Source organism: Cupriavidus sp. FW216-B1 (genome assembly GCF_058789195.1).
In genome coordinates this window covers 1-111,780 of the sequence record NZ_JBYTEL010000022.1, presented here as the reverse complement: position 1 = coordinate 111,780, position 111,780 = coordinate 1, and the positions used below count along the sequence as shown (strand labels likewise).

Annotated in this window: 100 protein-coding genes, 1 tRNA gene and 1 rRNA gene; 41 read left to right on the top strand and 61 right to left on the bottom strand. The window is 69.5% G+C overall.

Annotated elements, in window-relative coordinates:
- Positions 1-41 precede the first annotated feature (41 nt).
- The 4 genes from fabG to mpl all read right to left on the bottom strand — a co-directional run bounded on the left by fabG (position 42) and on the right by mpl (position 3,506).
- Complete coding sequence (gene fabG, locus AC3WXD_RS29660; RefSeq protein ID WP_020204298.1) at positions 42-782, bottom strand: 3-oxoacyl-ACP reductase FabG; 741 nt, start codon at positions 780-782, stop codon at positions 42-44.
- 98 nt (positions 783-880) lie between these two features.
- On the bottom strand, positions 881-1,474 hold the full coding sequence (locus AC3WXD_RS29655; RefSeq protein ID WP_492325240.1) for a chorismate--pyruvate lyase family protein: 594 nt from the start codon (positions 1,472-1,474) through the stop codon (positions 881-883).
- A 7-nt stretch (positions 1,475-1,481) separates the two neighbouring features.
- Positions 1,482-2,102 (bottom strand): YqiA/YcfP family alpha/beta fold hydrolase, encoded by a 621-nt coding sequence (locus AC3WXD_RS29650; protein ID WP_454732216.1) that lies wholly within the window; start codon positions 2,100-2,102, stop codon positions 1,482-1,484.
- A gap of 12 nt (positions 2,103-2,114) precedes the next feature.
- Positions 2,115-3,506: a UDP-N-acetylmuramate:L-alanyl-gamma-D-glutamyl-meso-diaminopimelate ligase gene (gene mpl, locus AC3WXD_RS29645; RefSeq protein WP_020204295.1), complete on the bottom strand. Its 1,392-nt coding sequence runs from the start codon at positions 3,504-3,506 to the stop codon at positions 2,115-2,117.
- A 177-nt stretch (positions 3,507-3,683) separates the two neighbouring features.
- On the opposite strand from mpl, the gene AC3WXD_RS29640 reads away from it, so the two are divergent.
- From AC3WXD_RS29640 to AC3WXD_RS29595, 10 genes are all read left to right on the top strand, one after another.
- Positions 3,684-4,394, top strand: a complete 711-nt coding sequence (locus AC3WXD_RS29640) for a hypothetical protein (protein WP_059413499.1) — start codon at positions 3,684-3,686, stop codon at positions 4,392-4,394.
- An 87-nt stretch (positions 4,395-4,481) separates the two neighbouring features.
- Positions 4,482-5,027, top strand: coding sequence for a TlpA family protein disulfide reductase (locus AC3WXD_RS29635; RefSeq protein ID WP_020204293.1), 546 nt, complete (start codon positions 4,482-4,484; stop codon positions 5,025-5,027).
- Between the two features lie 217 nt (positions 5,028-5,244).
- The gene (aroQ, locus tag AC3WXD_RS29630) at positions 5,245-5,739 is read left to right on the top strand and encodes a type II 3-dehydroquinate dehydratase (protein ID WP_020204292.1); all 495 of its coding nucleotides are present in this window, start codon (positions 5,245-5,247) and stop codon (positions 5,737-5,739) included.
- Between the two features lie 163 nt (positions 5,740-5,902).
- The gene (accB, locus tag AC3WXD_RS29625; protein ID WP_020204291.1) at positions 5,903-6,361 is read left to right on the top strand and encodes an acetyl-CoA carboxylase biotin carboxyl carrier protein; all 459 of its coding nucleotides are present in this window, start codon (positions 5,903-5,905) and stop codon (positions 6,359-6,361) included.
- A 182-nt stretch (positions 6,362-6,543) separates the two neighbouring features.
- Positions 6,544-7,911 carry an acetyl-CoA carboxylase biotin carboxylase subunit gene (gene accC / locus AC3WXD_RS29620; protein WP_020204290.1) on the top strand — a complete coding sequence of 456 codons (1,368 nt, stop codon included), beginning with the start codon at positions 6,544-6,546 and terminating at the stop codon, positions 7,909-7,911.
- 203 nt (positions 7,912-8,114) lie between these two features.
- Positions 8,115-9,029, top strand: a complete 915-nt coding sequence (prmA, locus tag AC3WXD_RS29615; RefSeq protein WP_492325239.1) for a 50S ribosomal protein L11 methyltransferase — start codon at positions 8,115-8,117, stop codon at positions 9,027-9,029.
- Positions 9,030-9,039: 10 nt separating this feature from the next.
- The gene (locus AC3WXD_RS29610) at positions 9,040-10,851 is read left to right on the top strand and encodes a DUF3426 domain-containing protein (RefSeq protein ID WP_492325238.1); all 1,812 of its coding nucleotides are present in this window, start codon (positions 9,040-9,042) and stop codon (positions 10,849-10,851) included.
- A gap of 95 nt (positions 10,852-10,946) precedes the next feature.
- Positions 10,947-11,447 carry a thiol peroxidase gene (gene tpx, locus AC3WXD_RS29605; RefSeq protein WP_020204287.1) on the top strand — a complete coding sequence of 167 codons (501 nt, stop codon included), beginning with the start codon at positions 10,947-10,949 and terminating at the stop codon, positions 11,445-11,447.
- A gap of 120 nt (positions 11,448-11,567) precedes the next feature.
- Positions 11,568-12,515 carry a carbohydrate kinase family protein gene (locus AC3WXD_RS29600; RefSeq protein ID WP_020204286.1) on the top strand — a complete coding sequence of 316 codons (948 nt, stop codon included), beginning with the start codon at positions 11,568-11,570 and terminating at the stop codon, positions 12,513-12,515.
- A 19-nt stretch (positions 12,516-12,534) separates the two neighbouring features.
- Positions 12,535-13,002 carry an outer membrane lipoprotein gene (locus AC3WXD_RS29595; RefSeq protein ID WP_020204285.1) on the top strand — a complete coding sequence of 156 codons (468 nt, stop codon included), beginning with the start codon at positions 12,535-12,537 and terminating at the stop codon, positions 13,000-13,002.
- A gap of 363 nt (positions 13,003-13,365) precedes the next feature.
- Here the strand turns inward: AC3WXD_RS29595 and AC3WXD_RS29590 are convergent, their stop codons facing one another.
- The gene (locus AC3WXD_RS29590) at positions 13,366-13,902 is read right to left on the bottom strand and encodes a histone H1-like DNA-binding protein (RefSeq protein ID WP_081651466.1); all 537 of its coding nucleotides are present in this window, start codon (positions 13,900-13,902) and stop codon (positions 13,366-13,368) included.
- Between the two features lie 679 nt (positions 13,903-14,581).
- Positions 14,582-14,866 (bottom strand): hypothetical protein, encoded by a 285-nt coding sequence (locus AC3WXD_RS29585; protein WP_492325237.1) that lies wholly within the window; start codon positions 14,864-14,866, stop codon positions 14,582-14,584.
- An 823-nt stretch (positions 14,867-15,689) separates the two neighbouring features.
- Between AC3WXD_RS29585 and AC3WXD_RS29580 the strand changes: the two genes are divergently transcribed.
- From AC3WXD_RS29580 to AC3WXD_RS29565, 4 genes are all read left to right on the top strand, one after another.
- Positions 15,690-16,172 carry a DUF2147 domain-containing protein gene (locus AC3WXD_RS29580; protein ID WP_020204282.1) on the top strand — a complete coding sequence of 161 codons (483 nt, stop codon included), beginning with the start codon at positions 15,690-15,692 and terminating at the stop codon, positions 16,170-16,172.
- A 462-nt stretch (positions 16,173-16,634) separates the two neighbouring features.
- Entirely contained in the window at positions 16,635-17,618 is a 984-nt protein-coding gene (locus AC3WXD_RS29575) for a Bug family tripartite tricarboxylate transporter substrate binding protein (protein ID WP_020204281.1), read from the top strand.
- Between the two features lie 348 nt (positions 17,619-17,966).
- Complete coding sequence (locus AC3WXD_RS29570) at positions 17,967-20,165, top strand: TonB-dependent receptor (RefSeq protein WP_492325236.1); 2,199 nt, start codon at positions 17,967-17,969, stop codon at positions 20,163-20,165.
- A 99-nt stretch (positions 20,166-20,264) separates the two neighbouring features.
- A complete protein-coding gene (locus tag AC3WXD_RS29565) occupies positions 20,265-20,951 on the top strand; it encodes a Fe2+-dependent dioxygenase (protein ID WP_020204279.1) in 687 nt (228 codons plus the stop codon).
- Positions 20,952-20,979: 28 nt separating this feature from the next.
- Here the strand turns inward: AC3WXD_RS29565 and AC3WXD_RS29560 are convergent, their stop codons facing one another.
- Entirely contained in the window at positions 20,980-21,864 is an 885-nt protein-coding gene (locus tag AC3WXD_RS29560) for a LysR family transcriptional regulator (RefSeq protein ID WP_020204278.1), read from the bottom strand.
- Between the two features lie 146 nt (positions 21,865-22,010).
- Between AC3WXD_RS29560 and AC3WXD_RS29555 the strand changes: the two genes are divergently transcribed.
- The 3 genes from AC3WXD_RS29555 to AC3WXD_RS29545 all read left to right on the top strand — a co-directional run bounded on the left by AC3WXD_RS29555 (position 22,011) and on the right by AC3WXD_RS29545 (position 24,849).
- Positions 22,011-22,403: a tautomerase family protein gene (locus AC3WXD_RS29555; RefSeq protein WP_492325235.1), complete on the top strand. Its 393-nt coding sequence runs from the start codon at positions 22,011-22,013 to the stop codon at positions 22,401-22,403.
- A gap of 161 nt (positions 22,404-22,564) precedes the next feature.
- Positions 22,565-23,398, top strand: a complete 834-nt coding sequence (locus tag AC3WXD_RS29550) for an aldo/keto reductase (RefSeq protein ID WP_492325234.1) — start codon at positions 22,565-22,567, stop codon at positions 23,396-23,398.
- A gap of 50 nt (positions 23,399-23,448) precedes the next feature.
- On the top strand, positions 23,449-24,849 hold the full coding sequence (locus AC3WXD_RS29545; protein WP_492325233.1) for an FAD-containing oxidoreductase: 1,401 nt from the start codon (positions 23,449-23,451) through the stop codon (positions 24,847-24,849).
- A 65-nt stretch (positions 24,850-24,914) separates the two neighbouring features.
- Here AC3WXD_RS29545 and AC3WXD_RS29540 read toward each other — a convergent pair whose 3' ends face one another.
- The gene (locus AC3WXD_RS29540; RefSeq protein ID WP_492325232.1) at positions 24,915-25,163 is read right to left on the bottom strand and encodes a DUF6388 family protein; all 249 of its coding nucleotides are present in this window, start codon (positions 25,161-25,163) and stop codon (positions 24,915-24,917) included.
- An 81-nt stretch (positions 25,164-25,244) separates the two neighbouring features.
- The gene (locus AC3WXD_RS29535) at positions 25,245-25,646 is read right to left on the bottom strand and encodes a hypothetical protein (RefSeq protein WP_020204273.1); all 402 of its coding nucleotides are present in this window, start codon (positions 25,644-25,646) and stop codon (positions 25,245-25,247) included.
- Positions 25,647-25,996: 350 nt separating this feature from the next.
- Here AC3WXD_RS29535 and AC3WXD_RS29530 point away from each other — a divergent pair, with 350 nt between their 5' ends.
- Positions 25,997-26,575: a BPSL1445 family SYLF domain-containing lipoprotein gene (locus tag AC3WXD_RS29530; protein WP_029043872.1), complete on the top strand. Its 579-nt coding sequence runs from the start codon at positions 25,997-25,999 to the stop codon at positions 26,573-26,575.
- Between the two features lie 166 nt (positions 26,576-26,741).
- On the top strand, positions 26,742-27,668 hold the full coding sequence (locus AC3WXD_RS29525; protein WP_492325231.1) for a recombination-associated protein RdgC: 927 nt from the start codon (positions 26,742-26,744) through the stop codon (positions 27,666-27,668).
- A 12-nt stretch (positions 27,669-27,680) separates the two neighbouring features.
- Here AC3WXD_RS29525 and AC3WXD_RS29520 read toward each other — a convergent pair whose 3' ends face one another.
- Positions 27,681-28,598: a LysR family transcriptional regulator gene (locus tag AC3WXD_RS29520; protein WP_492325230.1), complete on the bottom strand. Its 918-nt coding sequence runs from the start codon at positions 28,596-28,598 to the stop codon at positions 27,681-27,683.
- Between the two features lie 150 nt (positions 28,599-28,748).
- Here AC3WXD_RS29520 and AC3WXD_RS29515 point away from each other — a divergent pair, with 150 nt between their 5' ends.
- The gene (locus AC3WXD_RS29515; RefSeq protein WP_020204269.1) at positions 28,749-29,681 is read left to right on the top strand and encodes a DMT family transporter; all 933 of its coding nucleotides are present in this window, start codon (positions 28,749-28,751) and stop codon (positions 29,679-29,681) included.
- A 47-nt stretch (positions 29,682-29,728) separates the two neighbouring features.
- Positions 29,729-30,055 (top strand): thioredoxin family protein, encoded by a 327-nt coding sequence (locus tag AC3WXD_RS29510; RefSeq protein WP_492325229.1) that lies wholly within the window; start codon positions 29,729-29,731, stop codon positions 30,053-30,055.
- Between the two features lie 94 nt (positions 30,056-30,149).
- On the opposite strand, the gene AC3WXD_RS29505 is transcribed toward AC3WXD_RS29510, so the two are convergent.
- The 7 genes from AC3WXD_RS29505 to AC3WXD_RS29475 all read right to left on the bottom strand — a co-directional run bounded on the left by AC3WXD_RS29505 (position 30,150) and on the right by AC3WXD_RS29475 (position 40,452).
- Complete coding sequence (locus AC3WXD_RS29505; protein WP_029043871.1) at positions 30,150-31,361, bottom strand: ribonucleotide-diphosphate reductase subunit beta; 1,212 nt, start codon at positions 31,359-31,361, stop codon at positions 30,150-30,152.
- A gap of 75 nt (positions 31,362-31,436) precedes the next feature.
- The gene (locus AC3WXD_RS29500; RefSeq protein ID WP_454732223.1) at positions 31,437-34,379 is read right to left on the bottom strand and encodes a ribonucleoside-diphosphate reductase subunit alpha; all 2,943 of its coding nucleotides are present in this window, start codon (positions 34,377-34,379) and stop codon (positions 31,437-31,439) included.
- 511 nt (positions 34,380-34,890) lie between these two features.
- The gene (gene ampD, locus AC3WXD_RS29495; protein ID WP_454732224.1) at positions 34,891-35,514 is read right to left on the bottom strand and encodes a 1,6-anhydro-N-acetylmuramyl-L-alanine amidase AmpD; all 624 of its coding nucleotides are present in this window, start codon (positions 35,512-35,514) and stop codon (positions 34,891-34,893) included.
- On the bottom strand, positions 35,507-37,150 hold the full coding sequence (locus tag AC3WXD_RS29490) for a sigma-54-dependent transcriptional regulator (protein ID WP_492325228.1): 1,644 nt from the start codon (positions 37,148-37,150) through the stop codon (positions 35,507-35,509). Before AC3WXD_RS29490 ends, ampD begins: the two co-directional genes overlap by 8 nt.
- Before the next feature lie 35 nt (positions 37,151-37,185).
- The gene (locus tag AC3WXD_RS29485; protein ID WP_059413490.1) at positions 37,186-39,249 is read right to left on the bottom strand and encodes a sensor histidine kinase; all 2,064 of its coding nucleotides are present in this window, start codon (positions 39,247-39,249) and stop codon (positions 37,186-37,188) included.
- A complete protein-coding gene (locus AC3WXD_RS29480; RefSeq protein ID WP_020205805.1) occupies positions 39,246-39,515 on the bottom strand; it encodes a PP0621 family protein in 270 nt (89 codons plus the stop codon). Before AC3WXD_RS29480 ends, AC3WXD_RS29485 begins: the two co-directional genes overlap by 4 nt.
- 7 nt (positions 39,516-39,522) lie before the next feature.
- On the bottom strand, positions 39,523-40,452 hold the full coding sequence (locus AC3WXD_RS29475) for a cytochrome C assembly family protein (protein ID WP_020205804.1): 930 nt from the start codon (positions 40,450-40,452) through the stop codon (positions 39,523-39,525).
- A 161-nt stretch (positions 40,453-40,613) separates the two neighbouring features.
- Between AC3WXD_RS29475 and ffh the strand changes: the two genes are divergently transcribed.
- Both ffh and AC3WXD_RS29465 read left to right on the top strand, forming a co-directional pair.
- Entirely contained in the window at positions 40,614-42,008 is a 1,395-nt protein-coding gene (gene ffh / locus AC3WXD_RS29470; protein WP_020205803.1) for a signal recognition particle protein, read from the top strand.
- Between the two features lie 83 nt (positions 42,009-42,091).
- Positions 42,092-42,634, top strand: coding sequence for a hypoxanthine-guanine phosphoribosyltransferase (locus AC3WXD_RS29465; RefSeq protein ID WP_020205802.1), 543 nt, complete (start codon positions 42,092-42,094; stop codon positions 42,632-42,634).
- Here the strand turns inward: AC3WXD_RS29465 and AC3WXD_RS29460 are convergent.
- The 6 genes from AC3WXD_RS29460 to AC3WXD_RS29435 form a co-directional block, all read right to left on the bottom strand.
- Positions 42,618-43,238 carry a LysE family translocator gene (locus AC3WXD_RS29460; RefSeq protein WP_082079761.1) on the bottom strand — a complete coding sequence of 207 codons (621 nt, stop codon included), beginning with the start codon at positions 43,236-43,238 and terminating at the stop codon, positions 42,618-42,620. The two genes, AC3WXD_RS29465 and AC3WXD_RS29460, sit on opposite strands and share 17 nt — an antisense overlap.
- A 146-nt stretch (positions 43,239-43,384) precedes the next feature.
- On the bottom strand, positions 43,385-44,059 hold the full coding sequence (locus AC3WXD_RS29455; RefSeq protein ID WP_492325227.1) for a LysE family translocator: 675 nt from the start codon (positions 44,057-44,059) through the stop codon (positions 43,385-43,387).
- A gap of 85 nt (positions 44,060-44,144) precedes the next feature.
- Positions 44,145-44,927 (bottom strand): helix-turn-helix domain-containing protein, encoded by a 783-nt coding sequence (locus AC3WXD_RS29450; RefSeq protein WP_492325226.1) that lies wholly within the window; start codon positions 44,925-44,927, stop codon positions 44,145-44,147.
- A gap of 47 nt (positions 44,928-44,974) precedes the next feature.
- On the bottom strand, positions 44,975-45,958 hold the full coding sequence (locus AC3WXD_RS29445) for a 2OG-Fe(II) oxygenase (RefSeq protein WP_492325225.1): 984 nt from the start codon (positions 45,956-45,958) through the stop codon (positions 44,975-44,977).
- Positions 45,955-46,722 (bottom strand): lytic transglycosylase domain-containing protein, encoded by a 768-nt coding sequence (locus AC3WXD_RS29440; protein ID WP_020205797.1) that lies wholly within the window; start codon positions 46,720-46,722, stop codon positions 45,955-45,957. The genes AC3WXD_RS29445 and AC3WXD_RS29440 overlap by 4 nt, the downstream gene beginning before the upstream one ends.
- A 4-nt stretch (positions 46,723-46,726) precedes the next feature.
- The gene (locus tag AC3WXD_RS29435) at positions 46,727-48,448 is read right to left on the bottom strand and encodes a proline--tRNA ligase (RefSeq protein ID WP_059413483.1); all 1,722 of its coding nucleotides are present in this window, start codon (positions 48,446-48,448) and stop codon (positions 46,727-46,729) included.
- Between the two features lie 184 nt (positions 48,449-48,632).
- On the opposite strand from AC3WXD_RS29435, the gene AC3WXD_RS29430 reads away from it, so the two are divergent.
- Together AC3WXD_RS29430 and AC3WXD_RS29425 are read left to right on the top strand one after the other, a co-directional pair.
- Positions 48,633-49,319, top strand: a complete 687-nt coding sequence (locus AC3WXD_RS29430; protein WP_020205795.1) for an RNA pyrophosphohydrolase — start codon at positions 48,633-48,635, stop codon at positions 49,317-49,319.
- Entirely contained in the window at positions 49,312-49,950 is a 639-nt protein-coding gene (locus AC3WXD_RS29425; protein ID WP_492325224.1) for a CNP1-like family protein, read from the top strand. The genes AC3WXD_RS29430 and AC3WXD_RS29425 overlap by 8 nt, the downstream gene beginning before the upstream one ends.
- Before the next feature lie 195 nt (positions 49,951-50,145).
- Here AC3WXD_RS29425 and proB read toward each other — a convergent pair whose 3' ends face one another.
- The 4 genes from proB to rplU all read right to left on the bottom strand — a co-directional run bounded on the left by proB (position 50,146) and on the right by rplU (position 53,217).
- Positions 50,146-51,264, bottom strand: coding sequence for a glutamate 5-kinase (gene proB / locus AC3WXD_RS29420; protein ID WP_020205793.1), 1,119 nt, complete (start codon positions 51,262-51,264; stop codon positions 50,146-50,148).
- Positions 51,265-51,325: 61 nt separating this feature from the next.
- Positions 51,326-52,426, bottom strand: coding sequence for an Obg family GTPase CgtA (gene cgtA, locus AC3WXD_RS29415; RefSeq protein ID WP_020205792.1), 1,101 nt, complete (start codon positions 52,424-52,426; stop codon positions 51,326-51,328).
- A 148-nt stretch (positions 52,427-52,574) separates the two neighbouring features.
- On the bottom strand, positions 52,575-52,835 hold the full coding sequence (rpmA, locus tag AC3WXD_RS29410) for a 50S ribosomal protein L27 (protein ID WP_020205791.1): 261 nt from the start codon (positions 52,833-52,835) through the stop codon (positions 52,575-52,577).
- 70 nt (positions 52,836-52,905) lie between these two features.
- Positions 52,906-53,217, bottom strand: a complete 312-nt coding sequence (gene rplU / locus AC3WXD_RS29405; protein ID WP_020423953.1) for a 50S ribosomal protein L21 — start codon at positions 53,215-53,217, stop codon at positions 52,906-52,908.
- Between the two features lie 572 nt (positions 53,218-53,789).
- Here rplU and ispB point away from each other — a divergent pair.
- From ispB to AC3WXD_RS29365, 8 genes are all read left to right on the top strand, one after another.
- The gene (gene ispB / locus AC3WXD_RS29400; RefSeq protein WP_020205788.1) at positions 53,790-54,719 is read left to right on the top strand and encodes an octaprenyl diphosphate synthase; all 930 of its coding nucleotides are present in this window, start codon (positions 53,790-53,792) and stop codon (positions 54,717-54,719) included.
- A gap of 149 nt (positions 54,720-54,868) precedes the next feature.
- Positions 54,869-54,945: transfer RNA gene (locus AC3WXD_RS29395), tRNA-Pro, on the top strand.
- A 322-nt stretch (positions 54,946-55,267) separates the two neighbouring features.
- Complete coding sequence (gene pilB, locus AC3WXD_RS29390; protein WP_492325223.1) at positions 55,268-57,022, top strand: type IV-A pilus assembly ATPase PilB; 1,755 nt, start codon at positions 55,268-55,270, stop codon at positions 57,020-57,022.
- A gap of 30 nt (positions 57,023-57,052) precedes the next feature.
- Positions 57,053-58,318, top strand: a complete 1,266-nt coding sequence (locus tag AC3WXD_RS29385) for a type II secretion system F family protein (protein WP_029044200.1) — start codon at positions 57,053-57,055, stop codon at positions 58,316-58,318.
- A gap of 3 nt (positions 58,319-58,321) precedes the next feature.
- Positions 58,322-59,251 carry a prepilin peptidase gene (locus AC3WXD_RS29380; protein WP_020205785.1) on the top strand — a complete coding sequence of 310 codons (930 nt, stop codon included), beginning with the start codon at positions 58,322-58,324 and terminating at the stop codon, positions 59,249-59,251.
- A gap of 46 nt (positions 59,252-59,297) precedes the next feature.
- Complete coding sequence (gene coaE, locus AC3WXD_RS29375) at positions 59,298-59,909, top strand: dephospho-CoA kinase (RefSeq protein ID WP_020205784.1); 612 nt, start codon at positions 59,298-59,300, stop codon at positions 59,907-59,909.
- A 246-nt stretch (positions 59,910-60,155) separates the two neighbouring features.
- Positions 60,156-60,914 carry a cell division protein ZapD gene (zapD, locus tag AC3WXD_RS29370; protein WP_492325222.1) on the top strand — a complete coding sequence of 253 codons (759 nt, stop codon included), beginning with the start codon at positions 60,156-60,158 and terminating at the stop codon, positions 60,912-60,914.
- 4 nt (positions 60,915-60,918) lie between these two features.
- Positions 60,919-61,104: a DNA gyrase inhibitor YacG gene (locus tag AC3WXD_RS29365; protein WP_029044199.1), complete on the top strand. Its 186-nt coding sequence runs from the start codon at positions 60,919-60,921 to the stop codon at positions 61,102-61,104.
- Positions 61,105-61,223: 119 nt separating this feature from the next.
- Here the strand turns inward: AC3WXD_RS29365 and AC3WXD_RS29360 are convergent, their stop codons facing one another.
- From AC3WXD_RS29360 to AC3WXD_RS29340, 5 genes are all read right to left on the bottom strand, one after another.
- Complete coding sequence (locus tag AC3WXD_RS29360) at positions 61,224-61,655, bottom strand: NUDIX domain-containing protein (protein WP_492325221.1); 432 nt, start codon at positions 61,653-61,655, stop codon at positions 61,224-61,226.
- Positions 61,652-62,551 (bottom strand): ATP-binding protein, encoded by a 900-nt coding sequence (locus tag AC3WXD_RS29355; protein WP_020205780.1) that lies wholly within the window; start codon positions 62,549-62,551, stop codon positions 61,652-61,654. Before AC3WXD_RS29355 ends, AC3WXD_RS29360 begins: the two co-directional genes overlap by 4 nt.
- A gap of 97 nt (positions 62,552-62,648) precedes the next feature.
- Entirely contained in the window at positions 62,649-63,878 is a 1,230-nt protein-coding gene (gene argJ, locus AC3WXD_RS29350) for a bifunctional glutamate N-acetyltransferase/amino-acid acetyltransferase ArgJ (protein WP_492325220.1), read from the bottom strand.
- A 173-nt stretch (positions 63,879-64,051) separates the two neighbouring features.
- The gene (gene secA, locus AC3WXD_RS29345) at positions 64,052-66,832 is read right to left on the bottom strand and encodes a preprotein translocase subunit SecA (protein ID WP_492325219.1); all 2,781 of its coding nucleotides are present in this window, start codon (positions 66,830-66,832) and stop codon (positions 64,052-64,054) included.
- Between the two features lie 393 nt (positions 66,833-67,225).
- Positions 67,226-68,170 carry a M23 family metallopeptidase gene (locus tag AC3WXD_RS29340; RefSeq protein ID WP_020206689.1) on the bottom strand — a complete coding sequence of 315 codons (945 nt, stop codon included), beginning with the start codon at positions 68,168-68,170 and terminating at the stop codon, positions 67,226-67,228.
- Positions 68,171-68,239: 69 nt separating this feature from the next.
- On the opposite strand from AC3WXD_RS29340, the gene AC3WXD_RS29335 reads away from it, so the two are divergent.
- Positions 68,240-68,767 carry a hypothetical protein gene (locus tag AC3WXD_RS29335; protein ID WP_020206688.1) on the top strand — a complete coding sequence of 176 codons (528 nt, stop codon included), beginning with the start codon at positions 68,240-68,242 and terminating at the stop codon, positions 68,765-68,767.
- Between the two features lie 76 nt (positions 68,768-68,843).
- Here AC3WXD_RS29335 and lpxC read toward each other — a convergent pair whose 3' ends face one another.
- From lpxC to coq7, 18 genes are all read right to left on the bottom strand, one after another.
- Positions 68,844-69,761 carry a UDP-3-O-acyl-N-acetylglucosamine deacetylase gene (gene lpxC / locus AC3WXD_RS29330; RefSeq protein WP_020206687.1) on the bottom strand — a complete coding sequence of 306 codons (918 nt, stop codon included), beginning with the start codon at positions 69,759-69,761 and terminating at the stop codon, positions 68,844-68,846.
- Positions 69,762-69,935: 174 nt separating this feature from the next.
- The gene (locus tag AC3WXD_RS29325; protein ID WP_059413475.1) at positions 69,936-70,442 is read right to left on the bottom strand and encodes a peroxiredoxin; all 507 of its coding nucleotides are present in this window, start codon (positions 70,440-70,442) and stop codon (positions 69,936-69,938) included.
- Between the two features lie 481 nt (positions 70,443-70,923).
- The gene (gene ftsZ / locus AC3WXD_RS29320; protein ID WP_020204728.1) at positions 70,924-72,123 is read right to left on the bottom strand and encodes a cell division protein FtsZ; all 1,200 of its coding nucleotides are present in this window, start codon (positions 72,121-72,123) and stop codon (positions 70,924-70,926) included.
- 163 nt (positions 72,124-72,286) lie between these two features.
- Positions 72,287-73,519 (bottom strand): cell division protein FtsA, encoded by a 1,233-nt coding sequence (gene ftsA / locus AC3WXD_RS29315; RefSeq protein WP_020204727.1) that lies wholly within the window; start codon positions 73,517-73,519, stop codon positions 72,287-72,289.
- Positions 73,516-74,385, bottom strand: coding sequence for a cell division protein FtsQ/DivIB (locus AC3WXD_RS29310; protein WP_020204726.1), 870 nt, complete (start codon positions 74,383-74,385; stop codon positions 73,516-73,518). The genes ftsA and AC3WXD_RS29310 overlap by 4 nt, the downstream gene beginning before the upstream one ends.
- Before the next feature lie 51 nt (positions 74,386-74,436).
- Positions 74,437-75,420, bottom strand: coding sequence for a D-alanine--D-alanine ligase (locus tag AC3WXD_RS29305; protein WP_492325218.1), 984 nt, complete (start codon positions 75,418-75,420; stop codon positions 74,437-74,439).
- Positions 75,417-76,856 carry a UDP-N-acetylmuramate--L-alanine ligase gene (gene murC / locus AC3WXD_RS29300; protein ID WP_492325217.1) on the bottom strand — a complete coding sequence of 480 codons (1,440 nt, stop codon included), beginning with the start codon at positions 76,854-76,856 and terminating at the stop codon, positions 75,417-75,419. Before murC ends, AC3WXD_RS29305 begins: the two co-directional genes overlap by 4 nt.
- A gap of 13 nt (positions 76,857-76,869) precedes the next feature.
- Positions 76,870-77,940, bottom strand: a complete 1,071-nt coding sequence (murG, locus tag AC3WXD_RS29295; RefSeq protein WP_492325216.1) for an undecaprenyldiphospho-muramoylpentapeptide beta-N-acetylglucosaminyltransferase — start codon at positions 77,938-77,940, stop codon at positions 76,870-76,872.
- Positions 77,937-79,178, bottom strand: a complete 1,242-nt coding sequence (ftsW, locus tag AC3WXD_RS29290) for a putative lipid II flippase FtsW (RefSeq protein WP_020204722.1) — start codon at positions 79,176-79,178, stop codon at positions 77,937-77,939. Before ftsW ends, murG begins: the two co-directional genes overlap by 4 nt.
- Positions 79,175-80,698 carry a UDP-N-acetylmuramoyl-L-alanine--D-glutamate ligase gene (gene murD, locus AC3WXD_RS29285; RefSeq protein WP_454732239.1) on the bottom strand — a complete coding sequence of 508 codons (1,524 nt, stop codon included), beginning with the start codon at positions 80,696-80,698 and terminating at the stop codon, positions 79,175-79,177. The genes ftsW and murD overlap by 4 nt, the downstream gene beginning before the upstream one ends.
- 51 nt (positions 80,699-80,749) lie before the next feature.
- On the bottom strand, positions 80,750-81,919 hold the full coding sequence (gene mraY, locus AC3WXD_RS29280; protein ID WP_029043962.1) for a phospho-N-acetylmuramoyl-pentapeptide-transferase: 1,170 nt from the start codon (positions 81,917-81,919) through the stop codon (positions 80,750-80,752).
- A gap of 125 nt (positions 81,920-82,044) precedes the next feature.
- On the bottom strand, positions 82,045-83,484 hold the full coding sequence (locus AC3WXD_RS29275) for a UDP-N-acetylmuramoyl-tripeptide--D-alanyl-D-alanine ligase (protein ID WP_492325215.1): 1,440 nt from the start codon (positions 83,482-83,484) through the stop codon (positions 82,045-82,047).
- Positions 83,481-85,019: a UDP-N-acetylmuramoyl-L-alanyl-D-glutamate--2,6-diaminopimelate ligase gene (locus AC3WXD_RS29270; RefSeq protein ID WP_492325245.1), complete on the bottom strand. Its 1,539-nt coding sequence runs from the start codon at positions 85,017-85,019 to the stop codon at positions 83,481-83,483. The genes AC3WXD_RS29275 and AC3WXD_RS29270 overlap by 4 nt, the downstream gene beginning before the upstream one ends.
- The gene (locus AC3WXD_RS29265) at positions 85,016-86,818 is read right to left on the bottom strand and encodes a peptidoglycan D,D-transpeptidase FtsI family protein (RefSeq protein ID WP_020204717.1); all 1,803 of its coding nucleotides are present in this window, start codon (positions 86,816-86,818) and stop codon (positions 85,016-85,018) included. Before AC3WXD_RS29265 ends, AC3WXD_RS29270 begins: the two co-directional genes overlap by 4 nt.
- Complete coding sequence (gene ftsL / locus AC3WXD_RS29260) at positions 86,815-87,159, bottom strand: cell division protein FtsL (protein ID WP_020204716.1); 345 nt, start codon at positions 87,157-87,159, stop codon at positions 86,815-86,817. Before ftsL ends, AC3WXD_RS29265 begins: the two co-directional genes overlap by 4 nt.
- A complete protein-coding gene (rsmH, locus tag AC3WXD_RS29255; RefSeq protein WP_020204715.1) occupies positions 87,156-88,151 on the bottom strand; it encodes a 16S rRNA (cytosine(1402)-N(4))-methyltransferase RsmH in 996 nt (331 codons plus the stop codon). Before rsmH ends, ftsL begins: the two co-directional genes overlap by 4 nt.
- 7 nt (positions 88,152-88,158) lie before the next feature.
- Entirely contained in the window at positions 88,159-88,587 is a 429-nt protein-coding gene (mraZ, locus tag AC3WXD_RS29250; protein ID WP_029043959.1) for a division/cell wall cluster transcriptional repressor MraZ, read from the bottom strand.
- 454 nt (positions 88,588-89,041) lie between these two features.
- On the bottom strand, positions 89,042-89,665 hold the full coding sequence (coq7, locus tag AC3WXD_RS29245) for a 2-polyprenyl-3-methyl-6-methoxy-1,4-benzoquinone monooxygenase (protein ID WP_029043958.1): 624 nt from the start codon (positions 89,663-89,665) through the stop codon (positions 89,042-89,044).
- Positions 89,666-90,014: 349 nt separating this feature from the next.
- Here coq7 and AC3WXD_RS29240 point away from each other — a divergent pair, with 349 nt between their 5' ends.
- From AC3WXD_RS29240 to AC3WXD_RS29225, 4 genes are all read left to right on the top strand, one after another.
- Positions 90,015-91,103 (top strand): porin, encoded by a 1,089-nt coding sequence (locus tag AC3WXD_RS29240; protein WP_029043957.1) that lies wholly within the window; start codon positions 90,015-90,017, stop codon positions 91,101-91,103.
- A 166-nt stretch (positions 91,104-91,269) separates the two neighbouring features.
- Positions 91,270-92,286, top strand: coding sequence for a Bug family tripartite tricarboxylate transporter substrate binding protein (locus AC3WXD_RS29235; protein WP_492325214.1), 1,017 nt, complete (start codon positions 91,270-91,272; stop codon positions 92,284-92,286).
- Positions 92,287-92,359: 73 nt separating this feature from the next.
- Positions 92,360-92,878, top strand: coding sequence for a MarR family winged helix-turn-helix transcriptional regulator (locus AC3WXD_RS29230; protein WP_020204710.1), 519 nt, complete (start codon positions 92,360-92,362; stop codon positions 92,876-92,878).
- Positions 92,875-93,336, top strand: coding sequence for a hypothetical protein (locus AC3WXD_RS29225; protein WP_492325213.1), 462 nt, complete (start codon positions 92,875-92,877; stop codon positions 93,334-93,336). The genes AC3WXD_RS29230 and AC3WXD_RS29225 overlap by 4 nt, the downstream gene beginning before the upstream one ends.
- Before the next feature lie 271 nt (positions 93,337-93,607).
- On the opposite strand, the gene AC3WXD_RS29220 is transcribed toward AC3WXD_RS29225, so the two are convergent.
- Complete coding sequence (locus AC3WXD_RS29220; RefSeq protein WP_029043955.1) at positions 93,608-95,290, bottom strand: long-chain fatty acid--CoA ligase; 1,683 nt, start codon at positions 95,288-95,290, stop codon at positions 93,608-93,610.
- A 159-nt stretch (positions 95,291-95,449) separates the two neighbouring features.
- The gene (locus AC3WXD_RS29215) at positions 95,450-96,112 is read right to left on the bottom strand and encodes a TetR/AcrR family transcriptional regulator (RefSeq protein WP_454732243.1); all 663 of its coding nucleotides are present in this window, start codon (positions 96,110-96,112) and stop codon (positions 95,450-95,452) included.
- A 417-nt stretch (positions 96,113-96,529) separates the two neighbouring features.
- On the opposite strand from AC3WXD_RS29215, the gene AC3WXD_RS29210 reads away from it, so the two are divergent.
- Positions 96,530-97,807, top strand: coding sequence for a branched-chain amino acid ABC transporter substrate-binding protein (locus AC3WXD_RS29210; protein ID WP_492325244.1), 1,278 nt, complete (start codon positions 96,530-96,532; stop codon positions 97,805-97,807).
- Positions 97,808-97,842: 35 nt separating this feature from the next.
- Here the strand turns inward: AC3WXD_RS29210 and AC3WXD_RS29205 are convergent, their stop codons facing one another.
- Positions 97,843-99,096: an aminopeptidase gene (locus AC3WXD_RS29205; RefSeq protein ID WP_492325212.1), complete on the bottom strand. Its 1,254-nt coding sequence runs from the start codon at positions 99,094-99,096 to the stop codon at positions 97,843-97,845.
- Positions 99,093-101,210 carry a molybdopterin-containing oxidoreductase family protein gene (locus tag AC3WXD_RS29200; protein WP_492325211.1) on the bottom strand — a complete coding sequence of 706 codons (2,118 nt, stop codon included), beginning with the start codon at positions 101,208-101,210 and terminating at the stop codon, positions 99,093-99,095. Before AC3WXD_RS29200 ends, AC3WXD_RS29205 begins: the two co-directional genes overlap by 4 nt.
- Before the next feature lie 358 nt (positions 101,211-101,568).
- On the opposite strand from AC3WXD_RS29200, the gene AC3WXD_RS29195 reads away from it, so the two are divergent.
- Entirely contained in the window at positions 101,569-102,750 is a 1,182-nt protein-coding gene (locus AC3WXD_RS29195; RefSeq protein WP_020204703.1) for an ABC transporter substrate-binding protein, read from the top strand.
- Positions 102,751-102,795: 45 nt separating this feature from the next.
- Here AC3WXD_RS29195 and AC3WXD_RS29190 read toward each other — a convergent pair whose 3' ends face one another.
- From AC3WXD_RS29190 to AC3WXD_RS29170, 5 genes are all read right to left on the bottom strand, one after another.
- The gene (locus tag AC3WXD_RS29190) at positions 102,796-103,860 is read right to left on the bottom strand and encodes an ABC transporter ATP-binding protein (RefSeq protein ID WP_059413462.1); all 1,065 of its coding nucleotides are present in this window, start codon (positions 103,858-103,860) and stop codon (positions 102,796-102,798) included.
- Entirely contained in the window at positions 103,857-104,855 is a 999-nt protein-coding gene (locus tag AC3WXD_RS29185; protein WP_020204701.1) for an ABC transporter ATP-binding protein, read from the bottom strand. The genes AC3WXD_RS29190 and AC3WXD_RS29185 overlap by 4 nt, the downstream gene beginning before the upstream one ends.
- A 21-nt stretch (positions 104,856-104,876) precedes the next feature.
- Complete coding sequence (locus tag AC3WXD_RS29180) at positions 104,877-105,797, bottom strand: ABC transporter permease (RefSeq protein WP_492325210.1); 921 nt, start codon at positions 105,795-105,797, stop codon at positions 104,877-104,879.
- A 3-nt stretch (positions 105,798-105,800) separates the two neighbouring features.
- The gene (locus AC3WXD_RS29175) at positions 105,801-106,778 is read right to left on the bottom strand and encodes an ABC transporter permease (protein ID WP_020204699.1); all 978 of its coding nucleotides are present in this window, start codon (positions 106,776-106,778) and stop codon (positions 105,801-105,803) included.
- A gap of 207 nt (positions 106,779-106,985) precedes the next feature.
- Positions 106,986-108,572 (bottom strand): ABC transporter substrate-binding protein, encoded by a 1,587-nt coding sequence (locus AC3WXD_RS29170; RefSeq protein WP_454732247.1) that lies wholly within the window; start codon positions 108,570-108,572, stop codon positions 106,986-106,988.
- Between the two features lie 382 nt (positions 108,573-108,954).
- On the opposite strand from AC3WXD_RS29170, the gene AC3WXD_RS29165 reads away from it, so the two are divergent.
- On the top strand, positions 108,955-110,148 hold the full coding sequence (locus AC3WXD_RS29165; protein WP_029043952.1) for a M20 aminoacylase family protein: 1,194 nt from the start codon (positions 108,955-108,957) through the stop codon (positions 110,146-110,148).
- Between the two features lie 105 nt (positions 110,149-110,253).
- On the opposite strand, the gene AC3WXD_RS29160 is transcribed toward AC3WXD_RS29165, so the two are convergent.
- Complete coding sequence (locus AC3WXD_RS29160) at positions 110,254-111,207, bottom strand: DUF3047 domain-containing protein (protein WP_492325209.1); 954 nt, start codon at positions 111,205-111,207, stop codon at positions 110,254-110,256.
- A 353-nt stretch (positions 111,208-111,560) separates the two neighbouring features.
- Positions 111,561-111,674, bottom strand: a 5S ribosomal RNA gene (gene rrf / locus AC3WXD_RS29155).
- Between the last annotated feature and the right edge of the window lie 106 nt (positions 111,675-111,780).

Sequence of the window (111,780 nt, the reverse complement as noted above, 5' to 3'; positions counted from 1 at the left end):
ACCGCACCGCGCCGGCCGCCAGCCGGGCGCGGCCCGCCGTGCTACAGCGACATGCCGCCGCTGGCCTCGATCGCCACGCCGTTGACGTAGCTGGCGTCGTCGCTGGCGAGGAAGGCGTAGATGCTGGCGATCTCGGCCGGCTCGGCCAGGCGGCGCAGCCAGCACGCGGACTTCATGCCGTCGAGCACCTTCTCCGGCACCGTGCGCAGGATGTCGGTGGCGACGAAGCCCGGGCACACCGCGTTGACGCGCACGCCCTTGGGGCCCAGCTCGCGCGCCCAGGTCTTGGTGAAGCCGATCACGCCGAACTTGGTGGCGGCGTAGTTGGTCTGGCCGAAGTTGCCATACAGGCCGACCACGCTGGATGCATTGAGAATCACGCCGCGGCCCTGCTCGACCATGATCTCGGCCACCGCCTGCGCGCAGTTGAACACGCCCTTGAGATTGACGTCGATCACGGCGTCGAACTGGGCCTCGCTCATCTTGACCAGGCGCGCGTCCTTGGTGATGCCGGCGTTGTTGATCAGGATGTCGATGCGGCCGTGCGCGGCCAGCGTGGCGGCCACGGCGGCGTCGACTTCGTCGCGGTGCGTCACGTCGACCTTGAAGGCCAGCGCGGTGGCGCCGGTCTGCGCGATCTGCGCCGCGGCGGCGTGCACGCGCTCTTCCTGCACGTCGCACAGCACCACGATCGCGCCTTCGGCGGCGAAGCGCTGCGCGGTGGCAAAGCCGATGCCGGCAGCCGCGCCGGTAATGATGGCAACCCGTCCCTGCAATTTCATGATGTCGGTCCCTAGTTCCTGGTGGCGTTGGTGGTGGTGGGGGCGCGGTTGGTGTTGGTAGGTTTACCTGTGTTCGTGTCGATGTCGTGACCGTGGCTTCACTGGCCGCCGGCGAGCTCCGGCGCGCGGCGCGCGCGCAGGTCGGGCAGGAAGACCTCGGTCACGAGCATGGCGCCGCCGCCGCGGCGGAACAGCGAGCGGCGTGCCGGCAGCGTCACGTTCGGGGCCAGTTCGCGCATGGCCGGCACGGCCAGCGCCAGGCGCCGGCGCAGCGGGTGGTGCGCCGGCAGGCGGGCAAACGCGAACGGCTCGCGCCGCACGCGCGGATCGACGAACAGCGCGCCGCCGAGCGGGCGCTCGCCCAGGCCGCGCAGGAAGGGCCAGTCGCGCCGGGCGTGCGCGGCCACCACCACGGTGTGGGCGAAGATGGCCGGCGTGCCGTCGCACACCAGCAGCACCTCGCGCGCCAGCGCGCGGCGGCGCGCCGGCAGCCCCAGCGCCTGCCATTCGTCGGCCAGCGCCACTTCCATGCGCTGCGCCAGGCGGCGCACGCGAAAGCGCGTCGAGGCGGCCACCAGCCGGGCGGTCAGCGAGCCCTCGCCGCACACCCAGCGCCGCAGGTTGGCGCCGATGGCGCGGTCCTCGGGCAAATGGGCGTGCCAGGCGCCGCGGCGCAGGTGCGCCGCCTTCATGCCGCGCTCATGCCGGCATCTCCGGCCCGTCCTGCGGCACCGGGCCGCCGGGGCCATAGCCGCAGAAAGCCAGCACTTCGTCGACGTAGTCGGCGAATTCGCTGATGCCGTGGTCGCTGCCCTCGATCACGCGCGTGCGCGCGCCGGGAAACGCCGCCAGCATCTCGCGGTGGTCGAGCACCTCGTCGCCGGTCGCGGCCAGCAGGAAATAGCGCTCGGGCCGCGTGATCGTCTCGACGCGCAGGGCCAGCAGTTCGTCCAGATGATGGCGCTCCACGCGCACCGAGCCGCCGCCGTGCCACAGCGGCTGGTCGCCCAGGTAGCGCTCGAGGTCGGTCCACGGATGCACGGCCGGGTTGAGCAGCACCGCGCGGCAGCCGTGGCGCTCGGCCAGCCAGCGCGCGTAGAAGCCGCCCAGCGACGAGCCGATGATGGCCAGCGGCTGCGCGCCGCCGGCCTGCGAGGCGGCGATGGCGGCCTCCGCCTGGGCGATGGCCGCCGCCGGCGACACGTTCAGCACCGGGCAGGCGTAGTAGCGCGCGGCGCCCCAGGCGCGCATGCGCTCCTGCACCATGCGCGCCTTGAACGACTGCGGCGAGGAACGGAAACCATGCAGGTACAGCAGCATGCCGCGCCCCGCTCAGGCCGCCGCGCCGGCGGCGAAGGCATCCAGCAGCTTCTGGTGCACGCCGCCGAAGCCGCCGTTGCTCATCACCAGCACGTGGTCGCCCGGGCGCGCCGCGGCGCGCACCGCCCGCACCAGCGCGGCGAGGTCGCTGAAGGCGGCGGCGCGCTCGCCCAGCGGCGCCAGCGCCTCGCCCAGGTCCCAGCCGAGCGCGTCCTTGCCGCTGGCCGCGCCGTAGCCGAACACGAGGTCGGCCGCTTCCAGGCTGGCCGGCAGCTGCGCCTTCATCACGCCCAGCTTCATGGTGTTGGAGCGCGGCTCCAGCACGGCCAGGATGCGCGCCGCGCCGACACGCCGGCGCAGCCCCGCGAGCGTGGTCTGGATGGCGGTGGGGTGATGGGCGAAATCGTCGTAGACGGTGATGCCGCCGGCCTCGCCGCGCACCTCCATGCGGCGCTTCACGTTGGCGAAGCGCGCCAGCGAGTCGATGGCCTGCGCCGGCGGCACGCCCACGTGGCGCGCCGCGGCGATCGCGGCCAGCGCGTTCATGCGGTTGTGGGTGCCCTGCAGGGTCCAGTCGACGCGGCCTTGCACGGCGTCGCCGAACCACACGTCGAAGCGGTCCCGCTCCGTGTCCGCGCCGGCCAGCTCCGCCGGTTCGCCGGCGCGCCACTCGCCCAGGCCGAACTGCTCGGTCTCGCTCCAGCAGCCGCGCTCCAGCACGCGCGCCAGGCTTTCCTCCATGCCGTTGACGATCAGCCGGCCCTGCTCGGGCACGGTGCGCACCAGGTGGTGGAACTGGGTTTCGATCGCGGCAAGATCGGGGAAGATGTCGGCGTGATCGTATTCGAGGTTGTTCAGGATGGCCGTGCGCGGGCGGTAGTGGACGAACTTGCTGCGCTTGTCGAAGAAAGCGGTGTCGTACTCGTCGGCTTCGATGACGAAGAAGTCCGATGCCGTCACCCGCGCCGACACGCCGAAGTTCTGCGGCACGCCGCCCACCAGGAAGCCCGGCTGGTAGCCGGCATCTTCCAGGATCCAGGCCAGCATGGAGGTGGTGGTGGTCTTGCCGTGCGTGCCGGCCACCGCCAGCGTCCACTTGCCGCGCAGCACGTGCTCGCCCAGCCACTGCGGGCCCGAGGTGTAGGGCAGGTTGCGGTTGAGGATGGCCTCCATCAGCGGATTGCCGCGCGACACCACGTTGCCGACCACGAACAGGTCCGGCTCCAGCGCCAGTTGCGCCGGGTCGAAGCCCTCGATCAGCTCGATGCCCTGCGCCTCGAGCTGGGTGCTCATGGGGGGATAGACGTTGGCGTCGCAGCCGGTCACGCGGTGGCCGGCCTGCTTGGCCAGCACGGCCAGGCCGCCCATGAACGTGCCGCAGATGCCGAGGATGTGAATATGCATGGGAGTTCGGGTCGCGGGGCGGGCCTGGCGGGCCGGGCCCCTGTTGCTACGGGATGGAAAGGGATTGTACCCGAGGGGTATGGCGGCAATTGCCGGTATCTCGCCGGCACGCGCGAACCCGCCCCGCCGCGTAGACTCTAAGAGTCCAGCCTCCTCCCCCTCCGGTATCATCCCTCCATGTCCCGTCGCACCCCCCTCGACCCCATCCGCCTGCGCGAGGAAATCGCCCAGGCCGCCGCCCGCATGATCGCGGAAGACGGTGCCGACTACGCCACCGCCAAGCGCAAGGCCGCGCGCCAGTTGCTGGGCGACGTGCGCGTGGCCGGCGAGTGGCTGCCCGACAACGAGACCGTGGAAGCCGAAGTGCGCGCCTACCAGGCGCTGTTCCACGCCGACAGCCAGCCCCGCATCCTGGCCCTGCTGCGCCGGCTGGCGCTGCTGGCCATGCGCGACCTGGCCGGCTTCCGGCCCTACCTGGCGGGCGCGGTGCTCAACGGCACCGCCACCGAGCATTCGGACATCTATCTGCAATGCTTCTGCGACAGCCCCAAGGACCTGACGCTGCACCTGCTCAACGCGGGCGTCGATTTCGACACCAGCGAGTCGCGGCATTTCGCCGGCCGCGGCGACGTGGAGACGCTCAGCTTCCTGTGGAAAGGCCAGTGGCCGGCCCAGCGCGAGGCGCGCCTGCTGGCCGGCGAGGTGCGGGCCGAACTGGGCCAGCCGGTGGGCATCCACATCGCGCTGTATGATGCGGACGACGAACGCGGCGCGGTGCGCGCCGACGCCGGCGGCCGCGTGGCGCGGGCCGACCTCGCCGCCGTGCAGGCGCTGGTGGCGGCCACGCCGGACGCGCCGGATGCGCCCGGCACGCCGGCCGCCGCCTGACCCGCGCTGGCGCCGTCATAGTCATATATAGAAGAGCTTCCCGCCACCGCCGCGCCTTGCGCCTGGTTTCCGACTCCTGCCACCGCCATGACCACTGCCACCACCCGCCCCGCCCGCCGCAGCCGCCTCTGGATCTGGCTCGTCGCCATCGCCGCCGCCGTGGCGGGCGCCCTTGCCGGCCACTACGTGTTCTCGCCCCGGCCGGCGTCCGACGCCGCCGTGGAGACCTTCCTGAGCACCGAGCTGCCCGACCCGCAGGGCGGCAAGCTGCGGCTGGCCGATTTTCGCGGCAAGACGGTGGTGGTGAACTTCTGGGCGCCGTGGTGCGGCCCGTGCGTGGAGGAAATGCCCGACCTGACCGCGCTGTACCAGGAGTATTCGGGCCGCAAGGTGGAATTTGTCGGCATCGGCATCGATTCCGCCAGCAACATCCAGCAGTTCATCAAGAAAGTGCCGGTCGCGTATCCGCTGGCGGTGGCCGGCTTCGCCGGCACCGAGCTGTCGCGCAACTTCGGCAACGCGGCCGGCGGCCTGCCTTATACGGTGGTGATCGCGCCGGACGGCACCGTCACCTACCGCAAGATGGGTAGGGTTTCCCCCAATGACCTGCGTGCTGCACTGCCGCGCGGATGACGGCGAGACGCTTGAATTGCGGCGAATTTCAACTAACCTTGTTCGATTGTCCCGTAATTTTTGCGAATTAGCCTCGAAACCGCAAAACAGGCCGGCACCGGCCCGGAAATGCCGCCGAAAGACCGGAAATCGAGGCTGTCCTATGTCTGCGCTGCTAGACAAATCACTCTAAGCTACGGTAATCTCCGCGCAATTTCGTTGAAATGGTCGAGTCGCCGTGATCGATACGCCGCCAGAAAGCCGCTCCGCCCGCTACCGCAAGGTGCTGGTCCTGCACGGGCCCAACCTGAACCTGCTGGGCACGCGCGAGCCGCAAACCTACGGGCATACGAAGCTCGTCGACATCGACCTGGCCTTGGCGCAGCGTGCGCGCGAAACCGGCCTCGCCCTGGCGACGTTCCAGTCCAACCACGAGGGCGCGCTGGTGGACCGCATCCATGCGGCGCGCGACGAGGGGGTCGACTTCATCATCATCAACCCGGCCGCCTACACGCACACCAGCGTAGCCTTGCGCGACGCGCTGGCCGGGGTGGCGATTCCGTTCGTCGAAGTCCATTTGTCGAACGTGCATCGCCGCGAGAACTTCCGTCATCACTCCTTCTTCTCCGATATCGCGGTCGGAGTGATCTGCGGACTTGGCTGGCAAGGCTACCTGCTGGCGCTGGACTATGTCCTCGGGCAGGCGCCTGAACCGGCGCCCCCCGCGGCCTGACCCGCCCGCTGATTTCGATTTCATAGACGATGACCGCGCCCCCGGCGCCTGCCCTGCCCGCTGCTCGCGGTGGACGGAGGCAATACGCCGGACGCATGCAATTTACCCGGACGCAGCCGCCCCAGCGCAGCGCGCCGGACAACCCGATTCAGGAGGATAGAAGATGGACCTGCGCAAGCTGAAGACGCTGATCGACCTGGTGGCCGAGTCCGGCATCTCCGAGCTGGAAGTCACCGAAGGCGAAGGCAAGGTACGTATCGTCAAGGCGCCGCCCCAGGTCGTGGCCGCGCCGATGGCCATGCAGCCGATGCAGGCGCTGCCGCCCGCGGCCGCCGCTCCGGCCGCCGCGGTCGCCAGCGCCGAGCCCGCTGCGCCGCAGCTGCCGTCCGGCCATGTCGTGACCTCGCCGATGGTCGGCACCTTCTACCGCGCGCCGTCGCCGGGCGCGGCCGCCTTCGTCAACGTGGGCGACACCGTCAAGGAAGGCCAGACGGTCTGCATCATCGAAGCGATGAAGCTGCTCAACGAAATCGAGTCCGACAAGGCCGGCGTGATCAAGGAAATCCTGGTCGAGAACGGCCAGGCGGTCGAATACGGCCAGCCGCTCTTCATCATCGGCTGATACTGATCGGCATGCCGCGCCGCCCGCAGCCCGCGCCGGAAGATCCGGACGGCCGCGCCGGCGCCGGCGGACCGGACGCTCCCCGTCCGGCTGCCAGTTCCTCCGCCCGCACTCCGGCCGCGCCGCCGGGGGCGCCACGAGCCACCGCGGTGGGACTGCCCTTCTCCTCGCAGAGAGTGACTATGTTTGAAAAAATTCTGATCGCGAACCGCGGTGAAATCGCCCTTCGCATCCAGCGCGCCTGCCGCGAACTCGGCATCAAGACCGTCGTGGTGTATTCGGAGGCCGACAAGGAAGCCAAATACGTCAAGCTGGCCGACGAAGCCGTCTGTATCGGCCCGGCGCCGTCGCCGCTGTCGTACCTGAACATGCCGGCCATCATCTCGGCCGCCGAAGTGACCGACGCGCAGGCCATCCACCCGGGCTACGGCTTCCTGTCGGAAAACGCCGACTTCGCCGAGCGCGTGGAAAAATCGGGCTTCGTCTTCATCGGCCCGAGCCCCGAGAGCATCCGCCTGATGGGCGACAAGGTCTCGGCCAAGCAGGCCATGATCAAGGCCGGCGTGCCGTGCGTGCCGGGCTCGGAAGGCGCGCTGCCGGAAGATCCCAAGGAAATCCTGGCGACGGCCCGCAACGTCGGCTATCCGGTCATCATCAAGGCCGCCGGCGGCGGCGGCGGGCGCGGCATGCGCGTGGTGCACACCGAGGCGGCGCTGGTCAACGCGGTCAACATGACGCGCGAGGAAGCCGGCCGCGCCTTCGGCAACCCGGAGGTCTACATGGAGAAATTCCTGGAGAACCCCCGCCACGTCGAGATCCAGATCCTGGCCGACCAGCACCGCCAGGCGGTCTGGCTGGGCGAGCGCGACTGCTCCATGCAGCGCCGCCACCAGAAGGTCATCGAGGAAGCGCCCGCGCCGCACATCCCGCGCCGCCTGATCGAGCGCATCGGCGACCGTTGCGCCGAGGCCTGCAAGAAGATGGGCTACCGCGGCGCCGGCACCTTCGAGTTCCTGTACGAGAACGGCGAGTTCTACTTCATCGAGATGAACACGCGCGTGCAGGTCGAGCACCCCGTCACCGAGATGATCACCGGCATCGACATCGTGCAGGAGCAGATCCGCATCGCCTTCGGCGAGAAGCTGCGCTGGCGCCAGAAGGACATCCAGCTGCGCGGCCACGCCATCGAGTGCCGCATCAACGCCGAGGATCCGTTCAAGTTCATTCCGTCGCCGGGCCGCATCACCGCCTGGCACATGCCGGGCGGCCCCGGCGTGCGGGTGGACTCGCACGCGTATGATGGCTACTTCGTGCCGCCCAACTATGATTCGATGATCGGCAAGATCATCACCTACGGCGCCACCCGCGAGCAGGCCATCGCCCGCATGCGGATCGCGCTGTCGGAAATGGTGGTGGACGGCATCCAGACCAACGTACCGCTGCACCGCGAGCTGATGCTCGATGCCAACTTCGTCGAAGGCGGCACCAGCATCCACTATCTCGAGCATCGCCTGGCCCAGAAGACCGTGGCCAAGGGCGGCAAGATCTGAAGCCCGGCGCGGCCTAGTCCACTGCGTCAGGGAAAACGCCCCGGGTCGGCTGTGCATCGAGGTCGCAGGCCAGGCGCAAAGCGCCGCAATAGCTCGCTATTGCGAGCATTTGCAACGACGCATGCGGCCTTGAGGCGCAGTCGAACGGGGGGCTTTGGGAATGACGCAGTGGACTGACAACAACGGATCGACAAGGATCGCCAGTGGCATTTCAGGAATGTGTGATTGAAATCGCACAGGACCAGGCCGAAGCCTGGTCCGACGCGCTGTTCGACCTCGGCGCGCTGTCGGTCTCGGTGGAAGACGCCGATGCCGACACGCCCGACGAGCAGCCGCTGTTCGGCGAGCCCGGGCTGGAACCCACCCGCCTGGCGTGGAACCGCTCGCGCGTGGTGGCGCTGTTCGACGACGCCACCGACCCCGCGCTGGCGGTGGCCGCCGCGGCCAACGCGCTCGGCGCCGCCGAGGTGCCGGCCTACGCGCTGCGCCCGGTCGAGGACCAGGACTGGGTGCGCCTGACGCAATCCCAGTTCGCGCCGATCCGCATCGGCGAGCGCATCTGGGTGGTGCCGTCGTGGCACGAGGCGCCCGAGCCCGACGCCGTGGTGCTGGAGCTCGACCCGGGCCTGGCCTTCGGCACCGGCAGCCACCCGACCACGCGGCTGTGCATGCAGTGGCTCGAGCAGAACCTCGGGCCGGGCGAGTCGGTGCTCGACTACGGCTGCGGCTCGGGCATCCTCGCCATCGTGGCGAAGAAGCTCGGCGCCGGCGCCACGCTCGGCATCGACATCGACCCCAACGCGGTGGAAGCCTCGCGCCACAACGCGGAGCGCAACCGCGTCGAAGCCACCTTCGCGCTGCCGGAAAGCGTGTCCGAGGCCAGCTACGACCTGGTCGTGGCCAACATCCTGTCCAACCCGCTCAAGGTGATGGCCGCCATGCTGAGCGCGCGCGTGCGCCCGGGCGGCCGGCTGGTGCTGTCCGGCGTGCTCGAGCGGCAGGCCGACGACGTCGCCGCCACCTATGCGCCCTGGCTCGCCATGTCGGTATGGCGCAGCGAGGAAGGCTGGGTGTGCCTGCACGGCACCCGCGGCGAAGGCGCCGGCGTCCCGCACTGAGCCCCCGCCGATGGCCGCAGCCAAGCTCGTCACACGTTGCCCGGCCTGCCGCACCGCCTTCCGGCTGGTAGCCGACCAGTTGCGCCTGCGCCAGGGGCTGGTGCGCTGCGGCCAGTGCGACACCGTGTTCGACGCGCGCGAGCACCTGATCGAGCTGCCCGCGCCCGAGGCGGCCCCCGAGACCACCCCCGCGCCCGCACCGGACGCGCCGGCGGCGCCACCCGCGCACGGCGAGCCACGCCATCGCGCCACGCGCGCCCCGCACGAGAAGACCTTCGAGGACGCCCATGACGGCGGCCACGAAGGCGCCCATGAAGACACCCACGAAGCCGCGCATGCGCGCGCGACACGCGCCCCGCGCAAGCGCGCGCATGCCGGGCCGCATGCCGATCCACATCCCGCGCCGGATGCGCCCGCCGAGGCCGGGCACGACGCGCCGGCCGGCGTTCCGCCCTTTACCTCGCCCTTTATCCCGCCCTTCGACCCCGGCTACGACGTGCCGGCGCTCGACGCGCCCACCGTCATGCTGTACCAGACGCAGGCCGAGGCCGACCAGGCCGTGCAGGCGGCCGAGGCCGCCCGGCAGCAGGAACAGCATGCAGGCAGCGCCGCCGCGGAAGACGACGAACCGTCCGCGGTCTTCGTGCCCGGCGTGATCGAGCCGGAGCCGGACGAAGCCGCCACGCGCGAAGATGGCGATGCGCCGGCGCAGGCCGGGACCACGGCAGCCGGGTCCGCGGCCGAACCGCCCCGGGAGACGGAAGCGGTGGAAGCGGTGGAAACGGTGAATGCGGCGGAAGCGACGGAAGCGACGGAAGCGACGGAAGCGGCCGAGACCACGGGCACCGCCGAAGCCGCTCCGGCGCCCGCCGCCACGCCGTGGCCCACGCTGGACCCGAGGACGCTGTCCGACGACCTGCCGCCGTTCGCGCCCGCCGCCGCGCCCGAGGCCGCCGGCATTGCCCGCGCGGCGCAGGCGGACACGGCAGCGGCTGCGCAAGCCAGCGCATCGCTGCCGCCGCTGCCGCCGGAAACCGGCAGCGACGACGCCGCGCACGCGGCCGGCATCGCCGCCGACATCACGTCCGACACCGCGCTCGGCGTCACGTCCAGCGTCACCGCGAGCGCCACGTCCGGCATGGCGCCCGCCGAAACCGCCGCCATCCCGAGCGCGGGCGGCTACCTGCGCGCCGAAGCGCAGGACGATTTCCCCGAGATTCCCGCCGCCATCGCGCGCGAGCAGGCGGCGCGCCAGTGGACCAGCCAGAACGCGCCCGACGCGCCGGTGTTCGCGCCGGACTTCCTGCGCCACGCGCGCGAGCGCGATCCCGGCCCCGCGCGGCGCAGGCGGCGCCTGCAGAAAGCGGCCATCGGCGTGCTGGCGGTGGCGGCGCTGGCGCAGCTCGCCTTCCTCGCGCGCAGCCAGCTCGCCGGCCAGTTCCCGGTGCTGCGCCCGGCCTTCGAGGCGCTGTGCGCGCCGCTGCGCTGCGAGGTGGCGCCGTGGCGCGACATCGACGCGCTGCGCATCGAAAGCTCGCAGTTGCAGAAGCAGGACGAGGAATCCGACGCCTACCTGCTGGCCGTCACCATGCGCAACCAGAGCCGCGCCACGGTGGCGCTGCCCGCCATCGAGCTGGTCATGACCGACCTGCAGGACCAGCTCCTGCTGCGCAAGGTGCTGCAGCCGGCCGACTATCTCGAGCCCGCGCAGAAGGCGTTCGCCACGCTGGGCCTGCGCGCCGGCACGGAGCTGCCGGTTCGGGTACGATTCCGCACGCAGCAGGCGGCGGCCAACTACCGCGTGCTGATCTTCTACCCCTGAATTCCAGACGGGTCCGACGCCCGCCCCGGGCGTTCCCGTCGCGCCCCCGGGACCCGCACCGCGCGTGCGGGCCCACCATTCACACAGGAGCACATATGAGCAGCGTCACCCTCGGCGGCAACCCCATCGAAGTCGGCGGCAAGTTTCCGCAAGCCGGCGACAAGGCCCCCGCCTTCTCGCTGGTCGGCAAGGACCTGAAGGACGTCGCGCTGGCCGACTTCGCCGGCAAGCGCAAGGTGCTCAACATCGTCCCGAGCCTGGACACCCCGGTCTGCCAGACCTCGGCGCGCAAGTTCAACGAGGCCGCCAGCGGCCTGGCCAACACCGTGGTGCTGACCATCTCGGCCGACCTGCCGTTCGCGATGAGCCGCTTCTGCACCACCGAAGGCCTGGCCAACGTGGTGCCGCTGTCGCTGATGCGCGGCGCCGGCTTCAAGGACAGCTACGGCGTGGACATCAAGACCGGCCCGCTGGCCGGCGCGACCGCGCGCGCGGTGGTGGTGCTCGACGAGAACGACACCGTCAAGTACAGCGAGCTGGTGCCCGAGATCAAGAACGAGCCGAACTACGATGCCGCCCTGGCCGCGCTGAAGTAAGCGCCGCGCCCCGCGGTCCGGCCACCCGGTATCATGGGTGGCCTTTTTTTCGGCGGCCGCCGGCCAGCGCGCGCCGCCGGCCATCACCCGATCACCCGATTACCTGCATTTGGAGAGAGCATGTCCAGCCTGATCTGTGGCTCCGTCGCCTACGACACCATCATGACGTTCGAGGGGCGCTTCCGCGAACACATCCTGCCCGACCAGATCCACATGCTGAACGTGTCCTTCCTGGTGCCGGGCATGCGCCGCGAGTACGGCGGCTGCGCCGGCAACATCGCCTACACGCTCAAGCTGCTGGGCGGCGACCCGGTAGTCATGGCCACCGTGGGCGTGGACGCCGAGCCCTACCTGCAATACCTGCGCGAACTCGGCATCGGCACCGAGCACATCCGCACCCTGCCCGACACCTTCACCGCGCAGGCGATGATCACCACCGACCTGGACAACAACCAGATCACCGCCTTCCACCCGGGCGCGATGAACCAGTCGCAGCTCTCGCACGTGCAGGATGCGCTCAAGGGCGCCAACCCGCCGGCGCTGGGCATCGTCGCGCCGGACAGCCGCGAGGGCATGCTGCACCATGCGCGCCAGTTCGCCGACGCCGGCGTGCCGTTCATCTTCGACCTGGGCCAGGCCATGCCGCTGTTCAACGGCGAGGACCTGCGCCAGTTCGTTGAACTCGCCAGCTACGTCACGGTCAATGACTACGAAGCCCAGGTGCTGCTCTCGCGTACCGGCTGGACCAGCGAGCAGGTCGCCGCCCAGGTGCGCGCCTTCATCGTGACCCACGGCGAGAAAGGCGCGAGCGTCCACGCCGACCAGCGGCAGTACAATATTCCGGCCGTGCAGGCGGAGCGCGTGGTCGATCCGACCGGCTGCGGCGATGCCTTCCGCGGCGGACTGCTGTACGGCATCGAGCAGGGCCTCGACTGGGAAACCACCGGGCGCCTCGCCAGCCTGATGGGCTCCATCAAGATCGCGCACCAGGGTCCGCAGAACCACAAGCCGTCGCGCGACGAAATCGGCCAACGCTTCCAGTCGGCGTTCGGCTATCGCTACGAGTAACTTTTCCGGGATCGATCTCATGCATACCCTGATTCGCACCAGCGCCCTCGCGCTCGCCGCAGCCGCCACCCTCGTGGCCGGCTGCGCCTCGCAATCGAACTCCGCCAGCATCTACACGCCGGGCCAGGCGCAGCGCGAGCAGATCCTGCGCTTTGGCGTGGTCGAGAGCGTGCGCGAAGTGCTGATCCAGGGTGAGCAGACCGGCGCCGGCACCATCGCCGGCGGCGCGATCGGCGGCATCGCCGCGGGCAGCACCATCGGCAGCGGCGGCGGCTCGGTCGCGGCCGGCGTGCTCGGCGCCGTGCTCGGCGGCATCGCCGGCAGCGCGGCGGAAAACCGGATCAACCAGCGCCGTGGCCTGGAGATCACCGTCAAGCTCGACAACGGCGAGATGCGCGCGATCGTGCAGGACGCCGACGAAGCCTTCCGCCCGGGCGAGCGCGTGCGCCTGCTGTCCTCGGGCGGAACCACCCGCGTCACCCACTAGGAAGTTACCCTAGGACGATCCTGACGCCGTTGCGGGGCCCTGCCGCGGCGGCATACGGAGAGATCCACCAGCGGTCCACCTACGGGTCCACCAGCGGGTCCATCTGCGGGTCCATCTGCGGGTTCACCCGCAGGCCCGCCAGGCCGCTCGCCGAGGCGCCGGCTCCCACACGGAGCGGCGCCTTTTTCATTGGCCCTGCGCCGCGCTGCGCCGGTCCGCGCGGGCATGAAAAAACCCGCCGGGCTTGCGCCGTCGGCGGGTTGGCAAGACTGGCGTCTTGCAGACCGGATACCGCGTATCCGGTCAGTGCGGCACGCGCTGCGTGCCTTGGGGATTCCCGCAGGAATCCGTCAGCGGCACGGCTTACGGACGGGTGCCCGTCGGGAACGGCCATGCAGCGGCCGGGTTCAGCACGGTCTTCGAGGTCGTTGCGGGCGCGGCAGCAGGCGCAGCGGCAGGCTTGGCAGCAGGCGCAGCCTTCTTGGCGGCAGCCTTCTTGGCCGGGGCCTTCTTGGCAGCAGCCTTCTTGGCCGGTGCGGCCTTCTTGGCAGCAGCAACCTTCTTGGCCGGCGCAGCCTTCTTGGCGGCAACCTTCTTGGCCGGTGCGGCCTTCTTCGCCACGACCTTCTTGGCAGCAGCCTTCTTGGCCGGTGCGGCCTTCTTCGCTACGACCTTCTTGGCGGCGACCTTCTTGGCCGGCGCTGCCTTCTTCGCTACGACCTTCTTGGCAGCAGCCTTCTTCGCCGGCGCAGCCTTCTTGGCCGGTGCAGCCTTCTTCGCCACGACCTTCTTGGCGGCGACCTTCTTCACTGCGGCCTTCTTGGCCGGGGCTGCTGCCTTCTTGGCAGCAGGCTTGGCGGCTTTCTTGGCCGCCGGTTTCTTCTTTGCAGTCGTTGCCATGGATAACTCCTTCACTAGAGAGTGAATATCGAATGACCTAAGTTGGCGACCCGACCGACCCGAGGCGCGATACAGCGCTGCGACCCCAATCGAGCGAGCGATTCATCGGCGCACGGCAACACTGCGTCCGCACGCTAATGAATTCGGTGGCAGGGGCACCGCGGCGCGCGGTGCGAATGTGGCCAAGCGGAGCCCGCAACCGGGCTTCTGACGCTTGCCGCGCCCTGGAATATTCGGTCTGCCCGCGCCATCCGCCGGATCGGCGCGCAGCATCAATAGAAGAGATATCGGCCGGCATTGCCGCGATGCGGGCTAGGCCACGCGCACCACGGTCTGCATTCGTCTGGGGGTAGTTCGCCCATCCCGCTACTGGGCCAAAGGAGACTGCACGCGTTTTAGAAAACCAGTACGGCTTGGTCTGCGTCAAAGTTCTGGTGCTCCTGAGCTACCTGTCTCATTGCATCGAAGCGGGGGGCGCTTATCGTGGCGGAGCGCATCGCTCATCGTGAAGCATCGCGTCCGACATCATCGTTCGAGCTTGCTTCGATCCTGCCAACTACGACTACGACCACGGCCATGCAATGAAGTGAGACTCTTGTCAAGGCGAATCATAATTCGTTTGTTCGGCGATGTTAAGAAAAAAGTGCAAAAAAACACGCGCGCGCGCATGACAACTTCTTCATCGCCATCGCAGCGCTTCGCCGGCCCGCGCTTCACCTGCGCGCGACGCGCTCTCGACGCGTTCCATCGCATGCGAAATCGCCTCGCGCGAGCCCGCTGACGCGACAAGAAAAGCGGCATCGCGAGAGCGCGGAACCCACGCCGCGATGCTTCGGATTTTTCCTCGCACGCGGCGCCGCGCGCGCTGCCGGCGCGCATGCGCGGCCTCTTCACCGCCGCTGACGTCATCCCGGAAAGCCGCGCCGGCAAAGGCTTTGCGGGAAGCGGCAATGCGCTTGCGCAAGCGCGGCGCGCGAGCGCATCGGTGGCGCGCGCGTGCCACGCAACGTCGTGACGGCGCGCGACGAAGCATGCCGCGGCGCCATGCGCGGCGCCTCGCCATCGCGTCTCGGCGCAGCGTCGGCGCACGCGCCGCGCGGGCACGCTGCGCGCTCGCTCACACAGCGCGCGCAGTGATGCGTCGACGCAACGGTCTGCCCGTCTTCCTCGCGACGCGAGCACGACGAACCGGCTTCGCACATCGTCATGCGCAACGCGATTGGTGTCGGTCCGCGTCGGCGTGCATCGCTTCGTGTTCGTCTTGCCGCCGTCTTCCGCTCGCCTCGCATCCGCTGCGCCGTCGATGCGCGCCCGCCGATGAACGCATGCGCTCTCGCGACGCGAGCGCCGTCGCATCGATGCGGCCGGCGGGCGCCGCTCCGCATCCATCGGCATGCGTGCCGGCAACGGTCCGGCGACGGTCCGACTGCGCGCGGTCCGGCGCGATGTTCTCCGGCGTCGTCCGCGACGCGCGACGCGCGGCGGGCGATGCGGGCGCATGGCGCGACGAGCGCCCGCGAACGCGCCCGCGATGCCGGCGCGCGGCACGCTGCCCGCACTTGAAACGAACGCCTAGAGGATTGCTTCGGAGACCTGGAAAGAGCCGGTTTTGCTGCACGACAAAATACCCCGGGCGCCAGCAACCGCGCCGGTTTCCGGGCAGCGGCAAAGGTCCGCCTGGTGCGTGCGCAAACGGTGCCCCCGCATTGCGGCTGGCGCCCTTCGCCAGTAGATTGGCGTGACCGTGCCGCGCGGTCGCGCGCACCAACCTGAGAGAGGAGAACCCGATGCACTTTTCTGCCCCCCGACGCACAGCGCGCGCCGCCGTCACGGCGGCCCGGCTCGCCGTGCTCGCCGGCGCGCTGCTGGCCAGCGCCGCGGCACTGGCCCAGGCCTCGCCCGCCGGCTCGTGGAAGACCATCGACGACAACACCGGCAAGCCGCGCGGCCTGGTGGAGATCACCGAGAGCAACGGCGTCTACAGCGGCAGGCTGGTCAAGAGCTTCGTCGACGCGGAAGGCAAGTCCAAGGTGTGCGACAAGTGCACCGACGCGCGCCGCGACCAGCCCATCATCGGCCTGACCATCATCACCGGCGTGCGCAAGACCGGCGACAACGAATGGGGCGGCGGCGAGATCCTCGACCCCGAGAACGGCAAGGTCTACAAGACCCGCATGTCGCTCGCGGACGACGGCAACAAGCTCAACGTGCGCGGCTTCATCGGCATCAGCCTGCTGGGCCGCACCCAGACCTGGGAGCGCGAGCACTAGCCCGCCGCCCGCGCGCGCCAGCACCCGTACCGGCACCCGCGCCGGCGCGCGCCATCGCCGCCGGCGGCCGGCATCCACGCCGCCTTTCCCGCGCCGCACTTGCGGCACTTCCCGCACCCGTCGTATCTTCGCCCGCCTCGCGCCTCGCGCTTCGCTCTGCGCATCGCACCGCGCGAAGCGCGTCGACGCCGCCGCCGCGAACGGCAGGCTGCGCACCGCCGCGACACACCACACCACGCACCGCGCGCGCATCGCCGACAATCGCGGAGACGCCGCCGCGGGTCCGCCGGCGGGTTCAGCAAATTGACAGCTTTGCTGTTTATCATCGCTCGCAGGCCGGAGCTTGCCCGCGAGAAAAAAAGCCGGGCCACGACATCCGGCATCCGGCGCGGCCGAGCGCCGGCACCCATGCCAGAGCCGGTACCAGGATCGGTACCAAGACCAAGACCATTGGAGACAACCATGCGCATTTCCACCGCCAGCCGCGCGCTGGCCCTCGCCGCGCCCGCACTGTTCGCCACGAGCCTCGCCGCGCCCGCGCGCGCCGCCGATGCCTGGCCCACGCACGTCATCAAGTTCGTGGTGCCGTTCACCGCGGGCGGCGCCAACGATCTCGTGGCGCGCGCCGCCGCCGACGCGGTCGGCAAGCGGCTCGGCCAGACCGTGGTGATCGAGAACCGTCCCGGCGCCGGCGGCGTGGTCGGCGCGGACTACGTGGCCAAGGCCAAGCCGGACGGCTACACCTTCCTGGTGGGCGCCGTGGGCACCGTCACCAACAGCCTGATCCGCACCAAGATGCCCTACGCGCCGGACGACCTGATCCCCGTGTCGCTGGTCGCGGTGAGCCCCTCGGTGATCGTGGCCTCGCCCTCGCTGCCGGTGAACAACCTCAAGGAGCTGGTGGAGTACTCGAAGAAGCAGGGCGCGGCCGGCGCCAACTTCGCCACCGCGGGCAGCGGCAGCACGCCGCACTTCGTCGAGGAGATGCTCAAGGAGAAAGGCGCGGTGCTGACCGTGGTGCCGTACAAGAGCGGCTCGGAGAGCATCACCGCCGTGATCGGCGGCCAGGTCGCGGCCACCTCGGAAGCGAGCGTGGTGGTGCTGCCCAACATCAAGGCCGGCAAGCTCAAGGCGCTGGGCGCGACCTGGGACAAGCGCATGAGCGCGGCGCCCAACATCCCGACCACCGCCGAGCAGGGCATGCCGGAAGTGCGCATCGGACACTGGGCCGGCATCTTCGCACCCAAGGGCACCGACCCGGCCATCCTGAAGAAGATGAACGCCGAGATGAGCGCCGCCATGCAGACGCAGGAGACGCGCGACCGCCTGATCCCCAACGGCATCGAGCCGGCCGGCGGCTCGCAGGAGAGCTTCGTCGCCTTCATCAAGTCCGAGCGCGAACGGCTCGGACGGATCGCCAAGGCCGCCAATATGACGGCGGATTAAGAAAAATTTTTTTGCCGCCGCCCCGGGTGGCGGTAAATGTCTGTACCAGGCCTGCTACATGCAGGCCTTTTTTTGTTTTCGGATTGAGACGCAGGCGCCGCTTTGTAAGGCATTTGTGAGCTTGTGTAACTTCATGTAATGGCTTTGTCCTTGGATAAAGACATTGAGGCATGGCGACTAATGTCTGTGATGAAAAAGCAAAGCTGAATTGCAACGCTAATCATTCGCATTTATATTCCGGCTCGCCCAACCTTTTTGCCCCCGCCGTTGGCCGAACCACAGGCATGCAACTTCCGTCCGCTGCCAGCCAGCTCGCCCCCAATGGCCGTACCGGAACCGAGAAACGACATGACCCGCCGCACTCCGATCGCGACCGCGCTGCTCGCGCTCTTTGCCACTCCCGTTGTCACCCTGGCCCAGACGGCCCCGCCCGCTCCCGCCACTGGCCAGCCTCCGGCAACGCTCAGGGAAGTGGTGATACAGGGCGGCCGCGCCACCGATGACTACGGCGCGGTGAAGAACTCGGTCAGCAAGCTGCCCGAAGACCTGCGCGACGTCCCGCAATCGGTGACGGTGGTGAACAAGGCGCTGATCGACGCGCAGGGCGCCACCTCGCTGGCCGACGCGCTGCGCAACGTGCCGGGCATCACCATCGGCGGCGCCGAGGGCGGCCAGATCGGCAACAACATCAACCTCAACGGCTTCTCCGCGCGCACCGACATCTACCTCGACGGCTTCCGCGACCGCGGCCAGTACTACCGCGACGTCTTCGCGCTGGATTCGGTCGAAGTGCTGATGGGCCCGTCGTCGATGCTGTTCGGCCGCGGCTCGACCGGCGGCGTGATCAACCAGGTCACCAAGAAGCCGTCGCTCAAGGCCGCGACCACCGTGACCGGCTCGGTCACGACCAACGGCATGGTGCGCGCCACCGCCGACGTCAACACGCCGACCGGCGACACCTCCGCGTTCCGCATCTCGGCGATGGCGCAGGACGGCAAGCCCAGCACGCGCGACGAGATGCGCGCGATGGACTTCGGCATCGCGCCGTCGTGGAAGTACGGTATCGGCACCTCCACCGAGATCACCCTGTCCGCGCTGCTGCAGCACAACGAGGACATGCCCGACTACGGCCTGCCGGCCATCAACGGCCACCCGGTCAACGTCAACCGCAACACCTACTACGGCAACAACAACGACTACACGCGCCAGGACATCGTGGCGCTGTCCGCCGGCGTCGACCACAAGTTCTCGCCGAACCTGCGCCTGCGCAACCAGACCCAGTTCAACTACGTGGAGACCGACGCGCGCGAGACCGCGCCGCAGTCGGTCGGCTCGATCGCCAACGGCGTCTACACGCCGCTGACCACCACCAACCTGCCGCTGTCGGCGCTGTTCGTGCGCCAGCAGAGCCACGACCGCAACATCCGCGACTACTCGATCTTCAACCAGACCGAGCTGACCGCCAAGTTCGAGACCGGCTTCATCAAGCACACGCTGCTGACCGGCGTGGAAATCGGCCACGACGGCTACGACAACCAGGCCTACGCGCGCGGCAACCCCGCCGGCCCGTGCAAGGGCTTCGTCGCGTGCGTGCCGGTGATCGACCCGGTCTACCAGGACTCGCCGTCGAGCGCGATCACCACGCCGGGCAACCTGCAGGGCGCCTCGGCCAACACCATCGCCGTCTACGCCAACGACTCGATCGAGTTCACCAAGCAATGGAAGCTGGTGGCCGGCCTGCGCTATGACCGCTACATCGCCAGCATCAGCAACTCCATCAACTCGCAGAACACCGCCGGCAACACCGCGCTGGCCAATGCCCAGCAGACCGTCAACTTCACCAGCGTGCGGCTGGGCGGCATCTGGCAGCCGACCGAGGCGCAGTCCTACTATGTGTCGTACGGCACCTCGTTCAACCCGTCGCTGGAGCAACTGACCGGCACCGTCGGCCAGACCAGCCTCGACCCGGAAAAGAACAAGTCGTACGAGGCCGGCGGCAAGTGGGACCTGGCCGGCGGCGACCTGTCGCTGACCTCGGCCATCTTCCGCATCACCAAGGACAACGCGCGCAGCCAGATCGACGCCACCACCTACGCGCTGACCGGCAAGATCCAGGTCGACGGCGTGCGCTTCGGCGCCACCGGCCGCATCACGCCGAAGTGGCAGGTCTTCGCCGGCTACACCTACCTCAACGCGGTGATCGAGAACGGCATCGCCTCGGGCACGCAGGGCAAGATCCCGGGCAACACGCCCAAGCACACCGCCACGGCGTGGACCAGCTACAACATCCTGCCGAGCTGGGAAGTCGGCGGCGGCGCCTTCTATATGTCGCAGCGCTACGCCAACAACACCGACACCACCCAGGTCGGCGGCTTCGTGCGCTGGGACGGCATGGTGGCCTACCACCAGCCCAAGTACGACGTGCGCCTGAACCTGTTCAACATCTTCGACAAGAAGTACTACGACGCGCTGATCCAGTCCGACGGCGGCCGCTCGGTGCCGGGCACCGGCCGCACCGCCATGCTGTCGTTCACCTATCGCATGTAAGCGCAGCCATGCGCTGAGGTAAAGTGGCGTGACGTCCAGTCACGCCACGCGGCGCCGCCTTCCCCGGCGGCGCCCGCGCACCACCCTGCCGAGATCGCCATGCTTGTCTGCATTCCCAAGGTCCTCAACGCGGAGCAGCTCGCCATGCTGCGCCAGCAGCTCGATTCGGCCGGCGAGGCCTGGGTCGACGGCCGCGTCACCGCCGGCTACTCCGGCGCTCCCGTCAAGTTCAACCAGCAGATCGACGAGCGCTCCGAGACGGCCGCGCAGTGCCAGCAGTTGATCCTCGCCATGCTGGAGCGCAACCCGCTGTTCATCAGCGCGGCGCTGCCCAATATCGTCTACCCGCCGATGTTCAACCGCTACGGCGAGGGCATGACGTTCGGCGCCCACGTGGACGGCAGCGTGCGCATCCACCCGCACAACGGCCGCAAGCTGCGCACCGACATCTCCGCCACGCTGTTCCTGAGCGACCCGGCCAGCTACGACGGCGGCGAGCTGCAGGTCGAGGACACCTACGGCGTGCACAGCGTCAAGCTCGAGGCCGGCGACATGGTGGTCTACCCGGCCACCAGCCTGCACCAGGTCACGCCCATCACGCGCGGCGTGCGCGTGGCCAGCTTCTTCTGGATCCAGAGCCTGATCCGCGACGACGCGCAGCGCGCGCTGCTGTTCGACCTCGACAACGCGATCCAGAAGCTGAACCAGACCGGCGCCGACGAGGGCGCGCGGCGCTCGCTGGTGGGCTGCTACCACAACCTGCTGCGTCAGTGGTCCGAGACCTGACCGCGCGCGGGTAGCGCCGCACCACCACTCAGGCGAACTGCTCGGCCAGCGCGGCGCGCACCTGCCCCACCAGCGGCGCCTCGCCGGCGCGCGCGGGCAGCAGGAAGAATTCGGCCGCCGGCAGCGCCGGCAGCCGCAGCCGGGCGGCGGTGGCGGCGTCGATGCGCGCCACGCCGGGGCCGATGGCGGACTCGTTCAGGCACGACAGGCCCAGGCCCGCCGCCAGCGCCAGTTGCAGCCCGGCCACGCCGGAGGCGGAATGCGCCACCACGTAGTCGAGCCGGCGCCGCCGCAGCATCTGCACCACGTACTGGTGCAGCGAACAGGTATCGGGCAGCAGCACCAGCGGCAGCGGCGCGTCCAGCGCCCCGCTCTCGCCCGGCGCCGCCACCCAGGCCAGCGCCTCGCGGCGCAGCACCGCGCCGCGCTCGCCGCGGCCGGCCGCCGCCTTGCGCGCGCCCGGCAGCCGCATCGACAAACCGATGTCGAACGCATCGCTCTGCGCGCCGGCCTCGATCATGCCGCTCTTCATCACGGTCACGTGCAGCCGCAGGCGGGGATAGCGCTCGCGCAGCCGGCGCAGCATGCCGGCGATCTCGCCGGGCCGGAAGTAGTCGGTCACGGCCAGCCGCAGCTCGCCGTCGAGCGTATGGCCGCGCAGGTCCTGCAAGGCCAGCTCGGACAGCGCCAGGATGCGGCGCGCGTGCGCCAGCAGGCGCAGGCCGGCCGGCGTCGGCGCCGCGCCCTGCTTGCCGCGCACCAGCAGCGGCACGCCGGCGCGCTCCTCGAGCTTGCGCAACTGCTCGCTGACCGACGACTGCGACAGGAACAGCCGCGGCGCCGCGGCGGACAGGCTGCCGGCGTCCGCCACCGTGACGAAGGTGCGTAGTTGATCGAGTTCCAGCGCGCGCATGGCGGCCTCCTGCGGGTTTCGCATATTTCGGTATTGACGATGGATGGTATCGCAAATTCCCGTTTTTCCGATGGCACGCCAAACCCTAGACTGGCATCTCCGGCAGCCCCGTCCCGGGGCCGCCTCCCAGACCCAAGGAGCCAGCCATGCCCCACATCAACCTGCAGATCTCCGGCAAGCCCGATGCCGCCCTCACCCGCCGCGCCGCCGCCGCCGTGGCCGACGTCACCCGCCGCGCGCTCGGCAAGAAACCCGAGGTGATCGCCGTGGCCGTGCAGTACGTGGACCACGACGCCTGGATCATCGGCGGCGCGCCGCTGTCGGAGCAGGGGCGCAACGCCTTCCACCTCGACATCAGCGTGACCGACGAGACCAACACCAAGGCGGAGAAGGCGCAATTCCTGCGCGAGGCGTTCGAGGTCCTGGCCGAGCTGGTCGGCAATGTGCATCCGGTCTCGTACATCCACGTGATCGACGCGCGCGCGGCCACCTACGGCTACGGCGGCCTGACCCAGGAATACCGCTACCATCACGGTTGAGCCCGGTTGACCCGGCCAGGCCCGAACGGCGCGCCTTGTGCATCGCGCCGTCCTTGGCTAGTGTGGGTGGGTAGGCCGGGCGGCGGCGCGTGCCTGCCTGCCCTGTCGCCGGCGCCGCCGACCGCTGTCCACCGACCGTCACACACGACCCGAGACACCGCATGAAAACCGTGAATCTGCCCGGCGGCGAAACCGTTCCCGCGCTGGGCATGGGCACCTGGAACATGGGCGAGAAGCCGGCCGCGCGCGCGGAGGAGCTCGCTACCCTGCGGCTCGGGCTGGACCTCGGCCTGCGCCTGATCGACACCGCCGAGATGTATGGCGAAGGCCGCTCGGAAGCGCTGGTCGGCGAGGCCATCGCCGGGCGCCGCGACGAGGTCTTCCTGGTCAGCAAGGTCTATCCGCACAACGCCGGCCGCAAGGACGCGGTGGCGGCCTGCGAGCGCAGCCTGCGCCGGCTCGGCACCGACCGCATCGACCTCTACCTGCTGCACTGGCGCGGCGGCGTGCCACTGGCGGAGACCGTGGCCGCCTTCCAGGCGCTGCGGCAGGCCGGCAAGATCCGCCATTTCGGCGTCAGCAACCTCGACCTCGGCGACATGGAAGCGCTGTGGCGCGTGCCCGGCGGCGAGCAGACGGCGGTCAACCAGCTGCTCTACAACCTCACGCGGCGCGGCATCGAGTGGGACCTGCTGCCCTGGCTGCGGCGCCACCACGTGCCGCTGATGGCCTACTCGCCGGTCGAGCAGGCGGCGCTGCTGCGCAACCCGCGCCTGGCCCGCTTCGCCGAGCAGCACGGCATGAGCCCGGCCCAGGCCGCGCTGGCCTGGCTGCTGGCGCGCGACGACGTCATCGCCATCCCCAAGACCAGCCACCGCGAGCGCCTGCGCGAGAACCACGGCGCGCTGGTGCGGCGGCTCTCGCCGGTGCAGCTGGCCGAGCTCGACGCCGCCTTCCCGCCGCCGCGCGGCCCGCGCCCGCTGGAAATGCTCTGATCCCCGGCGCGGCGGCCCGCGCCGCCTTCGCGCCAGCCAAGGAGGCCGCCATGCCCATCGACTACGACGCCATCATCATCGGCTCCGGCCAGGCCGGCCCCTCGCTCGCCGCGCGCCTGGCCGCGGCCGGGCGCAAGGTGGCCGTGATCGAGCGCCGGGCCTTCGGCGGCACCTGCGTCAACGACGGCTGCACCCCGACCAAGGCGATGGTGGCCAGCGCATATGCCGCCCACCTGGCGCGGCGCGGCGCCGATTTCGGCGTGGCCGTGGGCGGCCCGGTCACGGTCGACATGGCGCGCGTCAAGGCGCGCAAGGACGGCATCGTCGCCCGCTCCAGCCACGGCGTGGAGGCCTGGATGCGCGGCCTGGAAAACGTCGCCGTCCATCTCGGCCACGCGCGCTTCGAGGGTCCCGACACCGTGCGCGTGGGCGAAGCCGTGCTGCGCGCGGGGCAGATCTTCATCAACGTGGGCGGGCGCGCCTCGGCCCCGCCGATGCCGGGGCTGGACCAGGTGGACTACCTCACCAACACCGGCATGATGCGGCTGGACGAACTGCCCGCGCACCTGCTGGTGGTGGGCGGCAGCTATATCGGGCTGGAGTTCGGCCAGATGTTCCGCCGTTTCGGCAGCGAAGTCACCATCGTGGAGCGCGGCCCGCGCCTGATCCCGCGCGAGGACGCGGACGTGTCGGAGGCGGTGCGCGGCATCCTCGCCGCCGAGGGCATCGGCCTGCGCCTGGACGCCGAATGCATCGCGCTGGCGCGGCGCGGCGAGCAGGTGGCGGTGACAATGGCCTGCGCGGACGGCGCGCCGGAGGTGGTGGGCTCCCACGTGCTGCTGGCCGTGGGCCGCCGCCCCAACACCGACGACCTGGGCCTGGAGCGCGCCGGCGTGGCCACCGACGCGCACGGCTACATCGAGGTGGACGACCAGTTGCGCACCAGCGTGCCGGGCATCTGGGCGCTGGGCGACTGCAACGGGCGCGGCGCCTTCACCCATACCGCCTACAACGACTTCGAGATCGTCGCCGCCAACCTGCTGGACGCGGCGCCCGGCGCGGCGCCGCGCACCGTGGGCGAGCGCATTGCGTGCTACGCGCTCTACACCGACCCGCCGCTGGGCCGCGCCGGCATGACCGAGCAGCAGGCGCGCGCGTCCGGCCGCCGCGTGCTGGTGGGCATGCGCCCGATGACGCGCGTGGCCCGCGCCGTGGAGAAAGGCGAGACGCAGGGCTTCATGAAGATCCTGGTCGATGCCGACAGCCGCGAGATCCTGGGCGCGGCGGTGCTGGGCGTGGGTGGCGACGAGGTCATCCACGGCGTGCTCGACACCATGTACGCGCGCGCGCCCTACACCGTGCTGCAGCGCGCCGTGCATGTCCATCCCACGGTGTCCGAGCTGGTGCCGACCATGCTCGGCGAGCTGCGCCCGCTGGCGCCGGCGACCTGAAGGCGGTGGACCAAGGCTAACGTGTCGCTGGCGAGTGGTGATGCCGGACAGGCGCCGGCGGCGGCTCAGCGGCGCGGCGCCGGCGCCGCGCGCTCGCCCAGGTAGACCAGCAGCAGCTCGGCGGCGGTCATGCGCCGCTGCCGCGCCTCGCGGCCGATGGCGCGCTCGAGCTCTTCGCGCTGGAAGGCCTCCACGCTCATGCCGGCCGCGCGCGCGTGGCGCTCGGTGATGGCCTTGAGCAGCGACACCACCTCCGGGTTGTCGGCGAGGAAGCGCTCGTGGGCAAGCTGGAGGCGTTCGGGAGAGAGAGTCATCGGCAATGGCCGCAATGGCCGCAATGGAGTGAGGAAGGCATGCCCGCGCATTACACCACAGCGGCGGCGCGCCGGCCGCGGCTAGCGCAGGCCGGCGTTGTAGCGCTCCCGCTCGACATAGCGGACCAGGTAGGTGCGGGTCTTGGCCTCGGTGTCGCGGGAGAGGCGGTCGGCGGCCTGGCGCGCGCTGTCGTGGCCGTGCGAGGACACCATCTGCGCATCGAGGTAGTCGCGGAACGCGCCGCGCATGGCGTCGAGCCTGGACTGGCACGCCTTGAGCGCGGCGCCGGCCAGGTCCTGCGGCGAGCCGCGGCCGGGCAGGCCGGCGTCGGCCTGTTCCCGCGCGCAGTTGGTGTAGTCCGCGCGCAGTGACTGCCACTGCGCATTGGCCTGCTCCTGGGCCTGGGGATCGGCTGCGGGCGGGCGCGAAGCGCAGGCGGCGGCCAGCAGGGTGACGGGGATGAGGGCGAGAACGGATTTCATGCTTCATGGACCGGCGCGGCGCCGCGGGGTTCCTGCCCGCGCGGACAGGCGGCGGATGGATAGCGGGCAGGCGGCGAACGGGCCGCAAACTGCCGCACACCGCCGCCGCGTTGTAGGACGGTCCCGCCGCAAATTGCAGTTTCGTCCTACACCGCTTGCGCCGCTTGCCTTGTATATTTCTCCAGAAACGCAGAGGTTTGGACGGCACGCCGGGAAAAGCCAACGCCGCATGTTCGTGCGCGATTCACATTTCTACAAGTGCCGATTACGCCTATCCTTGAGCACGGGGAGTGCGCGGTTCGCTCCGGGGTATGGACGCAGTGTGAGGTAAAACAATCAGGAGAGTGAGTATGGAACGCAGATCGTTTCTGACGGCTGGGGCAGGACTGATAGTGGCTTCTTCGGGCTTGCTGGGCGCCTGCACCACCACGCCGAGCGCGCCCACCGACAAGGCGGCCAAGCGCCGCGAGATCGATGGCGGCGTGGATGGCGCCCTCAACAAGCTGTACGCCACGGCGGGCAGCTCGCGCCAGCTCGCCAACCGCGCGCGCGGCATCCTGGTGTTCCCCAACACGCTGTCGGCCGGCTTCGTGATCGGCGGCGAGTACGGCGACGGCGCGCTGCGCACGGGCGGCGCCACGCGCGGCTACTACCGCATCATCTCGGGTTCGGTGGGCTGGCAGATCGGCGCGCAGTCCAAGGCCATCATCCTGATGTTCATGACCCAGGACGCGCTCGACAAGTTCGTCAACAGCAGCGGCTGGACCGTGGGCGGCGACGCCACCGTGGCGCTGGCCACCATCGGCGCCAACGGCACCATCGACACCAACACCGCCCAGCAGCCGATCGTCGGCTTCGTCGTGACCAACGCCGGCCTGATGGCGGGCCTGTCGCTGGAAGGCTCGAAGATCAGCAAGCTCGACATCTGAGCCAGCGGCGCGGACGGGGCCGGGCTGCCACAGGGCAGCCCGGCCCCTTTGCTTTCCTGCGCGCCGCTTCCGCGTTGCCCCGCGGCGTCCCGCGCGGGCGCTTCACGCATTGTTACCGCATCGGTCACGCTAACCGGCTAGAATCGGTCCCTTTGGCCGAATTCCCATGTGGTTCAAGAACCTCCAGTTGCACCGCCTGTCCGCGCCGTGGACCCTTGCCGCCGACGAAATCGAGGCCGGCCTCGCGCGCCACGCCTTCTTCCCGGGCACCAGCCTGGAAATGCAGACCCAGGGCTGGGCCTCGCCGCGTGAAAACGGCGCGCTGGTCCACCTGGTCGGCAAGCAGATGCTGCTGACCCTGCGCACCGAGAAGAAGCTCCTGCCCACCACCGTGGTCAACCAGGTCACCAAGGCGCGCGCCGCCGAGATCGAGGAGCAGCAGGGCTTCAAGCCCGGCCGCAAGCAGATGCGCGAGCTCAAGGAACAAGTCACCGAGGAACTGCTGCCGCGCGCCTTCAGCATCCGCCGCGACACGCGCGTGTGGATCGACCCGGTCAACGGCTGGCTGGCCATCGACGCCGCCGCCCCGGCCAAGGCCGACGAAGTGCGCAGCCTGCTGTTCAAGTCGATCGACCCGCTACCGCTGGAAACGCTGCAGGTCAACCTGTCGCCGGTGGCCGCCATGACCGAGTGGCTGTCCAGCGACACGGCGCCGGCCGGCTTCACCGTGGACCAGGAGATCGAGCTGCAGTCCAGCGCCGAGAGCAAGGCCACCGTGCGCTACGTGCGCCACCCGCTCGACCCCGAGGACCTGCGCCGCCACATCGCCGCCGGCAAGCGCTGCACGCGCCTGGCGATGACCTGGAACGACCGCGTCTCCTTCGTGCTGACCGAATCGCTGGCGGTCAAGCGCGTGGCCCCGCTGGACGTCATCAAGGAGCAGGCCGATCCGGGCGCGCGCGACGAGGACGAGCGCTTCGACGGCGACTTCGCCATGATGGCGGGCGAGCTGGCCGGCCTGCTGGCCGACCTGACCGCGGCGCTCGGCGGCGAGCGCAAGGCGGGCGAGGCGGCCGAGCGCAAGGCAGCCTGAGCCCGCCGCGGCTCACACAGGGCCGAGGTGCGCGGCCAGGTAGTCGATCAGCACGCGCACCTTGGGCGGCAGGAAGCGGTTGGGCGGATACAGCAGCCACACCGGCCCGACGTAGGCGCGCGCCTGCAACTCCCAGTCGGCCAGCACGCGCACCAGCGTGCCGTCGCGCAGCGCCCCGGCGGCGGCGAACTCCGGCAGCGCGGCGATGCCCAGGTCCTGCTGGGCGGCCTCCAGCCGCGCGCCGGCATGGTTGGCGATATAGCGCCCCCTCACCTCCACCGCATGGACCTGCCCGTCGCGGCGCAGGCGCCAGCGGTTGTCGTCGGCGGTCTCGCCGAGATAAAGGCAGTCGTGCCGCGCCAGCTCGCGCGGATGCGCGGGCGTGCCGCGCGCGCGCAGGTAGGCCGGCGACGCGCACAGCACCCAGCGCACCGCGCCGAGCCGCCGCCCCGCCAGCCCGGGCGGCGGCTGCCCGGTCAGCCGGATCACCAGGTCGAGGTCGTGCTCGAGCGGATCGACCTCGTGGTCGGTGAACACCAGCCGCAGGTCGATGCCGTCGTGCGCGCGCAGGAAGCCCGGCACGAGCGGGTGGATCACCGTCTTGGCGAACGCGGTTGGCGCGCTCACGCTGACCGTGCCCTGCGGCCGCGCCGCCAGCTGGCCGGCGGCATCCACGGCGCCGGAGGCCGCGCTCACCATGTCGCGGCAATGGCGGTACACCTGCGCGCCCGACTCCGTCATGCGCAGCTTGCGCGTGGAGCGCTCCAGCAGGCGCGTGGCCAGCGCCTCCTCCAGCCGCTTGATCTGGCGGCTCACCGTCGACGGCGTGCTGCCCAGCTGGCGCGCGGCGAGCGAGAAATTGCCGGCGTCCACCACGCGCGCGAACACCGCCATGTCGGGCAGCAGGGCAAGGAAATCGGTCGGGTTCATCGGCACTCCGGCGCGGCGGCGGTGGCGGGCGGGTAGCGCCCGGATCTGTGCATCGGCGACATGAAAGCTGTGCACACAGACCCGATTATCAGCGCCTGCGCAAAACCGGACAATGTCTCTTCCGCCCTCCCCGCCATCCCGGAACCGACCATGCCCACCCCGACCTCCTCCAGACGCCTGCTGATGCTGTCCGACCTCATGCTGCTCGCCGTCGCCATCGTGTGGGGCAGCAGCTACGGCGTGGTCAAGGGCGCGCTGGCCTTCTACCCGGTGCTGGGGCTGCTGGCCCTGCGCTTCGGCATCACCTTCGTGCTGCTCAGCCCGGCGCTGGCCGCGCTGCGCCACGCCGACCGCGCCGCCCTGCGCGGCGTGCTCGGCACCGGCGTGCTGCTGCTCGGCATCTTCCTGTGCGAGACCTTCGGCGTGCTGCTCACGCGCGCGGCCAACGCGGCCTTCCTCATCAGCCTGTGCGTGGTGCTCACGCCGCTGGTGGAATGGCTGCTGCTCAAGCGCCGCCCGGCGCGCCTCGAATGGGCCGCGGTGGCGCTCTCGCTGGCGGGCGCCTGGCTGCTGGCCGGCGACGGCGCGCTCGCCTTCAATCCCGGCGACGCGCTGATCCTGGCCGCCGCGGCGCTGCGCGCGCTGATCGTCTGCGCGACCAAGCGCGTCATGCGCGCCGCGCCGCTGCCGGCGCTGACGGTGACCGCGGTGCAGTCCGGCGTGGTGGCCGGCGGCAGCGCCGCGGTGGCGCTGGCGCTGATGCCGGCGCAGTGGCAGCCGCTGCCCGCGCTGGCCGGCCACGGCGCGTTCTGGGGCAGCGTGATCTACCTGGTGCTGGCCTGCACGCTGTTCGCCTTCTTCGCGCAGAACTACGCCATCCGGCGCAGCAGCCCCACGCGCGTGGCGCTGCTGATGGGCAGCGAGCCGGCCTTCGGCGCGCTGTTCGCCAGCCTCTGGCTGGGCGAGCGGATTTCCGCCACGGCCTGGGCCGGCGGCGGGCTGATCGTGGCGGCGTCGCTGCTGGCGACGGTGCGGTTCGGCAAGGCGGAGCCCGCGCTCGCCGCGCCGCCGGCACAGGCCTGAGCGCCATCGGCTAAGCTTGCCGCTACCACCGGCCAGGAGACGCCAGCATGACGATGACCGAGCAATATGCCGCGCACGAGCCCGCGCGCGCCGAGATCGACGCCCTCCGCGGCCCCGCGCTGATCGAGTTCGGCGCGCCCTGGTGCGGCTACTGCCTGCGCGCCCAGCCGCACCTGGCGCGCGCGCTGCAGGCCTACCCCGGCGTGCGCCACGTCAAGGTCGAGGACGGCAGCGGCCGGCCGCTGGGGCGCTCGTTCCGCGTCAGGCTGTGGCCCACGCTGGTGTTCCTGCGCGACGGCGCGGAAGTGGCGCGGCTGGTGCGCCCGGACGGCGCCGAGGCCATCGAGAAGGCGCTGCGGCAGATCGGCGGCTGACGGCCGCGCGCGGCCGGCGCGGACAAAAAAAGCCCCGCATGCCACAGGCATGCGGGGCTTGTCGGCAGTTGCCGGGCGACGGCCCGGCAGCGCCTCAGTCCCAGCTCAGCGCACCGCCGGTCTGGTACTCGATCACGCGCGTCTCGAAGAAGTTGCGTTCCTTCTTCAGGTCGATCATCTCGCTCATCCACGGGAACGGGTTTTCCTCGTTCGGGAACATCTGCTCCAGGCCGATCTGCTGGCAGCGGCGGTTGCAGATGAAGCGCAGGTAGCCCTTGAACATCGGCGCGTTCAGGCCCAGCACGCCGCGCGGCATGGTGTCCTCGGCGTAGCGGTATTCCAGGTCCACGGCCTTCTTGAACAGTTCGGTGAGCTCGGCCTTGAACTCGGCGGTCCACAGGTGCGGGTTCTCGAGCTTGATCTGGTTGATCAGGTCGATGCCGAAATTGCAGTGCAGCGACTCGTCGCGCAGGATGTACTGGTACTGCTCGGCGGCGCCGGTCATCTTGTTCTGGCGGCCCATCGCCAGGATCTGCGTGAAGCCGACGTAGAAGAACAGGCCTTCCATGATGCAGGCGAACACGATCAGCGACTTGAGCAGCTTCTGGTCGTTCTCGGGCGTGCCGGTCTTGAACGACGGATCGGTCAGCGTGTCGATGAACGGGATCAGGAACTCGTCCTTGTCGCGGATCGACTGCACCTCGTGGTACGCATTGAAGATCTCGGCTTCGTTGAGGCCGAGCGACTCCACGATGTACTGGTAGGCGTGCGTGTGGATCGCTTCCTCGAAGGCCTGGCGCAGCAGGTACTGGCGGCATTCCGGCGCGGTGATCTGGCGGTAGGTGCCCAGCACGATGTTGTTGGCGGCCAGCGAGTCGGCGGTGACGAAGAAGCCGAGGTTGCGCTTGATGATGCGGCGCTCGTCCTCGGTCAGGCCGTTCGGGTCCTTCCACAGCGCGATGTCGCGCGACATGTTGATTTCCTGCGGCATCCAGTGGTTGGCGCAGCCGGCCAGGTATTTTTCCCAGGCCCACTTGTACTTGAACGGCACCAGCTGGTTGACGTCGGTCGAGCCGTTGATCACGCGCTTGTCGGCCACGTTGACGCGGCGGTCGCTCTGCACGGCGGCGGCGTTCGCATGGTTGCCGAGGATGCCCGCGCCGGCCGGCTGGGTGGCGGCGGGCGGCAGCACGCCTTGCTGGTCGGCGCCGAGGCCGGCTTGCAGGGCGGGTTGGGAAGCGGGTTGGGGAGCAGGCTGCGGTGCGGCCTGCGGAGTGGCTTGAACGTCGTCGTCCCAGCTCAGCATGATGTGGTTCTCCGTGAAATTCTTCAGTGGGCCGCACCCGCGGCCCACTCTGGGCTTACGGGGGCGGCTTTCAGCTTACTGGCAGGCTTCGCACTCTTCGAAGCCGGGGTCGCCCGGGCGCATCGTGCAGACCGCGCCTTCGGCTTCCGGCATGGCCGGCGCCGAGGCCGCCGCGCGGTCCAGGCCGGAGGCGGCCAGGCCGCCGTCGCTGCCCGACGACACGGCGTTGAGCGAGCCGCGCGACACGGTGGATTTCTCCACGTGCGTGGCCGCCATCGTGCGCAGGTAGTACGTGGTCTTCAGGCCGCGCAGCCAGGCTTGCTTGTAGGTGTCGTCCAGCTTCTTGCCCGAGGCGCCGGCCATGTAGATGTTCAGCGACTGGGCCTGGTCGATCCACTTCTGGCGGCGGCTGGCCGCTTCCACCAGCCAGCTCGGCTCGACTTCGAACGCGGTGGCGTAGATGTCGCGCAGGTCCTGCGGGATGCGGTCGATGCGCGACAGCGAGCCGTCGAAGTACTTCAGGTCGGCGACCATGACCTCGTCCCACAGGCCGCGCGCCTTGAGGTCGCGCACCAGGTAGTCGTTGACCACGGTGAACTCGCCCGACAGGTTGGACTTCACGTACAGGTTCTGGAAGGTCGGCTCGATGCAGGCCGACACGCCGATGATGTTCGAGATGGTCGCGGTCGGGGCGATCGCGATGCAGTTCGAGTTGCGCATGCCGTGCTGCTTGATGCGCGCGCGCAGGCCGGTCCAGTCCATCGACGAGGACATGTCGACTTCCAGGTAGCCGCCGCGCTCCTCGGCCAGCAGCTTGAGCGAGTCCTGCGGCAGGATGCCGCGGTCCCACAGCGAGCCGTCATAGCTGCTGTAGCGGCCGCGCTCCTCGGCCAGCTCGGTCGAGGCCAGGTAGGCGTAGTAGCACACCGCTTCCATCGAGGTGTCGGCGAACTTGACGGCCGCGTCGCTGGCGTACGGCAGGCGCAGCACGTGCAGGCAGTCCTGGAAGCCCATGATGCCCATGCCGACCGGACGGTGGCGCAGGTTGGAGTTCTTGGCCTTGTCGACCGCGTAGTAGTTGATGTCGATCACGTTGTCGAGCATGCGCATGGCGGTGCGGATGGTCTTCTCGAGCTTGGCGTGGTCGAGCACCTGGGTGCCGTCGGCCTGCTGCTTCAGGTGCGCCACCAGGTTCACCGAACCCAGGTTGCACACGGCGATCTCGCTCTCGTTGGTGTTGAGCGTGATTTCCGTGCACAGGTTGGAGCTGTGCACCACGCCCACGTGCTGCTGCGGGCTGCGGATGTTGCACGGATCCTTGAAGGTGATCCACGGGTGGCCGGTCTCGAACAGCATGCCCAGCATCTTGCGCCACAGCTGCATGGCGGGGATCTTCTTGAACAGCTTGAGCTCGCCGCTGGCGGCCTTGGCTTCGTAGCCGAGGTAGGCGGCCTCGAAGGCGCGGCCGACCTTGTCGTGCAGGTCCGGGCAGGTGGCCGGCGAGAACAGCGTCCATTCGCCGTTTTCCATCACGCGCTTCATGAACAGGTCGGGAATCCAGTTCGCCGTGTTCATGTCGTGGGTGCGGCGGCGGTCGTCGCCGGTGTTCTTGCGCAGCTCGAGGAATTCCTCGATGTCCAGGTGCCAGGTTTCCAGGTACGCGCACACCGCGCCCTTGCGCTTGCCGCCCTGGTTGACCGCCACGGCGGTGTCGTTGACCACCTTGAGGAACGGCACCACGCCCTGCGACTTGCCGTTGGTGCCCTTGATGTGCGAGCCGAGCGCGCGCACGTTGGTCCAGTCGTTGCCCAGGCCGCCGGCGAACTTGGACAGCAGCGCGTTTTCCTTGAGCGCCTCGTAGATGCCTTCGAGGTCGTCCGACACGGTGGTCAGGTAGCACGACGACAGTTGCGAGCGGCGCGTGCCCGCGTTGAACAGGGTTGGCGTGGACGACATGAAGTCGAACGACGACAGCAGCTGGTAGAACTCGATGGCGCGGCCTTCGCGGTCCTTCTCGCCCAGCGCCAGGCCCATCGCCACGCGCATGAAGAAGGCCTGCGGCATTTCGATGCGCGTCTCGTCGATGTGCAGGAAATAGCGGTCGTACAGGGTCTGCAGGCCGAGGTAGTTGAACTGGAAGTCGCGCTGGGCGTCCAGCGCGGCGCCCAGGCGGGCCAGGTCGAAGGTGGCCAGCTTTTCGTCGAGCAGCTCGGCTTCGATGCCGCGCGCGATGAACTTGGGGAAGTAGTCGGCGTAGCGCGACACCATCTCGGTCTGGGTCACTTCGGTGCCCAGGATTTCCTTGCGGATGGTGTGCAGCAGGATGCGCGCGGTGACCTGGCTGTAGGCCGGGTCCTTCTCGATCAGGGTACGCGCGGCCAGGATGGCCGAGTCGTAGACCTGCGTCATGGGCACGCCGTCGTACAGGTTCTTCAGCGTTTCCCGGAGGATCGGCTCGGCGCTGACGGCGTCGCCGAGGCCCGAGCAGGCGTTGTCGATCAGCGCGTGCAGCGAGCTCACGTCGAGCACGCGGGCCACGCCGCCGTCGCTCACGTTGAAGGTGGCGCCGCCTTCCTGCACGCGGGCAACCGCCTGGGCATTGGCCTGGGCGCGTTCCTGGGTGCGCTTCTCGCGGTACAGCACGTAGGAGCGGGCCACTTCATGCTCGCCCGAGCGCATCAGCGCCAGCTCGACGTGGTCCTGCACGTCCTCGATATGGAAGGTGCCGCCGCTCGGGCGGCTGCGCAGCAGCGCGCGCACCACGTTCTGGGTGACGAGCTCGACCACTTCGCGCACGCGCGCGGAAGCGGCGCCCTGCCCGCCGTTGACGGCCAGGAAGGCCTTGGTCACGGCCACCGAGATCTTGCTCGGCTCGAACGCCACCACGGCGCCGTTGCGGCGGATGATCTTGTAGTCCTGGTAGTTGCCAGCGCCGGCAGCAGCGGGGCTCGACTGCGGGTTGGCTGCGACACCGGCGGCGACGGCGCCGGTGGAAAATTCGTTCTGGGCTGTCTGCATGAGGAACTCCTGTTCTTACCCGTGTTTTATGAGTGACAAAGAGTCCCGAGCAAAAAACCGCAAGATGGAACGGCTCGCCCGGCCCTGACCGGCCGGGGCGAACTGCATTGCTGGATTCTGCTGGGACTCTTGTGACGCGCCAGTCCTCGGGCGGACCGCACGCTACGCGCTGTCGCGCCGCGGCGGTAACTGCACACCTAGGCTGGCTCCCCGAAAAGCACCACTAGATATAGTGGTCGATGCGAAAAACTGGACTAAGTATAGTGAAATGAAGCGGCTTGACCAGTCTTGACAAGCGCCTTTTTGAAGCGGAGCCGGTGGCGGCGGGGGCATGCGGTCCCGCACCAAACCCGCCAGCCCAAGAGACGCAAGGGATCCCGCCCGGCGGTACGTTACCGCACCATGAAAAGAAATTTTTTCGATTGCCCGGGCCGCTTCGATAGGGGCCGGACTTTATCAGGGTTTTCCCTTGCCCGCTCGATCCCCCCAGAACGCGCGGCGCGGGCTTGCCTCAGGGCCGCCCTTTGCGGTAGGGCAGCATCCCGGAAGCCAGGCCGGCGGCCGCCGCGAAGGCCGCCCAGTCGAAATGCGGGCCCGGATCGGTCTTGCGCCCCGGAGCGATGTCGCTGTGCCCGGCCAGCGCGCGCACCGGGTAGGCGGCGAGCAGCGCACGCACCAGCGCCGCGGCGGTGTGGTATTGCGCCAACGTGAACGGCTGGTCGTCGCTGCCTTCGATCTCGATGCCGATGGAAAAGTCGTTGCAGCGCGGCCGGCCGAGGAACTCGGACTGCCCCGCGTGCCACGCGCGGTCCAGGCAGGACACGAACTGCACCAGCTCGCCGGTGCGCGTCACCAGGAAATGCGCCGAGACACGCACCTCGTGGATGGTGGCGAAGAACGGATGGCGCGACGGGTCGAGCCGGTTCTGGAAGAAGGCCTCGATGTCGCCGCTGCCGAACTGGCCGGGCGGCAGGCTGATGTTGTGGATCACCACCAGGTCCACCGGCAGGCCGGCCGGGCGCGCGTCGAAGTTGGGCGACGGCACGCGGCGCGCGGCCGGCACCCAGCCCGCGGGGTCGGGGCGGAAGGCGGCCGGGGCGGAAGGCACGGCGCCGCCGTGGACGTGCTCAGGCATCGCGCCCTCCGTGGGCGGCGGCATCCAGGCCCTCGCCGCCGGCGTCGTCGGCGGCATCCTCGCGGCCTTCGCGGATGCCCAGCTGCTGGATGCGGTAGCGCAGCTGGCGGAAGCTCAGGCCCAGCAGCGGCGCCGCCGCGGTGCGGTTGAAGCCGGTCTGCTGCAGGGCCTGCAGGATGAGGTCGCGCTCGAGCGCTTCCAGGCGGCCGGGCAGGTCGATCGGGAAGGTGACGCGGCCGGCCTCGCCGGCGGCGTCGCCCGGCGCCGGTTCACCGTACCCGCCGTGTGCGTCGGGCGCCTCGGCGCGGCCGGCGTAGCGGGCGTCCGACGGGACGCCGGGCGCGGCGGCCGGCGGCGGGCTGCCCGCGGGCGCGCCGGCGTAGGCGCCGCCGGGCGGCGCCGCGCCGGGCTCCAGCGGGCCGAGGTCGTCCACCTCGATGGCGTCGCCCTCGGCGAAGGCGTAGGCGCGCTCGAGCAGGTTCTCCAGCTCGCGCACGTTGCCCGGGAACGGGTATTCCGCCAGGCGCTGCTGCGCCGCCGTCGACAGCCGCTTGGGATGGCGGTCGCCGTAGCGCACCGCGAGGTGCTCCAGGATGGCGCCGGCCAGCACCGGCAGGTCCTCGCGCCGCTCGCGCAGCGTGGGCATGCGCAGCGCCAGCACGTTGAGCCGGTAGAACAGGTCCTGGCGGAACTGGCCGGCGGCCACCATCGCGGCCAGGTCCTTGTGGCTGGCGCACAGCACGCGCACGTCGACGTTTTCCTCGCGGCTGGCGCCGATCTTGCGCACGCGCCGCTCCTGCAGCACGCGCAGCAGCTTGACCTGCATGGCCAGCGGCAGGTCGGCCACCTCGTCGAGCAGCAGCGTGCCGCCGTGGGCGGCCTGGAAGAAGCCGCCGCGCTCGGCGTCGGCGCCGGTGAAGGCGCCCTTGACGTAGCCGAAGAACTCGGACTCCATCAGCGTCTCGGGGATGGCGCCGCAGTTGACCGCCACGAACGGGTGCGACGCGCGCGTGCTGATGGCGTGGATGGCGCGCGCCGCGCGCTCCTTGCCGCTGCCCGATTCGCCGCTGATGACGATCGGCGCCATGCTGCGCGCCAGCCGCGACAGCGAGCGGCGCACCTCGTGCATGGCCGCCGAATGCCCGGGCAGCAGGTTGACGGCGCGGTCCGCGGTGCCGGCCGCGGCGCCGCCCTCACCGCCCTCACCGCCCTCACCGCCCTCGCTGCCGTCGCCGCCCTCGGCCGGGTCGCGCTGCTGGCGCCCCAGCGCGTTGAGGATCAGGCTGCGCAGCTGGTCCAGCGAGACCGGCTTGGCGATGTAGTCGAAGGCGCCGGCCTTGAGCGCCTCGACCGCGTTGTCGGCGCTGCCGTAGGCGGTGATCACCGCCACCGGCACGCGCTCGGGCGCGCTCGAGAGCTGGCGCACGATGTCGATGCCCTGGCCGTCGCCGAGGCGCATGTCGGTCAGCACCAGGCTGTAGCGGCGCGCCGCGAGCTGCGCGCGCGCCTCGGCCAGCGAGCCCGCCAGCACCACGTCGTGGCCCATGCGGCGGATCGAGATGTCGAGCAGTTCTCGCAGGTCGGCCTCGTCGTCGATGACGAGGATCGGATCTGGGCCTGGCGTCTTGAGGGACATGGGTCTGGCGCGGTGGTGAGGCGGGCGGGAAGCGGTCAGCCGCCGGCTTGGTCCGGCGCATGGATGCGCAGGGTCAGCACGAAGGCCTTGGCCGGCAGTGTATCGCGTGACGCCGGGGCCAGCATGCCGGTGCGCGCCAGCAGCGCGTCGAGCGAGATGGTGCCGTAGCGCACCTGGGCATCGTTGGCGCCGCACAGCTCGCGCGCCATGAACAGGCCCAGGCCGGTGCCCTGCGCGTTGCTGGTGAAGAACGGCTCGAACAGCGTGCGCTGGTGCTCGCGCGAGACCTCCACGCCGTCGTTCCACACGATCAGCTCGGCATGGTGCTGGTCCAGCGCGTGGGCCAGCAGGCGGATCGCGCCGGGCAGGCGGCTGCAGTAGCGCCATGCGTTGTCGAGCAGGTTGCCCAGCACCTGCTGCAGCTGCGACGAGTCGAAGATGACCGGGCGCGCCACGTCCACCGTGAGCCGCACCGCGTTGGCGTTGATCTCGGCCGGGCGCGGCATGCGGCTCGCGCCCATCGGGTCGTGGGTGGCGGAGCGCGCGCGCATCTCCAGCCGCCAGCGGTCGACGATCTCGGGCAGCGCCTGGTTCAGGTCCACCACGGTGCGCTCGGTGCGCGGGCGGCGCGACATCTGCAGCACGTCCGACACCACCTGGTCGAGCCGCTGCACGTTGTCGTGGATGATGCGCAGCAGGCGCGCGTCGATGTCGCCGTCGGGGCGCCCGCGCCCGGTCTCGGACAGCAGCTCGCTGGCCTGGCTGATGGCCGCCAGCGGATTGCGGATCTGGTGCGCCACGCTGGCCACCAGCCGGCCCATCGCCGCCAGCTTTTCCTGCTGCACCTGCTCGGCGATGCGCTCCCAGCTTTCGATGTGGACCAGCACGGTGTCGCGCATCTCGCTGCGCAGCAGGGCTTCGTCCTCGGGCCGCCAGGCCATCGCCTCGTTCTGGGCGATGGCCAGGCGCAGGCGCGCCGCCGCCTCGGGCGTGAGCTCGTTCCAGGTGGCGGTGTCCATCGCCTGCTGCGCGCTCAGCGACACCGACAGCGACGAGGCGAAGGTCGAGCGCAGGCTGGCCAGGCCCGGCAGCAGGAAGCGCAGGCGCAGGCGCGTGTGCAGGATCGGGCCGCGCCCCGAGGACGGCCGCGACGGCAACGGCAGCAACTGCAGGATGCGCGGCGCGTCGTCCTTGCTGCGCACCCAGTCGCGCAGCATCTCCATGAGCGGCTGCAGTCGCGGGATCTGGCGCAGGTCGAACAGCGCGTCGCGCCCGGTGCCGGGCGTGGTGACGGCCTTGCCGCGCTCGGCCGGCTGCACGCCGAGCAGCACCACCGCGGCCGGGTTGGCGGCCACCACGGCGCCGTTGGCGCGCAGCAGCATGACGCCGTCCTGCATGTCGTTGACCATCAGCCGGTTGACCAGCTGCTGCAGGCGCAGCTCCTGCTCGCGCGCCAGCGCCAGGCGCTCCTGCGCGAGCTGGCGGTTGGCCAGCAGGTACATCAGCGAGGCCGCGATCATGAACACCAGGCCGTACAGCCCGGAGCCGAGCAGGCCGGCATCGGCCCGGTGCAGCAGCAGGGTCTGCGCGAACGGGCTGCTCATCACCACCAGCGCCGAGACCGCGGCGGTGGACAGCGCGAACAGCAGGCTGGTGAGCGCGCCGGCCTGCAGCGCCGGCAGCAGGAAGATCATGGCCATGCCTTCGCTGCGGTAGCCGTGGGCGTGGAAGATCAGCCCCAGCAGCAGCAGGTCGGCCAGCACCTGCATGTGCACGCGCAGGTGGAAGCCGCGCCGCCACCACAGCGCGGCGGCGGTCATGGCGAGCGCCATCAGCGCATAGGGCACCGCCAGCGGCAGCGCGGCCTGGGCCTGCCCGAGCGCCTGCGCCAGCCGCTCGGTCTCGCCGCGCTGCGCCGGCAGCCAGGCGTAGCCGAGCAGCAGCGCGGCCACGGCCAGGCGCGCCCAGCAGAAATAGCGCAGCAGGCGCCAGTGGAATTCAGGCGGCTCGGGCCGCCGCCACAGCGCGGCGACAGCGCCCCAGGCGCCGGAGCGGGCCGGCGGGCGCGACGGCGCGGGCGGTGGCGCGGCCCCCTTCATGCGGCGGGATTGTCCGCGTCGCTGTCCGGCGGCAGATGCGCGCGCCGGCAATAGTGCAGGCCGCGGTAGGCGATGGCCTCGCCGCGCGGCAGGTGCACGGCGCAGCGCGCGCATTGCACCATCGGCTCCTGCGGCGCGGGCTGCGGTTGGGATTGAGGGCGGGGCGGGCGCGCGTCGCGCTCGCCGGCCTGGCGCGCCTCGGCGCGCTGGCGCAGCCACCAGAAGAAGCCCAGCAACACGGCCAGGACGAGGACGATGCGTGCCATGCGGGACTCAGAACCGGTGCAGGATGACTTCGATGACGAAGCGGCTGCCCACGTAGGCCAGCAGCAGGATGCCGAACGACGCGATCACCCAGCGCAAGGCCGTGCGCCCGCGCCAGCCGTAGAAGCTGCGCCCGGCCAGGATGCCGGCGAACATCAGCCACGACAGCAGCGCGAACACGGTCTTGTGGTCCAGCCGGAACGCGCGCCCGAACAGCTGCTCGGAGAACAGCAGGCCCGACAGGATGGTCAGGGTCAGCAGCACGAACCCCGCGCCGATCAGGCGGAACAGCAGCTTCTCCAGCGTCAGCAGCGGCGGCAGCAGGTCCAGCCAGCGGCCCACCCACTGCGCCGGCGCCGCGCCCGCGCCGGCCTGCGGCGAGCGGTTGAAGCCGTGCAGGCGGCGCTCGGCCAGCAGCATCAGGAAGGCGTGGAAGGCGGCCAGCGTGAACAGCCCGTAGGCCACGTTGGCGATGACGAAGTGCAGCTTGAACAGCGGCGCGGCGGCGTAGCCGAGGATCTGCGCGCCGGGGAAGGCCAGCGGGATCAGGCTGGCCAGCAGCGCCACCGGGAACACGATCAGCCCGAGCCCGGCCAGCGAGAAGAAGAAGCTCTCGATCCAGTAGATGCCCACGCCCAGCCACAGCATGGCCGACAGCGCGAAGGCGAAGCCGAACATCATGCGGTCGGCCGGGAAGATGGTCTCGTGCAGCAGCAGGCCGTGGCTGGCCAGCGCGGCCAGCATCAGCACATGCCACCAGGCCGGGCGCCCCTCGCCGCGCGTGCCGCCGCCGCCCTGCAGCAGCACGGTGGCGGTGGTGCCGCCCGCGCCGGCGCCGGCGGCACCGGCAGCCGCGAGCTGCGGATTGCGCGTCGCCCAGCCGTGAAAGGCCAGGCCGCAATAGAGAAGTGCCGTCAAGGCATACAGTACAATGGCCATTTGCACAGTTTACCCTAGCGCCCCCGCCCCGGTGGCGCCGCGCTCGAGCCGCCCCCGAGCCGCGCGTGAGCCTGGCCCCGGAACCTGCGCCCGGCCTCGCGAGACGCCGGCCCGGTGCCGCCCGGGCCCCCAAACAAGCCCTACCCCCGGACTTCTCTGCCATGCTGGACAATCTCACTCAACGCCTGGCGCGGGTCGTCAAGACCATGCGCGGCGAGGCTCGCCTGACCGAAGCCAATACCGCCGAAATGCTGCGCGAGGTGCGCCTGGCCATGCTCGAGGCCGACGTGGCCCTGCCGGTGGTGCGCGAATTCATCGCCCGCGTGAAGGAAAAGGCGCTGGGCGAGGACGTGGTGTCCAGCCTCACCCCCGGCCAGGCGCTGGTGGGCGTGGTGCAGCGCGAGCTGACCGCCGTCATCGGCGGCGAGGAAAGCCTCACCGCCGGCGACAAGAGCGGCGAGCTGAACCTGGCCGTGCAGCCGCCCGCCATCATCCTGATGGCCGGCCTGCAGGGCGCCGGCAAGACCACCACCGTGGGCAAGCTGGCCAAGTGGCTCAAGGAAAACAAGAAGAAGAAAGTGCTGACGGTGTCGTGCGACGTGTACCGCCCCGCCGCCATCGCCCAGCTCAAGACCGTGTCCGAGCAGGTCGGCGCCGACTTCTTCCCCTCCCAGCCGGACCAGAAGCCGGTGGACATCGCCCGCGCGGCGGTGGACTGGGCGCGCAAGCACTACCACGACGTGCTGATCGTCGACACGGCCGGGCGCCTGGGCATCGACGAGGCGATGATGCAGGAGATCGCCGCGCTGCACGCCGAGCTCAAGCCCGCCGAAACCCTGTTCGTGGTCGACGCCATGCTGGGCCAGGACGCGGTCAACACCGCGCGCGCGTTCCACGACGCGCTGCCGCTGACCGGCGTGGTGCTGACCAAGCTCGACGGCGATGCGCGCGGCGGCGCGGCGCTGTCGGTGCGCCACATCACCGGCCGGCCGATCAAGTTCGTCGGCGTGGGCGAGAAGCTCGACGGCCTCGAGCCGTTCTACCCCGAGCGCATGGCCCAGCGCATCCTGGGCATGGGCGACATCCTCGCGCTGGTCGAGGAAGCCCAGCGCGGCGTGGACATGGAAGCGGCCGAGAAGCTGGCCAAGAAGATCAAGAAGACCGGCGGCTTCGACCTCGAGGACTTCAAGACCCAGATCGGCCAGATGAAGAAGATGGGCGGCCTGGGCAGCCTGGTGGACAAGCTGCCGGCGCAGTTCGCCCAGCAGGCCCAGGGCGCCAACATGGACGTGGCGGAAAAGCAGGTGCGCCGCATGGAAGGCATCATCAACAGCATGACCGCCGCCGAGCGCGCCAAGCCCGAGCTGATCAAGGCCAGCCGCAAGCGCCGCATCGCGGCCGGCGCCGGCGTGCCGGTGCAGGAGGTCAACCGCCTGCTCAACCAGTTCGACCAGATGCAGGGCATGATGAAGAAGCTCAAGGGCGGCGGCATGATGAAGATGATGCGCTCGATGGGCGCCATGAAGGGCGGCATGAAAGGCCTCTTCAACCGCTGAGCCAAACCCGGGCCGACCGCCGGGACCATCGCAAGGCCCCCGCGCGGCCACCGACAAAGACAGTCTGAGACAGGATCGACATCATGATGAGCGCCGAACAGGCCCGCGAGCTGTGGGCCAACTCCGAGGAAATCGTCAGCGCGCAGGCGGTGCAGGACTCGCTGGACCGCATGGCCGCCGAGATCACGGCCAAGATGGGCGACACCTTCCCGCTGGTGCTGTCCGTGATGGGCGGCGCGGTGGTCTTCACCGGCATGCTGCTGCCCAAGCTGGCGTTCCCGCTGGAGTTCGACTACATCCACCTCTCGCGCTACAACAACAAGACCGTGGGCGGCGAGATGCAGTGGCGCGTGGCGCCGCGCGAGTCCGTCAAGGACCGCACGGTGCTGGTGCTCGACGACATCCTCGACGAAGGCGAGACGATGGCAGCGATCCGCCAGCGCATCCTGGACATGGGCGCCACCGGCGTCTACGCCGCGGTGCTGTGCGAGAAGGTGCTGCAAAAGCCCAAGCCCATGCACCCGGACTTCTGCGGCTTCACGGTGCCGGAGCGCTACGTCTTCGGCTGCGGCATGGACGCGCACGGCTACTGGCGCAACCTGCCCGCGATCAGGGCCTTGCGCTGAGGATCGGCCACAGCGAGGCCAGCAGCAGCAGCGCCATCGCCACGTTGAACACGCGCAGCACGCGCGGCTGCGCCAGCCAGCGCCGCAGCGCCGAGCCGAACACCGCCCACATCGCCACGCTGGGCAGGTTGATCACCGCGAACACCCCGGCCAGCAGCAGCACGTTGAGCCACACGTTGCCGTGCAGCACGTAGGTGCTGCACGCGCCCACCGCCATCACCCACGCCTTCGGGTTGACCCACTGGAACGCCGCGGCCGGCAGGAAGCCCATCGGCTGCGCCACCTGGCGCTCCTGCACGCCGCCCGAGCTGGCCAGCTGCCACGCCAGCCAGGCGAGATAAAGCGCCGCCACCACGCGCAGCACCGTCCAGGTCCACGGCAGCGCGGCGAACAGCGAGCCCAGCCCGAGCCCGACCACCGCCACCATCACGGCGAAGCCCAGGCTGATGCCGAGGATGTGCGGCACCGTGCGCGCAAAGCCGAAATTGACGCCCGAGGCGAGCACCATCGTGTTGTTGGGGCCGGGCGTGATCGACGACACGAGGGCGAACGCAGAGAACGCGGCGAACACGCCGGATCCGGCAACGAGCTGGGGAACTGCCATGACTGACTCCATCGGGGGCGGACAACGAGGCAGCCCAGTCTAGCCGAGCACGCCAGTACAGTACCGGTACGGTCAGCCGGAAAACTGGCGGTACGGCCTTCGCCAGTCGCGGCCCGCGCGGCGGGCCGGCACCCGCGACGCGCCGCCTAGGATCGCCCTGCCTGCAACGCGGTTGCCGCCACCCACAGCGCGATGCCCCACAACACCAGCCCGGTGACGCGCTCCACGCCGCGCACCGAACGCGCGAAGCGCGCGCGCACCGGCGGCAGGCGCACGCCCCAGGCCACCAGCAGGTCCCAGCCGAAGACCACGGCGAACATCCACAGGCCGTAGCCGAGCTGCGCCGCGGCCGGCGTGCGGCGGCCGGCCAGCACCGAGAACAGGCTGGCGTAGAACAGCGCGTTCTTCGGGTTGAGCACGGCCGACAGGAAGCCGGCGACGAGCTGCGCCGCGCAGCCGCCGCCGCCGCCGCCGCCGCCGTCGTTGTCGCTCTCGTCGCTCTCGCCGGGCAGCGCGGGTTCCCCGCTGGCCGACAGCAGGCGCCAGCCCAGCCACGCCAGGTACAGGCAGCCGCCCCACTGCAGCAGCGCCAGCACGCCGTGGCTGGCGCGCGTGGCGGCCAGCCCGGCCAGCGCGGCGCCGATGAATACCCCGTTGCCGAGCGCGATGCCCAGGCAGACGGCGGCGGCGCGGCGCGCGCCGAGCACCAGCGAGCTGCGCACCACCAGGAAGAAGTCGGGCCCCGGGCTGAGCAGCGCGAGGAAATGCGCGCCCGCCACCATGACGAATTGGCCGAAGCCGGATGCCGCGAATGAGTCCATGCCAGTCCTTTCGTGTCGAGCACGAAGTCTGGCCGGCGCGGCGGGCGGCGGTATTGGAGAAAATTGCGGCGCGCGGCCGCGCGGCTCAGCCGGCGCGGCGCTGGAAGCCGCGCGGCGTGAGCGCGACGCGCTGCTTGAAGGCGCGCTGGAAATGGCTCTGGTCGGAGAAGCCCAGGTCCTGGGCGACGTCGGCCGGGGCGCCGCCCGCGCGCAGCAGATGGCGCGCATGGTTGATGCGCAGGTCGAGCTGGTAGGCGTGCGGCGTCATGCCGGTCTCGGCGCGGAACGCGCGGATCAACTGGTAGCGGCTCATGCCGGCGGCGCGCGCCATCTCGGCCAGCGGCAGCGGCTCGGCATGGCGCTCGCGCAGCGTCGCCACGACGCGGGCGAGCCGCGCGCGGCCGGCCGGCGGGCGCGGCGCGCGCACGGTCTGGCGCGGGTCCGCGCCGCCCAGCAGCGCGGCGAGGAAGGCGACCAGCGCGGCCGCCTTGCGCGCGCACGGCGCCGCCGAGAACAGCAGGCGGTTGAGCGCGCACAGCGCGGCGTAGGTGTCGGCCGCGCTGGTGATGCGCACGCGCGCGAGCGCGGCCGGCGCCGCCGCGCCGCGCGCGGCCAGCGCCGCGGCCGCCCACGCCGCGTCGACATGCAGCATCTGGTAGCTCCAGCGCCGGTCCGGCTCCGGGTTGCATGCGTGCACCTGCCCGGCGGGGATCACCACCACGTCGCCGGGCGACAGCCGCACCGCGCCGGCTTCGGTGCTGAACAGGCTGTGGCCGCCGTCGACCGCGCCCACCGACAGCGTGGGATGGGTGTGCGGCAGATAGGCCGCGCCGCTGTCGCTGGCGCAGCGGCTCTCGACGAAGGGCATGGCCGGATCGAACCAGTAGCGACCGGGCCGGCCCGGCTGGACGGGCGTCATCCGGTGCGGTAGGGCCGCTCGCGCAGCCACTTGGTGGCGATCCACTTCTCGCCCTGCTCGACCGGCAGGCCGGCGTGCAGCGTGCGTTCGTCGAGCGTGCCGTCGGACTTGCGGTAGCTGAAATAGACCGCGTTGCCCTTGACCGGCGCCACTTCGAGGCCGAGCTTGGGAAAGGCGGTGGCGCCGCCGGCCGGCGGGCTGTTGAGGTAGATCACCACGGTGGCCACGCGCTGCCCGCCCACGCGGAGCTGGCGCGCCTCGCCGGGGCGCAGCGGATTGAAGAAATCGTAGTGCGGCTGGTATTCGCCGCCGGGCTTGTAGTTGAGGATCTGCAGGCCCTCGCCGCGGTCGGCGGCGATGCCGGTGACGCTGGCGATGCAGTCCTCGATGCGCGCGATCAGCGGATGCTCGCCGACCTGGAACATCGCGCCCATGCTGGTGCGCGCGTCGATCAGGTTCTCGTCGCCGGTGTCCGGGTTGATGACCGGCGAGCGCGCCAGGCGGCCGCGCGCGAGCGCCACCAGGGCGTCGCATTCGTCGCCGGTCAGCAGTTGCTGGAACAGCACCACGCGCGGCGCGGCCAGCGCGAACAGGATGGGGATGTCGCGCCCGGCATGGTGCGCGGCGTTGCGCGCCGGGAAGCCGGTGGCGTGGCCGCGCGCCGTGGCGGGCGACGCCGGGCCGCCGGCTTCCCGGGCGGCACCGGCAATCCCGGCGGCGCCAGCGGTGTTCGCGGCGCCGGCGCCGCCCGCGTCGGCCTCATCGCCCTCGGCCGGGCCGCGCGTGGCGGCCAGCGCCGCGCCGACCGTGGCGCGCGCGAAGCCGGCGTCGTAGCCCGACTGGCACATCGACTGCACCAGCGCCTCGGCGTTGAAGCCCTGCCCGATATGGCGCCGCAGCCAGCGCTCCAGGTCCGGCGAGGAACTGGCGTAGCCGGCCTTGCCGGAACCGCCGCCTGCGGGGCCGCCGGGCGTGCTCATGAGGGATTGGCCAGCCGCTGCGGCGAGAACGGGTTGCGCGACGGCGCCTCGGGCGGCAGCACGCGCGCGCGCGCGGCGGCGGGATCGGGGTCGCCGGCCACCGTGACGCTGGCCTCGGAATACTGCCAGCGCTTCCACGCCGCCAGCACCGCGTTGGGATACTCGGGCCGGCCGCGGCTGCCGTTGTAGCGCCCCAGCGCCAGGAACAGGTCGCCCTGCTCGCGGTCCAGGTAGTAGCGCAGGATGGTGCAGCCGTAGCGCAGGTTGCTCTGCAGGTGGAACAGCTTGCGCGCGTCGCCGTCGCCGATGCTGCGCGACCAGAACGGCATCACCTGCATCAGGCCGCGCGCGCCGGCGCCGCTGATGGCGTACTTGCGGAAATTGCTCTCGACCTGCACCAGCCCGAGCACCAGCGCGGGCTCCAGGCCGGCGCGCTTGGCCTCGTAGTAGGCGGTCTCGATCAGCTCGATGCGCACCTGCGGCTCGGGGATGCGCGCGGCCAGCCGGTGCGACATCTCCTCCAGCCATTTCACGTAGGCGAGCTGCTCGCCGCCGGTGGCGAAGGCCGGGCGCAGCGGCCGGCTGTCCGCGATGGCGGCGGCCAGCGCGCCGCGCACGGAATCGGCGAGGTCTTCTTCCTTCTGCGCGCCCGCGTGCGCGGCCGCGCTCAGCGCCAGCAGCAGGCCGGCGCCGGCGCGCGCCAGGCGCGCGCCCAGGCTCAGGCGGTGGCGGCTTGCACCGGCGCGTCTGCCCGCGGCGCGCATGGGCTCAGGCGGTCAGCAGGCCGCGCACGTGGCCGACCACGTCGGCCACCGGCAGTTGCGTGGCCTCGGCATCGCGCCGGCCCTGGTACTCCACGCGGCCTTCCTTGAGGCCGCGGTCGCCCACCACCACGCGGTGCGGCACGCCGATCAGCTCCCAGTCGGCGAACATCGCGCCGGGGCGCTCGCCGCGGTCGTCCAGGATCACGTCGACGCCGGCCGCCAGCAGCTCGGCGTGGATGCGGTCGGCCTCGGCCTTGACCGCGTCCGAGCGGTCGTAGCCGACCGGGCAGATCACCACCGCGAACGGGGCGATGGCCGCCGGCCAGATGATGCCGCGCTCGTCGAAGTTCTGCTCGATGGCGGCACCCAGGATGCGCGTGACGCCGATGCCGTAGCAGCCCATCTGCATGGGCTGGGTCTTGCCGTTCTCGTCGAGGAAGGTGGCGCCCATCGACTCCGAATAGCGCGTGCCGAGCATGAACACGTGGCCCACCTCGATGCCGCGGCAGATTTCCAGCACGCCCTTGCCGTCCGGCGAGGCGTCGCCCGCCACCACGTTGCGCAGGTCGGCCACGGCCGGCTCGGGCAGGTCGCGGCCCCAGTTCACGCCGGTCAGGTGGTAGTCCTTCTGGTTGGCGCCGCAGACGAAGTCGCTCATGTTGGCCACGGTGCGGTCGGCCACCACCTTGACGGGCTTCTTCGTGCCGATCGGGCCCAGGTAGCCGGGCGGCGTGCCGAAGGTCTCGACGATCTCGGCCTCGCTGGCGAAGCGGAACTCGGCCAGGCCGGGCACCTTGGAGGCCTTGACCTCGTTGAGCTCGTGGTCGCCGCGCAGCAGCAGCAGCCAGATCTGCGCGCCGGCCTCGCCGTCGGTGGCCAGCACGATCGACTTGACCGTGCGCGCCAGCGGGATGCCCAGCAGCTCGGCGACCTGCTCGCACTTGGCCTTGCCCGGCGTGGGCGTGTTCACCAGCGCCTCGGCCGGCGCGGCGCGCCCGGCCAGCAGCGGCAGGGCTTCGGCCGCCTCCATGTTGGCGGCGTAGTCCGAGGTCGGGCAATAGACGATGGCGTCCTCGCCGGTATCGGCGATCACGTGGAACTCGTGCGAACCCGAGCCGCCGATGGCGCCGTTGTCCGCCGCCACGGCGCGGAATTCCAGACCGAAACGCTCGAAGATGCGCACGTAGGCGTTGAACATCTTGTCGTAGGACACCTTGAGGCCGGCCACGTCGCGGTCGAACGAGTAGGCGTCCTTCATGGTGAACTCGCGCCCGCGCATGATGCCGAAGCGCGGCCGGCGCTCGTCGCGGAACTTGGTCTGGATCTGGTAGAAATTGACCGGCAGCTGCTTGTAGCTGCGGATTTCGCTGCGGGCGATGTCGGTGACGACCTCCTCGGAGGTCGGCTGCACGGCGAAGTCGCGCTCGTGGCGGTCCTTCAGGCGCAGCAGCTCGGGGCCCATCTTGTCCCAGCGGCCGGTTTCCTGCCACAGCTCGGCGGGCTGGATCACCGGCATCGACAGCTCGACCGCGCCGGCACGGTTCATTTCCTCGCGCACGATGTTTTCCACCTTGCGGATGACCCGCAGGCCCACCGGCATGTAGTTGTAGATGCCGGCGCCGAGCTTCTTGATCATGCCGGCGCGCGTCATCAGCTTGTGCGAGACGATTTCCGCGTCGGAAGGGGCTTCCTTGAGGGTGGAAATGAAGAATTGCGAGGCTTTCATCCGTTGCTTTCTCGTAAGGCCATGCCCGTCCCGCGGAGCGCGGGCGGGGACTGGCGCGAATTCGTGGCGCGCGCGTGCCTGAAACAGCGCTTTTCGCTCGGGGAAAACCAGCATCCCGTTGCGCAAGCCGCATTACGCGCTTCCTTTATAATCGACGTAATTCTAAAGGATTCGAGGTGCAGTCATGCTCGATCGTGAAGGCTTTCGCCCGAACGTCGGCATCATCCTCATCAACGCACGGAACGAGGTGTTCTGGGGCAAGCGCATCGGCGAGCATTCATGGCAGTTTCCACAGGGCGGCATCAAATACGGCGAAACGCCGGAACAGGCGATGTACCGCGAGCTACATGAAGAAGTCGGTCTGCTGCCCGAGCACGTCAGGATCGTCGGTCGCACGCGCGACTGGCTGCGTTACGAGGTGCCGGACAAGTTCATCCGCCGCGAGATCCGCGGCCATTACCGGGGGCAGAAGCAGATCTGGTTCCTGTTGCGCATGGCGGGCCGCGATTGCGACATCCGCCTGCGCGCCACCGACCATCCGGAGTTCGATGCCTGGCGCTGGAGCCACTACTGGGTACCGCTCGATGCCGTCATCGAGTTCAAGCGCGAGGTGTACCAGCTCGCGCTGAACGAGCTGTCGCGCTTCCTGCAGCGCAATGCGCGCGCGCCGCTGAGCCCCTACGGGACCCACGGCGCGCACGGCAGGCACGCCGCGGCACGCCCCGCGGGCCGTGGCGCGCCGGACGAACACGCCGGGGCCGACGGCCGCCTCGCGCACGAGCCGCAGGGCCCGTGCGACGAGCAGGCCGGCGATCACGGCCCAACACCGCCGGCCATGCCGGCGTCCACAGAACGGAGTACCGATGATTGAATCCGCCGGCCGGGGCTTTCGCTCCCGGCTGACCGCCGCCTGCCTGCTGGCGGCAACCCTTTCCCTGGGCCTGGCCGGCTGCGGCAGCACCAAGCCGAACTACACCCAGGTCGACGCCCCGGACGAAGACGCCGAGGACTACACGCCCAAGAAGGAATCGAGCCTGTTCGCGCCACTGTTCGGGCCGCGCGAGTTCAACGAGGCGGCGACGCCGCTGCCGGCGCTGCCGCAGGACGCCGACCTGATCCCGTTCGAGGTCAGCCCCACCGGCAACTTCGACTTCGCCGTGGACGCCAAGTCGGTCGTGGTCGGCAAGGACGGCGCGGTGCGCTACACGGTGGTGATCCGCGGCCCGGGCGGCACGCGCACCAGCAGCTTCGAAGGCTTCCGCTGCGATTCCTACGAGCGCAAGCTGTTCGCCACGCTGCCCAAGGGCGCCAAGGAATGGGTGCGCAACGGCAGCGACGACCGCGACGGCTGGATCCGCGTGGTCAAGGGCACGCGCAACAACTACGCCAACGCGCTCGCCACCGACTTCCTCTGCGAGGGCCGCGGGGCGGCCGGCACGGCGGAGGAGATCGTCAGGCAGATGCGCGGGGACGCGCCGCGCAAGAGCCTGTTCTCGCGCTGAGCGGCAGCGGGCGGCGATGAGGCCGGCGAGCTACTGACAGACAGCATCGGCTTGCCGCTTGTGTTCTCCCCTCTCCCGCGCGCGGGAGAGGGGAGCAAACCTTCGATGATCGGAGGTTGCCGGCGAACAAAAAGGCTGCACACCGTGCAGCCTTTTTGCTTCTGAGCTCCCGCTCGCCGGTGCCGGCCGGGCGGATCAGACCAGCACGAGATTGTCGCGATGAATCAGCTCGTGCTCGTTCTGGTGGCCCAGCACGCGCTCGATCTCGGACGACGGCTTGCGCGCGATCAGGCGCGCCTCGGCGCTGGAATAGTTGGTGATGCCGCGCGCCACCTCGTGCCCGCCGGCGTCGACGCAGGCGATGACCTCGCCGCGCGCGAACTCGCCCTCCACTTCCACCACGCCGATCGGCAGCAGCGACTTGCCGCCGCTGGTGAGCTTTTCGCACGCGCCGGCGTCGATCACCACGCGCCCGCGCATCTGCAGGTGGTCGGCCATCCATTGCTTGCGCGCGTTCAGGCGCCCGGTCGGCGCCAGCAGCTGGGTGCCGATGCCTTCGCCGCCGGCCAGTCGCTCCAGCACGTTGGCTTCGCGCCCCGAGGCGATCACGGTGTGGGCGCCCGACTTGGCCGCGCGCTTGGCGGCCAGGATCTTGGTCAGCATGCCGCCGCGGCCGATCGAGCTGCCGGCGCCGCCGGCCATCGCCTCGAGCTCGGGCGCGCCGGCCAGCGCTTCCTCGACGAAGACGGCCTGCGGGTCGCGGCGCGGGTCGGCGGTGTAGAGGCCGCGCTGGTCGGTCAGGATCACCAGCGCGTCGCCTTCGATCAGGTTGGTGACCAGCGCGCCGAGGGTGTCGTTGTCGCCGAACTTGATTTCGTCGGTGACGACCGTGTCGTTCTCGTTGATGATCGGCACCACGCCGAGCGAGAGCAGCGTCAGCAGGGTCGAGCGCGCATTCAGGTAGCGCTCGCGGTCGGCCAGGTCGGCGTGGGTCAGCAGCACCTGGGCGGTGCGGATGCCGTAGCGGCCGAACTGGCTTTCGTAGACCTGCGCCAACCCCATCTGGCCCACCGCGGCGGCGGCCTGCAATTCGTGGATTTCCTTCGGGCGGCGCACCCAGCCCAGGCGCTGCATGCCCTCGGCGATGGCGCCCGAGCTGACCAGCACGACTTCCTTGCCGGCCATGCGCAGCTTGGCGATCTGGGCCGCCCAGCGGGCGATGGCGTCGTGATCGAGCCCCTTGCCGTCGTTGGTCACCAGGCTGGACCCGACCTTCACGACGATACGTTTTGCCTGGGCGATGACCGATTGCATGGCGGGATCCTGTCTCCTGGGTACTGCGGCTGTCGTTGCTGGCTGGCTGGCGCGGAGCGGATCAGTCCTGCTCCGTGCCGGAATGGTCGATATTGTGCAGGCGCTCGTCGAAGCGGATGTCCGGCTCGGCCAGCGCGGCGGCCTCCTCGGCCTTGATCGCGGCGAGGTGGTCCTTGATCGCGTAGATCAGTTCGCGGCAGCCTTCGCCGGTCAGGGCGGAGATGCGGAACACCGGGCCCTTCCACTTGTAGCGCTTGACGAAATCCTTGACGCGCTTCTCGCGCTCGTCCTCCGGCACCACGTCCAGCTTGTTGAGCACCAGCCAGCGCGGCTTGTCGTAGAGGCTCTCGTCGTATTTCTTCAGCTCGTTGACGATGGCGCGCGCCTCCGCCACCGGGTCCACGTTCTCGTCGAACGGCGCCAGGTCCACGATATGCAGCAGCAGGCCGGTGCGCTGCAGGTGGCGCAGGAACTGGTGGCCCAGCCCGGCGCCCTCGGCCGCGCCTTCGATCAGGCCGGGGATGTCGGCCACCACGAAGGACTGCTCGTGGTCGACGCGCACCACGCCCAGGTTCGGGTGCAGCGTGGTGAACGGATAGTCCGCCACCTTGGGGCGCGCGTTGGAGATGTGCGAGATCAGCGTGGACTTGCCGGCATTGGGCATGCCCAGCAGGCCCACGTCGGCCAGCACCTTGAGCTCGAGCTTGATCATGCGGCGCTCGCCGGGCTTGCCGTCGACCTGCTGGCGCGGCGCGCGGTTGGTGCTGGACTTGAAGTGCAGGTTGCCCCAGCCGCCCATGCCGCCCTCGGCCAGGCACACGGTCTGGCCGTGCTCGGTCAGGTCGGCGATCAGGTCGCCGGTGTCCATGTCCAGGATCTGCGTGCCGACCGGCATGCGCAGCGTCACGTCCTCGCCGCCGGCGCCATAGCAGTCCGCGCCGCGGCCGTTCTCGCCGTTGCGCGCCACGTGCTTCTTGGCGTAGCGGAAGTCGATCAGGGTGTTGATATTGCGGTCCGCCACCGCGAACACGCTGCCGCCGCGGCCGCCGTCGCCACCGTCCGGTCCGCCGAAGGGGACGAATTTCTCGCGCCGCATCGATGCGCTGCCATTGCCGCCATTGCCGGCAATGACTTCAATTCTGGCTTCGTCGATGAACTTCATGATGACCTTCCGTGGTGGAGCGGCCGCGCCGCGCGCCCGGCCGGAAGGGCGGGGAGCGCGGGCGTGGCGGATGGCGACAACGGGATTGTCGCCAGAAATGAAAAAGCCCCGCAAGTGCTGCGGGGCCTTCGTGCTGCAAAGGCGGTGATCAGGCTGCCGGAACGACGCTGACCTGCTGCTTCTTGGCAGCGCCCTTGACGGCGAACTGCACGTGACCGTCGATCAGGGCAAAGAGGGTGTGATCCTTGCCAATGCCGACGTTCTCGCCCGGGTGCACGCGCGTACCGCGCTGACGCACGATGATGCTGCCGGCGTTGATGGCCTGGCCACCGTACACCTTGACGCCCAGACGCTTCGATTCGGAATCGCGGCCGTTCCGTGTGGAACCGCCGCCCTTTTTCTGTGCCATGACTAACTCCTGTCGCTTGACTTTACCTGGTTACGCTTGAATTCGATTTCGATGTGGACTGAGCGGCAGCTCAGGCGACGATCGATTCGATGCGCAGCTCGGTGTAGTTTTGACGATGGCCTTGACGCTTCTGGTAGTGCTTGCGACGGCGCATCTTGAAGATCTTCACCTTGTCGTGACGACCTTGGGAGATAACGGTAGCCTTGACGGAAGCCCCGCTCACCAGCGGCGTACCAAACTTGAGTTGGTCGCCGGCGCCCACTGCGAGCACCTGGTCGAGCGTGATTTCTGCGCCAATGTCTGCCGGTATCTGTTCTACTTTAAGTTTTTCGCCAGCAGCAACCTTGTATTGCTTGCCGCCGGTTTTTACGACCGCGTACATTGTCGAACCTCTCGATGTGAAATAAAACGCCGAAAGCCAATGCCGGCCTGCCCTGGCGCTCCGTCCGCCCTGCTTGGGCAGGAGGGTCCGGATGGCCCGGACAGCCCAATTGGCGCCGGTTATCTCCCGCCGGCGCAGCCGTAAACAATGCAAAGCGGCCGGAGGAAACCTGTGATTCTATACCAGATCCGGGAAAAGTACAAAGAAAACAGGTACATAGCCTGTCCGGCGGCGCCTCGCGCACATTGCGCGGCGCGCGGACGGGGTCCGGCGCGGGCCCGGCTCAGATCAGGTCCGCCAGCAGGAAGCCCGCCAGGGCGGCGAAGGCAGCCCACCAGGCGGTGCGGCGCAGCCGGCGACGCGAAGAAAAATGTCTTTCGGTCATGCGGACATTATAGGCCGCGCGTGCGTGGCGCCCGCGCCACGCGCATGCCCCGGCCCGCGACCCCGGCACCCCCCGTTCAGGGGACATACATACACCCGCATCGCTTATAATCGGCGGGTTTTGCGTAACGGTGAACATCTTGTCCCAGTCTTCCGCCACTGCCTTGCTTGCCCCGGTCGCTGCCGACATGCGCGCCGTCGATTCGGTGATCCGCCAGCGGCTCGCCTCCGAAGTGCCGCTGATCGAGCAGATCGGCGAATACATCATCAGCGCCGGCGGCAAACGCCTGCGTCCCGTGATCCTGCTGCTGTCCGCGCGGGCCTTCGGCTACGACGGCCACCGCCACCACGAGCTGGCCGCCGTGGTGGAGTTCATCCACACCGCCACCCTGCTGCACGACGACGTGGTCGACGAGTCCGAGCTGCGGCGCGGCCGCCAGACCGCCAACGCGGTGTTCGGCAACGCCGCCAGCGTGCTGGTGGGCGACTTCCTCTATTCGCGCGCGTTCCAGATGATGGTGGACGCCGGCAGCATGCGCATCATGGAGATCCTCTCCAACGCCACCAACGTGATCGCCGAGGGCGAGGTGCTGCAGCTGCTCAACATGCACGACCCCGACGTCACCGTGGAGCGCTACCTGCAGGTGATCCGCTACAAGACCGCCAAGCTGTTCGAGGCCTCGGCCCAGCTCGGCGCGGTGCTGGCCGGCGCAGACGCCACCGCCGAGGAAGCCGCGGCCGAATACGGGCGGCGCATCGGCACCGCCTTCCAGCTCATCGACGACATGCTGGACTACACCGCCAGCGCCGAGCAGATGGGCAAGAACGCCGGCGACGACCTGCGCGAGGGCAAGCCCACGCTGCCGCTGCTGCACCTGCTCGAGCACGGCACCGACGCGCAGCGCGCGCTCGCGCGCGACGCCATCGTGCAGGGCGGCACCGAGCACTTCGACGCGGTGTTCGCGGCGATCCACGACAGCGGCGCGCTCGAAGTCACCTTCGAAGCCGCGCGGCGCGAAGCCGAGGCGGCGGAGAAGGCCGCGCGGCAATTCCCCGAGTCGCCGCTCAAGCAGACGCTGATCGACCTGTGCGCGTTTTCGCTGCAGCGCCAGTCGTGAAATCGGGCGGCCCCGGCAAGCGGGCCTGACAGCAAAAACACAAGGAACATGCGGTTGCCTCTTCCCATCCGAAAAAAAGGCTGCTACACTTGTGTGCTTTCTCGCTGCAACAATATTTCTGGCGCAGCGATAGAAAAAAGCAAGAAAAACGGGGTGTAGCTTAGCCTGGTAGAGCGCTACGTTCGGGACGTAGAGGCCGGAGGTTCGAATCCTCTCACCCCGACCAGTTTTCACGGTCGGCAAGACCGTACAAGAAAAGCCGCACAGCGATGTGCGGCTTTTTTTCGTCCGCGTTCGTCCGCGCGATTTTTTCGTCCGCGTCTCCGGTCCGTGTCCTCACCATGCTGCGGCCGGACCGCCGCCGCCTGACGCCCCCTGGCCGCCCCGCCGCCGGCCCCCACGCCCATCCCCCCGCGCCAGTAGGGTTGCGCACCTGTCGCGCAAACGCCAACGCCGGGCGCGCCTCGCCTTTACAAAAAGTGACCCCGCCTGCAAACTGCGCCGATTCGGGGTCTTTCGGCCGCTTGCCGGCCACCAGCTTTTTTGCCATGACACTTGGTCTAGCTCTTGCACAGAGCCGGCGCATCGCGCCTGCCCTGCTCGCCCAGCTTGAACAGTCGGCACGAGAAAAAAAGTCGCAGCTGATCGACGAGATCATCGCCAGCGGCACCATGACTGCGCACGATGTGGCGATCTTCGCGGCTGATAGGTATCAGTTGCCCCTGGTCGATCTGGGCCAGTACAACCTGAACAAGGTGCCGCCGGCGCTGGCCGGCAACCGCGAGTTCCACGCGCACCGGCTGCTGCCGCTGGGCCGGCGCGAGAACCGCCTGGTGCTGGCCCTGTCCGACCCGGGCAACCAGGCCGGGCTCGACGCCATCAAGCAGAAGTACAACCTGCCGGTCGATACCGTCGTCGTCGAGCACGACAAGCTGATGCAGTACGTGCGCTCCGCCAGCGAGGACGGCGGCGGCACGCTCAAGTCGATCGCGCCGATGCAGGCCGAGCGCAAGATGATCGAGTACGACCCGGTCGCCTCCGCCGCCGCCCAGCGCAACAAGACCGCCGGCGACATCGACGACGCGCCGGTGGTGCGCTTCCTGCACAAGCTGCTGACCGAAGCCTTCCACCGCGGCGCCTCCGACCTGCACTTCGAGCCGTTCGAGACCTTCTACCGCATCCGCTTCCGCGTCGACGGCGTGCTGCAGGAGGTGGCGCGCCCGCCGGTCGACATCCGCGACAAGATCGCCACCCGCATCAAGGTGCTGTCGCGCCTGGACATCTCGGAAAAGCGCGTGCCGCAGGACGGCCGCATGAAGCTGCTGATCGCGCTGCCCAAGGACAAGAACGCCGAGAAAGACGGCAAGGACGGCAAGGAGCCCAAGGAGGTGGTCGAGAAGGCGATCGACTTCCGCGTCTCCACGCTGCCGACGCTGTTCGGCGAGAAGATCGTGATCCGGATCCTGGAGTCGTCCTCCGACAAGCTGGACATCGACCAGCTCGGCTACGAGCCGGCGCAGAAGGCGCTGCTGCTCGACGTCATCAAGCGCCCCTACGGCATGGTGCTGGTGACGGGCCCCACCGGCAGCGGCAAGACGGTGTCGCTGTACACCTTCCTGAACCGGCTCAACCAGGGCGACATCAACATCTCCACGGCCGAGGACCCGGCCGAAATCCAGCTGCCCGGCATCAACCAGGTCAACGTCAACGAGAAGGCCGGCCTGACCTTCGCCGCGGCGCTGCGCTCGTTCCTGCGGCAGGATCCGGACATCATCATGGTCGGCGAAATCCGCGACCTGGAAACCGCCGACATCTCGATCAAGGCGGCCCAGACCGGCCACCTGGTGTTCTCCACCTTGCACACCAACGACGCGCCGACCACGCTCACGCGCCTGATGAACATGGGCGTGGCGCCGTTCAACATCGCCTCGAGCGTGCTGATGATCACCGCGCAGCGGCTGGCGCGCCGCCTGTGCACGTGCAAGCGGCCCGGCGAGCTGGCGCGCGAGGTGCTGGTCGACGCCGGCTTCCAGGAGGCCGACCTCGACGGCAGCTGGCAGCCCTACCACCCGGTCGGCTGCGAGCGCTGCAACGGCACCGGCTACAAGGGCCGCTGCGGCATCTACCAGGTGATGCCGATCACCGAGGCGATGCAGCAGATCATCCTCGCGCACGGCACCGCGCTGCAGATCGCCGAGCAGGCGCGCCGCGACGGCGTGCTATCGTTGCGCGAAGCCGGCCTGGCCAAGGTGAAGCAGGGCGTCACCTCGCTGGAAGAAGTGCTGGCAACAACCAATATGTAAAACAACAAAGCATGTCATTTGGGGTCAATCATGGCGACACGCGCACCAGCCGCCGCCGCTCGCAAGGCGGCTGCGCCCAAGGGGAAATCTGGGCGTAAGGCGCCCACGCAGTACATCTTCGAGTGGGAGGGCAAGGACCGCAAGGGCAAGGTGTTCACGGGCGAGCTGCGCGCCGAGAGCCAGGCCGAGGTCAACGCCACCCTGCGCAAGCAGGGCCTCACCGTGGTCAAGCTCAAGAAGCGGCGCGCCGCGCGCGGGCGCAAGATCACCGAGAAGGACATCGCGTACTTCACGCGTCAGCTCTCGACCATGCTCAAGGCGGGCATCCCACTGCTGCAGTCGATCGACATCATCGCGCGCGGCCACGCCAACCCGAACTTCACGCAGTTGCTGGCCGAGATCCGCTTCGACATCGAATCGGGCAGCAGCATGGCGCAGGCCTTCCGCCGCCAGCCGCGCTACTTCGACACGCTCTACTGCAACCTGATCGACGCCGGCGAGCAGGGCGGCATCCTGGACGCCCTGCTGGAGCGCCTGTCGCTCTACATGGAAAAGACCATCGCGCTGAAGAGCCAGATCAAGTCGGCCATGATCTACCCGATCGCGGTGCTGACGGTGGCCTTCGCCGTGACGGTGATCCTGATGATCTTCGTGATCCCGGCCTTCAAGGGCGTGTTCTCGAGCTTCGGCGCCAACCTGCCGGCGCCGACGCTGGCCGTGATCGCCATGTCGGACTTCTTCGTCAACAACTGGTACATCGTGATCGGCGTGCCGGTGTTCGGCATCGCCTTCTACCTGCGCAGCCTCAAGCGCTCGGAGAAGGTGCAGCGCGCCAGCGACCGGATGCTGCTGCGGCTGCCGATCTTCGGCTCGCTGTTCCGCAAGGCCGTGATCGCGCGCTGGACGCGCACGCTAGCCACCATGTTCGCCGCCGGCACGCCGCTGGTGGAGTCGATGGAGTCGGTGGCCGGCGCGGCCGGCAACTGGGTCTACTATGACGCCACCCGGGAGATCGAGCAGTCGGTGCGCATCGGCACCAGCCTGACCAACGCCATGCAGGCCACCCACGTGTTCGACAACATGGTGCTGCAGATGACGCAGATCGGCGAGGAGTCGGGCGCGCTGGACAACATGCTGCTGAAGGTGGCGGAGTTCTACGAGCGCGAGGTGGACGACGCCGTGGCCGCCATCTCCAGCCTGATCGAGCCGCTCATCATCGTGGTGCTGGGCGTGCTCATCGGCGGCATGGTGGTGGCGATGTACCTGCCGATCTTCAAACTGGGACAGGTGGTGTAACGCATGCAGTGGCTGTTTTCCGCGCACGGCGCCGCCGGCGCGCTCTCCGCGTTTTCCGCACCGGCGGCGCCCGCGCAGGCCATCGCGTCGCTGGCGCTGCTGCCGCCCTGGTTCCTGGTGACGGCGGCGGCGCTGCTCGGCCTGGTGGTCGGCAGCTTCCTCAACGTGGTGGTGCACCGGCTGCCGCGCATGATGGAGCACGACGAGGCCAACTACATCGCCTCGCTGCGCGACGACCCGCTGCCCCACCCCGAGACCTACAACCTGATGGTACCGCGCTCGGCCTGCCCGCATTGCGGCCACGCGATCGGCGCGCTGGAGAACATCCCGGTGCTGAGCTACCTGGCGCTGCGCGGGCGCTGCTCGGCCTGCAAGGCGCCGATCGGCAAGCGCTACCCGCTGGTCGAAGCCGGCACCGCGCTGCTCACCGCGCTGGCCGCCGCCCACTTCGGCCCGACCTGGCAGGCGCTGGCGGCCATCGCCCTGATCTGGGCGCTGATCGCCCTCACCCTGATCGACGCGGACACGCAGCTGCTGCCCGACCAGATCACGCTGCCGCTGCTGTGGCTGGGCCTGCTGCTCAACCTCGGCGGGCTGTTCGCGCCGCTGGCCGACGCCGTGACCGGAGCGGCGGCGGGCTACCTGCTGCTGTGGACGGTGTACTGGGCGTTCAAGCTGGTGCGCGGCAAGGAAGGCATGGGCTACGGCGACTTCAAGCTGATGGCGGCGCTGGGCGGCTGGTTCGGCTGGCAGGCGCTGCCGGCGCTGGTGCTGCTGTCGTCGGTGGTGGGGCTGGTGTTCGCGCTTGCCAATATCGCGCTGCGCCGTCAGGATCGCGATACGCATTTCGCCTTCGGCCCCTATATCGCCGGCGCCGGCCTGCTGGTGCTGTTCTTCGGCGCCAACGTGCTGCCGCTGGGCCTGGCGGGCTGACGGCGCGCCGCCCACCCATGCAAGCCTGGATAGCCTGGATACGGACATGCTGCAAATCGGACTGACCGGAGGCATCGGCTCCGGCAAGACCCGCGTGGCGGACCTGTTCGCCGCGCGCGGCGCCGCCCTGATCGACACCGACCTGCTGGCGCACGAGATCACCGCGCCGGGCGGGCTGGCCATTGCCGCGCTGGTGGCGGCCTTCGGCCCCGGCTGCCTGCGCGCCGACGGCGCGATGGACCGCGACGCCATGCGCGCGCTGGTGTTTGCCGACCCCGCGGCCAAGGCCCGGCTCGAAGCCATCACCCATCCGCTGATCCGCCAGCTGACCGAGGCCCGCGCCGCCGAGATCCGCGCGGCGGGCCGGCACCCCTACCTGATCTACGTGGTGCCGCTGCTGGTCGAGTCCGGCACCTGGGCCAGCCGCGTGGACCGCGTACTGGTGGTCGATTGCAGCGAGGCCACGCAGGTGGCGCGCGTGATGGCGCGCAACGGCTTCACGCGCGCGCAGGTCGAGGCCATCATGGCGAAGCAGGCCCGCCGCGCCGAGCGGCTGGCCCGCGCCGACGACGTGGTCGACAACGACGGCCCGCCCGAGGCGCTGGCGCCGCAGGTGGAGCGGCTCGACCGGCTCTACCGCGCGCTCGCCGCCGGCTGAGCGCCGAAGGAACCGATGGGGCCGCCCGGGAAGCCGATGCAGCCGATGGCGCCGATGGCGCTGATACGGCCGGCGGGAACCGGTGGCGCGGGATGCACCTTTAGTCGGCGCTTTCGTTGTCCTGCCACGCGGACTCGCATAGAATGCGCTGGATACAAGCGGGAAATGGTCCCATACTGGGCCCCGTAGCCAGCAACCCCGCCAGCAACGCCGCCCGCCAAACCGCCCTGCCGCCCGGACAATCACTTGATTCTGTACGAATATCCTTTCAACGAACGCATCAGGACTCTCCTGCGCCTGGAAGACCTGTTCGATCGCCTGGATTATTTCCTCGGCCAGGATCATGCCCTGCAGCACCACGTGGCGCTGACGACACTGTTCGAGATCATCGACGTGGCCGGCCGCGCGGACCTCAAGACCGACCTGCTCAAGGAACTGGAGCGCCAGCGCCAGGCGCTGGCCGCGCTGCGCGCCAACCCGCAGATCGACCAGGCCGCGCTCGACGCGGTCATCGGCGAGATCGAGCAGGCCATGTCGCAGCTCAACCAGGTGGTGGGCAAGGCCGGCCAGCTGCTGACCGACAACGAGTGGCTCACCAGCATCCGCAGCCGCGCCATCATTCCCGGCGGCACCTGCGAATTCGACCTGCCGGCCTACTACGCATGGCAGCATCGCCCGGCCGAGGACCGCCGCGCCGACATCCTCAAGTGGGCACGCCCGCTGGTGGCGCTGCGCATGGGCACCAACACCGTGCTGCGGCTGCTGCGCGAGTCCGGCCAGAGCGGCAAGGTCATCGCCACCGGCGGCAGCTACCAGCAGATGCTGTCGGGCCGCAGCTACCAGCTCATGCAGGTGATGCTCGACGACTCGCTGCTGGCCTTCATCCCCGAGATGAGCGCCAACAAGTACATGCTGTGGGTCCGTTTCACGCAGCAGGACGGCGACCTGCGCCCGCGCTCGGTGGATGCCGACATTCCCTTCCTGCTCAAGCTCTGCAATTTCTGAAGCGATGACAACCGTAGTCAAGTGCCCCACCTGCGGCAAGGATGTGGCCTGGGTGCCGGAGAACAAGTTCCGCCCGTTCTGTTCCGAGCGCTGCAAGCAGATCGACCTCGGCGCGTGGGCCTCGGAGAAATACGTGATCGGCGGCAAACCCGGCGAGGATCCGTCGGCGGAGCAGGACGACGAGGACTGAGGCGCGGCGTTGGCCGGCGTCTGCAGCGGTTCATACCGCCATCACGCATCGCCGGCCCGCGCCTGTGGTCACAGTCGCTGCGCCCCGCATGCCACCGGTTTGCCCGACGAAGCGCTGCCTTAGCGCCTGCCCTCGTCAGCCAGCCACGCCACCACCGGCACCGTGGCCGGCAACAGCGGTCCCACTTCGACCGGCGCCGACTGCCATGAGAACGCCTGCCCTTCGCGCCCCACCAGCTCGCCCGACCATGCCGTGACCTTGCAGAAATGCAGGCGCACGTAGGCGTGCGGGTAATCGTGCTCGAGCACCTGCCAGCGCACCGATTGCGACACCGCGATGCCGAGCTCCTCGTGCAGTTCGCGCGCCAGCGCTTCCTCCACCGATTCGCCCGGCTCGAGCTTGCCGCCCGGGAATTCCCAATAGCCTTCGTAGGGCTTGCCGGCCGGGCGCTGCGCCAGCAGGAAGCGGCCGTCGGGCTGCACCAGCACGCCCACGGCGACCTCCGTCACCTTGCGCGCGGTGCCGGCGGCGCTTTGCGGGGCCTCGCTCATGCCTGGCCTTCGGCCGAGGCGACGAACGGCTTGCCATGCTTGCCGCCCCAGTCGCGCGCGAACTGCCAGGCCACGCGGCCCGAGCGCGAGCCGCGCTCCAGCGCCCACACCAGCGCGTCGCCGCGCGCGGCGGCCACGTCCTCGTCCGAGCAGCCGAAATGCTGGAGCCAGTGGCCGACGATGGCCAGGTACTCGTCCTGCTTGGGCGGGTAGAACGACAGCCACAGGCCGAAGCGCTCGGACAGCGAGATCTTTTCCTCCACTACTTCGCCGGGATGGATCTCGCCGTCGTCGGTGTGGCGGTAGGTCTCGTTGTCCTTCATGTACTCGGGCAGCAGGTGGCGGCGGTTGGAGGTGGCGTAGATCAGCACGTTGTCCGACTGCGCGGCCACCGAGCCGTCCAGCGCCGACTTGAGCGACTTGTAGCCCGACTCGCCGTCCTCGAACGACAGGTCGTCGCAGAAGATGGCGAAGCGCTCCGGGCGCGCCGCCAGCTGCTCGACGATGTCGCCGAGGTCGCCCAGATCGTCCTTGTCCACTTCCACCAGGCGCAGGCCGTCCTTGACGAAGGCGTTGAGGCAGGCCTTGATCAGCGAGGACTTGCCGGTGCCGCGCGCGCCGGTCAGCAGCACGTTGTTGGCCGGCAGGCACCGCACGAACTGGCGCGTGTTGGCGACGATGGCGTCCTTCTGGCGCTCGATGTTCTTGAGGTCGTCGAGGTGGATCGGCGGCAGCTGGCGGATCGCCTGCAGGTAGCCGATGTTGCCGAACAGGCTCTGCCGCTTGCGCCAGCGGAATGCGACGGCCTGCTCCCAGTCGGCGTCGCTCAACTGCGGCGGCAACCATTGTTCGAGGCGGGCGAGGAAACTGTCGAGGCGGGAGGCGAGGTCGGACATGGCGGCTGGGCAGGAGAGGCGGGGAAAAACGGGAAAGCGGATCTTGGCGGGAAGCCGGGAGCGGCGCCCGCGCGGGCGCCGCTCCCCGGGGCAGAGCTTACGAGCGGTAGTCCGCGTTGATCGAAACGTAGTCGTGCGAGAGGTCGCAGGTCCACACCGTGGCGGCGGCATCGCCGCGGCCGAGCGCGACGCGCACGGTGATCTCGGCCTGCTTCATCACGCGCTGGCCGTCTTCCTCGCGGTAGTCGGGATTGCGCCCGCCGTCGCGCGCGACCAGCACGTCGTCGAGCCACAGGTTGACGCGTCCGACGTCGAGGTCGTCCACGCCGGCGTAGCCGATCGCGGCCAGGATGCGGCCGAGGTTGGGGTCGGAGGCGTAGAACGCGGTCTTGACCAGCGGCGAGTGCGCCACCGCATAGGCGATCTGGCGGCATTCGGCAACGTCCTTGCCGCCTTCCACGCGGATGGTCATCAGCTTGGTGGCGCCTTCGCCGTCGCGCACGATCATCTGCGCCAGTTCCTGCGCGAGGTCCGTCACGGCGGCGCGCAGCGCCTCGAAGTCGGCGCCCTCGGCGCGCTCGACGGCCGGCGCGCCGGCCTGGCCGCTGGCGATCAGCACGAACGAGTCGTTGGTCGAGGTGTCGCCGTCGATGGTGATGCTGTTGAACGACTGGTCGGCCGCGTAGGACACCAGCGCCTGCACCACGGGCTGCGCCACGGTGGCGTCGGTGGCGATGAAGCCGAGCATGGTCGCCATGTTCGGACGGATCATGCCGGCGCCCTTGCTGATGCCCGACAGCGTGACGGTCTTGCCGCCGATCTGCACGGTGCGCGAGGCGGCCTTGGGCTGGGTGTCGGTGGTCATGATCGACTCGGCCGCGGCCAGCCAGTTGTCCGGCTTCGCGCTGGCGATGGCGGCCGGCAGCGCGGCGGCGATGCGGTCCACCGGCAGCGGCTCCAGGATCACGCCGGTCGAGAACGGCAGCACCTGCTCGGCGGCGATGCCGAGCTGCGCGGCGAGCGCGTCGCAGGTGGCGCGGGCCGCGGCCAGGCCGGGCTCGCCAGTGCCGGCGTTGGCGTTGCCGGTGTTGACCACGAGCGCGCGGATGCCCTTGCCGGCGGCCAGGTGCTCGCGGCAGACCTGCACCGGCGCGGCGCAGAAGCGGTTGCGGGTGAACACGCCGGCCACGGTGCTGCCCGCGGCCACGCGCACCACCAGCACGTCCTTGCGGTTGGCCTTGCGGACACCCGCTTCGGCCCAGCCGAGCTCGACGCCGGCGACAGGTTTCAGGTTCTCTGCCAGCGGCAGGGGCAGGTTGACGGCCATGTGCGTTCCTCTATGCGTTCTTCGTTGCTGGTTGGCGGGCGCCAGGCCGGAGCGGAGCGCCCATGCGCAGCCCGCGCATCGCGGATTCCGCGCTTGTTGCCTGCGGATTCCGCACCGCCCTGACGAACATGCCCGCTTGCGCGGGCATGTTTGCTGACTTCACCGTGCGCGGCCTAGCTGAGCTTGCCGTGGCACTGCTTGAACTTCTTGCCGGAGCCGCAGGGGCACGGATCGTTGCGCCCCACCTTGGCCATGCCGGCGGTCTCGGCCGCCGCGGCGGCGTAGGCGATGCCGGCGCGCTCGGGCGCGGTGGCCGCCTCCGCGGCCTGGCTGGCCTCGTCGAACTCCTCATGCTGGTACTGCACGTTGCCGAGGTGCGAAAGGCCTTCCTCGATCTGCTCCGAGGCCTGCTCGAGCTGCTCCGGCGACTGGATCTGCACGTTGAAGATCACGCGCGTGACCTCGACCTTGATCAGGTCCAGCAGCCGCGCGAACAGTTCGAACGACTCGCGCTTGTATTCCTGCTTGGGGTCCTTCTGCGCATACCCGCGCAGGTGGATGCCCTGGCGCAGGTGGTCCAGCGCGGCCAGATGCTCGCGCCAGTGCGTGTCGATGCTCTGCAGCATGACCGAGCGCTCGAAGCCGGCGAACGACTCGCGGCCGACCTGGGCGACCTTGCCTTCGTAGCGCTCGTCGGCGGCGCGCACGATCAGGTTCAGCAGTTCCTCGTCCTCGATGCTCTGCGCGGCCTCGACCGTGGCGGCGAGCGGCACGTTGAGCGACCATTCCTCGCGCAGCTTGGTTTCCAGGCCGGCGATGTCCCACTGCTCTTCCATCGTGTCGGCCGGCACGTGGTCGCGGAACATCTCGACCAGCACGCTCTCGCGCAGGTTCTTCACCATCTCGCCGACGTCCTGCGATTCCAGGACCTCGTTGCGCAGCTTGTAGATTTCCTTGCGCTGGTCGTTGGCGACGTCGTCGTACTGCAGCAGCTGCTTGCGGATGTCGAAGTTGCGGCCCTCGACCTTGCGCTGCGCGGACTCGATCGAGCGCGTGACGATGCCGGCCTCGATCGGCTCGCCCTCGGGCATCTTCAGGCGCTCCATGATCGCGCGCACGCGGTCGCCGGCGAAGATGCGCAGCAGCTGGTCGTCGAGCGACAGGTAGAAGCGCGACGAGCCCGGGTCGCCCTGGCGCCCGGCGCGGCCGCGCAGCTGGTTGTCGATGCGGCGCGACTCGTGGCGCTCGGTGCCGACGATGTGCAGGCCGCCGGAGGTCTTGACCTGCTCGTGCAGCGACTGCCACTCGTCCTTGAGCTTGGCGATGCGCGTGGCCTTCTCGGCTTCGGGCAGGCTGTCGTCGGCCTCGATGAAGCCGGCCTGCTTTTCCACGTTGCCGCCCAGCACGATGTCGGTGCCGCGGCCCGCCATGTTGGTGGCGATGGTGATCATCTTGGGCCGGCCGGCCTGCGCCACGATCTCGGCTTCGCGCTCGTGCTGCTTGGCGTTGAGCACCTGGTGCGGCAGCTTGGCCTTGTTGAGCAGGCCCGAGAGGTATTCCGAGGTCTCGATCGAGGTGGTGCCGACCAGCACCGGCTGGCCGCGCTCGTAGCAGTCGCGGATGTCGCGCACCACGGCGTCGTAGCGCTCGTTCGAGGTCTTGTAGATCTGGTCCTGGAAGTCCTTGCGCTGGGCAGCCCGGTTGGTCGGGATCACCACCACTTCGAGGCCGTAGATTTCCTGGAACTCGTAGGCTTCCGTGTCGGCCGTGCCGGTCATGCCGGACAGCTTTTCGTACATGCGGAAGTAGTTCTGGAAGGTGATCGTGGCCAGCGTCTGGTTTTCCTGCTGGATGGTCACGCCTTCCTTGGCTTCCACGGCCTGGTGCAGGCCGTCGGACCAGCGCCGGCCCGTCATCAGGCGGCCGGTGAATTCGTCGACGATCACGACTTCGTCGTTCTGCACCACGTAGTGCTGGTCGCGGTGGAACAGGCTGTGCGCGCGCAGGGCGGCGTACAGGTGGTGCATCAGCGTGATGTTCTGCGGCGCGTAGAGCGACTCGCCCTCGCCGATCAGGCCCTGCTGCGCGAGGATTTCCTCGGCCTTCTCGTGGCCGGCCTCGGTCAGGTAGACCTGGTGGCCCTTCTCGTCGACGTAGTAGTCGCCGGGCTTCTCGACGCCGGTGCCGTCGGCCTTTTCCTCGCCGATCTGGCGCTCGAGCAGCTTGGGGATGCCGTTCATGCGCTGGTACAGGTCGGTGTGGTTCTCCGCCTGGCCCGAGATGATCAGCGGGGTGCGCGCCTCGTCGATCAGGATCGAGTCCACCTCGTCGACGATCGCGTAGTGCAGCGGACGCTGCACGCGCTGGCCCGGATCGTAGACCATGTTGTCGCGCAGGTAGTCGAAGCCGAACTCGTTGTTGGTGCCGTAGGTGATGTCGGCCGCGTAGGCCGCCGCCTTCTGGTCGTGCGGCATCTGCGACAGGTTCACACCCACCGACAGGCCCAGGAAGTTGTACAGGCGCCCCATCCACTCGGCGTCGCGCTGGGCCAGGTAGTCGTTGACCGTGACCACGTGCACGCCCTTGCCGGTGATGGCGTTCAGGTACACCGCCAGCGTGGCGGTCAGGGTCTTGCCCTCGCCGGTGCGCATTTCGGCGATCTTGTTGTCGTTCAGGACCATGCCGCCGATCAGCTGCACGTCGAAGTGGCGCATCTTCATGACCCGCTTGCTGGCCTCGCGGCACACCGCGAACGCCTCGGGCAGCATGGCCTCGAGCGACTCGCCCGCGGCGTGGCGCTGCCGGAAGGTCTCGGTCATGGCGCGCAGGTCGTCGTCCGACAGCGCCGCGAACTTCGGTTCCAGCGCATTGATCTGCGCGACGGTCCTGCCATATTGTTTGACCAGCCGTTCATTGCGGCTGCCGAAGACTTTCTTGAGAAGGCCCGTGATCATCGATTGCTTTCACCTACGCGAGAGGTCTGCCGTGGTACGCCGCTGTGCCATGCACCGGCGGCCTGGCCGCCGGTCAGGCCGGCAGCCCAGGGCGAACCGCGCGAGGAAATAGGAAGATTGGCGCAAAACGCCGAGTTTATCACGCGCGGGTGTCACGGCCGGAAGCGCGCGGCGGTCCGCGCGATGCGCAAACCACACCCCGCGGCAGCCGGGACTTGACGCCGTGGCGGCGATGCAGCGGCGATGGCGCGCCGATCGCGCGCCCGCCTGCCGACGCCGCGCCGGCCGCTCACCCCGCCCTCGCACCCCCTGGCCCGGACGCGCCCCGCGCACCCAGTTCCCTTCGGACATCGGGGCGGCCCCGCGGTTCTTCAACGGCGCGCCGGCGCCGCTTCAGCGGATGGCGGTGCGGTCGGTCGGCTCGGGCGCCTGGGCCAGCTGCGCGGGTGCCGGTTTCGCCACCGCGAGGAAGCGGCTGGGGTTCTGCGGCACGCCGTTGACGTGCACTTCGAAGTGCAGGTGCGCGCCGGTGGAACGCCCGGTCGAGCCGACCAGCGCGATCTGCTGGCCCGGCTTGACCAGGTCGCCGGGCTTGACCAGCATCTTGGCGCTGTGCGCGTAGCGGGTCTTGAGGCCGTTGCCGTGGTCGATGTCGATCAGGTTGCCGTATTCCGGGTGCCATTCGGCAGCCACCACCACGCCGCCGGCGGCCGCCACGATCGGCGTGCCGGCCGGCGCGGAGAAGTCCACGCCGTCGTGCGGGGTGCGGCGCCCCGTGAACGGGTCGAAGCGCCAGCCGAAGCCCGAGGCGTCGTAGCCGGACGCCACCGGCAGCACGCGCGGCACGCGGCGGTCCTCGCTCTGGCGGTCCAGCAGCGTGGTCGCCACCACGTCGAGATAGTCGGCATGCTGCTCGGCCTGGTCGGACAGGCGCGCCAGCGCCAACTGCAGCTCCGTCAGGCTGGGCGCACGCGACTGGGCCGTGGGCGCGAGGCCGCCGCGCCCGGGCGGCTGGCGGAAGTCGAACTCCTTCGGCGCGATGCCGGCCAGGCCCGAGACCCGCTCGCCCAGCGCGTCCAGCCGCACCATGCGGGCCTGGATCTCGCCCACGCGGGCGGCCAGCACATTGAGGTTGGCACGCAGGTAGGCGTCGTCGCCGGGCGCGCGCGCCGGCGCGCCGGACCCGGCCAGCCCCGCGCGCGCGGCGAACCAGGTCAGCGCCGACGAGGTCAGCGCGACCAGCAGGCACAGCAGCAGCACGGCGGCGGCCAGCCGCCCGCGCGACAGCGTGAAATGGCGCACCTGCGGCAGGCGCGGATGAAGCACGATGATCTGCATGAGGCGGCTCCCTTCTCCCAATGCAAGGCCCGGCGCCGCACGCAAGCGGCGGCACGCTAGAATGCGCGCATGCGCATGTTCACCCACCACGCCCTCCAGACGCCCGCCGCCAAGCCGCTCAACGACTGGCTGGCCAAGGCCGGCCCGGTTTCCGCCCTGATGCAGACGGCGCGGGAACTGGCTGTGCTGGAAACTGAGGTGCTGTCGCTCCTGCCTCGCGGACTGCAGGACGGCATCGCCGTGGCAGGCGTCAAGCAGGACGCCCGCGCCATCGGGCAAGGCCAGGGGGAGCGGACACTGCTGTTGCTGGCGGCGCATGGCGCCGCCGCGGCACGGGTAAGACAGGTGGTGCCGACGCTACTTGGAAGACTGCAACAGCGGGGCTCGCAGATTACCGCAATCCGGGTGCGCGTTCAACCGGACGTGGGCCGCCAGGGGGACTGGGACACCGGGCCGGTGGAGCGGCCGAGGAACGGCAGGATGTCGGCCACCGGGCTGGCGAGCCTGGACCAGCTCACGCGCGACCTGCCCGATTCGCCGCTGCGCGACGCGCTGAAGACGCTGCTGTCGCATCACGGTCCGGGGCCGAAGGGCTGAAAGACGGTATCCCCAGCATGAAAAAAAGCCGGTCGAGCGACCGGCTTTCTCTTTGCGGCGCCAGGACGCCCGCGGCTTACGCGAATGCCGGCTGCAACTGCGGCAGGAAGGCCGGCGGCGCGTCCTCGACGCGCTCGAACGTGACCATCTCGTAGGCTTCCTGATCGGCCAGCAGGGCGCGCAGCAGCTGGTTGTTGAGGCCGTGGCCGGACTTGTTGGCGATGTAGGCGCCGATCAGCGGATGGCCGATCACGTAGAGGTCGCCGATCGCGTCCAGGATCTTGTGGCGCACGAACTCGTCGCCGTAGCGCAGTTCCTCGTTGTTCAGCATGCGGTGCTCGTCGAGCACGATGGCGTTGTCGAGGCTGCCGCCGCGCGCCAGTCCCATCTCGCGCAGCGCCTCGACCTCATGGGCGAAGCCGAAGGTGCGCGCGCGCGCGATCTCGCGCACGTAGCTGGTGTCGGCGAAGTCGATGGCGAAAGTCTGGCCGGTCTTGTCCACCGCCGGGTGGCGGAAATCGATGGTGAAGGCCAGCTTGAAGCCGAAGAACGGCTCGAGGCGGGCCAGCTTGTCGCCCTCGCGCACTTCCACGGCCTTCTTCACGCGGATGAAGCGTTTGGGAGCGGACTGCTGCTCGATCTCGGCGGATTGCAGCAGGAACACGAAGGACGCGGCGCTGCCGTCCATGATGGGGATTTCTTCCGCGTCGACGTCCACGTACAGGTTGTCGATGCCGAGGCCCGCGCAGGCGGACATCAGGTGCTCCACGGTGGAAACCCGCGCGCCGTCCTTCTGCAGGACCGAAGCCAGGCGGGTGTCGCCGATGGCGCCGGCGCTCGCGGGGATCTCGACGGCCTCGGGCAGGTCCACGCGGGTGAACACGATGCCGGTGTCTGCCGGGGCGGGGCGCAGCGTCAGCGTCACTTTACGGCCCGAGTGCAAGCCAATGCCTACGGTCTTGACCAGGGATTTGATGGTGCGCTGTTTGAGCATGACGTTCTCAGCTATTATTAAAATCTATTGACTGAACTTACTGATACAGCGATTTTACCATCGCTTCGTTTGCTGCGCTGCGCCACTTTGTTTCGGCCTGTTAGTGGCGTAAGAATTCACCCCCGCAAGTCTAACTTGCGTCACTCGCGAGGGTCGAATTGTCACAATCGCGTATTAAGCGCGCAACGCCGCCAGCACCGCTTCGGCGCTGCTGACCTTGAATTCGCCGGGCGCCTCGACCCACAGGCCAGTCACCACGCCGTCTTCCATCACCATCGCGTAGCGCTTGGAGCGCACGCCCATGCCGCGCGCGGTCAGGTCCATATCCAGCCCCAGCTTGCGCGTCCATTCGGCGCTGCCGTCGCCCATCATGCGCACCTTGCCGGCGGTGTTCTGCTCGCGGCCCCAGGCGCCCATCACGAAGGCGTCGTTGACCGAGACGCACCACACCTCGTCCACGCCGGCGGCGCGCAGCGCCTCGGCCTGGGCGACGTAGCCCGGCACGTGCTTGGCCGAGCAGGTCGGCGTGAAGGCGCCGGGCAGCCCGAACACCACGATCTTGCGGCCGCGCGCCAGTTCCGCCACCGAAAAGGCGTTGGGCCCGAGGCTGCAGCCGCCGGTCTCGGTGTCGAAGAATTCGTTCAGCGTGGCGTCGGGCACACGCGCTCCTGTTTCGATCATGCTGTCTCTCTTCCTGTCTCGGTAAAAACCCTGTCTAGCATCATAGTGCGCGCACCTGCCGCGCCCAAGGCGAAGCCTGTGCGCCGCGGTGCCGGCGCGCTTGGGCGGGGGCCCGATGCGATTCCAGTGCGACTCTAAACCTTAACCCCGGCGCGTGCTTGAAACGGCGCCGCGGGCGCGGTGCCGCAGCGGGGCTGAAAAATGCAACGCGCGCGGCGATCTTGCGATCGCCGCGCGGACGACGGCACATCCCGGCCGGGAGGGCGGGAGACCAGTCCGGGGAGGCGGCCGGTGGCACGCCTGTCCCGGCGACGGGATGCGAGCTGAGGGCGTCAGCGCGGGCGCGGGCCGGCTGGCTGCCGAGCCGGGCGCAGCCACGGGGCGCGACACGGGCGGATAGGGAGCGCCTGCGTGTCTTGCTGTTCCGTGGCCGCGGCCCGGCGGGCAGCCGGCCTGAAGGCCTGCACCTTGCCGTGCCGACTCAGTCCGCCTGCTTGCGCAGGAAGGCGGGGATATCGTAGGTATCCACACCCTTCTCCTGCAGCGCGGCGACGTGGGCGGACGCCGATTCGCGCGAGCTGCGCCACACCGCCGGCGTGTCCAGGTTGCTGTAGTCCGGCGCGTTGCTGTGGCCCGCGTTCACGGTGTTGGTCATGTTGCCCATCATCTGCACCGGCATGTTGTCGGTGCCGGTCTTGAGCAGGGTCATCGGCTGCTGCTTCTTGGCCGAGCGGCCCAGGCCCGTGGCCACCACGGTCACGCGCAGCGCGTCGCCCATCGAGTCGTCGTACACCGTGCCGAAGATCACCGTGGCATCTTCCGCGGCGTAGCTGCGGATGGTGTTCATGACTTCCTTGGTCTCGGACAGCTTGAGCGAGCGGCTGGCGGTGATGTTGACCAGCACGCCGCGCGCGCCGGACAGGTCCACGCCTTCGAGCAGCGGGCTGGCCACGGCCTGCTCGGCGGCCAGGCGGGCGCGGTCCACGCCCGACACGGTGGCCGTGCCCATCATGGCCTTGCCCTGCTCGCCCATGACCGTCTTCACGTCTTCGAAGTCGACGTTCACCAGGCCATCGACATTGATGATCTCGGCGATGCCGGCCACGGCGTTGTGCAGCACGTCGTCGGCGCACTGGAAGCACTTGTCCATCTCGGCGTCGTCGCCCATCACCTCGAACAGCTTCTCGTTGAGCACCACGATCAGCGAGTCGACGCTGGACTCCAGCTCGCTCGAGCCGGACTCCGCCACCTTGGCGCGGCGCGCGCCTTCGAACTCGAACGGCTTGCTGACCACGCCCACGGTCAGGATGCCCATTTCCTTGGCCACCTGCGCCACGATCGGGGCGGCGCCGGTACCGGTGCCGCCACCCATGCCGGCAGTGATGAAGACCATGTGCGCGCCGCGCAGCGAGTCGGCGATCTGCTCGCGCGCCTGCTCGGCGCAGTTGCGGCCCACTTCCGGCTTGGCGCCGGCGCCCAGGCCGGTGTTGCCGAGCTGCAGCACGCGCGAGGCGGAAGAGCGCTTGAGCGCCTGGGCGTCGGTGTTCATGCAGATGAATTCGACGCCTTGCACGCCGCGGCTGATCATGTGCTGCACGGCGTTGCCGCCCGCGCCGCCCACGCCCACCACCTTGATGATGGTGCCGTCCTGCATTTCCGTTTCGATCATGTCAAAGTCCATCACTGCCTCCAAGAAGAATCAGCTGCCAAACGCTGCGGCCTCCCCGCCGCAACCCTTGGCTACTGAACAAGAAACCATCAAAAAGAACTGCCTGTTTCAACGGCCCGCCCCCGATCCGGTGGACAGCGCCGTCAATCTTTCAACATCCCGCGCGCCGGCAATATCAGAAATTGCCGACGAACCATTCCTTCATGCGGCCCCACACATGCTTGACGGAGCCGCTCTGCACCGCCACCCGGCGCCCGCGCATGCGCTGCACGCGGCCTTCGAGCAGTAGTCCCATTACGGTCGAATAGCGCGGACTCTTTACCACTTCGTGCAAATTTCCGCGATATTCCGGCACGCCGACCCGAACCGGTTTGAGGAAAATGTCCTCGCCCAGTTCCACCATGCCCGGCATCATCGCCGTGCCACCGGTGATCACCACGCCCGAGGACAGCAGTTCCTCGTAGCCCGATTCGCGCACCACCTGGTGCACCAGCGAGTAAAGCTCCTCGATGCGCGGCTCGATCACCGCAGCCAGCGCCTGCCGGCTCAGCGTGCGGGTGCCGCGGTCGCCCACGCCGGGGACCTCGATCATGTCCTCCGGGTCGGCGATGGCCTGCTTGGCGATGCCGTACTGGATCTTGATGTCCTCGGCATCGGGCGTGGGCGTGCGCAGCGCCATCGCGATGTCGTTGGTGATCTGGTCGCCGGCGATGGGGATCACGGCGGTGTGCCGGATCGCGCCTTCGCTGAAGATGGCGATGTCGGTGGTGCCGCCGCCGATGTCGACCAGCACCACGCCGAGCTCCTTCTCGTCCTCGGTCAGCACCGCCAGGCTCGAGGCCAGCGGCTGCAGGATCAGGTCGTGCACCTCCAGCCCGCAGCGGCGCACGCACTTGACGATGTTCTGCGCCGCGCTGACCGCGCCGGTGACGATATGCACCTTCACCTCCAGCCGGATGCCGCTCATGCCGATCGGCTCGCGCACGTCTTCCTGGCCGTCGATGATGAATTCCTGCGTCAGGATGTGCAGGATCTGCTGGTCGGTCGGGATGTTGACCGCCTTGGCGGTCTCGATCACGCGTGCCACGTCGGTCTGCGTGACCTCCTTGTCCTTGATCGCCACCATGCCGCTGGAGTTGAAGCTGCGGATGTGGCTGCCGGCGATGCCGGTGAAGACCTCGGAAATCTTGCAGTCGGCCATCAGCTCGGCCTCCTCCAGCGCGCGCTGGATGGACTGCACGGTGGCCTCGATATTGACCACGACCCCCTTCTTCAGACCCTTGGACTCCGACTGGCCCATCCCGATCACTTCATAGCTGCCGTCGGGGCGCAGTTCCGCCACCACCGCGGCCACCTTGGAAGTGCCGATATCGAGACCGACCAACAGGTCCTTGTATTCCTTGCTCATCGGGTTTTCTCCGCGTTCTTGCTCTTGAGTCGCGTCGGATTGTTTGTCGGATTGCTTGCCGCGGGCGCGCGGGCCTTGGCGGCCGCCGCGGCCTGCGCATCGGTCAGGAACCGCACGTTGGCCGCGCGGATGGCAAATCCGTTCGGATAACGCAGGTCCGCGTATTCGATCTGCTTGCCCCACTGCTCCGTGACCTGGGGCCAGGCCACCACGAACCGCTTCACGCGCTGCGCCATCGCATCGCGCTCTTCATCGTTCTGCTCGCGCCCGAGCTCGATCACCATGCCGTTGGACAGCCGCGTGCGCCAGGCGTAGCGCTGTGACAGCGTGACCGCCAGCGGCTCGACCTTGAGCGGCTTGAACCATTCGCGCATGACCTCGAGCTTGTCCACCACGTCGGACTCGCTGTCGGGCGGGCCGTCCAGCGCGAGCAGCTGCGCGTCTTCCTCGGCCTCGGCCGGGTTGGCCACGAAGATCTCGCCGTAGGTGTTGATCAGGCGCCCGCCGTCGGCATTACCCCAGGTGCCGAGCGCCTCGTGCTCCTCGACCTCGACCGCCAGGCCGTTGGGCCATTCGCGCCGCACGCTGGCGCGCCGCACCCAGGGCACGGACTCGAAACTCTGGCGCGCCTCGTTGAGGTCGAGCGTGAAGAAGTTGCCGCTCAGCTTGCCCAGCGCGTTGGCGCGCACGCCCGGCGCGTTGACGTGGCGCAGCGTGCCGCCCGCCATCGCCGACAGCTCCACGTGCGTGATGGCGAACACCGGCCGCTGCGCCAGCCACAGCAGGCCGGCAGCGAACGCCATCAGCGCCACCAGCGCGTACAGCGTGGAGGCGATCAGGTTGAGCAGGCGGGTGTTGTGCCACATGGCTTGGGGCGTTTCCGTTCGGTCGGTTCAGGTTCGGTCGGCTTCTGTTGCTCAGTCGGGTTTCCAGGCGTCGTTCGGGTGCAGGTCCAGCGTGGCGGCGGCCGTCACCTGCAGCACGAAATCCTCGTAGCTGATGCCGGCCGCGCGCGCCGCCATCGGCACCAGCGAGTGGCCGGTCATGCCGGGCGAGGTGTTCATCTCGAGCAGGAACGGCTTGCCGTCGGCGCGCAGCATCACGTCGGCGCGCGCCCAGCCGCGGCAGCCCAGCACGCGGAACGACTGCACCGCCAGGCGCCGGACCTCGGCCTCGACGTCGTCCGGCAGGCCCGACGGGCACAAGTATTGGGTAACGTCAGTAAAGTACTTGTTTTGATAGTCGTAGTTGGCGCCGGGCGCGACGATGCGCACCACCGGCAGCGCCTCGGCGCCGGCGCCCTCCCCCACGATCGGGCAGGTCAGCTCGGCGCCGTCGATGAATGCCTCGGCGATGACGTCGTTGTCCAGCGCCGCGGCCTTCTCGAAGGCGGCCCGCATCTGGCCGGCGTCGGTGACCTTGCTCAGGCCGATCGACGAGCCCTCGCGCGCCGGCTTGACGATCAGCGGCAGGCCCAGGTCGGCCACCACGGCGGCGAAGTCGGTGCCGGCATCGAGCATGGCGAAGCGCGGCGTGGGCAGCCCGTGCGTCAGCCACAGGCGCTTGGTGGCCTGCTTGTCCATCGCCAGCGCGGAGGGCAGCACGCCGCTGCCGGTGTAGGGCACGCCGAGCTGCTCCAGCAGGCCCTGCATGGTGCCGTCCTCGCCGTAGCGGCCGTGCAGCGCGATGAAGACGCGGTCGAAGCCGGCCGCGGCCAGCTCGGCCACCGGCTGCAGGCCCGGGTCGAAGGCGTGCGCATCGACGCCGCGCGCGCGCAGCGCGGCCAGCACGCCGTTGCCGGACATCAGCGAGATCTCGCGCTCGGCCGAGCGGCCGCCCAGCAGCACGCCGACCTTGCCGAGCGATTTCGGGTCGATATTGGGATGGGAGACGAAGCTCATGCGTGGCCTCCCGATGCCTGTTGCGATGCTTGTTGCGAAACCAGTTGCCCCGGCACGCCGCCGATGGTGCCGGCGCCCATCGTCACCACGACATCGCCGGGCCGGACGGCGTTCAGGATGGCCTGCGGCATTTCCTCGATCTGCTCCACGAAAACGGGTTCAACCTTGCCCGCCACGCGCAGCGCGCGCGTCAGCGCGCGGCCGTCGGCGGCCACGATGGGGGTCTCGCCGGCGGCATAGACCTCGGTCAGCAGCAGCGCGTCCACGGTGCCGAGCACCTTGACGAAGTCCTCGAAGCAGTCGCGCGTGCGGGTAAAGCGGTGCGGCTGGAACGCCAGCACCAGCCGGCGGCCCGGGAACGCGCCGCGCGCCGCGGCCAGCGTGGCGGCCATCTCGACCGGATGGTGGCCGTAGTCGTCGACCAGCGTGAAGGTGCCTTCGGCCCCGTCCGCGCCGGTGCAGGCCACTTCGCCGTAGCGCTGGAAGCGCCGGCCCACGCCGTGGAACTCGCGCAGCGCCTTGACGATGGCGGCGTCGGGCACCTCCAGCTCGGTAGCGATGGCGATGGCGGCCAGCGCGTTCTGCACGTTGTGCATGCCGGGCAGGTTCAGCACCACGTCCAGCGGCGGCTCGGCGTGGCCGTTCAGCTGGCGCAGCACGGTGAAGTGCATCTGGCCGTCGACCGCGCGCGCGTTGACCGCGCGGATCTGGGCGTCCTCGGCGAAACCGTAGCGCACGATCGGCTTGGACACGAACGGCATGATCTCGCGCACGCTGGGATCGTCCGCGCACAGCACCGCGATGCCGTAGAACGGCAGGCGCTGGGTGAACTCCACGAACGCCTGCTTGAGCCGGGCGAAATCGTGCCCGTAGGTGTCCATGTGGTCGGCGTCGATGTTGGTGATGACCTCGATCACCGGGAACAGATTGAGGAACGACGCATCCGACTCGTCGGCCTCGGCCACGATGAAGTCGCCCGTGCCCAGGCGCGCGTTGGCGCCGGCCGAATTGAGCCGGCCGCCGATCACGAAGGTCGGGTCGAGCCCGCCTTCGGCCAGCACCGAGGCCACCAGGCTGGTGGTGGTGGTCTTGCCGTGGGTGCCGGCGATGGCCACGCCCTGCTTGAGGCGCATCAGCTCGGCCAGCATGACCGCGCGCGGCACCACCGGGATGCGCCTGGCGCGCGCGGCCAGCACCTCGGGGTTGTCGCCGGTCACGGCGGTGGACACCACCACGGCGTTGGCGCCGTTGATGTTGGCGGCGTCATGGCCGTGCGTCACGGTCGCGCCCAGCGAGGCCAGGCGCCGCGTGGCGGCGTTGCTGCCCACGTCGGAGCCCGAGACTTTGTAGCCCAGGTTCAACAGGACCTCCGCGATGCCGCTCATGCCGGCGCCGCCGATGCCTACGAAGTGGATGTTCTTGACGATGTGCTTCATGAATCCGTTTGTTTCAATCCCTGGCCATCTGGCTGCAGATCTCCGCCACGCGCCGGGTCGCTTCCGGCTTGGCGAGACCGCGCGCCTGGTGCGCCATCTCTTTGAGTCGGGTCCGCGTGAGCGAGGCCAGCGTGTGCGCCAGCCCCTGCGCGGTCAGTTCGTTCTGCTGGACCAGCAAGGCCGCGTCCTGCCGCGACAGGAATTCCGCGTTGGTGGTCTGGTGGTCGTCCACGGCATGGGGAAACGGCACGAACAGCGCCGCCACGCCCGCCGCCGCCACCTCCGACACGGTCATGGCGCCCGCGCGGCAGATCACCAGATCCGCCTCGGCGTAGGCGCCGGCCATGTCGTCGATAAAGGGCACGGCTTCCGCCTGCACGCCGGCCGCCTGGTAGTTGGCGCGCAGCGTGTCAATCTGCCTGGTGCCGGCCTGGTGCTTCACCAGCGGGCGCGCAGCTTCCGGCAGCAGCGCCAGCGCCTTGGGCACGATCTCGTTGAGCGCCGCGGCGCCGAGGCTGCCGCCCACCACCAGCAGGCGCAGCGGGCCGCTGCGCTGGTCGTAGCGCTGGTCCGGCGCGGGCATGCGGGCCAGCTCCTCGCGCACCGGGTTGCCGGTCCACTCGCTGTCCGGCAGCGCGTTGGGGAACGCGCACAGCACGCGGTCCGCCACCCTGGCCAGCACCTTGTTGGCCAGCCCGGCGATGGAGTTCTGCTCGTGCAGCACCAGCGGGCGCCCCAGCAGCGAGGCCATCATGCCGGCCGGGAAGGTGATGTAGCCGCCCATGCCGAGCACCACGTCGGGCCGCACGCGGCGCAGCGCCCGCAGGCTCTGCCAGAACGCGCGCAGCAGGTTCAGCGGCAGCAGCAGCTTGGTCAGCGGCCCCTTGCCGCGCAGGCCGCCGAACTGGATGAACTCCATCGGGATGTCGTACTTGGGCACCAGCGTGGCTTCCATGCCGCTGCGGTTGCCCAGCCACACCACGCGCCAGCCCTGTTCGCGCAACGCGCGCGCGACCGCCAGCCCGGGGAACACGTGCCCCCCGGTGCCGCCGGCCATCACGAGCAAGGTGCGCGCAGCGGTCATACTTTGCCTCCACGCATCATCACCCGGTTCTCGTAGTCGACCCGCAGCAAGATCGCCAGCGCGACGCAGTTCATCAGGATGCCCGAGCCGCCGTAGCTCACCAGCGGCAGGGTCAGCCCCTTGGTCGGCAGCAGGCCCAGGTTCACGCCCATGTTGATGAAGGTCTGCCAGCCGACCCACACGCCGATGCCCTTGGCCACCAGGCCGGCGAAGGTGCGGTCGAGCTGCAGCGCGGTGCGGCCGATCTCGAACGCGCGGCGCACCAGCCAGTAGAACAGCACGATCACCACCAGCACGCCCACGAAGCCGAATTCCTCGCCGATCACAGCGAGGATGAAGTCGGTGTGCGCTTCGGGCAGGTAGTGCAGCTTCTCGATGCTGCCGCCCAGCCCCACGCCGGTCCATTCGCCGCGCCCGAAGGCGATCAGCGAGTGCGTGAGCTGGTAGGCCTTGCCGAGCGCGTTGGCTTCTTCCCACGGGTTGAGGTAGGCGAAGATCCGCTCGCGCCGCCACGGCGAGGCCGTGATCAGCAGCGCGAACGCGCCCACCGCCACGCCGACCAACCCGGCGAACAGCTTGCCGTTGATGCCGCCCAGGAACAGGATGCCCATCGCCACGGTGGCCACCACCAGGAAGGCGCCCATGTCGGGCTCCAGCAGCAGCAGCATGCCCACCACCACCACCGCCACGCCCATCGGCAGGAAGCCCTTGCCCACGTTCTGCATCCACTCCTGCTTGCGCACGGTGTAGTTGGCGGCGTAGAGCACCACCGCCAGCTTCATCAGCTCGGACGGCTGGAAGTTCATGATGCCCAGCGGAATCCAGCGCCGCGCGCCGTTGACGCCCTTGCCGACGAAGGGCACCAGCACGACCACCAGCAACAGCAGCGCGATCACGAACAGCTTGGGCGCGTAGCGGTCCCAGAACTTGACCGGGATCTGGAACGCCAGCAGCCCGCCGGACAGGCCGACGAACAGCGCGAACGCATGCCGCGCGAGGAAGTGGCTCTCGCGGTAGTTGGCGTAGCGCGGCGAGTCGGGCAGCGCGATCGAGGCCGAGTACACCATCACCAGGCCGAGCGCGAGCAGCACGATCGACACCCACAGCAGCGGCTGGTCGTACTCCATCATGCGCGAGCGGGTCGGCTTGACGCCGGACACCGCGTCACGCAGGCCACCCCAGGCATTGCCGATGGTGGCGCCGATGAAACCGCTGCGCTTGACCTGTGCGTCGCTCATGGCACGATCCCCCGGGACATCGCCAGTTCTTCCACCGCGGCACGGAACACTTCCGCGCGGTGCACGTAGTTACGGAACATATCGAGGCTGGCGCAGGCCGGCGACAGCAGCACGGCGTCGCCGCCCTGCGCGGCGCCGGCGGCCAGCGTGACCGCCTGCTCCAGCGTGGCGGCGTCGGCCAGCGTCACGCCGGTGCCGGCCAGCGCACGGCGCAATTCGCCGGCGTCCTTGCCGATCAGCACCACGGCGCGCGCGTACTGCGCCACGGGCGCGGCCAGCGGCGAGAAATCCTGGCCCTTGCCTTCGCCGCCGGCGATCAGCACCACGCGCTTGTCCAGGCCCGACAGCGCGGCCACGGTGGCGCCCACGTTGGTGCCCTTGCTGTCGTCGAAATACTCCACGTCGTCCACCGTGGCGACCCACTCCACGCGGTGCGGCTCGCCGCGGTATTCGCGCAGGCCGTGCAGCAGGGCGTTGAGCGGCAGGTCGATGGCGCGGCACAGCGCCAGCGCGGCCATCGCGTTGGTGGCGTTGTGCATGCCGCGGATATGCAGCGCGTCGGCCGGCATCAGGCGCTTGTGGCGCACCGGCACGGCCGGCTCGGCCTCGGCGGCGGCCTTGCGGCGGCGCGGCTTGTTCTCGCCCTCGGCCTCGCTGTCGGCCTCGGCGATCACCAGCCACGGCATGCCGCCCTCGCGCAGCACGCCGAAGCTGCCCGGCGTCTCCGGCAGGTCGGTGCCGAAGGTGACGGGCACGGTGCCCGCGCGCGCCATCTCCAGGCTCAGGCGGTCGTTGCGGTTGAGCACCTGCAGGCAGCCGGGCTCGCCCGGCGCGGGCGCCGGGCCGAACACGCGCGCCTTGGCGGCGGCGTAGGCTTCCATGCCGCCGTGCCAGTCGAGGTGGTCCTGCGTGACGTTGAGCACGGTGGCCGCGTGCGGCGCCAGCGTATAGGTGGTCTCGAGCTGGAAGCTGGACAGTTCCAGCACCCAGACCTCGGGCAGCGTGGCCGCGGCGATGCAGGCGGCCAGTTTGTCGAGCGCCGACGGGCTGATGTTGCCGGCCACCGCCACGGTCTTGCCGGCGCGCTCGACCAGGCGGCCGGTCAGCGCGGTGGTGGTGGTCTTGCCGTTGGTGCCGGTGATCGCCAGCACCTTGGGCGCGTAGCCGGATTCGGCCCGCAGATGGGCCAGCGCCCGCGCGAACAGCTCGATCTCGCCCCACACCGGGATGCCGCGCTCGCGCGCCGCCGCCAGCAGCGCGGCGGTGGCGGGCTCGCCCGGCGGCAGGCCGGGGCTGATCGCCACCAGGCCGATGCCGTCGAGCAGCGCCACGTCGAACGCGCCGCCGATGAATTGCGCCGAGGGCAGCTCGGCCTGCAGGAAGACCAGGTTGGCGGGAGCCTCGCGCGTGTCGGCGACGCGCACGGGGGCGCCGTACTGGCCGCACCAGCGCGCCATCGCCAGCCCCGATTCACCGAGGCCCAGCACCAGCACATGAGGTTTCTGCAACTCGCCAAACACTTCGTTTTCCGCCCTTTTCGTTACGTTGTTACACCGATGCCGGCCGCGCGCTCAGCGCAGCTTCAGCGACGACAGCCCGATCAGCACCAGCAGCATGGTGATGATCCAGAAGCGCACCGTGACCTGCGTTTCCTTCCAGCCCGACAATTCGAAGTGGTGATGCAGCGGCGCCATCCTGAACAGCCGCCGGCCCTCGCCGTAGCGCCGCTTGGTGATCTTGAACCACGTCACCTGCAGCATCACCGACAGCGTTTCCACCACGAAGATGCCGCCCATCACGAACAGCACGATCTCCTGGCGCACGATCACCGCCACCGTGCCGAGCGCGCCGCCCAGCGCCAGCGCGCCCACGTCGCCCATGAAGACCTGGGCCGGGTGGGCGTTGAACCAGAGGAAGGCCAGGCCCGCCCCGGTCAGCGCCGAGCAGAAGATCAGCAGCTCGCCCGCCCCCGGGATGTGCGGGAACAGCAGGTATTTGCTGTAGACCGCGCTGCCCATCACGTAGGCGAACACGCCCAGCCCGCTGCCGACCAGCACCACCGGCATGATCACCAGCCCGTCGAGGCCGTCGGTCAGGTTCACCGCGTTGCTCGAGCCGACGATCACCAGGTAGGTCAGCACGATGAAGCCGGCCACGCCCAGCGGGTAGCTCACTTCCTTGAAGAAGGGCACGATCAGGTTGGACTTGTAGGGCATGTCCAGCGACATGCCGCTCTCGACCCAGCCCAGGAACAGGTCCCACACCCGCACATTGCTGCTTTCCGACACCGAGAACGCCAGGTAGACCGCGGCCACCAGGCCGATCAGGGTCTGCCAGAAGAACTTCTCGCGGCTCGACATGCCGCGCGGGTCGCGGTAGACCACCTTGCGGTAGTCGTCCACCCAGCCGATCGCGCCGTATCCCAGCGTCACCAGCATCACCACCCAGATGAAGCGGTTGCCCCAGTCGCACCACAGCAGCGTGGAGATGCCGATCGACACCAGCACCAGCACGCCGCCCATGGTGGGCGTGCCGGCCTTGACCAGGTGCGACTGCGGGCCGATGGTGCGCACCGCCTGGCCGATCTTCAGTTCGGTCAGCTTGCGGATCACCCACGGGCCCAGGCACAGGCCGATCAACAGCGCGGTGAGGTTGGCCATCACCGCGCGGAAGGTCAGGTAGTTGAAGACCCGCAGGAAGCTGTAGTCGTTTTGCAGCCACTGGGCCAGAGCCAATAACATCGTGTTCCGTATTCCTTTCGACAACCGCCCGGCGGCGCCGGGCTTCTCGTTTGCTTGCGATTACCTGATCGGGCGTTGCCGGCCACCGGCCGCATCCTTCATGCCCCTCATGCCTGTCACGCCCCTCACGCTTTCGGCGCGGACGTGTCTGCGACCAGCGCATCCACCATCCGTTCCATGCGCATGAAGCGCGATCCCTTCACCAGCACCGCGCCCGCGCGGGCCACGATGCCGTCCTCGTCCCGCGCCAGCGCGCCGGCCAGCGCCTCGGCGCTGTCGAAATGGCGCGCCTGCCCGCCGCCCTGCGCGCCGAACGCGCGCACCGCGTCGGTCATGGCCGCGCCGGTGCCCCACAGGGCCTCGATGCCGCGCGCGGCGGCGTAGGCGCCGATCTCCGCGTGGAAGGCCGGGCCCTGGTCGCCCACTTCGCCCATGTCGCCCAGCACCAGCAGGCGCGGCGCGGCAAACCCGGCGAGCACGTCGATGGCGGCGCGCACCGAGTCCGGGTTGGCGTTGTAGGTGTCGTCGATCACCAGCGTGCCGGCGGCGGTGTGCTTGACCTGCAGGCGCCCCTTGACCGCGGCGAACCCGGCCAGCCCGGCGCGGATGGCCTCGTGGCCGACGCCGGCCGCCAGCGCGCAGGCCGTCGCCGCCAGCGCGTTGCGCACGTTGTGCGTGCCCAGCACCGACAGGCGCACCTCGAAGGCGCCGCCGGGCGCCGTGACCCGCATCACCTGCACGCCGTCGTCGAGATGCACGTCGGCGCGCACGTCGGCGCCGGCGGCCAGGCCGAACGACAGCACGCGGCGCTGGCCGGCGGCCTCGCGCCAGATGCCGGCGTGCGCGCCGCCGCCCTCGGCGTCGAGCGGGAACACCGCCACGCCGTCGGCGGGCAGCGCCGCGATGGCCGCCGCGTGTTCGCGCGCCACCGCCTCCACGCTCACCATGAATTCCTGGTGCTCGCGCTGGGCGTTGGTGACGACGGCGACCGTCGGCTGGGCGATGCCGGCCAGGTAGACGGTCTCGCCCGGGTGGTTCATGCCGAGCTCGAGCACGGCCAGCCGGTGCGCGGCGCCCAGGCGCAGCACCGTCAGCGGCAGGCCGATGTCGTTGTTCAGGTTGCCGCCGGTGGCCAGGCGGGCGCCCTCCCCTACCGCCGCGGCGAAGATCGCGGCGATCATTTCCTTGACCGTGGTCTTGCCGTTGCTGCCGGTCACGGCCACCACCGGCAGGCTGAAGCGGCGGCGCCAGCCGGCGGCCAGTTCGCCCAGCGCCAGGCGCGTGTCGGGCACCACGATGGCGGGCAGGCCGAGCGCGGCGTCGGGCGCGCGCGCCACCAGCACCGCGGCGGCGCCGCGCGCGGCCACGTCGGCGAGGAAATCGTGGGCGTCGAAGCGCTCGCCCTTGAGCGCGACGAACAGGTCGCCGGGCTGCACGGCGCGGCTGTCGGTCAGCACGCGCGCAAAGCCCAGGGCGGCCGCATCGGCGGCGGCGGGCATGGAAAGGCGCGCGCCGGCGATCCAGCCGGCGGCTTGCTGCAGATTGGTCATCATGTTCCGGTTCATGCGGCCACCCCGCGCGTGCCCAGCGTCAGCCGGACGTGTTCGCGATCGGAGAACGGCCGCTTGCGGCCCTGCACTTCCTGGGTGGCCTCGTGGCCCTTGCCGGCCACCAGCACCACGTCCGCCGCGGCGGCGTGCTTGATGGCGTAGAGGATGGCGGCGGCGCGGTCCTCGATCAGGTGGGCGCGGCCGCGCTCGTCCATGCCGTCGGCGATGGCGTCGAGGATGTCGAGCGGATCTTCGCTGCGCGGGTTGTCGCTGGTCAGCACGACTTCGTCGGCCAGGCGCTCGGCCACCGCGCCCATCAGCGGGCGCTTGGTCGGGTCGCGGTCGCCGCCGCAGCCGAACACGCACCACAGGCGGCCGTTGCGGGCCTGCGCCACCGGGCGCAGCGCGGCCAGGGTCTTGTCCAGCGCGTCGGGCGTGTGGGCGTAGTCGACCACCGCCAGCGGGCCGTCCTGGCCGCCGCCGAACAGTTCCATGCGGCCGTCGACCGGCCTGAGCGCGCGCAGCGCGTCGACGGCGGCGTCCCAGGCGATGCCGTTGGCCAGCGCCGCGCCGAGCACGGCGAGCAGGTTGCTGACGTTGAAGCCGCCGATCATCGGCGTGGCGACGTCGGCGCTGCCGAAGCTGCCGTCCACGCGGAAGGCGGTGCCGGCGGCGGTGGCGCGCACGCCGCTGGCGCGCAGCCACTGGCCGCCCTTGCGGGTGGCCGCGGCCGGGCCGTCGAGGCCGTATTCGATGACCTGCGCGGCGGCCAGCTTGCCGGCCAGCAGGCGGGCACCCATGCCGTCGTCGCGGTTGACCACCGCGGCGCGCAGGCCGGGCCACTGGAACAGCAGCGCCTTGGCCGCCTCGTACTCGACCATCGTGCCGTGGTAGTCGAGGTGGTCCTGGGTCAGGTTGGTCAGCACCGCCACGTCGAAATGCGTGCCGGCCACGCGGCCCTGCTCCAGGCCGTGCGAGGACACTTCCATCGCGACCGCGCGGGCGCCGGCGTCGTGCAGCGCGGCCAGGCTGTCCTGCAGCTGCACCGCGTCGGGCGTGGTGAAGCCGGTGGCGGCCAGCGCGCCGGGAAAGCCGGTGCCGAGCGTGCCGATGGTGGCGCAGGGCTTGCCCGCGGCCTGCAGCAGCCGCGCCAGCCATTGCGCGCACGAGGTCTTGCCGTTGGTGCCGGTGATGCCGGTCACGGCCAGGCCGCGCGCGTCGTTGCCGTACCAACCGGCCGCGATCGGGCCGGCCAGCTGGTGCAGGCCGGCGATGCCGAGATGCGGCACCGCCTCGCCGTGCGGCCAGGCGAAGCCGTCCGCTTCATAAAGGATGGCGCTGACGCCGCGCGCGATGGCCTGGGCGATGTGCGGACGCGCGTCGGTCGACAGGCGCTGGTTGCCTAGCACGTAGGCGAAAAACACGTCGCCCTGGGTCAGGCGGCGCGTGTCGCCGGTGAGGCGGGCGCCGGCGGGCGCGCGCTGGCGCAGCCAGGCCAGCGCGTCGGCGGCCTGGGCGGCGATTTCGAGGGGCAGCAGCTGGCGGCTCATTGGGATGCGCTCCACGGCTCGCTTTCCTGCACCTTGTCGCTGACCACCAGCTGGCGGATCGGCGAATCGGGCTGCACGTTGAGCGCGCGCAGCGTGCCGCCGGTGATGGCGGCAAAGGCCGGGCCCGCCGCCGCGCCGCCGTAGTGGCTGCCGGAAGTGGGCTCGTCCACACTGACCGCCACAATGACGCGCGGGTTGGACATCGGCGCCAGGCCGATGAACGAGGCGCGGTACTTGCTGCGGTCGTAGCCGCGGCCGACGTGCTTGTACGCGGTGCCGGTCTTGCCGCCGACGCGGTAGCCCATCACCTGGGCCTCGGGCGCGGTGCCGCCGGGCGCCGTCACGGTTTCCAGCATGCCGCGCACCTGGCGCGCCACTTCGGGCGACAGCACGCGCTCGCCGCTGACCGGGCCGTCGCGGCGGAACATGGTGACGGGGATCAGCTCGCCGTCGTGGGCGAAGATGGTGTAGGCATGCGCGATCTGGAACAGCGACACCGACAGGCCGTAGCCATACGACATGGTGGCCTGCTCGATCGGGCGCCAGCTCTTGTACGGGCGCACGCGGCCGGCGACCGCGCCGGGGAAGCCGAGCTTGGGCGCCTGGCCCAGGCCCACGCTGGTGAACATGTCCCACATCTCCTGCGGCTTGAGCAGCATCGAGATCTTGGTGGTGCCGATGTTGCTGGACTTCTGGATGATGCCGGCCACGGTCAGCGCCCCGTAATTGTGGGTGTCGCTGATGGTGGCGCCTTCGTAGGTGAACTTGCCGGTGGTGGCGAACACCGTCGACGGCGTGACCCGCTTGAGCTGCAGCGCCAGGCCGATGGTGATCGGCTTCATCATCGAGCCGGGCTCGAAGGTGTCGGTCAGCACGCGGTTGCGCAGCTGCTCGCCCGACAGGCGGGTGCGGTCGTTGGGGTTGTAGGTCGGCCAGTTGGCCAGCGCCAGCACCTCGCCGGTCTGGGCGTCCAGCACCACCGCGCTGGCGGCCTTGGCCTTGCTGCGCTCGACGATGGCCTTGACCTCGTTGAAGGCCAGATACTGGATCTTGGCGTCGATGGAAAGCTGCTGGTCCTCGCCGTCGCGCGGCGTCTTGAGGATGCCGACGTCCTCCACCACGCGGCCGAGGCGGTCCTTGATGACCTGGCGCGCGCCGGACCTGCCGGCCAGCACCGGCTCGCGCGCGAGCTCCATGCCTTCCTGGCCGCGGTCTTCGACGTTGGTGAAGCCGACGATGTGCGCCATCGCCTCGCCTTCGGGGTAGAAGCGCTTGTATTCGCGGGTCTGGTGGATGCCCTCGATCTTGAGCGCGGCGATCTTGTCCGCGGCGTCGGGCAGCACCTGGCGCTTCAGGTAGACGAAGCTCTTGTCTTCCGTAAACTTGCGGCGCAGCTCCTTGTCGCTCATGTCGAGCAGCTTGCCGAGCTGGCGGATCTTGTCCGCGTCGATCTGGTCGGGCACGTCCTCGGGCACCGCCCAGATGGCCTTGACCGGCAGGCTGGTGGCCAGCACCAGGCCGTTGCGGTCGAGGATCTTGCCGCGCGTGGCCGGCAGGTCGAGCGTGCGCTGGAAGCGCTTCTTGCCCTCGGCCTCGTAGAACTGGTTGCCGGGGCCCTGGATCCACAGCGCGCGCCCGGCCAGCGCCACGAAGGCGGAGAACATCATGAACACCACCAGCTTGGAGCGCCACATCGGCAGGCGCAGGCCCAGCACCGGGCTGGCCGCGAACTGGCCGGTGCGCGGGCGCGAGGGGCTGCCGCGCTGCTGGCCGCGCTGCGAGGGATGGGCGATGGTCATGGCTTGCTCCCCGCGGGCGCCGAGGCCGCCGCCGCAGCGGAAGCCGCAGTCGCCACGGTAGCCGGCGGAGTGTCGAGCACCACGCCGGCCAGGTATTGGGTACGGCCGGGAATGACCGGCGTCATCTTGAGCTGGGTGCGGGCCGCGTCGGCGATGCGCGCGCTCTTGCCGAGCGCGCTCTGCTGGTACTGCAGGCGCGACCAGTCGATGTCCAACTGCTTTTCTTCCGCCTGGGCACGCTCGAGGGCGACGAACAGCGTGCGCGCCTGGTGCTGCGCGCTCACCAGGGAGAGCGCGCAGAAGATCAGCGCGGCAAGCAGGAAGAAAGTCAGGCGGTTCATGCGTGGCCAGCCTGTGCCGGCGCGCGCGCCGGCAGTTTCTCGGCCACCCGCATCACGGCCGAGCGCGCGCGCGGGTTGGCGGCCACTTCGTCGGCGCCCGGCTTGACGCGGCCGAGCAGCTTGAGCGTCGGCTGCGGCAACTGGTCGGCGCGCAGCGGCGCGCGGCGCAGGGCCGGGTCGGCATCCTGCTGCGGACGGGCGTGCGCCTGCATGAACCGCTTGACGATGCGGTCCTCGAGCGAATGAAAGCTGATCACCACCAGCCGCCCTCCTGCCTGCAGCAGATCGTATGCCGCGCTCAGTCCTCTTTCGAGGTCCGCAAGCTCTTGATTGACGTGAATCCGTAGAGCCTGAAAGGTGCGGGTCGCAGGGTCCTGGCCCTTCTCGCGAGTCTTGACGGCTTTCGCCACGAGTGCGGCAAGCTCGGCCGTAGTGGCGAGTGGCCCGCCAAGGCCGGGTTCGCTCCGGCGAGCAACAACCGCCTTTGCAATCTGTACAGCAAACCGTTCTTCCCCATAGTCCCGTATCACCCTCGCGATGTCTTGCTCTTCCGCCTGCGCCAGCCACTCGGCGGCGGTGACGCCGCGCGTGGTGTCCATGCGCATGTCCAGCGGGCCCTCGAAGCGGAAGGAGAACCCCCGCTGCGCATCGTCGATCTGGGGCGAGCTGATGCCCAGGTCGAGCAGTATCCCGGCCACCGGGCCGCGGGCCGCCAGACGGCCGGCCATGTCGGCGAAGCTGGTGTGCTCAATGGAGAAGCGGGCATCCTCGATGGTGCCCGCCTCTGCGATTGCTGCCGGATCCTTGTCGAAGGCCACCAGTGCCCCGGCCGGCCCCAGCCGGGCCAATATGGCCCGGCTGTGCCCCCCTCTGCCGAAGGTGCCGTCCACATAGACGCCATCGGGCCGCCAGACGAGCGCTTCGACAGCCTCGTCCAGCAACACGGTGCGATGGCGCAGGGCGGTGGTCCCCGGCGTTTGAGTTGAGCTCATGACCTCGTCAGAAAGAGAAGTTCTTCAATGCTTCCGGCATGCCCTGCGCCATTGCCTGCTGTTCCTTGGCGGCGTAGGTCGCGGCATCCCAGACTTCGAAATGGCTGCCCATGCCGAGCAGCATGACTTCCTTGTCGAGCTGCGCGGCGCTGCGCAGCTCGGGCGCGATCAGCACGCGGCCCGCGCCGTCCATGTCGACGTCCGCCGCGTTGCCGAGGAAGATGCGCTTCCACCAGTGCGCGTCCATCGGCAAAGCGGCGATGCGGGCCCGGAAGCTTTCCCATTCGGGCCGCGGAAACAGCAGCAGGCAGCCATCCGGGTGCTTTGTCAGCGTTACCCGGCCCTCGGCCTGCTGTTGCAGCGCTTCACGGTGCCGCGCCGGAATCGACATCCGGCCCTTGGCATCCAGTGACAGCGCCGATGCGCCCTGAAACAAGCTCGCTCCCGATCCGTGTCCGCCCGCTCTGCCGTCGGTTGGCACGGTAAACCCAGTAAAGCCGACGTTGGGGGATGATCCCACAGCCAGCCCGCTTTTTCACACAAAAATACACTTCCTCACACTATTTCCCACTTTAGAGGAAGCGATTTGGCGGGTCAAGGCTCGCCGCGGGGCAACAAACCGGGTTTTTTTAATCAGAACAATGACTTAGCGCGCACTCTTCACGCACCGAAAAAGTGAATCCCTAATGAAATGAAGATCTTATGGAGGAAAGCAGAGAAACCACCTGAGAACGACCGGGGAAGGAACTGCCTGCCGCACGAAAATCCGTCTCGCGGGACCGATGGAAGGATACAACGTTTTGTTGTCTACCCCGCCCGCGCGGGGACCCGCGCCGGCCCGGCGGCCGGGCCTCTCGAATCCCTTAGATCCCTTAGATCCCTTAGATCCTTTAGATCCGATAGGCAGCCGTGGTCATGACGCGCGACGCGGCCCGCATCATCGCCCGCACCGGCGCCGGCAGCGGGATGCCGCCGGCCTCGCGGGCGGTGGCGCCGTGGCGCACCTCGTCGTCGCGCATCTGCTCCAGGATCGCGCGCGAGCGCTGGTCCGCGGCGGGGAGCTGTCCGAGATGGCCGTTGAGATGCTGCTCGACCTGGCTCTCGGTCTCGGACACGAAGCCGAGGCTGACGCGGTCGCCGGCGCGGCCGGCGGCCCAGCCGATGGCGAACGCGCCCGCGTACCAGAGCGGGTTGAGCAGGCTGGTGCGCGAACCAAGCTCGCGCAGGCGCTCGGCGCACCAGCCGAGATGGTCTTCTTCCTCGCGCGCGGCCTGGTCCATCTGCGCGCGCACCTGCGGCGTGTGCGCGGTGAGCTTCTGCGCCTGGTAGAGGGCCTGCGCGCAGACCTCGCCGACATGGTTGATGCGCATCAGCCCGGCCACGTGGTGGCGTTCCCGCTCGTCGAGGCGGCCGTCGTCCGGCGCCAGCGCCGCGGCCGGATTGGCCCGCTCGGCCCGCGTCACGCCCGCGATCGCGCGCAGGGCCACATCGAATTCTCGAATCAAGGTATCCATCAATGCTTGCACTCGTGATTGCCCGCGCGCGCGCTCCGCGGCGCGGCCGGCAAGGAAACGGGACCTGCGCGGACCCGCGCGGATCCGGCCTCGGGATTTCCCGCATTGTACCGTGCCCGCCGTGGCGGCCTTGCCGCGGCGGCGCCAGCGCTCGCCTTGCCTGCCGCGCTTCCGATACTCCAAAACCCTGAGTTGTGAAAAGCTGACAAGGGCAGCACCCCGGATTGTGAAACGGAGGCGGTTTGTTACAGTGGTTGGCAACTTCTGACGAAGTTGGGTAAGCGGGCGATGGAGACTCAGGAGGTTTCCCCGCTGACCACCAATAATTCTTACATGGAGATCATCGAGCATGAAAAAATCGCTTCTTGCGTTGGCGGCGCTTGGCCTTTTCGCCGGTGCTGCGCAAGCCCAGTCCAGCGTGACGCTGTATGGCGTCGTCGACATGAACGTCGAATACGTCAGCCATCTCGGCCCCACCGGCGACAACGCATACCGCCTGACGTCGGGCGGCCTGTCCGGCTCGCGCTGGGGTCTGCGCGGCGTCGAAGACCTGGGCAGCGGCCTGAAGGGGTTGTTCGTGCTCGAAAACGGTTTTGGCCTCGATGACGGCAAGGCGCAGCAGGGCAGCCGCCTGTTCGGCCGCCAGGCTTACGTGGGCCTGGAAAGCGCCCAGGTCGGCCGCTTCACCTTCGGCCGCCAGTACACCACGCTGTTCGACCTGCTCGCCAATTTCTCGCCCAGCGGCTACGCGACCCAGTACGAGCCGGTGGTGGCCCAGCTCGGCCTGAACTTCCGCTCGGACAACACCGCCAAGTACACCGGCGTGTTCGGCCCGGTGACGGCGATCGCGCACTGGTCGTTCGGCAACGGCGTGTCCGGCGGCGGCGAAGCCCCCGGCCAGTTCCGCCGCGACACCGGCTACGGCGCGGGCGTGTCCTATTTCGCCGGCCCGGTCGGCGCGACCATCGCCTACGATCAGTACAACCCGAGCGTGATGGCCGGCACCACCTTCGCCGGCACCGGCACGGTCAAGAAGGCCGCCGTCGCCGCCAGCTACGCCTGGGGCCCGGCCAAGCTCATGGGCGGCTACCGCTGGGGCCAGAGCAAGGCGCAGAACGGCACGACGGTGCTGCGCGACGACTACTACTGGATCGGCGCCAACTACCAGGTCACCGCGGCGCTGGGCCTGACGCTGCAATATAACTACGACAACGTGAAGAACCAGGGCGGCGTCAATGTCCCGAATCCGTGGGAAATCTCGTTCATCGCCGACTACAACCTGTCCAAGCGCACCGACCTCTACCTGACCACCGCGTTTTCGAAGTACGCGGGGGTGAACCTCGACACCTCGGCCATCGCCTTCGCCAACGGCTACCCGCTGGGCCCGGGCAAGACGACCATGCTCGGCGTGGGCCTCGGCATCCGCCACAAGTTCTGAGCGCGTCCGCGCGACCTGGCAACGGCACCTTCGGGTGCCTTTTTGCCGTTGGCGGGGCCGGCGGCCTAGGGCATCACCTCATCGGCACCTCCGGCGGCGAGCCCTAGAATGCAGCAAACCCCGCAGCCGCAACCGTGCGGCGCGGCCAGACCAGCCAGGAGACACCATGCACCGCCACCGCCGCCGCGCGACCCTCATGCTGCTTGCCAGCGCAGCCAGCGCCTGCCTCGGCCTGCTTGTCGGCGCCGCGCCGGCGCTGGCCGCCGATCCCTACCCGAACAAGCCGATCCGCCTGGTGGTGCCGTTCCCGGCCGGCGGCACCACCGACATCCTGGCGCGCGCGGTGGCGGCGGAGCTGTCCAAGCTGCCGGGCTGGAACGTGGTAGTGGACAACCGGCCCGGCGCCGGCGGCAACATCGGCGCCGACATGGTCGCCAAGTCGGCGCCCGACGGCTATACGCTGCTGATGGGCACGGTGGGCACGCACGGCATCAACCAGTCGCTGTACGGCAAGCTGCCGTTCGACCCGATCAAGGATTTCGCGCCGATCACCGAGGTGGCGTCGGTGCCCAACGTGCTGGTGGTCAACCCCGCCTTCGCGCAGCAGAACCGCATCAACAGCGTGCCGGACCTGATCGCCTACGCGCGCGCCAATCCCGGCAAGCTCAACATGGCATCGAGCGGCAACGGCACCTCGATCCACCTCGCCGGCGAACTGTTCAAGACGCAGACGCATACCTTCATGGTGCATTTCCCGTACAAGGGTAGCGGCCCGGCGCTGACCGACCTTGCCGGCGGCACCATGCAGCTCATGTTCGACAACCTGCCGTCCTCGATGGCGCTGATCAAGGCCGGCAAGCTCAAGGCGCTGGCCGTGACCAGCGCCAGGCCCTCGCCCGCGCTGCCGGGCGTGCCCACGGTGGCCGAGGCCGGCAAGCTGCCGGGCTTCGAGGCCAGCTCCTGGTTCGGGCTGCTGGCGCCGGCCGGCACGCCGCACGAGATCGTCGCGCGCATCCAGCAGGAAGTCACGCGCTCGCTGGCCACGCCGGCCGTGCGCGAGAAACTGCAGGCCCAGGGCGCCGAGCCGGTCGGCAACACGCCGGAACAGTTCGTCGTGTTCATCCGCGCCGAACACACCAAGTGGGCCAAGGTCGTCAAGGACTCGGGCGCCAAGGTGGACTGAGCACCCGCCGATCCCCGCGCCGCCCGGCGCGGGAGGGCATATACTTGAGGCATCAAACAACCTGCCTGCCGCGATGCCCACCACGACTGCCGCCGAGATCCCCGTCAAGGCCGGCGCCGACGAACCGCCGGTCGATCTCGAAACCCGCGCCGACGATGCCAGCCACGACGGCCTGCGCCTGTGGCTGCGCCTGCTGACCTGCACCAACCTGGTGGAAGCCGACATCCGCTCGCGGCTGCGGCAGGAATTCGCCTGCACGCTGCCGCGCTTCGACCTGATGGCGCAGCTGGACCGCCACCCCGAGGGCCTCAAGATGGGCGAGCTGTCGCGCCGCATGATGGTCACTGGCGGCAACGTCACCGGCATCACCGACCAGCTCCAGGAAGAAGGCCTGGTATCGCGCGAGGCGCTGCCGAGCGACCGCCGCGCCTACCTGATCCGCCTCACGCCGGCCGGGCGCACGGCGTTCTCGAAGATGGCGCGCGCGCACGAAGACTGGATCGAGCAATTGTTCGGCGGCCTGCCGCAGACCGACCGCCGCGCGCTGTTCCGCCTGCTGGGCCGGCTCAAGAGCGGGCTGGCCAGCGCATGAACGCGGCACACCGCGCGCGCCCGCTGCGGCTGGCCGCCTGCCTGGCGCCGCTGCTGCTGGCGGCCGCCTGCCAGAGCGGCCCGCCGCAGCCGAAGGTCACGCCGCTCGACTACACCGTCAGGCTCGGCCACATCAGCGAGAAGACCGCGGCCGGCACCGTGGACGCGCCCGGCACCGGCGCCTTCGGCTCCGCCGTGGGCGTGGGCGCGGCCGGCGGCAACGGCTGGGGCGGCGGCGGCATGAGCATGGGTTTCGCCGTGAACCTGAACCAGTTGCTCAACCCGCAGCCGCGGCCGCAGATCGAGCTCTACCAGTACAAGGTGACGGCGCTGGACGGCAGCCCGCTCGCCACCGTCAGCGGCCCGGCGGCGCCGGGACTCGACGCCGGCGCCTGCGTGCGCATGATCTATCCCGACGACGGGACGGCGCCGCGCATCGTGCCGTCGGCTGAATGCTGAACTGACGATGGCGTCGGCAGCGACCCAATGAAAACGGCCTCCCTGGCGGGAGGCCGATGCGTTGCCGACGGGGCCGGCTTTGCCGCTTCTTGGTCGCCGCCCCTCTTCCGCGTGCGGGAGAGGCCGGGGAAAGGGCCGGCGGCTCCACGAAGTGAGGGCCTGCGCCATTCGCGCGCACCTGCCCTCTCCCCCGGCCCCTCTCCCATTTCATGGGAGAGGGGAGCAAACCTTCGGGCTATGGAAGTCTTGTCGGCAATCCAGCTGCCGCGGCCTATGCCGCCTTGCGGCTGTCGCGCAGTTCGCGGCGCAGGATCTTGCCCACGTTGGTCTTGGGCAGCTCGCCACGGAATTCGATGTACTTGGGCCGCTTGTAGCCGGTCAGGCGCTCCTTGCAGAAGGCGATCAGCTCGGCCTCGGTCAGCGCCGGGTCGCGCTTGACCACGAACAGCTTGACCACCTCGCCCGAGTGCTCGTCGGGCACGCCCACGGCGGCGACTTCCAGCACGCCCGGGCATTCGGCGACCACGCCCTCGATTTCGTTCGGGTACACATTGAAGCCGGACACCAGGATCATGTCCTTCTTGCGGTCGACGATCTTGGTGTAGCCGCGCGCGTCCATCACGCCGATGTCGCCGGTCTTGAAGAAGCCGTCCGGCGTCATGACCTTGGCGGTCTCGTCGGGGCGGTTCCAGTAGCCGGCCATCACCTGCGGGCCGCGGATGCAGATCTCGCCGGGCTGGCCGAGCGGCACGTCGCGGCCGTCGTCGTCGCGGATGGCGATCTCGGTCGACGGCAGCGGCAGGCCGATGGTGCCGGAGAAGGCATCGGTGTCGGTCGGGTTGCAGGTGGCCGAAGGCGAGGTCTCCGACAGGCCATAGCCCTCGATGATCGGGCAGCCGGTCTTCTCCAGCCACTTCTTGGCGACCGCCTCCTGCACCGCCATGCCGCCGCCGTTGGCCACGCGCAGGCCGGAGAAATCGACCTTACCGATGTCCGGGCTGTTGATCAGCGCGTTGTAGAGCGTGTTGACCGCCGGGAACGTGTTGAACCTGTACTTCTGCAGCTCCTTGATGAAGCCGGGAATGTCGCGCGGATTGGGGATCAGCACGCCCAGGCCGCCGCCGCGCATGCCCAGCAGGCAGCACACCGTGAGCGCGAAGATGTGATAGAGCGGCAGCGCGGTGATGGTGATCAACTGTTCCATCGGCGCGCCCTTGGCCAGCGCCGGCTGCATCCACGCCTCGGACTGCAGCACGTTGGCGACGATGTTCCGGTGCAGCAGCACGGCGCCCTTCGACACGCCCGTGGTGCCGCCCGTGTATTGCAGGAAAGCGATGTCGTCCGGGCCGGTATTGGCCGGCTTCAGTTCCAGCCGGCTGCCTTCCTGCAGCACGGTGTTGAAGCGCACGCAGTTGGGCAGCTCCCACGCCGGCACCATCTTCTTGACGTTGCGCACCACGAAATTGACGATGGCGCCCTTCAGGCCGCCCAGCAGGTCGCCCATGCTGGCCACCACCACGTGCTTGACCGGCGTGACCGGCAGCACCTGCTGCAGCGTGGTGGCGAAGTTCTCCAGGATGACGATGGCCTCGGCGCCGCTGTCCTTGAGCTGGTGCTCGAGCTCGCGCGGGGTGTAGAGCGGGTTGACGTTGACCACCACGTAGCCGGCGCGCAGCACCGCGGCCAGCACCACCGGGTACTGCAGCACGTTCGGCATCATGATGGCCACGCGCGCGCCGGGCTTGAGGCCGCGCGTCTGCAGCCAGGCCGCGAACTGCCGCGAAAGCCGGTCGAGTTCGCCGTAGGTGATGGCCTTGTCCATGCAGACGAAGGCGCGGCGGTCGGCGTAGGTGCGGAAGGATTCCTCAAGCAGGGCGGCCAGCGAACGGTACTGGCTGCCGTCGATCTCGGCGGGCACGCCCGCCGGGTAGTGCTTAAGCCATAGTCTTTCCATGCACCGTCTCCTGATTTTCTGAATGGTCGTTCGATTTTCGACAGATGCTAAACGCGACACCCTGTTAAGACAACACGTTAGATGAAGTCCTCTGGGCAAACTCCGTGGTTTGACGTGAAGTCTAGCGCACAGTTCAGGCGGCCCACGGGAATTCCCTAGTCAGGCTTCCACCGGCAGCACCATCTTCATCATGTTGGTCGCCAGTTCCTCGGCCAGCGCGCGCGGCGGCAGGCGGCCCGGCTCGTGCCAGGTGTACATGAAACCGACCACGCTGCCGATCGCGTGCGCGGTCACGCGCGCGTCGCCGTAGCGGAACACGCCGGCGCGCCTGCCTTCCTCGAGCAGCGCGTAGAGATCGCGGTAGAACGCGCGCGCCATGCTGCCCAGCCATGCCACGGTCTCGGGCCGCAGGTACTGGTTGTCGCGGAAGCTCAGCGTGGCCGGCACGTAGCAGTCGATGCAGCGGCGCGCCATTTCCAGCAGGCAGGCATGCAGGCGCTCGCGCACCGGCAGCGCCGGGTCCGCGGTCTCGCGGATGACCGGCAGGCAGGTCTGCGCCGACTCGCGGCACAGGATGTCGAAGATCTCGTACTTGTCGGTGAAGTAATAGTAGACCGCGGGCTTGGTCACGCCCAGCGCCCGGCACAGGTCGTTCATGGTCATGCCGGGATAGCCCTTGGTGTAGAACAACTGCGCGGCGGTATCGAGGATCTGGCGGCGGCGCGCCTCCTGGCGCTCGGCGATGTGCGAACGCGCGCGCGCGGCGTCGGGAGCGACCTCCGGAACCACCTCGGCGGGAACGGTCTTCTGTGCAGTCGGCATGATGCGATTCTCGCATGCAGCGGGGGCGGGACGGGCGGGCAAAGGCACTGCGCTTGACCTGACCCGGCATTGTCCATAGCATCATACCCAATGGTATATGAACGTACCAAAGAGTAGATTTCCCCGGACACGTACGGGAGCGAATCCGCTCTTCCCACGCCTGGACGCAGGGCTTCCACGGCCACGGGAAACCGGAGCGCATGCGGGCGCCGGAGTTGCGCGCCGCCTGCGGGGGCGGCATGATCACCGCGCTGGTCCGCATCGCAGGGCGGGCCTTCGGCCGCATCGCCGGCGACCCGCGCCACCCGGGCGACCCCGGCGCGCCGCCGCATCGACACCTGCGGGACACGCGGGACCAGCCGGAAAACCGACGCAAGGGGGTTAGCAATGCTTGGACAGTGGATGCGCCCGGCCGGCATGGCCGGACGGCTGGCGACGATGGCGGTGGCGGCGGTACTCACGCTGGCCGCCGCGCTGCCGCTGCCGGCCCGCGCGCAGGACGCGCCGCCGGTGGCCGGGCCGATCAGGGTCGCGTTCATCGACCAGCTTTCCGGGCCGCTGGCCAACGTCGGCGAGATCTTCCTGGCCAACCTGAAGTTCGCGCTCGACGACGCCAACGCCCAGGGCGGCGTGCTGGGGCGCAAGTACGAGCTGCTCAGCTATGACAACAAGCTCTCGCCGCAGGCCAGCCTGACCGCGCTGCAGGGCGCCATCGACGCCGGCGTGCGCATCGTGTTCACGGGCGCCTCCGGCTCGCCGGTGGTGAGCGCGCTGGTCGAGGCCGTCAACCGCCACAACGAGCGCAACCCGGGCCAGCGCATCCTGGTCGTCAACTACGCCTCGCTCGACCCGGACCTGACCGGCATGCGCTGCAGCTTCTGGCTGTTCTCCACCGAGGCCAACGCGGCCATGAAGATGCGCGCGCTGGCCGAGTTCGCGCGCGGCGACCGCGGCATGCGCAAGGTCTTCCTGCTGAATCAGGACTACACCCAGGGGCGCGTGTGGGCGGCGCTGGGCCGGCAGATGATCGCCAACGCGCGGCCCGACGTGGAGTTCGTCGGCGAGGCGCTGCATCCGCTGGCCCGGGTCAAGGACTTCGCGCCCTACGTCGGCATGATCAAGGCCAGCGGCGCCGATACCGTGGTCACGGGCAACTGGGGCCAGGACCTGAGCCTGCTGGTCAAGGCCGCCGGCGACACCGGCTATGCGCTGAACTACCTGAACAACAGCGGCGGCGGCGCGCCCGGCACGGTGGCGGCCGTGGCGCAGGCCAGGAACGCGCGCCTGACCTGGGTCGCCGAGTACATGCCCAACGGCGACGACGCGGCGCTCAACGCGCTCGCCGCGCGCGTGCGGCAGACCCCGGCCGGCGAGTATTTCGCGCCGCGCGTGCTGATCGCCGTGCAGATGCTCGGCGAGGCCATGCGCCGCGCGCAGTCCGACGAGGCGGCCAGCGTCGCGCTGGCGCTCGAAGGCATGCAGTACCGCTCCGCCGTCGGCGAGGTGCTGATGCGCAAGGGCGACCACCAGCTGCTGATGCCGCAGGTGGTGTCGACCATCGCGCCGGTGGACGGCAAGACGGTCAAGGTCGGCGTGGAAGGCACGCAGTACGGTTTCCGCTTCGACGGCATGACGCCGGCGCGGGACCTCAACCTGCCGTCGCTGTGCCGGATGAAGCGGCCCGCGGGCGCCTGATGCGCCCGATGCGCGCACGTGCCTGACGTGCCGGATCAGGGCCGGGCGGCGGGCGCCGGCGCGCTCGTTATGGCTGAAGTGGCCGAAGTGGCCGGCGCCGCCGGCGCATTCTGCGCGGTAGGCATGTCCGGCGCGCCGCTGGCGCGCGCCGCACCCGGCACGGCCCCGCCCGCCGCGCCGCCGCCACCCTCGCCGGCCTGGATCGGCTCGCCCCTGGTGGCCGGCGGCGCCAGCTCGCGCAGGCGCGCGTCGCGCTCGGCGCGCGGCAGGTCGCCGATGCGCCTGGCGGCCGCATAGAAGGCGGTCCAGTCGCCGCCGTTGCGCGCCAGCAGCGCGGTGAAGGCCGGCACCCATTGCTGGTAGGTCGCCACCGCGGCCAGTTGCGCGTTGGTCAGCGGCTTCTCGAACCAGCGGTCGTAGCCGCTGTAGCCGCCCCACTCCACCTTGAGCCGCGCGTATTGCGCGCGCAGCCCGGCGAAGATCGCGGCCTTGCCGGCGCGCTTGGCGTCGTCCGCCAGCGCCGAGCGGTAGAGCGCGTCGAGGCGGTCGCGCGTCTCGAGCAGCATGGCGCGGAACTGCTGGCGGCGCAGGTCGTACTGGCGGTAGCTGGCGCGCGCCTCGGGCGACGCCGCCAGCGCCAGCCAGCGCTCCACGCCGGCGGTCTCCACCGCGGTGGCGAAGGACTCGTTGAAGGTGGTGTCGTTGCGCACGTACACCACCTGGTGCGCCAGCTCGTGGAAGATCAGTCGGGCCAGCTCGCCCTCGGGCTGGTAGACGAAGGTGTTGAGCAGCGGGTCGTCGAAATAGCCCAGCGTGGAATAGGCCGGGATGCCGGCCACGTAGGGTTCGAGCCCGTCCTTGCGCAGGCCTTCGGCGTAGCGGTCGGCGTCGGCCTGGTCGTAGTAGCCGCGGTAGCTGATGCAGCCCACCACCAGGAAGCACCACTTGTGCAGCTCCATCGACAGCTCGGGCGTGGCGAACACGCTCCACACCACGTAGGGCCGGTGCAGGTTGGCGTAGCGCCGGTAGCTGCCGTTGTCGGGCAGCTTGAGCGCCTTCGAGGCGAAGTCGCGGATGGTGCCGGCCAGCGCCAGGCGCTGCGCCAGCCGCGTGTCCTTGGCCTCCCGCGCGGCGGCGATGGCGTCCGGCAGCGGCCGGGATTCGGCCATCAGGCCGAGGTGGCCGCCGATCGACTGGGCGTAGTAGCCGACCGTGTCGCAGCCGGCCAGCATGGCGGCCAGCCCCGGCAAGGCCAGGGCCAGCAGCATGCGGGCCGGCCAGCGGCTCATGGCGCGGCCGGCTCCGGCGTGGCCGCGGCCGGCACGGCTTCCACCTGCACCAGGCAGTCGTAGAACACCGGCGCGCGGCCCAGGTCGGTCAGGCGCTGGCTGGTCAGCTCGTTGGCGTTCTTGCCGTCGGGCGCGAGCTTCTTCCACCAGATCGACAGCCCCACCACCAGCCCGCGCCGGGCGCGGTCGGTCACGCGCGCGCGCGCCAGCAGGCTGCCGCGGTCGTTGAAGGCGCGCACCATGCCGCCGTTGGCGATGCCGCGCGCGGCGGCGTCTTCCGGGTGGATGTCGAGGTGCGGCTCGCCTTCGGTGGCGCGCAGGCTGTCGACGTTGACGAAGGAGCTGTTGAGGAAATTGCGCGCCGGCGGCGAGATCATTGCCAGCGGGTAGCGCGCGGCGAGCTCCGGCGCGGTGGCCGGCGTCTCGTAGGGCGCCACGTAGCCGGGCAGCGGATCGAAGCCGTCGCGGCGCATGGCCTCGGAGTAGAACTCGCACTTGCCCGAGGCCGTGGCGAAGCCGCCCTCGGCCAGCGGCGCGGCCGGCAGGTTGAGCTTCTGCCAGCCCTTTTCCTTGAGCGACGCCCAGTTGATGCCGGCCGCGCGCGGGTCGGCCGCGACGATGGCCTGGGCGGCGATGTCCTCGTCGCTGTCGGCGAAGCACGGCTCGGTGAAGCCCATGCGCCGCGCCAGCCGGCGGAAGATCTCGGTGTTGGGCAGCGCCTCGCCGAGCGGGGCGATGGCCTGGTTGTTGGCCAGGAAGTAGGTGTGGCCGTAGGCCTTGTGCACGTCGACGTGCTCGAGCTGGGTGGTGGCCGGCAGCAGGATGTCGGCGTAGTCGGCGGTGTCGGTGCGGAAGTGATCCAGCACCACGGTAAACAGGTCTTCGCGGCCAAAGCCGGCGGCGACCTTGCTCGAATCGGGCGCGACCGCCACCGGGTTGCTGTTGTAGACCACCAGCGCCTCGATCTTCGGGCCGCCGGCGCCGTTGCCGGCGTCGAGCAGCGCGTCGCCGATGGTGCTCATGTTGACCGTGCGCGGCAGCGCCGGCAACGTGGGCAGCAGGTCCAGGCGCTGCAGCCGCTGCGTGTCGACCGGGAAGAAACCGGAGGTGGACAGTTGCAGGCCGCCCGCGGCATGGCGCCACGCGCCCACCAGCGACGGCAGGCAGGCCACCGCGCGCACCGCCTGGCCGCCGCCGTGGGCGCGCTGCATGCCGTAGTTGAGGCGGATCGCCACCGGCTGGCGCTCGCGCACGGCGAGGTTGCCGTACAGCCCGGCCAGCCATTCGATGTCGGCCGCGTCGATGCCGCACAGCGCGGCCGCGCGCGCCGGCGTGAAGGCCTGCGCGCGCTCGCGCAGCGCCTCGAAGCCCAGCGTGTGGCTGGCGATGTACTCGTGGTCGAGCAGGTCGTCGCGCATCAGCACGTGCATGATGGCCAGCGCCAGCGCGCCGTCGGTGCCGGGCATCGGCGCGATGTGGCGGTGGCACTTCTCGGCGGTCAGCGAGCGGTACGGGTCGATCGCCACCAGCGTGGCGCCGCGTCGCTTGGCTTCCTGCACGCGCGTCCAGAAATGCAGGTTGGAGGCGATCGGGTTGCCGCCCCAGATGATGATGAGCCGGGCGTCGGGCACGTGCTCGATGTCCATGCCGAGGCTGGCGCCGTAGGTGTAGCGCAGCGCGGTGGCGCCGGCGCTGGCGCAGATGGTGCGGTCCAGCAGCGAGGCGCCGAGCTTGTGGAAGAAGCGCGCCGCCATGCTTTCGCCCTGCACCAGCCCCATCGTGCCGGCATAGCTGTAGGGCACGATCGCCTGCGCGTCGCGCGCGGCGATGGCGGACAGGCGCGCGGCCACGGTGTCGAGCGCCTCGTCCCAGGAAATCGGCTCGAACCGGCCTTCGCCCTTGGCGCCCACGCGCTTCATCGGCGTGAGCAGGCGGTCGCGGTGGTAGGTACGGTCCGGGTAGCGCGAGACCTTGGTGCACAGCACGCCCTGGGTGCCGGGATGGTCGGGGTCGCCGGCCACCTTGACGGCGCGCCCGTCCTCGACGGTGACGAGCAAGGCGCAGGTGTCGGGACAATCGTGCGGACAGGCGGCACGGACGATGCGGGAAGCCATGAAATCTCCTGGCGAGCGAGTGGGGGCGGCGGCGCTGCCATTGCCGGGGAGCCGGGCGGCCGGGCGGTCACACCGCGCCGCGGGCCTGGCCGTGCCGCTCCAGCCGGCCGGCCGCCAGCCGATGCCTGGCACGCGGGTCGGGCACGCGGGCCGGGCCTCGCGGGTTGCCTCGCGTGTTGTACGCCGGCGTCGTCCCGGCGGGCGCCGCTGGGAGAAATTATCAGGCTCCGATTGTATTCGATTATGATAGCCCGGCGCTGCGCCGGGGAACCATGCCACGGCGGGCGGCACGGCAGCGCCGGCGCAGACCGGCAGGCATCCACGGGTAAGAAAAACAGACCGTTTTCGCGGGGGAACCATGCAAGTGCATTCTGGGGTCAGGGGCCGGCGCATCGCCAGCCTGCTGGTGGCATGCGCCATCGGCTCGTTCATTGCCAACGCCGGCGCGCAGGGCAGCGCGCAGCCCGGCGTCAGCGCGGACAGCATCGTGCTGGGCCAGTCGGCGGCGCTCACCGGGCCCACCGCGGTGCTCGGCAAGCAGATGAACGCCGGCGCGCAGCTCTATTTCGATTTCATCAACCAGCAAGGCGGCGTGTACGGCCGCAAGATCGAGCTCAAGGCGCTCGACGACTACTACGAGCCGGAGGCCGCGGCCAAGAACACCCGCGCGCTGATCGACGACGCCCACGTCTTCGCGCTGTTCGGCTACGTCGGCACCGCCACCAGCGAGGCCTCGCTGCCGCTGGCGACGCAGGCGCGGGTGCCGTTCTTCGCGCCGTTCACGGGCGCGCAGTCGCTGCGCCAGCCGTTCAACCGCTACGCCTTCCACGTGCGCGCCGGCTACAACGAGGAAACCGCCGCGATCCTGCGCCAGATCCAGACCACCGGCCTCAAGCGCGTGGCCGTGGTCTACAACGACGACGCCTACGGCAAGGCCGGGCTGGACGGCCTCGAGCGCGCGCTCAAGGCCGCGCCGGACAGCGGCGTGCAGATCGTCGCGCGCGAGGGCGTGGTGCGCAACACCGCGGAAATCGGCGACGCCATGCAGGGCGCGATGAAGGCCACGCCGGACGCGGTGGTCATGATCAGCGCGTACCGGACCGCCGGCGCCTTCGTCAAGGAAGCGCTGCGGCGCGGCTACAACGGCCAGTTCTACAACGTGTCCTTCGTCGGCACGCAGGCGCTGGCCAAGGAAGTGGGTCCCAAGGGCAGCGGCGTGATCATCTCGCAGGTCATGCCGCATCCGGGCAACGCCACGCTGCCGGTGGTGCGCGAATACCTGCGCCTGCTGCAGGCGGCCGGCAAGCACAACGACTTCGACTACGCCAGCATCGAGGGCTTCATCGCCGCCAAGGCCTTCGTCGAGGGCCTGCGCCGCGCCGGCAAGGACCTTACGCGCGACAAGCTGATCGCCGCGCTGGAAACCATGAAGAACTACGACCTGGGCGGCTACATCATCAACTTCGGCCCGGACAGCCACATCGGCTCGAAATTCGTCGAGATGACCATCATCAACTCGCGCGGGCAGGTGATTCGCTAGGACGGCGGACACGGCAGACGGCGGCCCGCGCGGCGGGCCGCCAGATCACGCCATGTCGTTCAGATGGCAGGCCGAGAACCGCTGCGGCGCGATTTCCCTGAGCAGCGGCTGCGCCTCGCGGCAGCGCGGCATCGCGTGCGGGCAGCGCGGATGGAAGTGGCAGCCGGGCGGCGGATGCAGCGGCGAGGGAATCTCGCCCTTGATCGCCACGAAGGTCTTCTTGCCGACCTCGAGCCTGGGCGCCTCGGCCAGCAGCGCCTGGGTGTAGGGATGGTTGGGGCTGGCGAACACGTCCTCGGCCGGCGCCGACTCCACCACCCGCCCCAGGTACATGATCACCACGCGGTCGCTGATGTGCTTGACCACGCCGAGGTCATGGCTGATGAACAGGTAGGTCAGGCCGAGGTCCTCGCGCAGGCGCATGAACAGGTTCAGCACCTGGGCCTGGATCGACACGTCGAGCGCGGCGACCGATTCGTCGCACACCAGGAATTCCGGCTTGACCGCCAGCGCCCGCGCGATGCCGATGCGGGCGCGCTGCCCGCCCGAGAACTGGTGCGGGAAGCGGCGCAGCACGGTGGGGTCCATGCCCACGCGCACCAGCATGTCTTCCACGTAGCGCTTCTGCTCGCCGCGCGGCACCATGCCGTGCACCACCGGCGCCTCGCCGACGATGTCCATCACGCGCAGGCGCGGGTTGAGCGAAGCGTAGGGGTCCTGGAAGATCATCTGGATCGCCAGTTGCTTCTCGCGCTTCTTTTCGGGCGGCAGGCGGTCCAGGTCCACGCCCTTCCAGCGGCGCGCGCCTTCGGTCAGCGAATGCAGCCCGACCGCCATGCGGCCCAGCGTGGACTTGCCGCAGCCGGACTCGCCGACCAGCCCGACCACCTCGCCGGTGCGGATGGACAGGTCGACGCGGTCGACCGCGTGCACGACTTCCTCGCGCGCGCCGGCCCCGAACACGTTGGCGATGCGGGCGGCGGCGTCGAGCGACTTGACGAAGCGCTTGGAGACGCCTTCGAGCTGGAGGATCGGCGCGCCGGGCGTGGGCTCGGCGGCGGGTTCGGGCATGCGCGAGGCGAGGGCGGGATCGATCACGGCTGCGCTCATGCGGCCTCCTGCTGGGACAGAACCGGATGGAAGCAGCGCAGGCGGCGCCCGTCGGCCGCGGTGTCGAGCGGGGGCGGCGTCTTGCACACGTCGGTGGCATAGGCGCAGCGCTCGCGGAAGGCGCAGCCCGCGGGCAGGTTCAGCAGCGACGGCGTCATGCCGGGAATCTGCCGCAGCGGCGCGCCGCGCGGATTGCGCGACGGCGCCGAGCCGATCAGGCCGTGGGTGTAGGGATGCTCGGGCCGCTCCAGCACCTGGCGCACGTCGCCGGCCTCGACGATCTTGCCGGCGTACATCACGCACACCGTGTCGGCCAGCCCGGCGACCACCGACAGGTCGTGCGTGATCCAGATCAGCGCGGTGCCGGATTCGCGGCACAGCTTCTGCATCTCGTAGAGGATCTGGCCCTGGATGGTCACGTCCAGCGCGGTGGTGGGCTCGTCGGCGATGATCAGGTCGGGCTTGTTGAGCAGCGCGATGGCGATCGCCACGCGCTGGCGCATGCCGCCCGAGAACTGGTGCGGATAGGCCCGCAGGCGCTCGTCCGGCGAGGGAATGCCGACGCGCGCCAGCGCGTTGCGCGAGCGCTCGCGCGCCACCGCCTTGTCGACCTTCTCGTGCGCCAGCACCGCCTCGATCATCTGCGTGTCGATGCGCAGGACCGGGTTGAGCGTCATCATCGGATCCTGGAAGATCATGGCGATGCGGTTGCCGCGCACGTCGCGCTGCTGCGCGGGCGTGAGGCGGCGCAGGTCGCGCGTGACGCCGTCGCGGCTGGTCAGCTCGATGCGGCCGTCCACGACCTTGCCGGGCGGGTCGATCAGGCCCATGATCGAATAGCCGGTCATCGACTTGCCCGAGCCGGACTCGCCCACCAGCCCCATGATCTCGCCGCGGTTGACCGAGAACGAGACGTCGTCGACGGCGCGCGCCACGCCGGCGCGCGTGAAGAACTGGGTCTTGAGGCCTTCCACCACCAGGGTAGGTTTGCTCATGTTCGCTCCTGTCGTGCTGCGTTACTGCGTCTGCAGGCGCGGATTGAGGACGTCGCGCAGCTGGTCGGCGACCAGGTTCATGGCCACGATGGTGACCACCAGCGCGATGCCGGGGAAGAAGCTGATCCAGTACTTGCCCGACAGCATGTACTGCTGGCCGTTGGCGATCAGCGAGCCCAGCGACGGCTCGGTGATGGGCACGCCCAGGCCGAGGAAGGACAGCGTGGCCTCCAGCGTGATGGCCGAGGCCACCTGCAGCGCCGCGATCACGATCAGCGGCGGCAGGCAGTTGGGCAGCAGGTGGCGGAACATGATCCGGCCCGGCGGCAGGCCCAGGCAGGTGGCGGCCTCGATGTATTCCTTGCGGCGCTCGACCAGCGCGGCGCTGCGCGTGGTGCGCGCGTAGTAGGCCCACTGCACCGCCACCAGCGCGATCACGATGTTGCCGATGCCGGGGCGCAGGAAGGCCAGCAGGATCAGCGCCAGCAGGATCGGCGGAAACGACAGCTGCAGGTCGGCCACGCGCATGATGATCGCCTCGACGCGGCCGCCGAGGAAACCGGCGATCAGCCCCAGCGTGGCGCCCAGCAGCAGCGCGATCACGGTGCTGACCACGCCCACGCCGATGCTGATGCGCAGGCCGTACATGACCGCCGAGAGAATGTCGCGGCCCTGCTCGTCCGAGCCGAGCAGGAAAGTCATGCCGGCGGCGGACTGCTCGCCGGGCGGCAGCCGCGCGTCGAGCACGTCGAGCGTGGCCAGGTCGTACGGGTTCTGCGGCGACAGCCACGGCGCGAACAGCGCGATCAGCACGATGATGACCAGCAGCACCAGCCCGGTGACGGCGATCTTGCTGGAGAAGAACAGGCTGGCGAAGCGCCGCAGCGGGGTCTGCTCGGCGCGCGGCGCCGGCGCCGCGGTGGTTTCGGTTGCGGTTGTCATGGCTCAGCCCTTGTTGTCGGCGATGCGCACGCGCGGATCGAGCACGCTGTAGATGATGTCCACGAACAGGTTGATCAGGATGAACAGCGTCACGATCACCATCAGGTAGGCGACGATGACGGGCCGGTCCAGCAACTGGATCGAGTCGATGATCAGCTTGCCCATGCCGGGCCAGGCGAAGATGGATTCGGTCACGATGGCGAACGCGATGATCGAACCGAACTGCAGCGCGATCACGGTGACGATCGGGATCATGATGTTCTTGAGCACGTGCACGCCGACGATGCGGGTGTTGGACAGCCCCTTGGCGCGCGCGAACTTGACGTAGTCCTGCAGCATGGCTTCCTGCGTGCCGGCGCGCGTGAGGCGGATCACCATCGCGATGTTGAGCAGCGACAGCGTCACCGCGGGCAGCAGCAGGTGGCGCAGCCCGTCCACGGTGAGGAAGCTGACCGGCACGCCGAGCAGCGGCACGGTCTCGCCGCGGCCGTTGGACGGCAGCCAGCCGAGCTGCACCGCGAACACCATGATCAGCATCAGCCCGACCCAGAAGGTGGGCAGCGAGAAGCCGAGGATCGACACGCCCATGATGGTCTTGCCCGCCACGCCGTTCGGGCGCAGGCCGGCCCACAGGCCGAGCGGGATGCCGAGCAGCACCGCCAGCAGGATCGCGCAGATGGCCAGCTCCATCGTGGCCGGCATGCGCTCGAAGATCAGCTTGAGCGCCGGCGTGCCGTGCGCGAACGAGATGCCCAGGTCGCCGTGCAGCGCGTTGCGCAGGAAGATCCAGTATTGTTCCCAGAGCGGCTTGTCGAGCCCGAGCGCGGCGATGGTGCGCTTGATGTCTTCCTGGTCGGCCTGCGGATTGATCAGGATGTCGACCGGGTTGCCGATGGCGAAGACGCCGAGAAAAACGAGCAGCGACATGACGAAGAGCACGACCACGCTCTGCATCAGGCGCCGGATGATGAAGACCAGCATGTTCGGAAGCTTTCCTTCGCCGGTGGCCGCCGCGGCGCCGGTCGGGCGCCGCGCGGCTGCACCGGCAGTCGGCTTGTGGCTAGGCCCGGCTACCGTCCGGGGGTGATTCTGCGGCAGGCGCCCGCCCAGACCGCGGGCGCCTGCCGGCAAAAGCCGACATTGTCATGCAGCAAGGGCGCGCCCTCGTGGCCGCGCCCCGCCGTCACGTCACTGCGGCCGGAAATTGTGCGCGTAGGTCCGTTCGTCGGTACGCGGCACGTAGGTGATGCCCTTCTGCGTGGCCCAGGTCGTCACCTGTTGATGGATCGGGATGATACCGCCATCGTTGATGGCGATCGCGGTGGCTTCCTGCAGCAGCTTGGAGCGCTCGCCGTCGTCCACGGTGGACAGGGCCTTTTCCAGCACCACGTCCATCTTCGGATTGCAGTATTCGCCCCAGTTCACGGTGCCGAAGCCCTTCTTGGCATCCTCGCACGCCAGCAGCGCGCGCAGCGGCGAGCTCACCTCGCCGGTCTGCGCGCCCCAGCCCAGCAGGCCGAACGAGAACTCGTGCTTGATGCCCTTGGCCGAGTAGGTCGCCATCGGCATGCCTTCGACCTTGGTGGCGATGCCGATGCGGGTCAGGTTCTGCGCGATGGTCTGGGCGATCTTCTCGTCGTTGACGTAGCGGTTGTTGGGCGTGTGCAGCGTGATGCCGAAGCCGTTCGGGTAGCCGGCCTCGGCCAGCAGCTTCCTGGCGCCGTCGGGGTCGTACTTGACCGTCTTCAGGTTGGGGTTGTAGCCGAACAGCGTGGGCGGCACCAGGTTGTTGGTCGGCTCGGACAGGCCCTCCATCAGGCGGTCCTTGATGCCCTGGCGGTTGATGGCCATGCTGATGGCGGTGCGCACGCGCGTGTCCTTGAGCGGATTCTTGTCCATCGGCGCGCCGTCCTTGGTGGTGACGAACGGCGACTTGTCGTGCTTGTCATCCGTGTACAGGTAGATCACGCGGTGCGAGATCTTGGAGAAGAAGTTCAGCTTGGGGTCCTTGCGCACCTGCGGCAAGTCCGGCGTGGGCACGTTCTCGATGGCCTGCACGTCGCCCGACAGCAGCGCCGCCATGCGCGTGGCGGGGTTCGGGATGAAGCGCAGCGTGACCTTGTCCCAGGCCGGCTTCGGGCCCCAGTAGTCGGGGTTCCTGACCAGCTCGACCCGGTCGTCGCGCGCGTAGCTGACAAACCTGAACGGGCCGGTGCCGACCATGCCCTTGCCTTGCGCGAAGTCGTCCGAGGTCAGGCCCTGGGTGGCCTTCTTCTGCACGACGAAGATCGACGTCAGGTCGTTCAGCATCAGCGGATACGGCGCGTTGGTGGTGAGCTGGATGGTGTACTTGTCGATCACCTTCTTGTTGATGATCGCCTTGGTGTAGACGTCGAACTTGCCGGGGCTGTTCTGGATGGTGGACGGACGGTCGAGCGACCAGACGATGTCGTCGGTGGTCAGCTCCGAGCCGTCGTGGAACTTCACGCCCTTGCGGATCTTGAATTCCCAGGTCAGGTTGTTGACCAGCTTCCAGGACTCGGCCAGGCCCGGGATGATCTTGCTGTCCGCGTCCATCTTCACCAGGCACTCGAAGACGTGCTCGGAGACGTTGATGTTGGAGAACAGGTTGTAGAAGTGCGGATCCATCGAGGTCGGCGGCGAGCTCATGGCCAGCTTGAAATCGACTGCCTGGGCCTGTCCGGCAAGGCCGAAGCTCATGGCTGCGGTCACTACCACGGCACCAAATGCCTTCTTGCATGTGCGAAGGGACATCGCGCGACTCTCCAGGAAAGTAATGTAGCAAACGACAGTTGGGACAGCGCGGCGCATCGTCCCCCGCGCCGCATTTTGGTGCGGCGGCTGGACGGCCGGATGCGGCAGCGTTGCCGGGCAGGCACATCAAGCATGAACTGTTCCAGCAGTGGACCAAGCGGGGCAATGCGGGGAAACCCCCGCGCGCGGACGCGCGCCTGGACGCGATCCGCGTGCCGCCCGCATGCCTCCTGGATGCCTCCTGGATGCCTCCTGGATGCAACCCGGCGCGGCCGCCGCTGCGCTCCGCGCGGGCCGCCGGCGCGCCGGGCCGCTTTGGCGCTTTATCCGCAGGCATCGTATGATCCGGGTATCCAACGCCCAACACCGGCAAACCGGCATCATGACTCTTCTCCCCGAAATCCTTCAGGCGCAAACCGAGATGCGCGCCATCCGACGCGACATCCACGCCCATCCCGAACTGTGCTTCCATGAGCAGCGCACCTCCGACGTGGTGGCGCAGAAACTCGCCGCGTGGGGCATCGAAGTCCATCGCGGGCTCGGCACCACGGGACTGGTCGGCGTCATCCGCAACGGCAGCAGCGGGCGCAGCATCGGCCTGCGCGCGGACATGGACGCGCTGCCGCTGCAGGAAGCCAATACCTTCGGCCATCGTTCGCAGCACGACGGCCGCATGCATGCGTGCGGCCACGACGGCCACACCACCATGCTGCTGGGCGCGGCCCGCTACCTGGCCGAGCACCGCAATTTCGACGGCACCGTCAACCTGATCTTCCAGCCGGCCGAGGAAGGCGGCGGCGGCGCGCGCGAGATGATCAAGGACGGCCTGTTCGAGCGCTTCCCGTGCGACGGCGTGTTCGGCATGCACAACTGGCCCGGCATGCCGGCCGGCTCGTTCGGCACCACGCCGGGACCGTTCATGGCGTCCAGCAACGAATTCCGCATCGTCGTGCGCGGCAAGGGCGCGCACGCCGCGCTGCCGCACAACGGCAACGACCCGGTCTTCACCAGCGCGCAGATCGTCTCCGCGCTGCAGGGCATCATCACGCGCAACAAGCGCCCGATCGACGCCGCGGTGATCTCGGTCACGCAGTTCCATGCCGGCGACGCCACCAACATCGTGCCCGACCAGGCCTGGATCGGCGGCACGGTGCGCACCTTCACGCTGCCGGTGCTCGACCTGATCGAGCGCCGCATGGAAGAGGTGTCCCGCGCCGTCGCCAGCGCGTTCGATTGCACCGTCGATTTCGAGTTCCGCCGCAACTATCCGCCCACGGTCAACAGCGAGGCGGAAACCGCGTTCGCCGTGGAGGTCGCCGCCGATCTGGTGGGCGCGGGCAATGTCGACGGCAAGTACGAGCCGACGATGGGCGCCGAGGACTTTTCCTTCATGCTGCAGGAAAGGCCGGGCTGCTACCTGTTCATCGGCAATGGCGAAGGCGTGCATCGCGAAGCCGGCCACGGCCTCGGCCCGTGCATGCTGCACAACCCCAGCTATGACTTCAACGACGAGATCCTGCCGGTAGGCTCCACGTTCTTCGTCAAGCTGGTGGAGAAGTGGCTGGCGCCTGCCTGAGCGCGCTGCCGCGGCCCCGTTCGCAAAACAAAAAGCGCCGGAGGACTTCCGGCGCTTTTTTGTATTGGGATTGCCTTGCGATGCGGGGTTCGCGCGGCGCGGGCTTCAGTCGAACGCGATGTCGCCGTACCAGCTTTCCGCGTGGCTCCTGGTGTTGTCGGTGTCGGTCATGATGCCGATCGCCAGCACCTTGCCGGGATCGGCGCCAAAGGCCTTGCGGTAATCCTCGCTCAGGTCGCGGCGATGGCAGCGCCATTCGTTGGCGTGGGCGGTGCCGGAGTCCACCACGATCATGCGCACGCGGTCCGTGTGGGGGTTGGAGACCACCGAGCCTTCCGGCTTGCGGCTGCCCCAGACGTACATCAGCGTGGCATAGGGCATCTCGCGCCCGGTGGTCAGCCGCGCCATTTCGTACATCAACTGGTCCTTGAGCGACAGGCTACCCTTGTCGCCGTCGAACGCCACGAAGATGCGCAGCGGCGAATCCTCGCGCGGCGCCTGGGCGTTGTCGGCGCTGCGGATCACGTCGCGCGTCTTCCAGGTCCAGTTGAGCATGCCGGGGTCGCGGCTGATCAGCGGCACGTACAGGCCGGAGGCCGAACTGTCGGCTTCTGCATGCAACACCGTGCGATGCCCGACTTCCGTCAGCGTATAGCGCGTGGGCGTCTTGTTGCGATTGACCTTCCAGGGCTGCCAGCCGGGTGGTTCGGCACTCCCGGCGGGAGCCGCGGAAAACAGCGGCAGCCGCGCCAGCAGGGGCGGTGGCTCGACCGCATCGGTGAGCGATTCGGCTTCGGCGCCGGCCGCGTTGGCGGCCATCAGTTTCTCGGCGGGACGGTCGGCCGAAGCGCCTGTCTCGGACAGGCTGGCCTGCTTGAGCGCCTCGATATGCGCCGCGAAGCGGCCGCAGTCGATCGCCGACGGCGCGGCGATGGCGCCCGGTCCCGACTGCACGGCCGAGACCTGCTCCTGGGGAGGCGTTCCCAATGTGCCGCAACCCGCCAAAATCAGCGCGCCAACCACGCCGGTCAGCGCCGGCAGGCAAAATCTGGCCGCCATCGTTCCCCCAAACCTGGATCCCGCGGCCTGTCGCGGCGCGCGACGGCGTCGCCTGACCTTGGTTTTCTGGAAAATCTTTCGAACTGCGCAATGCATCGAACCGCTTCACGCAGCTTCCCGAGCCGCGCTTGGAGCTACGGTAACAGAACGATATGGGGGAAGGAAGGCTCCAGTACCCTGATGCATGCCAATGCGGGGGTTCTGACGGGCGGACGCGACAGTGGGGCCGCGGCGCGGGCCTCTTACGCGGTCATCGGAGTCGCGCTGCCGACGTGATTGAGGCGGAAGCCAATTTGGTCGCCCTAAAAAGCAAAACCCCCCAGTACGTACGTACTGAGGGGTTTTAAGAGAGAGCCTGGCGATTACCTACTTTCACACGGGTAATCCGCACTATCATCGGCGTGGAGTCGTTTCACGGTCCTGTTCGGGATGGGAAGGGGTGGTTCCAACTCGCTATGGTCACCAGGCATGAGCGGTGTGTTGCGCTGGGCCTGCTGGCCAACGCAACGAATAGGGATGTAGTCAGGTTGTGACGGTACCGGCCAGGCTGCTGAGCAGCGGCACGCGATACGT

Bases quoted from the DNA above. Each gene is read 5' to 3' on its own strand.
- rpmA (WP_020205791.1), bottom strand. From the start codon at position 52,835: ATGGCACAGAAAAAGGGCGGCGGTTCCACACGGAACGGCCGCGATTCC.
- AC3WXD_RS29175 (WP_020204699.1), bottom strand. From the start codon at position 106,778: ATGCTGGTCTTCATCATCCGGCGCCTGATGCAGAGCGTGGTCGTGCTC.
- AC3WXD_RS29365 (WP_029044199.1), top strand. From the start codon at position 60,919: ATGACAACCGTAGTCAAGTGCCCCACCTGCGGCAAGGATGTGGCCTGG.
- murG (WP_492325216.1), bottom strand. From the start codon at position 77,940: ATGACCGCTGCGCGCACCTTGCTCGTGATGGCCGGCGGCACCGGGGGG.
- AC3WXD_RS29550 (WP_492325234.1), top strand. From the start codon at position 22,565: ATGAAAACCGTGAATCTGCCCGGCGGCGAAACCGTTCCCGCGCTGGGC.
- ftsA (WP_020204727.1), bottom strand. From the start codon at position 73,519: ATGAGCAAGGAATACAAGGACCTGTTGGTCGGTCTCGATATCGGCACT.
- AC3WXD_RS29535 (WP_020204273.1), bottom strand. From the start codon at position 25,646: ATGAAATCCGTTCTCGCCCTCATCCCCGTCACCCTGCTGGCCGCCGCC.
- AC3WXD_RS29360 (WP_492325221.1), bottom strand. From the start codon at position 61,655: ATGAGCGAGGCCCCGCAAAGCGCCGCCGGCACCGCGCGCAAGGTGACG.
- AC3WXD_RS29475 (WP_020205804.1), bottom strand. From the start codon at position 40,452: ATGGCCATTGTACTGTATGCCTTGACGGCACTTCTCTATTGCGGCCTG.
- AC3WXD_RS29610 (WP_492325238.1), top strand. From the start codon at position 9,040: ATGGCCGCAGCCAAGCTCGTCACACGTTGCCCGGCCTGCCGCACCGCC.
- AC3WXD_RS29590 (WP_081651466.1), bottom strand. From the start codon at position 13,902: ATGGCAACGACTGCAAAGAAGAAACCGGCGGCCAAGAAAGCCGCCAAG.
- lpxC (WP_020206687.1), bottom strand. From the start codon at position 69,761: ATGCTCAAACAGCGCACCATCAAATCCCTGGTCAAGACCGTAGGCATT.
- ftsL (WP_020204716.1), bottom strand. From the start codon at position 87,159: ATGAACCGCCTGACTTTCTTCCTGCTTGCCGCGCTGATCTTCTGCGCG.
- AC3WXD_RS29640 (WP_059413499.1), top strand. From the start codon at position 3,684: ATGTCCCGTCGCACCCCCCTCGACCCCATCCGCCTGCGCGAGGAAATC.
- murC (WP_492325217.1), bottom strand. From the start codon at position 76,856: ATGAAGCACATCGTCAAGAACATCCACTTCGTAGGCATCGGCGGCGCC.
- AC3WXD_RS29430 (WP_020205795.1), top strand. From the start codon at position 48,633: ATGCTCGATCGTGAAGGCTTTCGCCCGAACGTCGGCATCATCCTCATC.
- AC3WXD_RS29425 (WP_492325224.1), top strand. From the start codon at position 49,312: ATGATTGAATCCGCCGGCCGGGGCTTTCGCTCCCGGCTGACCGCCGCC.
- coq7 (WP_029043958.1), bottom strand. From the start codon at position 89,665: ATGGATACCTTGATTCGAGAATTCGATGTGGCCCTGCGCGCGATCGCG.
- proB (WP_020205793.1), bottom strand. From the start codon at position 51,264: ATGCAATCGGTCATCGCCCAGGCAAAACGTATCGTCGTGAAGGTCGGG.
- AC3WXD_RS29165 (WP_029043952.1), top strand. From the start codon at position 108,955: ATGACTCTTCTCCCCGAAATCCTTCAGGCGCAAACCGAGATGCGCGCC.
- ampD (WP_454732224.1), bottom strand. From the start codon at position 35,514: ATGCCTGAGCACGTCCACGGCGGCGCCGTGCCTTCCGCCCCGGCCGCC.
- AC3WXD_RS29435 (WP_059413483.1), bottom strand. From the start codon at position 48,448: ATGAAAGCCTCGCAATTCTTCATTTCCACCCTCAAGGAAGCCCCTTCC.
- AC3WXD_RS29275 (WP_492325215.1), bottom strand. From the start codon at position 83,484: ATGAACCGGAACATGATGACCAATCTGCAGCAAGCCGCCGGCTGGATC.
- AC3WXD_RS29200 (WP_492325211.1), bottom strand. From the start codon at position 101,210: ATGGCTTCCCGCATCGTCCGTGCCGCCTGTCCGCACGATTGTCCCGAC.
- AC3WXD_RS29195 (WP_020204703.1), top strand. From the start codon at position 101,569: ATGCAAGTGCATTCTGGGGTCAGGGGCCGGCGCATCGCCAGCCTGCTG.
- AC3WXD_RS29500 (WP_454732223.1), bottom strand. From the start codon at position 34,379: ATGCAGACAGCCCAGAACGAATTTTCCACCGGCGCCGTCGCCGCCGGT.
- AC3WXD_RS29220 (WP_029043955.1), bottom strand. From the start codon at position 95,290: ATGGAAAGACTATGGCTTAAGCACTACCCGGCGGGCGTGCCCGCCGAG.
- AC3WXD_RS29600 (WP_020204286.1), top strand. From the start codon at position 11,568: ATGTCCAGCCTGATCTGTGGCTCCGTCGCCTACGACACCATCATGACG.
- AC3WXD_RS29325 (WP_059413475.1), bottom strand. From the start codon at position 70,442: ATGATCGAAACAGGAGCGCGTGTGCCCGACGCCACGCTGAACGAATTC.
- tpx (WP_020204287.1), top strand. From the start codon at position 10,947: ATGAGCAGCGTCACCCTCGGCGGCAACCCCATCGAAGTCGGCGGCAAG.
- secA (WP_492325219.1), bottom strand. From the start codon at position 66,832: ATGATCACGGGCCTTCTCAAGAAAGTCTTCGGCAGCCGCAATGAACGG.
- AC3WXD_RS29185 (WP_020204701.1), bottom strand. From the start codon at position 104,855: ATGAGCAAACCTACCCTGGTGGTGGAAGGCCTCAAGACCCAGTTCTTC.
- AC3WXD_RS29170 (WP_454732247.1), bottom strand. From the start codon at position 108,572: ATGTCCCTTCGCACATGCAAGAAGGCATTTGGTGCCGTGGTAGTGACC.
- AC3WXD_RS29225 (WP_492325213.1), top strand. From the start codon at position 92,875: ATGAACGCGGCACACCGCGCGCGCCCGCTGCGGCTGGCCGCCTGCCTG.
- AC3WXD_RS29265 (WP_020204717.1), bottom strand. From the start codon at position 86,818: ATGACCATCGCCCATCCCTCGCAGCGCGGCCAGCAGCGCGGCAGCCCC.
- AC3WXD_RS29650 (WP_454732216.1), bottom strand. From the start codon at position 2,102: ATGCTGCTGTACCTGCATGGTTTCCGTTCCTCGCCGCAGTCGTTCAAG.
- ffh (WP_020205803.1), top strand. From the start codon at position 40,614: ATGCTGGACAATCTCACTCAACGCCTGGCGCGGGTCGTCAAGACCATG.
- AC3WXD_RS29505 (WP_029043871.1), bottom strand. From the start codon at position 31,361: ATGCTGAGCTGGGACGACGACGTTCAAGCCACTCCGCAGGCCGCACCG.
- cgtA (WP_020205792.1), bottom strand. From the start codon at position 52,426: ATGAAGTTCATCGACGAAGCCAGAATTGAAGTCATTGCCGGCAATGGC.
- accB (WP_020204291.1), top strand. From the start codon at position 5,903: ATGGACCTGCGCAAGCTGAAGACGCTGATCGACCTGGTGGCCGAGTCC.
- AC3WXD_RS29595 (WP_020204285.1), top strand. From the start codon at position 12,535: ATGCATACCCTGATTCGCACCAGCGCCCTCGCGCTCGCCGCAGCCGCC.
- AC3WXD_RS29270 (WP_492325245.1), bottom strand. From the start codon at position 85,019: ATGAGCCGCCAGCTGCTGCCCCTCGAAATCGCCGCCCAGGCCGCCGAC.
- AC3WXD_RS29575 (WP_020204281.1), top strand. From the start codon at position 16,635: ATGCGCATTTCCACCGCCAGCCGCGCGCTGGCCCTCGCCGCGCCCGCA.
- rplU (WP_020423953.1), bottom strand. From the start codon at position 53,217: ATGTACGCGGTCGTAAAAACCGGCGGCAAGCAATACAAGGTTGCTGCT.
- AC3WXD_RS29310 (WP_020204726.1), bottom strand. From the start codon at position 74,385: ATGTGGCACAACACCCGCCTGCTCAACCTGATCGCCTCCACGCTGTAC.
- AC3WXD_RS29525 (WP_492325231.1), top strand. From the start codon at position 26,742: ATGTGGTTCAAGAACCTCCAGTTGCACCGCCTGTCCGCGCCGTGGACC.
- AC3WXD_RS29455 (WP_492325227.1), bottom strand. From the start codon at position 44,059: ATGGACTCATTCGCGGCATCCGGCTTCGGCCAATTCGTCATGGTGGCG.
- AC3WXD_RS29340 (WP_020206689.1), bottom strand. From the start codon at position 68,170: ATGCAGATCATCGTGCTTCATCCGCGCCTGCCGCAGGTGCGCCATTTC.
- AC3WXD_RS29510 (WP_492325229.1), top strand. From the start codon at position 29,729: ATGACGATGACCGAGCAATATGCCGCGCACGAGCCCGCGCGCGCCGAG.
- AC3WXD_RS29335 (WP_020206688.1), top strand. From the start codon at position 68,240: ATGCGCATGTTCACCCACCACGCCCTCCAGACGCCCGCCGCCAAGCCG.
- AC3WXD_RS29160 (WP_492325209.1), bottom strand. From the start codon at position 111,207: ATGGCGGCCAGATTTTGCCTGCCGGCGCTGACCGGCGTGGTTGGCGCG.
- AC3WXD_RS29215 (WP_454732243.1), bottom strand. From the start codon at position 96,112: ATGCCGACTGCACAGAAGACCGTTCCCGCCGAGGTGGTTCCGGAGGTC.
- AC3WXD_RS29305 (WP_492325218.1), bottom strand. From the start codon at position 75,420: ATGAGCTTCGTCTCCCATCCCAATATCGACCCGAAATCGCTCGGCAAG.
- pilB (WP_492325223.1), top strand. From the start codon at position 55,268: ATGACACTTGGTCTAGCTCTTGCACAGAGCCGGCGCATCGCGCCTGCC.
- AC3WXD_RS29570 (WP_492325236.1), top strand. From the start codon at position 17,967: ATGACCCGCCGCACTCCGATCGCGACCGCGCTGCTCGCGCTCTTTGCC.
- AC3WXD_RS29180 (WP_492325210.1), bottom strand. From the start codon at position 105,797: ATGACAACCGCAACCGAAACCACCGCGGCGCCGGCGCCGCGCGCCGAG.
- AC3WXD_RS29545 (WP_492325233.1), top strand. From the start codon at position 23,449: ATGCCCATCGACTACGACGCCATCATCATCGGCTCCGGCCAGGCCGGC.
- fabG (WP_020204298.1), bottom strand. From the start codon at position 782: ATGAAATTGCAGGGACGGGTTGCCATCATTACCGGCGCGGCTGCCGGC.
- AC3WXD_RS29530 (WP_029043872.1), top strand. From the start codon at position 25,997: ATGGAACGCAGATCGTTTCTGACGGCTGGGGCAGGACTGATAGTGGCT.
- AC3WXD_RS29485 (WP_059413490.1), bottom strand. From the start codon at position 39,249: ATGAAGGGGGCCGCGCCACCGCCCGCGCCGTCGCGCCCGCCGGCCCGC.
- AC3WXD_RS29555 (WP_492325235.1), top strand. From the start codon at position 22,011: ATGCCCCACATCAACCTGCAGATCTCCGGCAAGCCCGATGCCGCCCTC.
- AC3WXD_RS29465 (WP_020205802.1), top strand. From the start codon at position 42,092: ATGATGAGCGCCGAACAGGCCCGCGAGCTGTGGGCCAACTCCGAGGAA.
- AC3WXD_RS29460 (WP_082079761.1), bottom strand. From the start codon at position 43,238: ATGGCAGTTCCCCAGCTCGTTGCCGGATCCGGCGTGTTCGCCGCGTTC.
- AC3WXD_RS29560 (WP_020204278.1), bottom strand. From the start codon at position 21,864: ATGCGCGCGCTGGAACTCGATCAACTACGCACCTTCGTCACGGTGGCG.
- argJ (WP_492325220.1), bottom strand. From the start codon at position 63,878: ATGGCCGTCAACCTGCCCCTGCCGCTGGCAGAGAACCTGAAACCTGTC.
- AC3WXD_RS29240 (WP_029043957.1), top strand. From the start codon at position 90,015: ATGAAAAAATCGCTTCTTGCGTTGGCGGCGCTTGGCCTTTTCGCCGGT.
- AC3WXD_RS29445 (WP_492325225.1), bottom strand. From the start codon at position 45,958: ATGAGCACGCCCGGCGGCCCCGCAGGCGGCGGTTCCGGCAAGGCCGGC.
- AC3WXD_RS29440 (WP_020205797.1), bottom strand. From the start codon at position 46,722: ATGCGCGCCGCGGGCAGACGCGCCGGTGCAAGCCGCCACCGCCTGAGC.
- AC3WXD_RS29205 (WP_492325212.1), bottom strand. From the start codon at position 99,096: ATGAGCCGCTGGCCGGCCCGCATGCTGCTGGCCCTGGCCTTGCCGGGG.
- AC3WXD_RS29565 (WP_020204279.1), top strand. From the start codon at position 20,265: ATGCTTGTCTGCATTCCCAAGGTCCTCAACGCGGAGCAGCTCGCCATG.
- AC3WXD_RS29190 (WP_059413462.1), bottom strand. From the start codon at position 103,860: ATGAGCGCAGCCGTGATCGATCCCGCCCTCGCCTCGCGCATGCCCGAA.
- rsmH (WP_020204715.1), bottom strand. From the start codon at position 88,151: ATGAGCTCAACTCAAACGCCGGGGACCACCGCCCTGCGCCATCGCACC.
- ftsW (WP_020204722.1), bottom strand. From the start codon at position 79,178: ATGAGCGACGCACAGGTCAAGCGCAGCGGTTTCATCGGCGCCACCATC.
- AC3WXD_RS29655 (WP_492325240.1), bottom strand. From the start codon at position 1,474: ATGAAGGCGGCGCACCTGCGCCGCGGCGCCTGGCACGCCCATTTGCCC.
- ispB (WP_020205788.1), top strand. From the start codon at position 53,790: ATGCGCGCCGTCGATTCGGTGATCCGCCAGCGGCTCGCCTCCGAAGTG.
- AC3WXD_RS29540 (WP_492325232.1), bottom strand. From the start codon at position 25,163: ATGACTCTCTCTCCCGAACGCCTCCAGCTTGCCCACGAGCGCTTCCTC.
- ftsZ (WP_020204728.1), bottom strand. From the start codon at position 72,123: ATGGACTTTGACATGATCGAAACGGAAATGCAGGACGGCACCATCATC.
- AC3WXD_RS29515 (WP_020204269.1), top strand. From the start codon at position 28,749: ATGCCCACCCCGACCTCCTCCAGACGCCTGCTGATGCTGTCCGACCTC.
- AC3WXD_RS29450 (WP_492325226.1), bottom strand. From the start codon at position 44,927: ATGCCCTTCGTCGAGAGCCGCTGCGCCAGCGACAGCGGCGCGGCCTAT.
- AC3WXD_RS29480 (WP_020205805.1), bottom strand. From the start codon at position 39,515: ATGGCACGCATCGTCCTCGTCCTGGCCGTGTTGCTGGGCTTCTTCTGG.
- AC3WXD_RS29355 (WP_020205780.1), bottom strand. From the start codon at position 62,551: ATGTCCGACCTCGCCTCCCGCCTCGACAGTTTCCTCGCCCGCCTCGAA.
- AC3WXD_RS29385 (WP_029044200.1), top strand. From the start codon at position 57,053: ATGGCGACACGCGCACCAGCCGCCGCCGCTCGCAAGGCGGCTGCGCCC.
- mpl (WP_020204295.1), bottom strand. From the start codon at position 3,506: ATGCATATTCACATCCTCGGCATCTGCGGCACGTTCATGGGCGGCCTG.
- accC (WP_020204290.1), top strand. From the start codon at position 6,544: ATGTTTGAAAAAATTCTGATCGCGAACCGCGGTGAAATCGCCCTTCGC.
- AC3WXD_RS29635 (WP_020204293.1), top strand. From the start codon at position 4,482: ATGACCACTGCCACCACCCGCCCCGCCCGCCGCAGCCGCCTCTGGATC.
- mraY (WP_029043962.1), bottom strand. From the start codon at position 81,919: ATGTTATTGGCTCTGGCCCAGTGGCTGCAAAACGACTACAGCTTCCTG.
- AC3WXD_RS29380 (WP_020205785.1), top strand. From the start codon at position 58,322: ATGCAGTGGCTGTTTTCCGCGCACGGCGCCGCCGGCGCGCTCTCCGCG.
- AC3WXD_RS29235 (WP_492325214.1), top strand. From the start codon at position 91,270: ATGCACCGCCACCGCCGCCGCGCGACCCTCATGCTGCTTGCCAGCGCA.
- coaE (WP_020205784.1), top strand. From the start codon at position 59,298: ATGCTGCAAATCGGACTGACCGGAGGCATCGGCTCCGGCAAGACCCGC.
- AC3WXD_RS29210 (WP_492325244.1), top strand. From the start codon at position 96,530: ATGGCCGGACGGCTGGCGACGATGGCGGTGGCGGCGGTACTCACGCTG.
- AC3WXD_RS29520 (WP_492325230.1), bottom strand. From the start codon at position 28,598: ATGAACCCGACCGATTTCCTTGCCCTGCTGCCCGACATGGCGGTGTTC.
- AC3WXD_RS29580 (WP_020204282.1), top strand. From the start codon at position 15,690: ATGCACTTTTCTGCCCCCCGACGCACAGCGCGCGCCGCCGTCACGGCG.
- AC3WXD_RS29230 (WP_020204710.1), top strand. From the start codon at position 92,360: ATGCCCACCACGACTGCCGCCGAGATCCCCGTCAAGGCCGGCGCCGAC.
- AC3WXD_RS29490 (WP_492325228.1), bottom strand. From the start codon at position 37,150: ATGTCCCTCAAGACGCCAGGCCCAGATCCGATCCTCGTCATCGACGAC.